This window comes from Bacillus sp. NP157, assembly GCA_018889975.1.
Lineage (GTDB): Bacteria > Pseudomonadota > Gammaproteobacteria > Xanthomonadales > Rhodanobacteraceae > Luteibacter.
Genome location: CP076546.1, coordinates 2,523,640 through 2,637,378 on the forward strand (window position 1 = coordinate 2,523,640; position 113,739 = coordinate 2,637,378).

At 67.0% G+C, this 113,739-nt stretch carries 108 protein-coding genes (2 of these 108 cut by a window edge); 59 read left to right on the plus strand and 49 right to left on the minus strand.

From position 1 onward, the window contains the following. Nucleotides 1–295: the 3' end of a dihydroxyacetone kinase subunit DhaK gene (dhaK, locus tag KPL74_11615; protein ID QWT18390.1), read on the plus strand. It extends 1,382 nt beyond the left edge of the window; 295 of the gene's 1,677 nt are visible here — the last part of the coding sequence; its start codon lies off the left edge, out of view; the stop codon is at nucleotides 293–295. 228 nt (nucleotides 296–523) lie between these two features. On the opposite strand, the gene KPL74_11620 is transcribed toward dhaK, so the two are convergent. After that, complete coding sequence (locus KPL74_11620) at nucleotides 524–1,060, minus strand: hypothetical protein (GenBank protein QWT18391.1); 537 nt, start codon at nucleotides 1,058–1,060, stop codon at nucleotides 524–526. Between the two features lie 121 nt (nucleotides 1,061–1,181). Beyond that, complete coding sequence (locus KPL74_11625; GenBank protein ID QWT18392.1) at nucleotides 1,182–1,724, minus strand: hypothetical protein; 543 nt, start codon at nucleotides 1,722–1,724, stop codon at nucleotides 1,182–1,184. A gap of 61 nt (nucleotides 1,725–1,785) precedes the next feature. Between KPL74_11625 and KPL74_11630 the strand changes: the two genes are divergently transcribed. Further along, nucleotides 1,786–3,798: an acyltransferase gene (locus tag KPL74_11630; GenBank protein QWT18393.1), complete on the plus strand. Its 2,013-nt coding sequence runs from the start codon at nucleotides 1,786–1,788 to the stop codon at nucleotides 3,796–3,798. Between the two features lie 40 nt (nucleotides 3,799–3,838). Here KPL74_11630 and KPL74_11635 read toward each other — a convergent pair whose 3' ends face one another. Beyond that, a complete protein-coding gene (locus KPL74_11635) occupies nucleotides 3,839–5,146 on the minus strand; it encodes an acyltransferase (GenBank protein ID QWT18394.1) in 1,308 nt (435 codons plus the stop codon). Nucleotides 5,147–5,217: 71 nt separating this feature from the next. Beyond that, nucleotides 5,218–7,314, minus strand: coding sequence for a S9 family peptidase (locus KPL74_11640; protein ID QWT18395.1), 2,097 nt, complete (start codon nucleotides 7,312–7,314; stop codon nucleotides 5,218–5,220). A 142-nt stretch (nucleotides 7,315–7,456) separates the two neighbouring features. Here KPL74_11640 and KPL74_11645 point away from each other — a divergent pair, with 142 nt between their 5' ends. Next, on the plus strand, nucleotides 7,457–8,767 hold the full coding sequence (locus KPL74_11645) for a hypothetical protein (protein ID QWT18396.1): 1,311 nt from the start codon (nucleotides 7,457–7,459) through the stop codon (nucleotides 8,765–8,767). A gap of 6 nt (nucleotides 8,768–8,773) precedes the next feature. Here the strand turns inward: KPL74_11645 and KPL74_11650 are convergent, their stop codons facing one another. Continuing rightward, nucleotides 8,774–8,923 carry a hypothetical protein gene (locus tag KPL74_11650; GenBank protein QWT22651.1) on the minus strand — a complete coding sequence of 50 codons (150 nt, stop codon included), beginning with the start codon at nucleotides 8,921–8,923 and terminating at the stop codon, nucleotides 8,774–8,776. Between KPL74_11650 and KPL74_11655 the strand changes: the two genes are divergently transcribed. From KPL74_11655 to KPL74_11700, 10 genes are all read left to right on the plus strand, one after another. Continuing rightward, entirely contained in the window at nucleotides 8,862–9,299 is a 438-nt protein-coding gene (locus tag KPL74_11655) for a pilin (protein ID QWT18397.1), read from the plus strand. The two genes, KPL74_11650 and KPL74_11655, sit on opposite strands and share 62 nt — an antisense overlap. Nucleotides 9,300–9,608: 309 nt before the next feature. Beyond that, nucleotides 9,609–10,061 (plus strand): pilin, encoded by a 453-nt coding sequence (locus tag KPL74_11660; protein ID QWT18398.1) that lies wholly within the window; start codon nucleotides 9,609–9,611, stop codon nucleotides 10,059–10,061. Between the two features lie 270 nt (nucleotides 10,062–10,331). Beyond that, nucleotides 10,332–12,104 carry a hypothetical protein gene (locus tag KPL74_11665; GenBank protein QWT18399.1) on the plus strand — a complete coding sequence of 591 codons (1,773 nt, stop codon included), beginning with the start codon at nucleotides 10,332–10,334 and terminating at the stop codon, nucleotides 12,102–12,104. Between the two features lie 85 nt (nucleotides 12,105–12,189). After that, entirely contained in the window at nucleotides 12,190–14,151 is a 1,962-nt protein-coding gene (locus KPL74_11670) for a hypothetical protein (GenBank protein QWT18400.1), read from the plus strand. 178 nt (nucleotides 14,152–14,329) lie between these two features. Next, complete coding sequence (locus tag KPL74_11675) at nucleotides 14,330–15,385, plus strand: aminotransferase class I/II-fold pyridoxal phosphate-dependent enzyme (protein ID QWT18401.1); 1,056 nt, start codon at nucleotides 14,330–14,332, stop codon at nucleotides 15,383–15,385. A gap of 6 nt (nucleotides 15,386–15,391) precedes the next feature. Then, on the plus strand, nucleotides 15,392–16,048 hold the full coding sequence (locus KPL74_11680) for a NeuD/PglB/VioB family sugar acetyltransferase (GenBank protein QWT18402.1): 657 nt from the start codon (nucleotides 15,392–15,394) through the stop codon (nucleotides 16,046–16,048). After that, nucleotides 16,045–17,517, plus strand: coding sequence for a lipopolysaccharide biosynthesis protein (locus tag KPL74_11685; protein ID QWT18403.1), 1,473 nt, complete (start codon nucleotides 16,045–16,047; stop codon nucleotides 17,515–17,517). The genes KPL74_11680 and KPL74_11685 overlap by 4 nt, the downstream gene beginning before the upstream one ends. A 190-nt stretch (nucleotides 17,518–17,707) precedes the next feature. Continuing rightward, nucleotides 17,708–18,643 carry a glycosyltransferase family 4 protein gene (locus KPL74_11690; GenBank protein ID QWT18404.1) on the plus strand — a complete coding sequence of 312 codons (936 nt, stop codon included), beginning with the start codon at nucleotides 17,708–17,710 and terminating at the stop codon, nucleotides 18,641–18,643. After that, nucleotides 18,636–19,538, plus strand: coding sequence for an NAD-dependent epimerase/dehydratase family protein (locus tag KPL74_11695; protein ID QWT18405.1), 903 nt, complete (start codon nucleotides 18,636–18,638; stop codon nucleotides 19,536–19,538). Before KPL74_11690 ends, KPL74_11695 begins: the two co-directional genes overlap by 8 nt. A 23-nt stretch (nucleotides 19,539–19,561) precedes the next feature. Next, a complete protein-coding gene (locus KPL74_11700; GenBank protein ID QWT18406.1) occupies nucleotides 19,562–20,548 on the plus strand; it encodes a glycosyltransferase in 987 nt (328 codons plus the stop codon). Here the strand turns inward: KPL74_11700 and KPL74_11705 are convergent. The 3 genes from KPL74_11705 to KPL74_11715 all read right to left on the minus strand — a co-directional run bounded on the left by KPL74_11705 (nucleotide 20,541) and on the right by KPL74_11715 (nucleotide 23,145). After that, nucleotides 20,541–21,179 carry a class I SAM-dependent methyltransferase gene (locus tag KPL74_11705; protein ID QWT18407.1) on the minus strand — a complete coding sequence of 213 codons (639 nt, stop codon included), beginning with the start codon at nucleotides 21,177–21,179 and terminating at the stop codon, nucleotides 20,541–20,543. The genes KPL74_11700 and KPL74_11705 overlap by 8 nt on opposite strands. A gap of 143 nt (nucleotides 21,180–21,322) precedes the next feature. Further along, complete coding sequence (locus tag KPL74_11710) at nucleotides 21,323–22,285, minus strand: glycosyltransferase (protein QWT18408.1); 963 nt, start codon at nucleotides 22,283–22,285, stop codon at nucleotides 21,323–21,325. After that, complete coding sequence (locus KPL74_11715) at nucleotides 22,285–23,145, minus strand: glycosyltransferase family 2 protein (GenBank protein ID QWT18409.1); 861 nt, start codon at nucleotides 23,143–23,145, stop codon at nucleotides 22,285–22,287. Before KPL74_11715 ends, KPL74_11710 begins: the two co-directional genes overlap by 1 nt. A 166-nt stretch (nucleotides 23,146–23,311) precedes the next feature. Here KPL74_11715 and pilB point away from each other — a divergent pair, with 166 nt between their 5' ends. The 4 genes from pilB (at nucleotide 23,312) to coaE (ending at nucleotide 27,974) form a co-directional block, all read left to right on the plus strand. Next, the gene (gene pilB, locus KPL74_11720) at nucleotides 23,312–25,024 is read left to right on the plus strand and encodes a type IV-A pilus assembly ATPase PilB (GenBank protein QWT18410.1); all 1,713 of its coding nucleotides are present in this window, start codon (nucleotides 23,312–23,314) and stop codon (nucleotides 25,022–25,024) included. A gap of 131 nt (nucleotides 25,025–25,155) precedes the next feature. Then, a complete protein-coding gene (locus tag KPL74_11725; GenBank protein ID QWT18411.1) occupies nucleotides 25,156–26,421 on the plus strand; it encodes a type II secretion system F family protein in 1,266 nt (421 codons plus the stop codon). An 81-nt stretch (nucleotides 26,422–26,502) separates the two neighbouring features. Further along, complete coding sequence (locus tag KPL74_11730) at nucleotides 26,503–27,372, plus strand: A24 family peptidase (GenBank protein ID QWT18412.1); 870 nt, start codon at nucleotides 26,503–26,505, stop codon at nucleotides 27,370–27,372. Beyond that, nucleotides 27,369–27,974, plus strand: coding sequence for a dephospho-CoA kinase (gene coaE, locus KPL74_11735; protein QWT18413.1), 606 nt, complete (start codon nucleotides 27,369–27,371; stop codon nucleotides 27,972–27,974). Before KPL74_11730 ends, coaE begins: the two co-directional genes overlap by 4 nt. Here the strand turns inward: coaE and KPL74_11740 are convergent. Further along, nucleotides 27,971–29,221: a bifunctional diguanylate cyclase/phosphodiesterase gene (locus KPL74_11740; GenBank protein QWT18414.1), complete on the minus strand. Its 1,251-nt coding sequence runs from the start codon at nucleotides 29,219–29,221 to the stop codon at nucleotides 27,971–27,973. The two genes, coaE and KPL74_11740, sit on opposite strands and share 4 nt — an antisense overlap. Beyond that, nucleotides 29,218–30,429 (minus strand): HD-GYP domain-containing protein, encoded by a 1,212-nt coding sequence (locus KPL74_11745; GenBank protein ID QWT18415.1) that lies wholly within the window; start codon nucleotides 30,427–30,429, stop codon nucleotides 29,218–29,220. The genes KPL74_11740 and KPL74_11745 overlap by 4 nt, the downstream gene beginning before the upstream one ends. 271 nt (nucleotides 30,430–30,700) lie before the next feature. On the opposite strand from KPL74_11745, the gene msrA reads away from it, so the two are divergent. Then, nucleotides 30,701–31,276, plus strand: a complete 576-nt coding sequence (msrA, locus tag KPL74_11750) for a peptide-methionine (S)-S-oxide reductase MsrA (protein ID QWT22612.1) — start codon at nucleotides 30,701–30,703, stop codon at nucleotides 31,274–31,276. A 120-nt stretch (nucleotides 31,277–31,396) separates the two neighbouring features. Here the strand turns inward: msrA and hutU are convergent, their stop codons facing one another. Together hutU and KPL74_11760 are read right to left on the minus strand one after the other, a co-directional pair. Then, the gene (gene hutU, locus KPL74_11755) at nucleotides 31,397–33,067 is read right to left on the minus strand and encodes a urocanate hydratase (GenBank protein ID QWT18416.1); all 1,671 of its coding nucleotides are present in this window, start codon (nucleotides 33,065–33,067) and stop codon (nucleotides 31,397–31,399) included. 870 nt (nucleotides 33,068–33,937) lie between these two features. Further along, nucleotides 33,938–34,354, minus strand: a complete 417-nt coding sequence (locus tag KPL74_11760; protein QWT18417.1) for a hypothetical protein — start codon at nucleotides 34,352–34,354, stop codon at nucleotides 33,938–33,940. Nucleotides 34,355–34,409: 55 nt separating this feature from the next. Here KPL74_11760 and KPL74_11765 point away from each other — a divergent pair, with 55 nt between their 5' ends. The 8 genes from KPL74_11765 (at nucleotide 34,410) to KPL74_11800 (ending at nucleotide 42,554) form a co-directional block, all read left to right on the plus strand. Continuing rightward, the gene (locus tag KPL74_11765) at nucleotides 34,410–35,654 is read left to right on the plus strand and encodes an ectonucleotide pyrophosphatase/phosphodiesterase (protein QWT18418.1); all 1,245 of its coding nucleotides are present in this window, start codon (nucleotides 34,410–34,412) and stop codon (nucleotides 35,652–35,654) included. 35 nt (nucleotides 35,655–35,689) lie between these two features. Beyond that, the gene (locus KPL74_11770; GenBank protein QWT18419.1) at nucleotides 35,690–36,082 is read left to right on the plus strand and encodes a hypothetical protein; all 393 of its coding nucleotides are present in this window, start codon (nucleotides 35,690–35,692) and stop codon (nucleotides 36,080–36,082) included. Further along, nucleotides 36,083–36,724, plus strand: coding sequence for a biliverdin-producing heme oxygenase (locus tag KPL74_11775; protein ID QWT18420.1), 642 nt, complete (start codon nucleotides 36,083–36,085; stop codon nucleotides 36,722–36,724). Next, complete coding sequence (locus tag KPL74_11780) at nucleotides 36,717–38,594, plus strand: GAF domain-containing protein (GenBank protein ID QWT18421.1); 1,878 nt, start codon at nucleotides 36,717–36,719, stop codon at nucleotides 38,592–38,594. The genes KPL74_11775 and KPL74_11780 overlap by 8 nt, the downstream gene beginning before the upstream one ends. A gap of 54 nt (nucleotides 38,595–38,648) precedes the next feature. After that, complete coding sequence (locus tag KPL74_11785) at nucleotides 38,649–39,350, plus strand: arginyltransferase (protein ID QWT18422.1); 702 nt, start codon at nucleotides 38,649–38,651, stop codon at nucleotides 39,348–39,350. Nucleotides 39,351–39,389: 39 nt separating this feature from the next. Then, nucleotides 39,390–40,184 (plus strand): ABC transporter substrate-binding protein, encoded by a 795-nt coding sequence (locus KPL74_11790; GenBank protein ID QWT18423.1) that lies wholly within the window; start codon nucleotides 39,390–39,392, stop codon nucleotides 40,182–40,184. Between the two features lie 163 nt (nucleotides 40,185–40,347). Further along, nucleotides 40,348–41,931: an MASE1 domain-containing protein gene (locus tag KPL74_11795; protein QWT18424.1), complete on the plus strand. Its 1,584-nt coding sequence runs from the start codon at nucleotides 40,348–40,350 to the stop codon at nucleotides 41,929–41,931. Beyond that, nucleotides 41,928–42,554 carry a response regulator transcription factor gene (locus KPL74_11800; protein QWT18425.1) on the plus strand — a complete coding sequence of 209 codons (627 nt, stop codon included), beginning with the start codon at nucleotides 41,928–41,930 and terminating at the stop codon, nucleotides 42,552–42,554. The genes KPL74_11795 and KPL74_11800 overlap by 4 nt, the downstream gene beginning before the upstream one ends. A 185-nt stretch (nucleotides 42,555–42,739) precedes the next feature. Here KPL74_11800 and KPL74_11805 read toward each other — a convergent pair whose 3' ends face one another. Together KPL74_11805 and pdxH are read right to left on the minus strand one after the other, a co-directional pair. Then, a complete protein-coding gene (locus KPL74_11805) occupies nucleotides 42,740–43,180 on the minus strand; it encodes a secondary thiamine-phosphate synthase enzyme YjbQ (GenBank protein QWT18426.1) in 441 nt (146 codons plus the stop codon). 7 nt (nucleotides 43,181–43,187) lie between these two features. After that, nucleotides 43,188–43,775: a pyridoxamine 5'-phosphate oxidase gene (pdxH, locus tag KPL74_11810; GenBank protein ID QWT18427.1), complete on the minus strand. Its 588-nt coding sequence runs from the start codon at nucleotides 43,773–43,775 to the stop codon at nucleotides 43,188–43,190. A 23-nt stretch (nucleotides 43,776–43,798) separates the two neighbouring features. Between pdxH and KPL74_11815 the strand changes: the two genes are divergently transcribed. Next, entirely contained in the window at nucleotides 43,799–44,620 is an 822-nt protein-coding gene (locus tag KPL74_11815) for a hypothetical protein (GenBank protein ID QWT18428.1), read from the plus strand. Here the strand turns inward: KPL74_11815 and KPL74_11820 are convergent. Next, nucleotides 44,602–45,447: an NAD(P)H-binding protein gene (locus KPL74_11820; GenBank protein ID QWT18429.1), complete on the minus strand. Its 846-nt coding sequence runs from the start codon at nucleotides 45,445–45,447 to the stop codon at nucleotides 44,602–44,604. The two genes, KPL74_11815 and KPL74_11820, sit on opposite strands and share 19 nt — an antisense overlap. A gap of 7 nt (nucleotides 45,448–45,454) precedes the next feature. Between KPL74_11820 and KPL74_11825 the strand changes: the two genes are divergently transcribed. The 4 genes from KPL74_11825 to hemE all read left to right on the plus strand — a co-directional run bounded on the left by KPL74_11825 (nucleotide 45,455) and on the right by hemE (nucleotide 48,439). Beyond that, complete coding sequence (locus KPL74_11825) at nucleotides 45,455–45,985, plus strand: shikimate kinase (protein ID QWT18430.1); 531 nt, start codon at nucleotides 45,455–45,457, stop codon at nucleotides 45,983–45,985. Continuing rightward, a complete protein-coding gene (gene aroB / locus KPL74_11830) occupies nucleotides 45,985–47,049 on the plus strand; it encodes a 3-dehydroquinate synthase (protein ID QWT18431.1) in 1,065 nt (354 codons plus the stop codon). Before KPL74_11825 ends, aroB begins: the two co-directional genes overlap by 1 nt. Before the next feature lie 78 nt (nucleotides 47,050–47,127). After that, a complete protein-coding gene (locus KPL74_11835) occupies nucleotides 47,128–47,379 on the plus strand; it encodes a WGR domain-containing protein (GenBank protein QWT18432.1) in 252 nt (83 codons plus the stop codon). Then, the gene (gene hemE, locus KPL74_11840; GenBank protein ID QWT18433.1) at nucleotides 47,369–48,439 is read left to right on the plus strand and encodes a uroporphyrinogen decarboxylase; all 1,071 of its coding nucleotides are present in this window, start codon (nucleotides 47,369–47,371) and stop codon (nucleotides 48,437–48,439) included. Before KPL74_11835 ends, hemE begins: the two co-directional genes overlap by 11 nt. A 9-nt stretch (nucleotides 48,440–48,448) precedes the next feature. Here the strand turns inward: hemE and KPL74_11845 are convergent, their stop codons facing one another. The 5 genes from KPL74_11845 to purT form a co-directional block, all read right to left on the minus strand. Further along, on the minus strand, nucleotides 48,449–48,961 hold the full coding sequence (locus KPL74_11845; GenBank protein ID QWT18434.1) for a hypothetical protein: 513 nt from the start codon (nucleotides 48,959–48,961) through the stop codon (nucleotides 48,449–48,451). Nucleotides 48,962–48,963: 2 nt separating this feature from the next. Then, nucleotides 48,964–51,303 (minus strand): penicillin-binding protein 1B, encoded by a 2,340-nt coding sequence (gene mrcB / locus KPL74_11850; protein ID QWT18435.1) that lies wholly within the window; start codon nucleotides 51,301–51,303, stop codon nucleotides 48,964–48,966. Between the two features lie 98 nt (nucleotides 51,304–51,401). Beyond that, a complete protein-coding gene (locus tag KPL74_11855; GenBank protein ID QWT18436.1) occupies nucleotides 51,402–52,235 on the minus strand; it encodes a hypothetical protein in 834 nt (277 codons plus the stop codon). A gap of 5 nt (nucleotides 52,236–52,240) precedes the next feature. Next, on the minus strand, nucleotides 52,241–53,959 hold the full coding sequence (locus KPL74_11860; GenBank protein QWT18437.1) for a hypothetical protein: 1,719 nt from the start codon (nucleotides 53,957–53,959) through the stop codon (nucleotides 52,241–52,243). 67 nt (nucleotides 53,960–54,026) lie between these two features. Further along, nucleotides 54,027–55,208 (minus strand): formate-dependent phosphoribosylglycinamide formyltransferase, encoded by a 1,182-nt coding sequence (purT, locus tag KPL74_11865; protein QWT18438.1) that lies wholly within the window; start codon nucleotides 55,206–55,208, stop codon nucleotides 54,027–54,029. Between the two features lie 123 nt (nucleotides 55,209–55,331). On the opposite strand from purT, the gene KPL74_11870 reads away from it, so the two are divergent. The 3 genes from KPL74_11870 to KPL74_11880 are packed head-to-tail and all read left to right on the plus strand — an operon-like array spanning nucleotide 55,332 to nucleotide 57,969. Beyond that, nucleotides 55,332–56,834 carry a transglutaminase-like domain-containing protein gene (locus KPL74_11870; GenBank protein ID QWT18439.1) on the plus strand — a complete coding sequence of 501 codons (1,503 nt, stop codon included), beginning with the start codon at nucleotides 55,332–55,334 and terminating at the stop codon, nucleotides 56,832–56,834. Nucleotides 56,835–56,889: 55 nt separating this feature from the next. Beyond that, a complete protein-coding gene (locus KPL74_11875) occupies nucleotides 56,890–57,759 on the plus strand; it encodes an SPFH domain-containing protein (GenBank protein ID QWT18440.1) in 870 nt (289 codons plus the stop codon). A gap of 6 nt (nucleotides 57,760–57,765) precedes the next feature. Next, nucleotides 57,766–57,969, plus strand: a complete 204-nt coding sequence (locus tag KPL74_11880; GenBank protein QWT18441.1) for a hypothetical protein — start codon at nucleotides 57,766–57,768, stop codon at nucleotides 57,967–57,969. Here the strand turns inward: KPL74_11880 and KPL74_11885 are convergent. Further along, nucleotides 57,955–58,329, minus strand: coding sequence for a DUF423 domain-containing protein (locus KPL74_11885; protein QWT18442.1), 375 nt, complete (start codon nucleotides 58,327–58,329; stop codon nucleotides 57,955–57,957). The genes KPL74_11880 and KPL74_11885 overlap by 15 nt on opposite strands. 81 nt (nucleotides 58,330–58,410) lie before the next feature. Between KPL74_11885 and KPL74_11890 the strand changes: the two genes are divergently transcribed. Further along, nucleotides 58,411–59,022 carry an SCO family protein gene (locus KPL74_11890; GenBank protein ID QWT18443.1) on the plus strand — a complete coding sequence of 204 codons (612 nt, stop codon included), beginning with the start codon at nucleotides 58,411–58,413 and terminating at the stop codon, nucleotides 59,020–59,022. Nucleotides 59,023–59,026: 4 nt separating this feature from the next. Then, a complete protein-coding gene (locus tag KPL74_11895; GenBank protein ID QWT18444.1) occupies nucleotides 59,027–59,473 on the plus strand; it encodes a copper chaperone PCu(A)C in 447 nt (148 codons plus the stop codon). Here the strand turns inward: KPL74_11895 and KPL74_11900 are convergent. Genes KPL74_11900 through KPL74_11910 form a run of 3 tightly spaced genes read right to left on the minus strand, consistent with a single transcriptional unit; the run spans nucleotide 59,470 to nucleotide 61,467 of the window. Then, nucleotides 59,470–59,739, minus strand: coding sequence for an acylphosphatase (locus KPL74_11900; GenBank protein QWT18445.1), 270 nt, complete (start codon nucleotides 59,737–59,739; stop codon nucleotides 59,470–59,472). The genes KPL74_11895 and KPL74_11900 overlap by 4 nt on opposite strands. 1 nt (nucleotide 59,740) lies before the next feature. Beyond that, a complete protein-coding gene (locus KPL74_11905; GenBank protein QWT18446.1) occupies nucleotides 59,741–60,205 on the minus strand; it encodes a TlpA family protein disulfide reductase in 465 nt (154 codons plus the stop codon). Next, nucleotides 60,202–61,467, minus strand: a complete 1,266-nt coding sequence (locus KPL74_11910; GenBank protein QWT18447.1) for a YihY family inner membrane protein — start codon at nucleotides 61,465–61,467, stop codon at nucleotides 60,202–60,204. The genes KPL74_11905 and KPL74_11910 overlap by 4 nt, the downstream gene beginning before the upstream one ends. A gap of 80 nt (nucleotides 61,468–61,547) precedes the next feature. Here KPL74_11910 and wrbA point away from each other — a divergent pair, with 80 nt between their 5' ends. The 4 genes from wrbA to KPL74_11930 are packed head-to-tail and all read left to right on the plus strand — an operon-like array spanning nucleotide 61,548 to nucleotide 64,720. Continuing rightward, nucleotides 61,548–62,150: an NAD(P)H:quinone oxidoreductase gene (gene wrbA / locus KPL74_11915; protein QWT18448.1), complete on the plus strand. Its 603-nt coding sequence runs from the start codon at nucleotides 61,548–61,550 to the stop codon at nucleotides 62,148–62,150. Then, nucleotides 62,147–62,476, plus strand: a complete 330-nt coding sequence (locus KPL74_11920) for a DUF2069 domain-containing protein (GenBank protein QWT18449.1) — start codon at nucleotides 62,147–62,149, stop codon at nucleotides 62,474–62,476. Before wrbA ends, KPL74_11920 begins: the two co-directional genes overlap by 4 nt. A gap of 55 nt (nucleotides 62,477–62,531) precedes the next feature. Further along, nucleotides 62,532–64,178, plus strand: a complete 1,647-nt coding sequence (locus tag KPL74_11925; GenBank protein ID QWT18450.1) for an acyl-CoA dehydrogenase family protein — start codon at nucleotides 62,532–62,534, stop codon at nucleotides 64,176–64,178. A 56-nt stretch (nucleotides 64,179–64,234) separates the two neighbouring features. After that, entirely contained in the window at nucleotides 64,235–64,720 is a 486-nt protein-coding gene (locus KPL74_11930) for an asparaginase (protein ID QWT18451.1), read from the plus strand. Here the strand turns inward: KPL74_11930 and KPL74_11935 are convergent. Next, nucleotides 64,698–66,047, minus strand: a complete 1,350-nt coding sequence (locus KPL74_11935; protein QWT18452.1) for a S8 family peptidase — start codon at nucleotides 66,045–66,047, stop codon at nucleotides 64,698–64,700. The two genes, KPL74_11930 and KPL74_11935, sit on opposite strands and share 23 nt — an antisense overlap. A gap of 159 nt (nucleotides 66,048–66,206) precedes the next feature. Continuing rightward, nucleotides 66,207–68,048 (minus strand): M4 family metallopeptidase, encoded by a 1,842-nt coding sequence (locus tag KPL74_11940; GenBank protein QWT18453.1) that lies wholly within the window; start codon nucleotides 68,046–68,048, stop codon nucleotides 66,207–66,209. A gap of 252 nt (nucleotides 68,049–68,300) precedes the next feature. Here KPL74_11940 and KPL74_11945 point away from each other — a divergent pair, with 252 nt between their 5' ends. Then, nucleotides 68,301–68,750: a DUF4279 domain-containing protein gene (locus KPL74_11945; GenBank protein ID QWT18454.1), complete on the plus strand. Its 450-nt coding sequence runs from the start codon at nucleotides 68,301–68,303 to the stop codon at nucleotides 68,748–68,750. Nucleotides 68,751–68,769: 19 nt separating this feature from the next. On the opposite strand, the gene sufT is transcribed toward KPL74_11945, so the two are convergent. Continuing rightward, nucleotides 68,770–69,324: a putative Fe-S cluster assembly protein SufT gene (gene sufT / locus KPL74_11950; GenBank protein ID QWT18455.1), complete on the minus strand. Its 555-nt coding sequence runs from the start codon at nucleotides 69,322–69,324 to the stop codon at nucleotides 68,770–68,772. 190 nt (nucleotides 69,325–69,514) lie between these two features. On the opposite strand from sufT, the gene KPL74_11955 reads away from it, so the two are divergent. The 8 genes from KPL74_11955 to dnaE all read left to right on the plus strand — a co-directional run bounded on the left by KPL74_11955 (nucleotide 69,515) and on the right by dnaE (nucleotide 77,708). Then, entirely contained in the window at nucleotides 69,515–69,964 is a 450-nt protein-coding gene (locus tag KPL74_11955; protein QWT18456.1) for a hypothetical protein, read from the plus strand. Between the two features lie 96 nt (nucleotides 69,965–70,060). Next, on the plus strand, nucleotides 70,061–70,684 hold the full coding sequence (locus KPL74_11960) for an RNA polymerase sigma factor (GenBank protein QWT18457.1): 624 nt from the start codon (nucleotides 70,061–70,063) through the stop codon (nucleotides 70,682–70,684). Next, nucleotides 70,681–71,055, plus strand: coding sequence for a DUF3619 family protein (locus tag KPL74_11965; protein QWT18458.1), 375 nt, complete (start codon nucleotides 70,681–70,683; stop codon nucleotides 71,053–71,055). The genes KPL74_11960 and KPL74_11965 overlap by 4 nt, the downstream gene beginning before the upstream one ends. Nucleotides 71,056–71,060: 5 nt before the next feature. After that, nucleotides 71,061–71,648, plus strand: a complete 588-nt coding sequence (locus KPL74_11970) for a DUF3106 domain-containing protein (GenBank protein QWT18459.1) — start codon at nucleotides 71,061–71,063, stop codon at nucleotides 71,646–71,648. Between the two features lie 111 nt (nucleotides 71,649–71,759). Beyond that, nucleotides 71,760–72,326 carry a nitroreductase gene (locus KPL74_11975; GenBank protein ID QWT18460.1) on the plus strand — a complete coding sequence of 189 codons (567 nt, stop codon included), beginning with the start codon at nucleotides 71,760–71,762 and terminating at the stop codon, nucleotides 72,324–72,326. Beyond that, on the plus strand, nucleotides 72,314–73,213 hold the full coding sequence (locus KPL74_11980) for a hypothetical protein (protein QWT18461.1): 900 nt from the start codon (nucleotides 72,314–72,316) through the stop codon (nucleotides 73,211–73,213). The genes KPL74_11975 and KPL74_11980 overlap by 13 nt, the downstream gene beginning before the upstream one ends. 136 nt (nucleotides 73,214–73,349) lie before the next feature. Continuing rightward, nucleotides 73,350–73,934 carry an NUDIX hydrolase gene (locus KPL74_11985; GenBank protein QWT18462.1) on the plus strand — a complete coding sequence of 195 codons (585 nt, stop codon included), beginning with the start codon at nucleotides 73,350–73,352 and terminating at the stop codon, nucleotides 73,932–73,934. A gap of 228 nt (nucleotides 73,935–74,162) precedes the next feature. Beyond that, nucleotides 74,163–77,708 (plus strand): DNA polymerase III subunit alpha, encoded by a 3,546-nt coding sequence (gene dnaE / locus KPL74_11990; protein ID QWT18463.1) that lies wholly within the window; start codon nucleotides 74,163–74,165, stop codon nucleotides 77,706–77,708. A gap of 17 nt (nucleotides 77,709–77,725) precedes the next feature. Here the strand turns inward: dnaE and KPL74_11995 are convergent, their stop codons facing one another. Continuing rightward, complete coding sequence (locus tag KPL74_11995; protein ID QWT18464.1) at nucleotides 77,726–78,286, minus strand: hypothetical protein; 561 nt, start codon at nucleotides 78,284–78,286, stop codon at nucleotides 77,726–77,728. A gap of 282 nt (nucleotides 78,287–78,568) precedes the next feature. Here KPL74_11995 and KPL74_12000 point away from each other — a divergent pair, with 282 nt between their 5' ends. The 5 genes from KPL74_12000 to ispA all read left to right on the plus strand — a co-directional run bounded on the left by KPL74_12000 (nucleotide 78,569) and on the right by ispA (nucleotide 83,208). Continuing rightward, a complete protein-coding gene (locus KPL74_12000; protein ID QWT18465.1) occupies nucleotides 78,569–79,525 on the plus strand; it encodes an acetyl-CoA carboxylase carboxyltransferase subunit alpha in 957 nt (318 codons plus the stop codon). Nucleotides 79,526–80,002: 477 nt separating this feature from the next. Continuing rightward, the gene (locus KPL74_12005; GenBank protein ID QWT18466.1) at nucleotides 80,003–80,746 is read left to right on the plus strand and encodes an NYN domain-containing protein; all 744 of its coding nucleotides are present in this window, start codon (nucleotides 80,003–80,005) and stop codon (nucleotides 80,744–80,746) included. Further along, nucleotides 80,743–82,032: a tRNA lysidine(34) synthetase TilS gene (gene tilS, locus KPL74_12010; GenBank protein QWT18467.1), complete on the plus strand. Its 1,290-nt coding sequence runs from the start codon at nucleotides 80,743–80,745 to the stop codon at nucleotides 82,030–82,032. The genes KPL74_12005 and tilS overlap by 4 nt, the downstream gene beginning before the upstream one ends. A 32-nt stretch (nucleotides 82,033–82,064) precedes the next feature. Next, nucleotides 82,065–82,325 carry an exodeoxyribonuclease VII small subunit gene (locus KPL74_12015; protein ID QWT18468.1) on the plus strand — a complete coding sequence of 87 codons (261 nt, stop codon included), beginning with the start codon at nucleotides 82,065–82,067 and terminating at the stop codon, nucleotides 82,323–82,325. Continuing rightward, nucleotides 82,306–83,208, plus strand: a complete 903-nt coding sequence (gene ispA / locus KPL74_12020) for a (2E,6E)-farnesyl diphosphate synthase (GenBank protein QWT18469.1) — start codon at nucleotides 82,306–82,308, stop codon at nucleotides 83,206–83,208. The genes KPL74_12015 and ispA overlap by 20 nt, the downstream gene beginning before the upstream one ends. A 182-nt stretch (nucleotides 83,209–83,390) precedes the next feature. On the opposite strand, the gene KPL74_12025 is transcribed toward ispA, so the two are convergent. The 3 genes from KPL74_12025 to pmbA form a co-directional block, all read right to left on the minus strand. Continuing rightward, nucleotides 83,391–83,807 carry a type II toxin-antitoxin system RelE/ParE family toxin gene (locus KPL74_12025; protein ID QWT18470.1) on the minus strand — a complete coding sequence of 139 codons (417 nt, stop codon included), beginning with the start codon at nucleotides 83,805–83,807 and terminating at the stop codon, nucleotides 83,391–83,393. Nucleotides 83,808–84,054: 247 nt separating this feature from the next. Next, a complete protein-coding gene (locus tag KPL74_12030) occupies nucleotides 84,055–84,474 on the minus strand; it encodes a DUF4870 domain-containing protein (GenBank protein ID QWT18471.1) in 420 nt (139 codons plus the stop codon). A gap of 106 nt (nucleotides 84,475–84,580) precedes the next feature. Continuing rightward, nucleotides 84,581–85,930 carry a metalloprotease PmbA gene (gene pmbA / locus KPL74_12035; protein ID QWT18472.1) on the minus strand — a complete coding sequence of 450 codons (1,350 nt, stop codon included), beginning with the start codon at nucleotides 85,928–85,930 and terminating at the stop codon, nucleotides 84,581–84,583. 118 nt (nucleotides 85,931–86,048) lie between these two features. Between pmbA and KPL74_12040 the strand changes: the two genes are divergently transcribed. Continuing rightward, on the plus strand, nucleotides 86,049–86,273 hold the full coding sequence (locus tag KPL74_12040; protein QWT18473.1) for a DUF1653 domain-containing protein: 225 nt from the start codon (nucleotides 86,049–86,051) through the stop codon (nucleotides 86,271–86,273). Beyond that, a complete protein-coding gene (locus KPL74_12045; GenBank protein ID QWT18474.1) occupies nucleotides 86,270–86,809 on the plus strand; it encodes a DUF615 domain-containing protein in 540 nt (179 codons plus the stop codon). Before KPL74_12040 ends, KPL74_12045 begins: the two co-directional genes overlap by 4 nt. A 36-nt stretch (nucleotides 86,810–86,845) precedes the next feature. Here KPL74_12045 and tldD read toward each other — a convergent pair whose 3' ends face one another. Beyond that, entirely contained in the window at nucleotides 86,846–88,285 is a 1,440-nt protein-coding gene (gene tldD, locus KPL74_12050; GenBank protein QWT18475.1) for a metalloprotease TldD, read from the minus strand. Between the two features lie 123 nt (nucleotides 88,286–88,408). Between tldD and KPL74_12055 the strand changes: the two genes are divergently transcribed. After that, nucleotides 88,409–89,602, plus strand: coding sequence for a sterol desaturase family protein (locus KPL74_12055; protein ID QWT18476.1), 1,194 nt, complete (start codon nucleotides 88,409–88,411; stop codon nucleotides 89,600–89,602). Here the strand turns inward: KPL74_12055 and KPL74_12060 are convergent. From KPL74_12060 to KPL74_12120, 13 genes are all read right to left on the minus strand, one after another. Next, a complete protein-coding gene (locus KPL74_12060) occupies nucleotides 89,599–93,420 on the minus strand; it encodes a TIGR02099 family protein (GenBank protein ID QWT18477.1) in 3,822 nt (1,273 codons plus the stop codon). The two genes, KPL74_12055 and KPL74_12060, sit on opposite strands and share 4 nt — an antisense overlap. A 75-nt stretch (nucleotides 93,421–93,495) precedes the next feature. Beyond that, nucleotides 93,496–94,983 (minus strand): ribonuclease G, encoded by a 1,488-nt coding sequence (gene rng / locus KPL74_12065; protein ID QWT18478.1) that lies wholly within the window; start codon nucleotides 94,981–94,983, stop codon nucleotides 93,496–93,498. A gap of 54 nt (nucleotides 94,984–95,037) precedes the next feature. Next, nucleotides 95,038–95,595, minus strand: a complete 558-nt coding sequence (gene maf / locus KPL74_12070; GenBank protein ID QWT18479.1) for a septum formation inhibitor Maf — start codon at nucleotides 95,593–95,595, stop codon at nucleotides 95,038–95,040. A 10-nt stretch (nucleotides 95,596–95,605) separates the two neighbouring features. Next, a complete protein-coding gene (gene rlmH, locus KPL74_12075; GenBank protein ID QWT18480.1) occupies nucleotides 95,606–96,076 on the minus strand; it encodes a 23S rRNA (pseudouridine(1915)-N(3))-methyltransferase RlmH in 471 nt (156 codons plus the stop codon). Between the two features lie 7 nt (nucleotides 96,077–96,083). Further along, nucleotides 96,084–96,473, minus strand: coding sequence for a ribosome silencing factor (gene rsfS, locus KPL74_12080; protein ID QWT18481.1), 390 nt, complete (start codon nucleotides 96,471–96,473; stop codon nucleotides 96,084–96,086). A gap of 143 nt (nucleotides 96,474–96,616) precedes the next feature. Further along, nucleotides 96,617–97,258, minus strand: a complete 642-nt coding sequence (gene nadD / locus KPL74_12085; GenBank protein QWT18482.1) for a nicotinate-nucleotide adenylyltransferase — start codon at nucleotides 97,256–97,258, stop codon at nucleotides 96,617–96,619. After that, nucleotides 97,255–98,265 (minus strand): DNA polymerase III subunit delta, encoded by a 1,011-nt coding sequence (gene holA, locus KPL74_12090; GenBank protein ID QWT18483.1) that lies wholly within the window; start codon nucleotides 98,263–98,265, stop codon nucleotides 97,255–97,257. The genes nadD and holA overlap by 4 nt, the downstream gene beginning before the upstream one ends. Before the next feature lie 12 nt (nucleotides 98,266–98,277). After that, nucleotides 98,278–98,817, minus strand: coding sequence for a hypothetical protein (locus tag KPL74_12095; protein ID QWT18484.1), 540 nt, complete (start codon nucleotides 98,815–98,817; stop codon nucleotides 98,278–98,280). Nucleotides 98,818–98,819: 2 nt separating this feature from the next. After that, on the minus strand, nucleotides 98,820–101,567 hold the full coding sequence (gene leuS / locus KPL74_12100) for a leucine--tRNA ligase (protein ID QWT18485.1): 2,748 nt from the start codon (nucleotides 101,565–101,567) through the stop codon (nucleotides 98,820–98,822). 1,187 nt (nucleotides 101,568–102,754) lie between these two features. Further along, a complete protein-coding gene (locus KPL74_12105) occupies nucleotides 102,755–103,345 on the minus strand; it encodes a PqiC family protein (GenBank protein ID QWT18486.1) in 591 nt (196 codons plus the stop codon). Continuing rightward, nucleotides 103,342–105,027, minus strand: a complete 1,686-nt coding sequence (locus KPL74_12110) for an MCE family protein (protein QWT18487.1) — start codon at nucleotides 105,025–105,027, stop codon at nucleotides 103,342–103,344. Before KPL74_12110 ends, KPL74_12105 begins: the two co-directional genes overlap by 4 nt. Then, nucleotides 105,024–105,644: a paraquat-inducible protein A gene (locus tag KPL74_12115; protein QWT18488.1), complete on the minus strand. Its 621-nt coding sequence runs from the start codon at nucleotides 105,642–105,644 to the stop codon at nucleotides 105,024–105,026. Before KPL74_12115 ends, KPL74_12110 begins: the two co-directional genes overlap by 4 nt. Further along, nucleotides 105,641–106,252 (minus strand): paraquat-inducible protein A, encoded by a 612-nt coding sequence (locus KPL74_12120; GenBank protein QWT18489.1) that lies wholly within the window; start codon nucleotides 106,250–106,252, stop codon nucleotides 105,641–105,643. Before KPL74_12120 ends, KPL74_12115 begins: the two co-directional genes overlap by 4 nt. A 157-nt stretch (nucleotides 106,253–106,409) precedes the next feature. On the opposite strand from KPL74_12120, the gene trxA reads away from it, so the two are divergent. Then, on the plus strand, nucleotides 106,410–107,288 hold the full coding sequence (gene trxA / locus KPL74_12125) for a thioredoxin (protein QWT18490.1): 879 nt from the start codon (nucleotides 106,410–106,412) through the stop codon (nucleotides 107,286–107,288). Here trxA and KPL74_12130 read toward each other — a convergent pair. Beyond that, nucleotides 107,285–109,312, minus strand: a complete 2,028-nt coding sequence (locus KPL74_12130; GenBank protein QWT18491.1) for a glycoside hydrolase family 127 protein — start codon at nucleotides 109,310–109,312, stop codon at nucleotides 107,285–107,287. The two genes, trxA and KPL74_12130, sit on opposite strands and share 4 nt — an antisense overlap. A 61-nt stretch (nucleotides 109,313–109,373) precedes the next feature. Continuing rightward, a complete protein-coding gene (locus tag KPL74_12135) occupies nucleotides 109,374–109,838 on the minus strand; it encodes a DUF4442 domain-containing protein (GenBank protein ID QWT18492.1) in 465 nt (154 codons plus the stop codon). Nucleotides 109,839–109,978: 140 nt separating this feature from the next. On the opposite strand from KPL74_12135, the gene KPL74_12140 reads away from it, so the two are divergent. Next, on the plus strand, nucleotides 109,979–111,862 hold the full coding sequence (locus KPL74_12140) for a hypothetical protein (GenBank protein ID QWT18493.1): 1,884 nt from the start codon (nucleotides 109,979–109,981) through the stop codon (nucleotides 111,860–111,862). Between the two features lie 110 nt (nucleotides 111,863–111,972). Here the strand turns inward: KPL74_12140 and KPL74_12145 are convergent, their stop codons facing one another. Continuing rightward, nucleotides 111,973–112,491, minus strand: coding sequence for a DNA starvation/stationary phase protection protein (locus tag KPL74_12145; GenBank protein ID QWT18494.1), 519 nt, complete (start codon nucleotides 112,489–112,491; stop codon nucleotides 111,973–111,975). A gap of 87 nt (nucleotides 112,492–112,578) precedes the next feature. Continuing rightward, nucleotides 112,579–113,739 carry the 3' portion of a sensor histidine kinase N-terminal domain-containing protein gene (locus tag KPL74_12150; GenBank protein ID QWT18495.1) on the minus strand. 228 nt of this gene lie beyond the right edge of the window, so 1,161 of the gene's 1,389 nt are visible here — the last part of the coding sequence; its start codon lies beyond the right edge, outside the window; its stop codon occupies nucleotides 112,579–112,581.

Consider the following 113,739-nt stretch of genomic DNA (forward strand, 5'->3'; position numbering starts at 1 on the left):
CGCGCTACTGGCGGCTGCACACGCCATCGCCGATCTGGGCGGTGCGAAAGCCGGCGATCGCACCATGCTCGATGCCCTGTATCCAGCGGCCGATGCCTACAAGGCCGCACTGGATGCGGGCATGCAGCCGTACGAGGCACTCGAAGCCTTGCATCTGGCGGCCCGGCGCGGCGCCGAGGAGACGGCAACCCTGCGGGCTAACGCTGGCCGTGCGGCATACCTCGGTGATCGCTCGATCGGCATCCCCGATGGCGGTGCCGTCGCCGTGGCCATCTGGATGGGGGCGTTGCGCTAGCACGCGCTCCCCTCTTACGATTATCCGGATTGCGAGCCGCCCGAAGTTGACATACGATTTCGACCGGAGCCGCCATCTGGACGCTCCTAAAGGCCGCGTCGAGCCGGTGAAAGACGCGGCTCACCCTCTTCCCGTTACAAGGGAGAGCCCGAACCATGAGTGGGTATCAAGAGTCTCCGGTGTTGCAGCAGGTAAAGGGCCCCAGTGGGGCCCTTTTTCTTTGACGTGTTACGCCGTCGCTTGCACGAGGATCGACGTGAATGAGACTTCGTGGGCGCCGCGACCGATCGTGGGCGAAGTAGCGCGGACGTAAGCGCTCTCCACAAGGAGGTTCACGTCGGAAGACGCCGCGTGGCTCCGGGTCACGCTGAAATACACGGTGTAGCAACTACCGTTCGCCATACGCGCAAGCACCGGAAAATAGTTTGCATGCCGTGTCCGGTAGCAGCGCTTTCTCGAGAGCGCTCGGACCAGAGAAGGCAGTTCCTGCAAGAGGCTGTAGCGCACGCTGCAGAAGGATCTTGGGTCCGCGCTGTAGTCATAAAGATTCAACATACTGAAGTCAGGGTCAGCTCTTCCCAAGGTAAAACAGTGATGACTGAATCCGACGCGCACACGGATTGAAAGCGCTGAACGCTCCGGTCTTCCGGGCGACGCAGGCTGAAGCCTCGCTTCGTGCACAAACGAAAATGGATCGAGGTGCCGCAAATCGTGATAGCCGCCGCTGTCGCGGTGCGCGACCCACTTGTACTCAGCAAACTTCACGACCGGCTCCGCCATGATGACAGGGCATTTGGCCGCGAGTTGGACGTCGGGGTTAAGAAGCAGACGCTGAAAGCGGTGTAGGGATGGACCTATTCGTTGCAGGCCACAGGATGCGTGGTCGCTACTGCAGCGACCACAAGGTCTTCGGCGCTTCGCTCGGAAACGGCAAGCGATCCGTCGTCGCGGGCCAGCCGTTCTTCCGTATGAACATCGGCACGTGGCGCGCCGTCATCTCGGCCTGCATGACGGCGATCACCTGCTCGATGCCGTCGTAATCGCTGCGCACGGTCAGCCGCGGGAAGTCATCGCGCCCTGCGACGAACAAACGGTATTCGCGGCCGATGAAACGCCTGCTGGAAACGTCGCAGCAGTGGACACGGGTGACCTCACTCCAGGCCACCTTTCGCGACCAGACCCCCGGGACCCGGTACCGCAGTCCGTCGCCGAGCATCTCTAGGGTGGGAAACGCTAACAGCGGCACGAGGGCGAACAGGGCCGACACGCCGAGTGCGGCGGACCATGTCCCGGCGCGATGAAGCCAGTCGTCCGAGGGGCGGATCTCGCCTGCCGCGATGACCACGGCGACACAGAGGACCACGAGGAATAACGCCCAGAAGACGAGCCTGTCGGCGGCGCGGAATCGACCTTCGACGTGCTCACTCACTCCCTTCTCCACGGCATGTCCTTCCTCTGGCGGGAGGGCGATCCGAGGCCTCGCTTCCCTGGTGGGCGCCATCCTAGCTGGTTTGCGCGCGACGGCGTCGGATGGCTGGACGCACGGCGCCAATCGTCGTCCATCCTTGGCTATAGTGACGCCCAACCGGCTCGATACGGACATCATGGCAACGCCCCGCCCTTACCCGGACGCACATCACCTCGCCTACCGTCCCGGCATCGACGGCATGCGTGCGATCGCCGTACTCGGCGTGGTGCTTTACCACGCCGGCTTTGGCCCACCCGGCGGCTTCGTCGGCGTCGATGTCTTCTTTGTGATCTCGGGCTTCCTGATTACGTCGCTGCTCACGCTGGAACACGCGAACACAGGCCGCATCGACCTCACCGCCTTCTACGCGAGGCGGGTGCGGCGCCTGCTCCCCGCACTGGGCGTCGTCCTGCTCACGACGCTGGCGGCGTCCGCCATGCTGTTATCGCCCACCGGCGCGATGCCATCGATGCTGCGTTCCGCCGCTGCGTCGGCGGTATTCGGTGCGAACATTTTCTTCCAGTACACGACGGGGGATTACTTCGGCCCGGATACCAGCCAACTGCCCTTGCTGCACCTGTGGTCACTCGGTGTGGAAGAGCAGTTCTACCTGGCCTGGCCGATCGCACTGATCGCGACGTACGCGCTGCCGCGCCGTGTGCGCGTGGCGTTGTTCGCCGTGGCCGCCATCGCATCCTTCGTGTTCGTCGAGATCGCGCTGGCGCATGGCAGCACCAGCGCGTTCTACGCCATGCCGTCGCGCTGGTGGGAACTGGCAGCCGGCGCCCTCGTCGCGTGGACGCCGGGCGCCAGCAAGCGCGCGGCAACCGTCGTCCAGTGGTTCGGGATCGCTTTCGTCGCGCTGGCGCTGGGCGTGCCTCTCCACCCCTTTCCAGGCACGGGAGCCTTGCCGGCCGTGATTGGAGCCGCCCTCCTGCTTTACGGCAGCGCGTCGGATGGCCCGGTAGCAGGCATGCTGTCGTCCCGCGCGTTCGTGGCCGTTGGACGCATCTCTTATCCGTTGTACCTGTGGCACTGGCCGCTGCTCGCGCTGGCCGCAGTGGCCATTCCGGGGCAATCCGGCCCGTTGTTTCGCGCGGAACTGGTGGCGGCGGCGCTGCTTCTCGCCGCGGCCACGCAGCGCTGGGTCGAACGCCCGGTGCAGGCCCGGCCGCTGGCACGCAGCCGTCGCATGGTCGGCGCCACGCTGCTTGCCTGCCTAGCGACGGCGTTCGCACTGGCACAAGCGGCGGACCTGGTCGCATCGAATGCATCGCCGGACGACCTGGCGAGCCGTATCGAGCGCGACACCCCGCCGCTCGCGCTCACCTGCGAGCGGCGATCCTACGATCCGGTCGAGCTCCCCGACGCATCGCGCTGTGCCCTGGGCGGCAAAGGGCCCGTCAACGTGGCTATCTGGGGCGACTCCCACGCGATGTCGATGCAACCCGTGGCGGCTGCCATCGCAGCGAGGGGCAACGGCAAGACCGCCATGGCCTACGCCCGTGAACTCTGTCCACCTGCGCTGGGTTATGACAACGGCGAAGCAGCACGCGTCGTCGCGCTATGCCGGTCATCCAACGAAGCGACGCTAAGCGCCATGCAGGGCATGGACACGGTGATCCTGGCGGCCCGATGGCCCGATCCGGCGACGCGAGGTTTTGGCGACGACCTGCTGGCGACGTTCGACCGTCTTTCGCCAAGTGTGCGGCGGATCATCGTCATCGGTGCGACACCCACGTTGCCTGCACGGCCTCCGCAGTGCGTGCGCGCCCATGACCTGGCGGCGTGCACGCAGAAACAGGGTGAATTCCGGGCGTCGACCGCAGCGATCCGCACGCTGTTGGCGTCGTTGCCAGCGCGCTATCCCAACGTCACGTACATCGAGCCCACGCCGTTCTTCTGCGACAAGGTGGATTGCCCACCCATCCGGGATGGCATTGGTCTTTACTTCGACAGGGACCACGTCACTGTCAGTGGCGCAACGGCATTTGCGCGAAGCGTGCTGATGATGACACGCGCCGCCGATCTCTAATGGGATGAGACCGTCGGCCCGGGTGCCCGTCACGGCATGCTCACTCCCTCGCGGGAGGACAACTAGCACCTGTGGCCGCTGGGCGTCGGAGGACAGTATTGCCCTCTGCAGGAGATGGGCCAGCTATTGGCGCAGGAGCCACCGTTGGCGTGACGGCATGCCGCGATAACCATGTACGCACTTTCGTCGCTCGCGTACGTCGGGGCGCCGTAACGCGATCAGTCTGGCGCACGGCTATACGCTCGATAATCCTGCTTCCGAGGCGAATGCCAGGCAATTCAATCCACCTTACCAAGAACCAGGCAGCGGCATATGAGACCAGCGGGACAACCAAGAGCAGTGCGATAGTTCGCATCTCCAATGTCCACGTGATGGCACCGACCTCTCGTAGCATGAAGCCGACGACGCCCAGGAACAGGCCGTGGACGAGGTAAACGGCATAAGAGCTCTCAGCCGCAAACGTTACGACGCGGGAATGGGCTACTCGGTGTAGCCACGCAGGCAATCGATCGTGCGTCTCCAGGAAACCAGTCACGGCCACACAGAGGTAGAGCGTCACGGCAATCAAAGGTGACGAGACCATATGCGTTTCGATGGTCACGAGCATAGACCCAAAGAATGCAAGCCCGAGGCGCTCCTGCCATGGCCGAGCCGTGTCGATGGCATGGAACAGGAGAAATCCGGCCAGGAAGTATTCGAGTTTGATTGACAGGAACGACGGCTCGTAGAACCTCACGGTGGGCACGAAGAACAAATTCAGGGCCCATGCGATGACCATGACGGCGGCCACAGCCCTGCCGATGCCAATTCTTCGCGAGGCAACGACGATGAATGGGAAAGCCAGGTAGAACTGAGCCTCGAGGCTCAAACTCCAGTCGGGCAACGGCAGCGACGCAGTGAAGCGCGGAATGACTCCCGAGACAAATAGCGCATGCGCGACGATGCTCGCTATCGAGAAATCATAGGAGTTGGCGTCGTAGACCCCGCCCGTCGGCCAGGCGCGTCGATTCGCTTCCTGTAGCCAGGCGAGGCCTGTGCAAATGATCGGAGCGAACACGATCGCCACGCCGATCGATACGTACAGGACCGGCGCGAGCCGGAAATAGCGCCTGATCCAGAACGAAAGACGGGCGGACGACTCATCGAGAGGTTCGCGAATCCAGCGTACCGTCGAGGTGCGCGCCATGAGAAAGCCCGAGATCATCATGAAAAGATCGACGGCATTCTTTGGACCCGGAATCGGGAACAGATAGGCTCCGCCCCAGATCTGACAATGCGCAACGACGACCCAAAACGCGGCGAGCGCCCTGAACACATTAAGAGACGCCAGATTCTTCCCTGCGGACACGCACTTCCCCTCGAGTCCCTTCGTCAGTCGGCCCAGACCCAGCGGTATCTATCGCTGGGTCTGGGCTGTATTTACCGCGTGCTTGAGGCTGGACCCGTCCATTGCTTCAACCACGCATTCACCGTCTCGTGCCACTGCACGCTGTTCTGCGGCTTCAGCACCCAGTGGTTCTCATCCGGGAAGTGGAGCAGCTTGCTCGGGATGCCACGGCGCTGCAGCGCGGTGAACGCGCCCATGCCCTGGGTTTCCGGGATGCGGAAGTCCTTGCCACTGTGGATGACGAGCATCGGCACGCGCCAGTCCTTTACGTGGTTGACCGGATTGAAGCGCTCGTAGTTTTCCGGATGGTCGTACTGCGTACCGCCGTTCTCGCGTTCTTCGAACCACAGTTCTTCGGTGTCGTAGTACATGGCGCGCGCGTCGAAGACACCGTCGTGGTCGACGAAGCACTTCCACGGCTGGTTCCAGTTACCGGCCATCCAGTAGACCATGTACCCGCCGTAGCTGGCACCGAGGGCGCACGCACGGCTGCCATCGAGGAAGCTGTACTTCTGCAGCGCGGCGCTCCAGCCGTCCTTCAGGTCTTCGAGCGGCTTGCCGCCCCAGTCACCCGAGATCGCGTCGGTGAAGGCCTGGCCGTAACCGGTGGAACCGTGGAAGTTCACCGTGACCACGGCGAAGCCCTGGCCGGCGTAGGTTTGCGCGTTCCAGCGGTAGCTCCAGCTATTGGTCATCGCACCCTGCGGGCCGCCGTGGATGATGAAGGCGACCGGATAGGTCTTGCCCTTCTTGAAACCGACAGGCTTGACGACATAGCCCTGCACGGTTTCGTTGTTCCAGCCCTTGAAGGTGAAGAACTCCGGGTCACCCACCTGGGCGGCCTTCAGGCGCTTGGCGTTGTAGTGCGTGACCTGCTTGAGGCCCTTGCCCTTCGCGTCGGCCGTGTAGAGATCGTCCGGGCGCTTGAGGTCGTTGCGGGTGAGCAGGATCTTCCTGTCGCGCAGCGAGAAGCCGGTGACGGCACCGTCGGTCACCAGCATCGTGACCTTGCCGGTGGCGGCATCGATCGCGAACAGCGGATGCTGGCCGTTGTCGTCGGTGGTGGTGTAGAGCGTCTTGCCATCGGCAGACACCTGCAGGGCACCGGCGGAGCGATCCCACGACGCATCCACCTCGTGCTTCTGGCCGCTGGCCAGGTCCATGGCCCAGATGCCGAAACGGTCGGCTTCGGAGCCCGGCACCTTCATGGCCGTGTAGTACAGCGTCTTGCCATCGGGCGACACCAGCGGGTTCGCATCCCACGCCAGGTTGTCGGCGGTGAGGTTGGCCGGGTTGGCCGAGCCGTCGGCCGGCACGCTGTAGATATCGAAGTTGGTCGACCACGGTTCGCTAGTGCCGGCGATGCGCACGTCGAAGTACACCGTCTTGCCATCGGGCGAGAAGGTGAACTCGTCTTCGCTGCCTTCCGGCTTGCTCGGCACGTCGCCATCGATGCCCTTGCTCAGCAGCACCGGCTGCGAGGGCGCGCTGGCGTCGGCGATGAACAGCTGGTTGCGGCGGCCGTCGGCCCAGGTGTCCCAGTGGCGGACGAACAGCTTGTCGTAGACGGTGCCGGTGGACTTGTCCTTCTCGCGACCGTCCAGGCGCTCCTTCGTGCAGGCCAGGTCGGAGCAGTCGGTGAAGACCGCATAGCTCAGGAGCAGCTTGGTGCCATCCGGGGAGATCTTGTAGGCCTCGACGTCCAGCGGGCCGTCCGTGACCGCATCGCCCGAGCGGATCGTCAGGGCCAGGCCCTTGCCACCCTGGCCGGCGTCGAACGCCCGGTGCATGACCTGGGCGGTGCCGTCCTTCGCCGCGACGTAATAGATCGACTTGCCATCCGGGGCCCAGCGGGCGGACGAGCCCTTTTCCACGACCTTGACCGGCTGCGGGGGCTTGTCCAGGTCCATGACATAAAGGGAGGTGACGCCCTTGTTCGCCGCGTAATCCGTGGCCCGGACCGCGAACAAGGCATAGCGGCCATCGGGGGACAGCTGCGGATCGCCCACCCGGTCCATCATGACTAGGTCGCGGATCGAGAAGGGGTGCGAGGCAGCGCTGTCTGCGTCGGCGGCCAGGACGGGGCCGGACGCAAGCGCGAGGGCCAGCGCGGCGAACAGTAGTTTCATGGGGGACTCCCTGACTTATTTCAGCCGGGACGGTACGGTGTCGACGGCCCCGGGCGCAAGCACCGTGCGGGTCGTGGGGGTTGCCTACGCGAGAGTTAGCCGACAGGATGCCGCCTGCGGACAAGCCAGGGGATGCAAGGAAGTGAGCGAACGCCAGACGATCTGGGCGCGTGAGTGGTTCGTGCCCGCCTGCGTGGCCGTGCTCGCGCTTGCCATCCGTTGGTACTACGTCCATACCGCGGTGGTGGTAAACCCCATCCGGGGTGACGCGGTGCAGTACATGATCTACGCGATCAACCTGCTGGACCACGGCGTGTTCTCGCTCCAGCGCGATGCCGTCGCCCCCGTGGCCGATGGTTTCCGCGATCCCGGCTACCCGGTGTTCCTGGCCACCGCCATGGCGGTGTTCGGGCGAGGCCCGGCGTTCTACCTCGCCATGCTCGATGCCCAGGCGATCCTCGCGGGCCTGACGGTGGGCATGGGCGCATGGCTTACCCGGCGTTTCGTCGGGCTGGGGGCGAGCGTGGCCGCTGGCTTCGGGCTGGCTGTCTGGCCGCACCTGATCACGGCGAGTGGCTACCTGTTGAGTGAGACGCTGCTCGGCTTTCTCGTCATGTCCGGGCTGGCGCTGCTCGCCCTCGCGATCGACCGGCGATCGACGCCGTTGGCCGCGACGTCCGGGCTGGTGTTCGCCGCCACCGCATTGACCAACGCCGTACTTCTACCGCTCTTGCCTGTGTTTGCCCTTGTCGCGGCATGGAAGGATCCGGGCCGCAGGAGGCTGTGGGCCGCCCTCGCCCTGGCCGCCTTCCTCCCTTGCGCGGCATGGCTCGGCCGCAACGCTACGCTGGATGCGCCGCCGGGCGATAACCGGGTCATGATGAATTTCGTGCAGGGCTCGTGGCCGTCGTACCACGCGGCCTGGCGGGACGCCTTCATCCGCCAGGACCCTGCGGGCACGGCCGAACTCGCCCTGATCGATACCGAATATCGCCGCATGCTGGCCGATCCGCACAGCGGATTCGGCGCGGTGGTCGAACGCCTGCGCCAGACGCCGGCGGAAAGCCTCGGCTGGTACGCGAGCAAGCCCTCGGAACTGTGGGGCTGGACCATCGGGATCGGCGCGGGGGACATCTATGTGTTCCCGACCCAGCAATCGCCGCTGGCCGGACGCGGAATACTCCCCGTCGTGACGGGCCTTTGTTACGCGCTGACACCCTTGCTCGCCCTGCTGGCGCTCGCGGGAGCCATCGCCGCGCTCGTCGGCTGGCGCGCGTGCCACCCGGTGCTCTGGCTGATGGTGATCATGCTGCTTTTCGTCACCGCGGTGTTCACCGTGCTCCAGGCGGATGCCCGGTATGCCACGCCGTATCGATGCGTGGAATGGCTGCTTGCCGTATATGCACTGCATCGGTTCGCCGCCTTCTGGCGCCGCAAGCGCCGTGCAACGTGATGCCGGTCACACCTTGCCGGCAAGCCATTGCCGCCGCTGACCCGTGGTACGAATGTTGCTGAACAGGTCCGTCACCTTCCAGGCCCTGAGCGCCATGCCCATCTCGCACCGATCCCGCGGCTTCACCCTGATCGAACTCATGATTGTCGTGGCCATCATCGCGATCCTGGCCGCGATCGCCATTCCCCAGTACCGGAATTACCTGATCAAGGCGCAGGTCACCGAAGGGCTCGAACTGGCCACGGGCAGCAAGACGGCGGTCTGGGATTATTTCGCCATGACCGGGCGTTTTCCTGCGAACAATGCTTCGGCAGGCCTGATTTCCGATTCGTCGATCGCCGGCCGCTACGTGTCCAGCGTGAAGGTCACCTCGGGTGTCATCCAGGTGACCTATTCGGGACCGCAGGCGAATACCGCCCTGGCGGGAGGCACGCTCAAGCTCTCCCCCGTCGACCAGAGCGGCAGTATCAGTTGGGCTTGCAAGCCGGTCGCGATCGACACCCGCTTCCTACCGACCGTTTGCCGCAGCTGAGCATGACCATTTGCGTCACCATGTGACACTACGCGTCACACAAAGTAGTCGGTAAAATTCAGCAACATACGATCCACGAACGACCTTGCCTCGCAGGCGTGACCAGCGGCACAATTCGCTTGCCGGTTATATGGCGGAATACGCACCATCGAGTTGGCACGCTGTATGCACTCGATATAGCGAGCTTCCTGGACGTTCCTGACCACGATTCGTGTGAAGGGGGGACCGGCCCTTCCTAGGGGGTCCGGTACCGGGGCTCAGGGGGACACCCAATCGGTTAGCTAACCAATTCCACTAACAGGAACTGTCATGAAGAACGTGCAGAAAGGCTTCACCCTGATCGAACTGATGATCGTCGTCGCGATCATCGCGATCCTCGCCGCCATCGCCATCCCGCAGTACCAGAACTACCTGATCAAGACCCAGGTCTCGGAAGGCGTGAACCTGGCTGACGGCGCCAAGACGGCTGTGTCGGAGTACTACCAGAACTACGGCAAGTACCCGCTGAACAACGCTTCGGCTGGCCTGTCGCCGACCGGTTCGATCAAGGGCAAGTACGTGGCCTCGCTGACGCAGACCAGCGGCGTCATCTACGTCACCTTCAACGCGACCGAATCCAATACGAAGATCCAGGGCAAGAAGCTCGCCCTCTCGCCGTTCGACAACGGCGGCGCGATCCAGTGGAACTGCCGTTCGGATGCCGGCGGCGCCACCAAGACCGACGTGCCGGACGTGTACCTGCCGACCGTTTGCCGCAAGTAATTCCAGTCTGACTGGATAAGAAGGGGGCCCATTGTGGCCCCCTTTTTCATGTCGACGACGCAACGCCCGCTACTTCGGCCCCTGCTACTGGCGCTTGTCCTTGGCGCCCTGCTGCTGGCCGCCTATTTCCCGGGTTTGCGCGGTGGCTTCGTCTTCGACGATTTCGCCACCCTGCCTGCACTCGGGGCGACCGGCCCCGTGCACGATGGCGCATCCCTCGCGCGTTACCTCACCGCAGGTACCGCGGATCCCACCGGTCGCCCGCTGGCCATGGCCAGCTTCCTGCTCAACGGGCAGGACTGGCCTACCGATCCCTATCCCTTCAAGCTGACCAACCTCGTTATCCACGTTGCCAACGCCTTGCTGCTTGGCATGCTGTTGCTCAGGCTGGAACGCAGGCTCGGCTCGCCTGCCCCGATCGCGTCGCGTAGCGCGTGGCTCGGAGCGGCGCTCTGGTCGTTGCATCCGTTCCTGGTTTCCACCGTGCTCTACGTCGTTCAGCGCGAAGCGATGCTTGCCGCGACATGTGCGTTCCTTGCGCTCCACGCATGGCTGACGGCGCGCGATGCGTTCTCGCAGCCCGGCCGTAGGGGCATTGCGTGGCTTTATTTCGGTTTCGGTGGCGCCGTCCTAGCCGGGCTCGGCTGCAAGGCGAACGCGGCAGTGATTCCGCTGCTTGCCCTGGCGATCGATGGCGTGCTGCCGACACCGCCTTCCGTGGCCGCATTGGCGTACCGGCGTCACCGGTTCGTCGTGCTCGTGCTGCCGGCGGCCGCGCTGATCCTTGGCCTGCTCTGGATGGCGCTTCCGCCGTCGTCCGGAACCGTGCTGCCAGAACGCGGGTGGTCGATTGGCCAGCGACTGCTGACCGAGCCCCGCGTCATCGGCGATTACCTTGCACGGCTCTGGTTCGTCCAGTCACCTGGCGGGGCGTTCTTCCACGACCAACTGACGGCGAGCCGCTCGCTGCTCGATCCCTGGCAGACCGCTGCATGCATCGCGCTGTGCGCGGCACTCATCGCCGTCGCCTTCGTGGTGCGCCGGCGCGCCCCCGCGCTTTCGATCGCGATCCTGTTCTATTTCGCCGGCCATCTGCTCGAGTCCACCTCGGTGCCGCTGGAGCTTTATTTCGAACACCGGAATTACCTGCCCGCGGCCTTGATGTTCTGGCCGCTGGCGCGCGTGGTGTCGCGGATACCCTATGCGTGGGCGCGTCTTGTCATCCCCGCGTTGATGGCCGCGTTCCTTGCGGTCGCGACGTGGCTGCAGGCTTCGCTGTGGGCCGACCCGCTTGCCCAGGCGGAAGTGTGGGCGAGCCTGCAGCCCGGGTCGGCGCGGGCCCAGGCCAACGCGATTTCGACGGAACTGTCGTCGGGGCGCCTGGGTCGCGCCCTCCTCCGGGCGGATGCCGCTTCCGCAGCCTTCCCGAACGAACCGCAGATCGCCATCAATCGACTCGATGCACATTGTGCCGCCGGCGCCGCCACATCGCACGATGTCGATTTTGCTGCCACGGCGTTCAGGACAGCGCTTCGTGATCCCGGGTCGCTAACCACGCATTACATCGAAAGCGCCATTGCCGCGCTGCAAACCTCGCATTGCGCGGCACTGGACGCACCGGCGATTGGAAAGCTCATCGAGGCCCTGGGAATGAATCCAAAGGCCAGGGCCCTCCCCGGCCGCAGGCAGGACGTGGTCCATTTGCGAGGCGCGCTGGCCCTTCGACAAGGCGACGTGGCCACCGCGGAATCCCGTTTCGCCGAAGCCCTTGCTGAAGACCCGTCGCCACGGGTGGCACTCAATGAAGCGGCCTTGCTCGGCCGCGCGGGACAGCCAGGGGCAGGCTTGCGCCTGCTCGACCGGTTCGATCGGATGCCACCGCCCAAGCCGCTCCGGCCCCGGGATGGCATTGCGTGGGTACGCGAACGCACGTTCGTCGCCCAGGGGTTCTGGACTGGCGAGTTGCAAGCGATGCGACGGTCCCTCCGGGCTGCCCAGGAAACGGGCGGTACTGGGATAACACCCGGGGTAACGTTAAAGTGATCGCCTGTACGCCCAGGCAACCCACCGCCTCCTGGCAGCCTGCCAATCTCCCGTGAGCGACGCCCCGCATGACCCAAGAAGAAGCATGACCATGCCGCGAATCCTGGCCGCCCTGTGGTCGCGCCCCGCTTTCTGGATGGCCCTGGCCATCGCCGCCACCGTCGCGATCTACGCCCAGGGTACCCATGGCGCGTATCTCTTCGACGACTTTCCCAACATCGTCGACAACGACGGAATCCACATAAGCGACTGGTCCGTCCCTTCGCTCGTAACGGCAGCGCTTTCATCGCCGTCGAGCGAGCTGAAACGGCCCCTTGCCTCGCTTACGTTCGCCCTGAATTTCCTCATCAGTGGCCTGGATCCGACAGCCATGAAGATCACGAACATCGTGATCCATGTGCTCAACGGCGCCGTGCTGTTCGCCCTGCTCCGCCTGCTCTTCGCAGGCGCCTCGCGTCCCGTCACGTCGAGGGACGGCGCGAACGCCGCGCTGGTCGCAAGCATCTGGCTTGTATTGCCGATCAACGTTACCGCCGTGCTGTACATCGTCCAGCGCATGGAAAGCCTGGCAAACCTCTTCGTGCTGCTGGCCTTGTTGGGTTACGTGATCGGGCGTCGTCGCATGTCGTCCGGACGACCGGGGTTCGCGCTGGCGACCGCCAGCCTCATCGCTGGCACGGCGATCGGCGCGCTCGCCAAGGAAACGGCAATCCTTGCGCCGCTCTATGCGATGTTCATCGAGTGGTTCGTATTCCGCTGGCGCGCATCGCCGGCCGAAGGCGACAGGATATGCCGAAGGACGGCGTGGCTGTTCGTCGTCATCCTTGTCATCCCGTTCATCGTAGGCGCAGCGCGGTTCGGTCCGGCCATGTTCGCGGACGCGACATGGGCGCCGCGCAGCTTCACCATGCCTCAGCGGCTGTGGAGCGAAGCACGCATCGTCACGCACTACATCACGTGGAGCTTGCTGCCGCTTCCGACCGACCTCTCGTTCTACCACGATGATTTCGTCCTATCGACGGGCTGGCTTACGCCGTGGACGACGCTGGCGTGCATCGGGTTCCTCGCCCTGCTCGCCGTGGTCGCCGTTCTCGCCCGTAAGCGCTACCCGCTCGCTTCGCTCGGCATCGCCTGGTACCTCGGCTGCCACGCGCTCACTGCAACCATCATCCCGCTCGAACTGATCTACGAGCACCGCAACTACTTCGCAAGCATCGCACTGGTGCTCATCGTCGTGGCGATGCTTCGGCGCTCGGCGAATCCCGCACGTGAGGATGAAGAACCCGTCCTCGGCTCCGCGTTGCTGCTCGGCGTCATTGGTGTCTATGCGGCATTCCTGACCACGCTCACGGCCGTGCGCTGGGATTCACCCTTGTCGCTGGCGCGCGAGCTGGCCGTGAGAGCGCCCGCGTCCCCCCGCGCGCAGTACGAACTCGGACGCGCTTACGTCATCGCGACCCACTATCGTCCCGACTCTCCCCTTGTAAAGCCGACCTACGATGTCCTGGAACAGGCGGCGGCACTCCCGGGGTCGTCGACGCTCCCAGAGCAGGCGCTTATTTTCTTTGCAGCCAAACTGCATCAGCCCATCAAGGACGCGTGGTGGGACTCGATGGAAGCCAAGCTGCGCCGCGGCCCCATAACCATCGAAGACGAGAGCGCGATCATGTCGCTTTCCAGCTGCGATATCGAACAGTCATGCGACCTTGATAACCAGCGGATGCTGCGACTCTTCCTTGCCGCCCTCGCCCATCCACGGCCGCGCGCCCGCCTGATCGCGTCGTATGGCGACTTCGCGTGGCGTTCCCTCGAGGACAAGCAGCTCGGCTACGAGATGACGCGGCATGCCGCCGAAGTCGAGCCTGCCGAGCCCGCATATCACATCTCTACCCTGCGCCTTGCGGCAGCAATGGGCGATGCGCCCGAGGTCAAGAAGCAATGGGATGCTCTCCAGCGACTGAACGTCGGAAACCGCCTGGGTAGCGACCTCGCGGCCCTGGCGCCAGCCGTCCGCGAAGCAGCCGCGAGCACGGCCCGTTCCCGTTGAGGCATGCTGCGCTGGTAGCCCCACGTACTAATCCAGAGATAGAGAGAGACTGCCCACGATGAACGCTACGCCTGCCCGGCTCGCAATCCATGGCGCCTCCCCGCGATTCCCAGAGCCCATCCATGTAGGGCGTCCCAACATAGGCGACCGCGCGAAGTTCCACGCCCTCATCGATGGCATGCTGGATCGGAAGTGGCTCACGAACGCTGGCCCCCTGGTCGAGGAATTCGAAAAGCGCGTCGCCGCGGACCTGGGCGTCGACCATTGTGTCGCTATCTGTAACGGCACCGTGGCATTGGAGATCGCTATCCGGGCGCTGGGCCTGAGTGGCGAAGTCATCGTCCCTTCCTGGACCTTCATCGCAACGGCACATGCGCTCGCGTGGCAGGGCATCAAGCCGGTTTTCGCCGACATCGATGCGTCGACCCATAACCTTTCGCCCGCGGCCGTCGAAGCCGCCATCACGCCGGCGACCACCGGCATCATTGGCGTCCACCTTTGGGGGCGGCCGGCTCCGATCGAAGAGCTCACCGACATCGCTTCGCGGCATCGACTGAAGCTGATGTTCGATGCCGCCCATGGGTACCGGTGCACGCACAAGGGTCGACGCATCGGTGCATTCGGTGAATGCGAAGTCCTGAGCTTCCACGCCACGAAGGTGTTCAATACGCTCGAAGGGGGCGCCATCGTCACCAACGATGCTCACCTCGCCCAACGCATGCGCTTGATGCGCAACTTCGGGTTCGCCGGCTACGACAACGTTATTCATCCGGGAACGAACGGCAAGATGGTCGAGGCGAGCGCGGCCATGGGGCTCGTGAACCTGGAGTCGCTCGATGACTTCATTGAAGCGAACCGTGTTCGCTATTCGATCTACCGTGAACGCCTCGCCCACGTGCCGGGAATCGAGCTCGTAGAGTACGACGATGGCGAACAGAACAACTACCACTACGTGGTGGCCAGCGTGCATCCGCCGTCCAGGGCCACCCGCGATGAACTGATCGACGTCCTGCATGCCGAAAACGTCCTGGCCCGGAAGTACTTCTGGCCAGGCTGCCACGCCATGCAGCCCTATGCCGGACAACTCCACGCACCCATGTACAGCACTGAGGCGGTGGCGGCCCGGAATATCGTCCTTCCGAATGGACCGTCGCTGGGCGTCGACGATGTCCACGCAGTCTGCGACATCATCGAGATGGTCTGCACGCACGGCATGGCTGGCGTGGAAGGTTGACGAACCATGGCCGCGTCGACATCCCCGCAGGAACGCCTCGCCATCTTTGGGACGGGCGGCCACGCCCGTGAGGCGGCATGGATCGCAGAATCACTTGGCTACGCCCGTGCGAATCTCGTATTCGTCGTCGATGCAGCGCATCGCACGCAATCCCGGGTCAACGGCATCGAAGTAATCGAGGCAACCCCCGAAGCCTGCGCTGGTTGGCCATGCGTGGTCGCCGTAGGTGATCCTCGCGCACGCGCCTCGATTCGCGAGCGCTGCACGGGGCTCGGGATGCTGGCGGCACGGCTGGTCGCACCGTCGTGCGCCTTACACGACTCCGTAGTGCTGGGCGATGGCGTGATACTCGCCCCCGGCTCAGTGATCACCGTGAACGTATCGCTCGGCAACGACGTCCACGTTAACGTTGGCGCATCCGTGTCGCACGACGTCCGCATCGGCCGATTCACCACAGTGTCACCCGGTGCCCGCATAGCGGGGCACGTACATATCGGCGAGTCGGTCTTCGTCGGCGTGGGCGCATCCATCATCAATGGCACGCCTGACGAGCCGCTGGAGATCGGCGATGGCGCGATCATCGCGGCAGGCGCGTGCGTCATCGCGCCCGTGGCCCGTGGCTCGACGGTCATGGGCGTGCCGGCCCGGCCCAGGCACCCGTGAACACAGCCCACGGCAACCGGGTGCGCAGCGCGGCGCGCTGGAGTGGCCTGGAGATCGCGCTGCGCTATGCATTCCAGCTCGTTGTCATGGTTGGCCTCGCACGGCTCGTCGACCCGTCCGCCTTTGGTGCCGTCGCGATGGTCACCGTGTTCACGGCGCTAGGCACGGTGTTCATCGATTCGGGCACGGGCATGGCGCTGATCCAAAAACAGCGCTCCACGCCAGGCGAGGAAACGTCGACGTTCGTCCTCAACCTTGCGATTTCATTCGCTGCTTGCGGTCTGCTCATCGCACTCGCACCGACCATCGCGCGGTTTTACGATCGCCCCGACCTTGAGGCGATCTGCATCGCCATGTCGTTCGTGTTTCCGTTGAACGGCCTTGCCGTCGTTCCGGACGCCATGCTGACCCAGCAAATGCGGTTCGACCTGCGCACCCGGGTTGAAATCGCAAGCTCGCTCACCTCGGGACTGGTCGCGCTTGGCGCCGCAGCAGCCCACCTGGGTGCCTGGGCGCTCGTCTGGCAGGCACTCTCGTCGATCGGCTCGCGGACGCTCATGCTGTACGTGCTCTCTGGCTGGCGTCCGCGCGGCAGGCCGTCGCTCGCCGACACTCACACGGTGACGTCGTTCGGCGGCTATATGCTCGTCGCCGGCCTCATTGATACCGCATACACGCGGGTGCAGGCGCTGCTTATCGGCAAGCATTTTTCCGCCGGCGATGTCGGACAGTACACGCTGGCGCAGAACACGCAGCAGGCACCTGCATCGTTCGTTGCCGCCATCCTCAACCGGCTGGGGTTGCCGCTCCTCTCGTCCATCCGCGACGACCACAAGGCCACGCGTACCGTGCTTGAAGCGGGCATGCAGATGGGCCTGTTTGGCTTTATTCCGGTCATGGCGACACTAGCCGTGCTCGCCGTCCCCATGGTGGACGTGGTCTACGGAGCTCGTTGGACCGAGGCAGGCCAGGTGCTCGCCATCCTCGCGCTCGGCTCGATTCCGTGGCCGGCACATGTACTGAACCTCGTCGCCATGAATTCCCAGGGACGGCCGCGTCTCGTCCTCAACGTGGAAGTGGTGAAGAAATCCTTTGCCGTGATCCTCTTGCTGACGGCAGCACCCCATGGACTCCTGGCCATCGCCTGGTCGACCGTCATCGCAAGCCTCTTTTCGTTCTTTCTCAACGCCTGGTTCGTGGGACGTCTGCTTGGCTACGGAATAAACCCCCAGGTCAAAGTCATGGCATGGTCGAGCGTCCCGGCCCTGGGCGCCGCCGCCGCCGGCTGGTGTTGCGTGCAATACATCGGCAATGGCGCCCTCGGGCTGGCTGTCGCGTGGCTCGCGTCGGCACTGGCCACGCTCGCCATCGGAGTCGTTTGCCGACATCCGGCGCTTCCTGCCTTGCTGCGACTGTTACCTGGGCACCGCCCTGGCCCTTCGACGGAAACCGACCATGTCGATCGATGAGAACCATTCATTGCGCGTCCTGCTGACGAGCACGTCCTACCCGTCAAGCGTCGATGACTGGCGCGGCGTCTTCATCCGGCACATGGTCGCGGCGCTTGCTCGCCGCGATGATCTCGCCCTCTCGGTGTGGGCGCCCCCCGGCCCTCTCCCGGCGAATGCAGCTGCCGCGACAAGCGCCGTGGAAAGGCGCATGCTCGAACAGCTCATGGCGGCCGGCGGTGTCGCCCACCTGCTTCGCAACCACCGCCTCAGAGGCGCACGCGCGGCCCTGGCGTTGTTGCGTGGTCTCCGGCGCGTCTATCGCGCCACGCCCGTCGACGTCTACCACGTCAACTGGCTGCAGTGCCTGCTTCCACTGCCGCAGGATGGCGTGCCTTTACTGGTGACCGTGCTGGGCAACGACATGAAGTTGCTCCAGTTACCGGGCATGACCGCGCTGGTTCGCCATGCCATGCGTGGACGCCGAGTCACCATCAGCCCCAATGCCACGTGGATGCAAGCGCCGCTGCAGGAACGCTTTGGCGACATGGCGGACATCCAGCCGGTACCTTTCGGTATCGGACCGCATTGGTATGCCCTTGAGCGGACGCCTTCGCCGGACACCTCATGGCTGCTGGTCAGCCGCCTGACGAGGCGCAAGCTCGGCCCCATCTTCACGTGGGGCCAGGGCTTGTTCGGCCCGGGAACCGGCCGGACGCTCGACCTGCTTGGACCCATGCAGGAGGACATCGACATTCCCTCATGGGTGAACTACCACGGCATGGCGACGCCGGATGCCCTTCACCAGCACTGGTTTCCCCAGGCTACCGGGTTGTTGTCGCTGAGCGAGCATGACGAAGGCCGCCCGCAGGTCATGCTCGAGGCCATGGCGTCGGGCCTGCCGGTGGTCGCGTCCCGCCTGGCCGCCCATGTGGACCTGATTGCGGATGGCATCGATGGCATCATCGTCGATGCGCCCGATGACTTCGCACGGGCCCTTGGCGTGCTGGGAGACCCTGTGGTGAACAACGCTTACGGCGCGGCGGCGCGCGACAGGATGCAGTCGCAGTTTGGTACGTGGGACGACTGCGCGGCACGCTACGTTGCGCACTACCGCCGCATGCGCGGGGAGGTCCCGCATGGCTGACGTTCTCGTTGTCGGAGCCAACGGCTTCATCGGGTCACATTTGCTGGCTCGCGTCCGCGCGGTCGGTCACGATGTCCGCGCCCTATGCCGGACGCAACCCATGCCTGGCGTGCCGTGGGCACGGATGGACGATGTCGCGACGAACGATCAGCTTGCCGCGGCGCTCGCCGGCGTCTCGACGGTGATCTGGGCTGCCGGTGCAAGCACCCCCGCGTCCACCGCCCGTCGGCCGGCTGACGAAGTCGAACGCAACCTTGTTCCGCTCGTACGCTTGCTTGAATGCACCGCCAACGACCACCCCTTGCGCATGGTCTACCTGTCGACGGGCGGGGCCATCTATGGAGACATCGAAGGCCTCGCGCGCGAAAACATGGTCGTGGAACCCAAGGGGTACTACAGCGCGGGAAAGGCCGCTGCGGAGGCCTTCCTGTCCGCGTGGTCGCATCTGGGCGCCCACGAGGTCACCATCCTGCGGCCATCGAACGTGTACGGGCCGGGGCAACCGTACCGCCCAGGCTTTGGCATCATTCCCACGGCCTTCCACGCCATCCGCCATGAGGGCTCGGTCGTGGTCCGCGGCGATGGCGAAGCGGTCCGCGACTACCTCTACATCGACGACCTTGCGAACCTGTGCGAGCGCATCCTGGCGAGGCCGCGCACGCCCGGCTGCCACACGTTCAACGCATCGAGTGCGCAGGGCACGTCACTGAACGAGCTGCTTTCGGTCGTCGAAGAAGTGACGGGGCATGAGGTGGCGCGTCGCGCCGAGCCGGCCACGGCATTCGACGTCAAGCGCATCGTGCCCGACAACCACGCGGCAACGCGCGCCTTCGGATGGCACGTCGCCACGCCGCTCCATGAGGGCGTGCGCCGGGCCTGGGAGGCATTTCGTTGAGCGAGGGAGGGATCCTCTGCAGCGTGTGCATCGCCAACTACAACGGCGAGTCCCTGCTCGACACCTGCCTGCGCTCGGTACTCGACCAAGTCATCGATGGCGGCGTGGAAATCATCGTCCACGACGACGCGTCCAGTGATCGCTCGCTCGAGGTGCTTGCCACGTATCCATCGGTGCGAGTCATCCGAAGCGATGCGAACGTTGGGTTTTGCGAGTCGAATAACCGCATGGTGGCCATCAGCACCGGCCGGTTCGTGCTACTTCTGAACAACGATGCGGCCCTGGAGCCCGGCGCCCTTGCCGCACTTGCGGCGGCCGCGGCGCAATCGACCCATGGCGACATCCTGACCCTGCCCCAGCTTGACTGGGAATCCAGTCAGCTGGTCGACCTGGGATGCCAGCTCGATCCTTTCATGAACCCCGTGCCGGTCACGCAGGGCGCAGGCAGCGTGGCCATGGTCATCGGCGCGTGCATGTGGATGCCGCGAACGCTGTGGGACAAGATCGGCGGGTTTCCCAGCTGGATCGAATCCATCGCCGAAGACATGTACGTATGCTGCGCGGCGCGATACCTCGGGCACGACGTGCGCTGCATCGACGGGCCGGCTTACCGCCACATGCAGGGCAAGAGCTTCGGCGGCAATCGCGTCGGCAACGGCGGCCTCGCAACGACCTATCGGCGCCGGGCACTCAGCGAGCGCAACAAGACATGCCTTCTGGCAATATTCACGCCCACGCCGTGGATGCTTCCCGTCCTCGCCGTCCATGCAACGACGATGCTTATCGAGGGCCTGGCGGTGAGCCTCGCACGACGCACCTTACGGCCGCTGCGGGAGATCTACCTGCCTGCCATCAGGGGCGCATGGCGCCGAAGAGCCGTCCTCCGCGAGGAGCGCCAACGGATGCGTAGCTTGCGCGTGATAACTACGCGCGACTACTACAGTGCATTTACCTGGGCACCGCGAAAGCTCGCCATGCTGGCTCGCCACGGCATGCCGACGATCAGCTGACTTTCTCGAAAAGGAAAAACGGCTCGTGCCGGTTAAGGCCATGGCGCACGGGGTCGACCCCTGGCAATACCGCGTCGTGGCCACGAACGCGCGAAGCGAGGCCGGAGAGCTGCGCCAGCTCGTCGGCAATATCCGCGCCGAACAGTCGGACATGGTCTTCCTGACCGTACATCACCAGTCTCGCCTCATCGGACAGGATGCCCGGATCTTCGAGACGACGGGTGAGGCGGCGACTGAATGGCGTTTGCAGTATCGCCAGCCCACCCGGGGCGAGCACGCGCGCCAGTTCAGCCATCGCGGCCGGCAGGTCGCCGACGTGCTCCAGTACGTGGTTCGCGATGACCAGGTCGAAACTCCCTTCGGCGAATGACATCGCGGTCATATCGACGGCTTCGATCTCAGGCGATGAGGGCGCGATATCGGCGCGTACGTAACGCTGAGGTGCCGCGGCAAGGATGCGTTCCACAAGCTGCCGTTCGGGGGCGAAGTGCAAGACGCGCGCGTCGCGGAAACGCGCCGGATAGCCAAGCGTTTCCATGTAGTGCAGCAAGTGCCGCATGCGGTCGGAAGCGCCGCAGCGCGGGCACTCGAAGTGATCCAGGTCGCTCCCCGCCATCTCGAGCACGCGCATCGCATCCGATTGCGAACGTGCACCTCGACGGTAAGGGAGGAAACCGCCCACGCCATGGCCACAAGCATGGCAATGGCGTGTGCGCGGCATGGCGAAGGCAAGCAGTCCCGCTTTCAACAATCGTCCGGGTCGCATCGATAACCCTATCGAAAATAGAGGACGCGCAGGCGTGAACGCAGAAGCGCGCGGCCCACGATCTGGATGGACTGGCGGCAAGCTTCCGCGGCCAATCCGGCTGACGCGCGGGCGATGAGCCCGGACGAAGAGCCTCCGGCGAGCGCCCGAAGGCGCGGCCACCACGACCGCAAGAGCGCAGGACTCCTTGAAGCGATGGCCCGGAAGGTGACCCGACGGAGCATATCGGCGCACGCCGCCATCCGCACGTCGCCCGGCACGCGCTCGACGGCAGCCGCAATCGCCTCGAAATAGCGCTCCCGCACCGACTCATTCGCGGTTGCGAGCATGGAGCCGACGGCCCCGGCCCGGTAGCCAGCCAACACCTTGTCCGTGTAGAGCATCGGGCCTGACTGCGCCAGGCCGAGGTGGATGCGATAGTCGATGAACGGATCCGGCAAGGCGAGCACCATGGATCGATGGGAAGCGCGATAGAGCAGCGAACTGTGGTTCAGGAAGTTGCCACGGACCAGGAGCGCCTCCAGGTCGTATGGACCGGGTTGCGCATTCGTGAATACGCCCACGGCACGGCGTGCATCGTCGAAGACGAACGCATTCGTGCAGCAGGCAGGGCTTTCCGGATGGTCGGCAAGCAGTGCCAGTTGCTCGCGTAGCTTACCTGGCAGCCAGAAATCGTCGCCGTCGAGGTGCGCGATGTAATCGCCCTCGGCCCGGCCTACCGTAAAGCGCAGGTTGCCGATCGGCCCATGCCGCTCTGCGTGAACCGTGTGTTCGACCTTACCGGGCCACGCCGCCGCGATCTCCGCCACGATTGCCGAGGTACCGTCAGAGGATCCGTCGTCGCCAACGATGACGCGGAGGTCGGCGTCCACGTCCTGCGATAGAACGCTGAGCAGGCAGTCAGCGATGTAGCGCGCGTGGTTATACGTGACGATGCAGACCGACACCTGCGGGCGACGCGGGCCTGTCATCAGTCGTCACGACTCTTCACGTACATCAGGGAGGTGATCTGCTCGGATACCAGACCGATCAGGAACACGATGACCGCGGCGCTCCACATCAGCGCGCTACCATTGGTCAGGCGTCCCTCCATCAGGTAGGTCCGCGCGTAGTTCGCGCAGCCAAGCAGGAAAAACACCAGGCTCACCGGGCCGAACAGCTTCAGCGGCGAATACAGGGTGGCGATCTTGAAGATGATCAGGAGGAATCGGACGCCATCCTTCAGCGGCCGGATGTGGCTCTTGCCGATCCGCTCGGCGGCCTTGATCGGCTCGTAGGCCACGCCATAGGCGCTGCGGAAAAACGCCATGGTGCTGGTGGTCGGGTAGGAGAACCCATTGGGCAGCAGGTGGATGAACTCGCGGAAGCGCGCCGCCCGGGCGACGCGGAAGCCCGAGGTCAGGTCCGCGACCACGTGGCCGGTCATCCGGCTGGCCAGCCAGTTGTAGAGCGTGTTCGCAAGGCCACGGCCGACGCCAGCCTGGCTCTCCCAGGAGCGGGCACCCACCACCATGTCGAAGCCCTGCTCCAGGCGGTCGACGAGGCGCTGGATATCGGCGGGGTCGTGCTGGCCGTCGCCGTCCATGAACACCAGGATCTCGCCCGTGGCGGCCCGGGCGCCACGCTTGATGGCGGCACCGTTACCCATCGAGTACGGCGAGGACAGGCACTTCACCCCCGCGGCCGCACACACGGCCACGGTATCGTCGGTCGACCCATCGTTCACCACGATGATCTCGCAGCCCGGCTGGGCGGCGGTCAGGCGCGGCAAGAGGTCTTTCAAGGCGGCCGCCTCGTTCTTGGCGGGCAGGATAATGCTGATACGACTCAAGACTTGTCCCCGTTGGCCGACGCATTCTAAGGCATGGATCACGCCATGCGGTGGGCCCCGGGCGCCGATCCGCAGATTTCACGAATTCGGCGTGACCGCCACCACAATCTAGAGTAGATTCAGGGCCATATCTCGGGGAATTGTCGGACGGACCATGGCGACACAAATGCACCAGCCCACGCTCGCGGGCCTGACCGGCATGGCCAGGCGCCTCGTGACGGAAGGCGTCCTCGGTGAAGCCGAGGTCCGCAAGGCCGTCCAGGATGCCGCCGACAAGCGCAGCTCGCTATCCGCGTGGCTGGTCGACCATCACCTGGTGGACAGCAGCAAGCTCTCCCAGGTGGCCTCGGCCGAGTTCGGCATGCCATTGATGGACATCGGTAACGTGGCCCCCGCGCACATGCCGCTGGACCTCGTCACCGAAGCACTGATCACCAAGCACCAGGCGCTGCCACTGTTCAAGCGCGGCAAGCGCCTGTTCGTCGGCATCGCCGACCCGATGCAGTCGCACGCGCTGGACGAGATCAAGTTCCACTCCAACCACATGGTGGAGCCGGTACTGGTCGAGCGCGGCCAGTTGCGCCGGGTGATCGATACCGCCCTCAATGCGATGAACGCCACCGTCCCGGCGTTCGACGACACGGCGCTCGACGAACTCGCACTGGATGCGGGCGACGGCGAAGACCCGGTCTCGGGCATCGACGCCAACGCCAACGACGATGCGCCGATCGTCAAGTTCGTCAACAAGATCCTGGTCGACGCGATCAAGCGCGGCGCGTCCGACATCCACTTCGAACCGTTCGAAGCGATCTACCGGGTGCGCCTGCGCATGGACGGCATCCTGCGCATCGTGGCCAGCGCGCCGATCAAGCTGGGCACCCGCATCGCCTCGCGCCTGAAGGTGATGAGCGGCCTGGACATCGCCGAGCGCCGCGTCCCGCAGGACGGCCGCATCAAGCTCAACCTGACCAAGACCCGCGCGATCGACTTCCGCGTCAGCACGCTCCCCACCCTGTTCGGTGAGAAGATCGTGCTGCGTATCCTCGACGGCTCGTCCGCCAAGCTGGGCATCGACAAGCTCGGCTATGAGGAAGTGCAGAAGAAGCTTTACCTCGACGCGATCGAAAAGCCGTACGGCATGGTGCTGGTCACCGGCCCCACCGGCTCCGGCAAGACGGTGTCGCTGTACACCGCGCTGAACATCCTCAACGTCGAGGGTCGCAACATCTCGACGGTGGAAGACCCGGTCGAAATCCGCGTGGAAGGCATCAACCAGGTCCAGCAGAACGTCAAGCGTGGCATGACCTTCGCGGCGGCCCTGCGCTCGTTCCTGCGCCAGGATCCGGACGTGATCATGGTCGGCGAAATCCGCGACCTGGAAACGGCCGAGATCGCGGTGAAGGCCGCCCAGACCGGCCACATGGTGCTCTCGACCCTGCATACCAACGATGCCCCGCAGACGATTTCGCGCCTGATGAACATGGGCATCGCGCCCTACAACATCACCTCGTCGGTCACCCTGATCATCGCCCAGCGCCTGGCCCGCCGCCTGCACGACTGCAAGCGGGCGACCACGTTGCCCGCGGCAGCCCTGCTGGCCGAGGGTTATAGCCAGGAAGAGATCGATGCCGGCATCACCATCTACGAGGCGGTGGGTTGCGACGGGTGTAACGAGGGCTACAAGGGCCGCGTGGGCATCTACCAGGTCATGCCGATGGTCGAGGAGATCCAGAAGATCGTCCTGGAAGGCGGCAACGCCCTGCAGATCGCCGAGGTGGCCAAGAAAGCGGGCATCAACGACCTGCGTGCCTCAGCCCTGCTGAAGGTCCGCAACGGCGTCACCAGCCTGGCTGAGATCAACCGCGTAACCAAGGACTGACGGGGGCTGGCGCGCGAATCCTGTGCGCCAGACGGCAGAAAGGCGCGAGGCGAAGCTTCACACTAGAATAGAGGCAGGGGGGACGGCGCGACCGGCCCTTCCAGAATTCCACCCGGGGGGAACACCGCGTCATGGCTACCGCCACCGCTAATAAGAACGCGCGCGCCATTGGCGCCGCGCGCGCTGAAGTCAACAAGCTGACCATGTACGACTGGACCGCGCTGGACAAGCGCGGCAAGCGCATGAAGGGCGAGATGCAGGCGAAGAATGCCTCGCTGGTCAAGGCGGAACTGCGCCGCCAGGGCATGAACCCCCAGCAGGTCAAGGAGCGCGCCAAGCCCCTGTTCGGCTCCAGCGGCAAGACCGTCAAGCCGCGCGACGTCGCCATCTTCAGCCGCCAGATCGCCACCATGATGGCCTCCGGCGTGCCGATGGTGCAGGCCTTCGACATCATCGCGAACGGCCAGAAGAATCCCAAATTCAAGGACATGCTGAACAACGTCAAGTCCAGCATCGAGGGCGGCTCCGCGCTGCACGAAGCGCTGGCCCAGTACCCGGTGCAGTTCGACGAGCTCTACCGCAACCTGGTGCATGCCGGTGAGTCGGCGGGTGTGCTCGACACGGTGCTGGACACCGTGGCCACGTACAAAGAACGCATGGAGAGCATCAAGTCCAAGATCAAGAAGGCGCTGTTCTACCCGATCATGGTGATGGTCGTGGCGCTAGCGGTGTCGATGATCCTGCTGCTGTTCGTGGTCCCGGTGTTCCAGCAGACCTTCGCCGAGGCCAAGGCCGAGCTTCCGGCCCCGACCCAGTTCGTGGTCGCCGCGTCGAAGTTCATGCAGTCGTACTGGTGGGCGGTCATCGGCATCATCGTCGGCTCGGTGGGCGCGATCATCTTCTTCAAGAAGCGCTCGCAGAAATTCGCCCACTTCCTGGATCGCTTCTCGTTGAAGATCCCGGTCATCGGCGACCTCCTGCACAAGTCGGCCATCGCGCGCTTCGCGCGTACGCTGGGCGTGACGTTCCACGCCGGCGTGCCACTGGTGGAAGCACTGGATGCCGTGTCGGGCGCGACCGGCAGCGTGGTCTACGGCGATGCCGTGAAGCAGATGCGCGACGACATCTCGGTCGGCCACCAGCTGCAGCTGTCCATGCGCCAGGTGAACCTGTTCCCGAACATGGTGGTGCAGATGGTCGCGATCGGCGAGGAATCCGGCTCGCTCGACCACATGCTGTTCAAGGTGGCGGAGTTCTACGAGGAAGAGGTCAACGTCGCGGTGGACACCCTGAGCAGCCTGCTCGAGCCGTTCATCATGGTCATCCTCGGCGTCCTCGTCGGCGGCATGGTCATCTCGCTCTACCTGCCGATCTTCAAGCTGGCCGGCACGGTCTGACCGCACCGCCCTGCCCAAGGCACAATAGGAACCCTTCGCCTTCGCGGGCGAAGGGTTTTTTCTTGGAAACACGGACTTGCCATGCCTGATCTACCCCTCGCCCAGTGGGCCGCCATCGCCGGCGTGTTCGGCCTGCTGGTCGGCAGCTTCCTCAACGTGGTGATCCTGCGCGTGCCCGAGCGCATGCAGGCCGACTGGCGCCGCCAGGCCCGCGAAGTGCTCGAACTTCCGGAGACGGACGAGCCGCGTCCGCCGGGGATCGTCGTCGAAGGGTCGCATTGCCCCCGCTGCAAGCACCCGCTGGCTGCCCATGACAACATCCCGGTGCTTGGCTGGCTGCTCCTGCGCGGGCGTTGCCGTTACTGCAAAGAGCCCATCTCGAAGCAGTACCCGCTGGTGGAACTGCTCACCGGCCTGGCCAGCGCCGCCGTGGTCTGGCGCTTCGGGCCGACGATGGGCGCGCTCGCGGCGCTCGTGCTGACCTGGTTCCTCGTCGCACTGTCGGGCATCGACGCGCGCACCCAGCTGTTGCCGGACGAGCTCAACTATCCGCTGCTGTGGATCGGCCTGGCCCTCACCCTGCTGCCCACATGGCAGCCGCTGCCAGTGACGCCATCGGGCGCCATCCTCGGCGCACTCATCGGCTACCTCAGCCTGTGGAGCGTCTACCAGGCCTTCCGCCTGCTGACCGGCAAGGAAGGCATGGGCTTCGGCGACTTCAAGCTGCTGGCTGCGCTCGGCGCATGGATGGGGCCGATCGCCCTGCTCCCGATCATCATGCTCTCGTCGCTGATCGGCGCCATCGTCGGTGGCGCGCTGATGCTGTTCCGTCGCCATGAGCGCGATGTCCCGATTCCGTTCGGTCCCTACATCGCCGCCGCGGGATGGGTCTGGTTGTTGTTCGGCGACACGCTCCTCGTCGCCTACATGCATCTGACGGGACTGCGATGAGCGGCTTCGTCGTCGCACTCACCGGAGGCATTGCGTCGGGCAAGAGTGCCGTCGAGCGCGCGTTTGGCCAACTCGGCGTGCGTGCCTATGACGCTGACGTCGCCGCGCGCGCCGTCGTCGAACCGGGATCGGATGCCCTGGCCGAGGTGGCGCGCGTGTTCGGTCCGGATGCACTGGACGCGGAAGGCCGGCTCGACCGCGCCGCCATGCGCCAGCGCGTCTTCGCCGACCCGGCGGCACGGACGCAGCTCGAGGCGATCCTGCACCCGCGCATCCGCACGTGGCTGCGTGACGCCGCCGCCGCCGACACCGGGCCGTACTGCATCCTGTCGATCCCGCTGCTGGTGGAGAACCAGGCGCACTACGCATGGGTCAACCGCGTACTGGTCGTGGATGCGCCGGAGGACGTGCGGATAGCGCGCCTGATGCAGCGGGATGCGGTGGACGAGACGTTGGCGCAGCGAATGATCGCGGCGCAGGCTTCACGCGAGGCACGGCTGGCGATCGCCGATGACGTCATCGACAACGGGGGGGACGTGGCGGCGCTGGCGACCGCCGTGGCGGCGCTGCATGCCGCGTATACGCGGCTTAGCGGCGGCTAGACCAGGGCGGCAGCCGCCAGCCGCTCGGCCACGAATGCCTCGGCGGCCATCGGCCGGCCGATGTGGTAACCCTGGACCATGTCGCAGTCCATTTCGACGAGGCGACGCAGGGTCTCTTCGTTCTCCACCCCTTCGGCGACCGCTTCGAGGCCCAGGCGATGGGCGACCTGGATCATCGCGCCGACCAGTTGCTCGGTACGCGGATCGCTGATCATCGCGTTGACGAAGGTACGGTCGATCTTCAGTTCGGTGGCCGGGAAGTGGCGCAGGTAGGAGAACGACGCGTAGCCGGTGCCGAAGTCGTCGATGGCCACGCGCACGCCACGATCGCGCAGGCGACGCAGCACGCGCACGCTCATGTCCAGGTCGGTCAGCAGCGCGGTCTCGGTGATCTCGACAATGGTGGCTTCCGGCGGCACGCCCCAGATATCCAGTGCGCCGAGCACCTGTTCGGCAAAGCCGTGTTCGACGAACACGCGTGGCGACAGGTTGATCGCCACGTCGAGCGGGCAGCCGCCGCGATGCAGCTCCGCCGCATGGCGCAGCGATGCGTTGAGGCTCCAGCGGGTCAGCGGGATGATCAGGTCGCTGCGCTCGGCGAAGGGCACGAAGTCCGACGGAGGCACTTCGCCGAAGCCTGCAGTCGACCAGCGCGCCAGCGATTCGATGCTGACGATCTCGCCGCGGCGCAGGTCGTAGAGCGGCTGGAACGCCACGGTGAGCTTGTTCGCGGCGATGTCTTCGCGCAGTTCGCCGTAGAGGATTTCCACCGGCGTGACGTCCGGCTGGTACATCGAAAACGGCTCGCCGATGCGGATGGCTTCGTCGTGGGCGAGCTCGGCGCGGCGCAGCAACAGCTCCGCGCTACCGCCGTGCTCGGGGAACATGCCGACGCCCACCACCACCCGGCACGGCCAGTTGCGGTCGCTATGCGTCAGCGGTGTGTCGAACGCGCTGACGATGCGGGTTGCGGCGAGCAGCGCGTGGGTGCGGTTACGCAGGTTGGGCAGCATCACCACGAAGTGGTCGTCGCCGGCCAGGAACACGGTGTCGATGTGGCGCAACGCGCCGACGATGCGCTCGCGCGCACCGAGCATGATGTCGCTGCCAAGCTCGTAGCCGAAACGCAGCTGCGCCTCGCGCATGCCACGCAGGCGCACCACCAGCACGGCGCAGACGCCGGTTTCCGGGCGGCAGCGATCGAGCTGGGCCTGTACCGCGGGGAGGATGTGGGCGCGCTCGGTCATGCGAGGAAGTACTCGGCCGGGTCGATCCCGTGGCTGCCCGCGGGCAGCGTACGCTGGATCTCGCGATGCACGCCTTCGAGCTGGCGCATGAGGTCGACGATGCGGAAGTCGTCGAGTTCGGTCTTGTCGGGCCGGGTGAGCACGGCCACGCGTGGCTGCAGGCGGCGCGACTGATTCTGCACCATCACCACGGCCACTTCGCCGGTGTTCAATTCCACCAGCGTACCGGTGGGGTACACGCCCAGGCAGGCCTGGAACTGTTCCACCAGCTCGCCCTGGAAGTCGCTGTCGCGGCCCTGGTAGAGCGCGCGCAGGGCGAAGTGCTGCGACACCGCGGGGCGGTACGGGCGTGGCGTGGACATCGCGTGGTAGGTGTCGACGATCGCCGCCATGCGACCGGCCAGCGGGATCGACGTGCCGGCAAGCCCTTCCGGATAACCGGTGCCATCGAAGCGTTCGTGGTGGGTCAGCACCATGTCGCGCACTTCCTGGTCGACCACGCCGGAGTGGTCGAGGATGGCGATGCCCTCGGCCACGTGGTGACGCGCCAGTTCCATTTCCTGGTCGGCAAGCGGACCTTCGCGTTCAAGCAGTTCGCGCGGCAGCTGTGACTTGCCGACGTCCATCAGCAGGCCACCGGCAGCCAGGCTGACGATGGCGTCGCCGGCGAAGCCCATGTGCCGGCCAAACGCGGCGGACAGGGTGCTGCAGCCAACGGCATGCTGGAAGGTGTAGCTGTCGTGCCGGCGCAGGCTCTCGATCCAGAAGAAGGCGTCGCCGCTGCGCAATACGCTGGCCACCATCGGCCGGACGGCATCTTCCAGTCCCACCGGATCGATCGGCTTGCCCGACTGGATGTCGAGCACGATCTGTTCGGCAAATTTCGACACCGTGTCGAACGCGGCCTTCGCCCGCGGGACTTCGTCGTCGAACGTCGCGGTGTCGGTATAGGCATGGCGGGTGACGAGGCGGTTGCTCGGCGCCGGGCGCACGGCGGCGGCGGGCTGGCCGGTGGATGCCACGCGCACGGGTACCACGCGGGCCGGGATGACCTGGCGCTGCGTGTCCACGAACACGTATTTGCAGTACCGGCTGAGGTTTTCGATGTCCTCGCGCGAGGTGATCGGCACCCCTTGCAACGGAAACGTTGTCTCAGACCAATCGCAATCAAGGCGACTGACGAACATGCCGATCTCCAGATCGGTCACGAACACCCTTCGCTCTACCAGGTCGTACGCCACCTTCCCCTGTCTCCTGTACCCGGAATCGCCACGGTCGTCCATTTTGTATCGGCCAACCCGGGGCGTACTGTAGGGGCCCGGATGTAATAAAACCATGCACGCCCCGGTCTTATGGCTTGACCCTCCCCGGAGTACCGCCATGCGCCGCCCGATCCTGTTTCCCCTGGTGTTTGCCGCCCTCACCGCCTGTTCGGCGGCCGCCGCCCGCGACGAGGGCCTGAAACTGCCCGCGCCGGCCATGGACGCCGTCCCGGCCACGGGCGAGGCCACCGCCGTGTTCGCCGGTGGCTGCTTCTGGGGCGTGGAAGGCGTGTTCCAGCACGTCAAGGGCGTGAAGAGCGTCCGCACCGGCTATACCGGCGGCGATGCCGCCCATGCCAGCTACGACGACGTCAGCGACGGCGACACCGGCCACGCCGAGTCGGTGCGGGTGGTCTACGACCCGGCCCAGGTCTCCTACGGCAAGTTGCTGCAGGTGTTCTTCTCGGTGGCCATGGACCCGACCACCCTGAACCGCCAGGGCCCGGACAGCGGTACCCAGTACCGCTCGGCGGTGTTCTACGCCACCCCGGAGCAGCAGAAGCTCGCCACGGCCTACGTGGCCCAGCTCACCGCCGCCCGCGCCTTCAGCAGCCCCATCGTGACCCAGGTGGTGCCGCTCAAGGGCTTCTGGCTGGCCGAGTCCGAGCACCAGGACTATATGCGCCTGAACCCCGACACGATGTACATCGCCATCAACGACCAGCCCAAGCTGCAGGCCCTGCAGCGCATCTACCCCGAGATGTACACCCCGGCCTGGGCCAACGGCCGGTAACAAGCCCGTGTACACGTCCGTGTAGGAGCGCGCCTGCGCGCGAAAGCCAACGAAGCGGCGATGTAGCACCCGTCGCGCGGGGCCGCCCATCGCGCGCAGGCGCGCTCCTACACGTGATAGTCAGATCATCGGCAGGTCGAGTCCCTGCTCTTTCGCGCACGCGATAGCGTCTTCGTAGCCCGCATCCGCATGCCTCATCACCCCGGTGCCCGGATCGTTCCACAGCACCCGGGCCAGACGCTTGTCGGCGTCATCGGTGCCGTCGGCCACGATCACCACGCCGCTGTGCTGGCTGTAACCCATGCCGACGCCGCCACCGTGGTGCAGGCTGACCCAGGTCGCACCGCCCGCGACATTCAGCATCGCGTTGAGCAGCGGCCAGTCGCTGACGGCGTCGCTGCCATCGCGCATGGCCTCGGTCTCGCGATTGGGGCTGGCGACCGAGCCGGAATCCAGGTGGTCGCGGCCGATCACGATGGGTGCCTTCAGCTCGCCGTTGCGGACCATCTCGTTGAACGCCAGCGCCAGCCGGTGGCGCTGGCCGAGGCCGACCCAGCAGATGCGTGCCGGCAGGCCCTGGAAGCTGATCCGCTCGCGCGCCATGTCGAGCCAGCGATGCAGGTGCGGATCGTCGGGGATCAGCTCCTTCACCTTGGCGTCGGTCTTGTAGATGTCCTCCGGATCACCCGATAGCGCGACCCAGCGGAACGGGCCGACGCCACGGCAGAACAGCGGACGGACGAAGGCGGGCACGAAGCCAGGGAACGCGAACGCCTCGGCCAGGCCCTCGTCCTTCGCCATCTGGCGGATGTTGTTGCCGTAGTCGAAGGTCGGCACGCCCTGGGCGTGGAAGGCCAGCATGGCCTCGACATGACGGCGCATCGAGGCCTTGGCGGCCTTCGCAGTGCCGGCCGGATCGCTCTTGCGACGCTCGAACCACTCCTCGACCGTCCACCCCGTGGGAAGGTAGCCGTTGACCGGATCGTGTGCGCTGGTCTGATCGGTGACGGCGTCCGGACGCACGCCGCGGCGGACGAGCTCGGGCAACACGTCGGCGGCATTGCCCAGCAGCGCGACGGACACGGCGCGGCCTTCCTTCGCGTAGCGGTCCAGCCGTGCCAGCGCGTCGTCGAGGTCGCTGGCCTGCTCGTCCACGTAGCGGGTCTTGATCCGGAAATCGATGCGGCTCTGCTGGCACTCGATGGTGAGCGACGAGGCGCCGGCGAGGCTGGCCGCCAGCGGCTGGGCGCCGCCCATGCCGCCGAGGCCGGCGGTGAGGATCCAGCGACCGGCGAGGCTGCCGCCGTAGTGCTGGCGACCCATCTCGACGAAGGTTTCGTAGGTGCCCTGGACGATGCCCTGCGAGCCGATGTAGATCCACGAGCCAGCGGTCATCTGGCCGTACATCATCAGGCCCTTTCGATCGAGCTCGTTGAAGTGCTCCCAGTTGGACCAGGCCGGCACGAGGTTGGAGTTGGCGATGAGCACGCGCGGCGCGTCGGGGTGCGACGGGAAGATGCCGACGGGCTTGCCGGACTGGACCAGCAGGGTCTGGTCGTCTTCGAGGTCGCGCAGGCTGCGCAGGATGGCGTCGAAGCATTCCCAGTTGCGCGCGGCGCGGCCGATGCCGCCATAGACGACGAGCTCGGCGGGGTTTTCGGCGACCTCGGGGTCGAGGTTGTTCTGGAGCATGCGGTAAGGGGCTTCGGTGAGCCAGCTCTTGCAGGTGAGCTCGGTGCCGCGGGGTGCGCGGACGGTGCGGGTGGTGTCGATGCGCGTGGCGGCGGTCATCGGTGGCTCCGTAGGCTGTGGCAGCGAATCCCCGATTATGTGCTGCCCCGCCACCCCGGGCCATACGCATCGCAGCAAGCCCTCGGCGCTCGGGCCGCCCCGTAGGAGCGCGCCTGCGCGCGATTGGGCCTGCCACCCCATCCAAACTCCCCGCAGCGCTCGGGCGTGGTCGCAGGACCAGCCCTCGGCGCCCACCCTCGCTGCTCAAACAGGTCCTCCGCGCTCGACAAGGTTGGCCGCAGCCGCGGCCCATGTACTTATTGCCCTACGGGCACTCGCTTGTGCGGAACTCGCCTCGAGGGTGGGCGCCGAGGTCTGTTCTTGCAGCCCGCCGCAAGCCTTGTCTGTAGGAGCGCGCCTGCGCGCGATTGGCCAACGTGGCGGTGATGACGGGACCTGATTCGCAGACCCATACAGACGCATTCGACTCACATGGAAATGGTGATCCTGGGCTCCGGAATTCGATGTGTTTAGGCAATCCCCATTCGCGCGCAAGCGCGCTCCTACAGGAACCGCCGCGGTGCATCCGGTCGTCCAACCCAGCGTGCGGGAACGTGGAGGAAGAGCCCTCGGCGCCTACCCTCGAGGCGAGTTCGTGGCGGCGAGGGGGCCGGGCGGAAGAAGCCCGCAGGGGGCCGGCCACGATGGCCGGCCGTTCTTGTTGAGGCAGGATGCCGAATCAAGAACCGCCGCCCGGCACCCGGTGCGCGGCCGTAGGCCAATACGGAAACGGGCTGCGGAGCAGCCCCTCCTTTTCGCACGCCAGAACGCTGTTTGAGCAGCGAGGGTAGGCGCCGAGGGCTGTTCCTGCCAAAACGCCCGAGCGCTGCGGGGAATTCGGTTGGAACGTCACGCCCAATCGCGCGCAGGCTATGGGTGGGTGGGTTGGGTTTGCTGGTCCTGGTAGCGCTTGGCGGCGTTGTCCTGGCGGGCGCGGTACTGGTCTTGCTGGGCGCGGTCGGCGTTGTCCAGCTGGCTGCGTAGTGCCGGGTCCGTCGTCGCATTGCGCTGCTGGTTCACGTTGTTCTGGCGCAACTGCTCCTGCACCGCATTCTGGTTCTGACGGTTGATCAGCTGCTGCTGGTTCACCTGCTGCTGGAAGCGCGCATTCGGCGGCGGCACTCCCGGCACGACGCGCGGACGCGCGGCCGGCACAGGGGCCGCGGCGGGCCGGGCCACGGGTGCAGGCCGGGGCGCGGCGGCGGGCTGCGTAGCCGCCTGGGCGAAGGCCGCGGCGGGAACGACCAGTAACAAGGACAGCACGAACTTGCGTGATGCTTTGGTCATCTGACTCGTCCATCATGGAAAGATTGTCTTACAGCACGAGCCTACGCTTCCCTCCATGAATGCCATGTCGCCCACCTTGCCGCGGGTTCTTCTCGCGCTGCTGACGGTGGTGCTGGCGAGCTGCGCCACGCGCCCCGCCAAGCCCACTGCCCATCCCGTCCTGCTGGTCTCGATCGATGCCTTCCGCGCCGATTACGTCGACCGGCATGTCACGCCCAACCTGCAGGCCCTGTCCGACGACGGTGCCCACGCGCAGTACATGTGGCCCTCCTTCCCGTCGCTGACCTTCCCCAACCACTACACCCTGGTCACGGGCCGGGTCCCCGACCGCAATGGCATCGTGAACAACACGATGCGCGACCCGGTGCTGGGCAAGTTCAGCCTTGGCAACCGCGCGGCCACCAGCGATGGCCGCTGGTGGGCCGAAGCGGAGCCGATCTGGGTGACCGCACAGAAGCACGGGCTGCACACCGCCACGATGTTCTGGCCGGGCACCGAGGCTGAAATCCACGGCATGCGCCCCGACCGCTGGATTCCGTTCGACGATTCGCTCTCGTCGAAGGCGCGCGTCGACAAGCTGCTCTCGTGGATCGACGAACCGGGTGCGCACCCGGCCTTCGAGACGCTGTATTTCGACGCCGTCGACCATGCCGGCCACGAGTTCGGCCCGGATTCGCCGCAAGTGGACGCCGCCCTGCGCGAAGTGGACGACGCGCTCGGCTACCTGGTGGCGCAGCTGCGCCAGCGTGGCCTGTACGACACGATGGACATCGTGGTCGTGTCCGACCACGGCATGGCCGACGTGCCCGCCGGCAACATCGTGTACTCCGACGACGAGACCGACCTGGACGCCCTCGACACGGTGTCCTACGGCGTCATGGCCGGCTTCGCCCCGCGCACGGGCCACGACACCGCCCATGCCGTGGCCCGCCTGCTCGGTCCGCACGCGCACATGCATTGCTACCGCAAGGAAGACCTGCCGGCGCGCCTGGACTACGGCAAGAACCCGCGCGTGCCGCCCTACCTGTGCATGGCCGACGTGGGCTGGTCGATCATCAGCCATGCCGACCTCGCCAAACGCAAGGATCCCATGTCGCGCGGCGAGCACGGCTACGACAACCAGGACCCGGCCATGCGCGCCCTGTTCGTCGCCCACGGCCCGGATATCGCCCGCGGGGCGACCCTTGCGCCCTTCCAGAACGTCGACGTTTACCCGCTGCTGGCCCGCCTGATCGGCGTCACGCCGCTGCCGAACGATGGCCACCTGGAAAACGTGAAGGCGGCGCTGGCAACGCCCTGAGCGATGGCCGGCCCGGGATGCCGTAGAATCCGGCCATGCGCCAGATCTATACATCCCCCCGCCATGACAACATCGACCGGGTCGTTGCGTTGCTCGCCGAGCACGCGATCGAGACCACCGTGACGAACCGGTCGACCTTCAACCGCCCCACCTACCAGCGCTTCAGCTACACGGATCGCAACAACGACCGCAGCTCGTGGCCGCAGGTGTGGGTCAAGCACGCCGACGACTTCACCAAGGCGCGCGGCCTGTTGAAGGAGATCGGCATCGAGCCGACCGTGCGCTTCCAGGAAGAATTGCAGATCCATCGCTCGCCGGATCGACGACCGCAGGCGCAACGAACGGCCAGCCGCTACCGCCTGATGCTGCTGGCGATCCTCGCCGGCGTGGTGCTGATGGTCGTGCTGAAGGGCACCCAGGGCCTCTGAATGGGCGACCTTGCCGCTGCGTCGCCCGCCCACGCCCTGCTCCGCGAACATACGCGCGACGCCCACGATGCCGCCGAGGCCACGCCCGGCATGCACCGGCTGCTGGCGGGAGCACTGGACGAAGGCGGGTACCGGCGGCTGCTGGCGGCGCAGGGCGCGCTGTTCGACGCATGGGAACGCGAGCGCGCCGACGACATCGCCGCCATCGCCGCGACCTGGCCCTACGTCTCCCGCGCCACCCTTGTAGGAGCGGACCTGTCCGCGACGCCCTCCGACCAGCCCACGGCAATGTCTCCGCCCACGGCAATGTCCCAGCCCACGGCAATGTCCCAGCCCAAGGCACCGCTCCAGCCCTCCACGCCTGCCACTCCCTCCCCCGCCTTCTGGGGCGAGCTCTACGTCATCGAAGGCTCCGCCCTCGGCGGCCGGGTCATCGTCCGCCGCCTGCGTGAACTGTTTCCCGCCCTGCCGCACGCGTATTACGCCGTGGGCGAAGCCGCGCCCGGGCAGTGGCGGCGCTTCCAGCAGGTGCTCGACCAGGCCCTGCCCGACGACGATTCGCAACGCCTTGCCATCCTCGCCGCGCAACGGATGTTCGCGCGCTTCCAATGCACGCTCCAGGACCCTGACTCGCATGGCTGACCTGCCCGACCTCACTGCGTGTGACCGCGAGCCGATCCACATCCCGGGTTCGGTCCAGCCGCATGGCGTGCTGCTGGTCGTCGACGCCGCGACGAAGAAAGTGCTGCAGGTGAGCGAGAACGCCACCGACCTGCTGGGGCTGGAACTGGGCGCCCTGCTCGAAGCGCCGCTGGACGACGTGCTTCAGCTGCCGCCGGGCCTGTTCGACGACGACGAGCGCCCCGCGCATAGCCCGTGGGTCGCGGTCACGTTCCCGTTCGGCCATCGTGCCGGCACGTGGCATGCCTGCGTGCATGCGTACGACACGCGCTGGATGATCGAGGTCGAGCCGCGCGAAGCGTATTTCGAGGACGACCCGATCCGCGTCGCCTACGAGACCGCGCACAAGCTCGAGAACGATGCGACGGTGGAACGCGCGTCGCAGCGCCTTGCCCGCACGGTGCGTGGCCTGCTTGGCTACGACCGCGTGATGATCTATCGCTTCGACCACGACTGGCACGGCGAAGTGGTGGGCGAGGCACGCAACGAAGAACTCGAGGCCTACCTCGGCCTGCACTACCCCGCCACCGACATCCCCGTGCAGGCACGCGCGCTTTACCTGCGCAACCGCGTGCGCCAGATCAGCGACTGCAAGTACGTGCCCTCGCGCATCCTGCCCGCGTACGACCCGGAAACCGGCGACGCCACGGATCTTTCCGACGTATCCCTGCGCAGCGTGTCGCCGGTGCACCTGGAATACCTCGGCTACATGGGCGTCACCGGCACGCTGGTCGCTTCGATCATCACCAGCGGCCGCCTGTGGGGCCTGATCGCCTGCCACCACTACAGCCCGTTCTTCGCCGACCATCGCATGCGCGAAGTGGCCGACGCGCTGGCGCGCTCGTTCGCGTCGCGCGTCTCGGCGATCGAGGAACTGGAGAAGATCGAAGTCGAAAGCACCCTGCTGACCGTGCGCGAAAAGCTGATCACCGCGTTCAACGAAAGCGACCGCATCGACGCCGACCTGCTCGCCTCGCTGGCACCGGAATTGCTCGAAGTGGTCGACGCCGACGGCGTGGCGATCTTCGCCGGCAACCGGGTCATGCGCCACGGCAACCTGCCGGCTGCCGAGGACCTGCTGCGCCTGCGCGACATCGTCGGCACCCACGACAAGCCGCGTTCGCTCGAAGGCATTCCCGGCGTCGAGCACACCGATGAGCTGGGCGCGCGTTTCCCGCCGCTGGACGACCCGGCGATCACCAGCCTCGCGGCGGGCGTGATCTTCATGCCGCTGCAGGCCGACGCACACAACGCCGTGGTCTGGACGCGCGCCGAACAGGTGCGCAACGTGCGCTGGGCCGGCAATCCTGCGCTGGCCAAGCTCGAAAACATCCCGGGCGCCCGCCTGTCGCCGCGCCAGAGCTTCGCCTCCTGGCAGGAAACCGTGCGCGGCCGCTCGCGGCCCTGGTCGCGCCAGCACCTCGATTCCGCGCGCAGCCTGCGCGTGCTGATCGAGATGATGGAGCGCAAGCACTACCAGCAGAGCTTCGCCCTGTTGCGTGCCTCGCTCGCCCGCCTGCCCGAAGCGGTGGTGATCACCGACGCCGCCAGCGACGACTGGCGTGCCTGCTCAGTGGTTTTCGTCAACGACGCGTATGCCGCGGCGACCGGTCGCGACACCGGCAGCGTGGCCGGCTCGCCGCTGGCGAGCTTGCTCGCCGACGCCAGCGTCGACCTGGGCAGCATGCTGGACCCCGCCGCGATGGCCGCGCACGACGTGGCGCTGCTGCGCGCGGACGGCAGTGCGATGCATGGCCGGGTGGAACTGGAACCGGTGATGGACGCCTCGGGCACGATCACCCACTGGATGTGCGTCCACCACGCGTCCTAGTCTTTGCGCGGCGCAGCCCCCACCACGGCACGCCGCGAGCTATAACATGGCTCCATGACCGACCGCGTCCGCCTGTTCCAGACCTTGCCGCACTCCTGCGGCTATTTCGCCGAGCGGACGGCGCAGAACCTCGTGGTCGATCCCGGCGCACCCAACCTGGACAAGCTCTACGGGCCGGCGCTAGCCAAGGGCTTCCGCCGTGCCGGCGGCCATCTCTACCTGCCGCAGTGCGCGGCGTGCCAGGCCTGCGTGCCCTGTCGCATCAACGCCCCCCGTTTCACACCGGACCGTAGCCAGCGCCGCTGCCTGGCCCGCAATGCCGACATGCATGTGGTCGAGGCGATGCCCGGCTACACGCAGGAACGCCACGAGCTTTACGAACGTTACCTGCGCGCGCGGCATACCGGCGGTGGCATGGACGGCGCCGATGCCGAGGATTTCCAGCGCTTCCTCGCCGCGCCGTGGAGCCCCACGCTGTTCCTCGAACTGCGCCAGGGCGAGCGCCTGCTCGGCGTCGCGGTCACCGACATCGCGCTGGCCGGCGTCTCGGCCGTCTACACGTTCTACGACCCGGATGAGATGGAGCGTGGCCTGGGCACGTGGGGCATCCTGCAGCAGGTCGAACTGGCCCGTCGCCGCGGCATTCCCTACGTCTATCTCGGTTTCTGGATCGCCGGCCACGCGAAGATGGATTACAAGCGCCGCTTCCGCCCGCTGGAAGTGCGCCGCCACGGCCGTTGGATCGAAATGCCCTGAGCGGCGACAATCGGGGGCTTCCCCGCCGTCTGGATCTGCATGGGCCCGCGCCGCATCGTCTGCCTTACCGAAGAGCCCACCGAAACGCTGTACCTGCTCGGCGAGCAGGAGCGCATCGTGGGGATCAGCGGTTTTACCGTGCGGCCGCCCGCGGCGCGCAAGGACAAACCCAAAGTCAGCGCGTTCACCAGCGCCAGGGTGGACCGGATCCTCGCGCTACAGCCCGACCTGGCCATCGGCTTCTCGGATATCCAGGCCGACATCGCCCAGGCCCTGGTCAAGGCGGGCGTGGAGGTGTGGATCGCGAACCATCGCAGCGTCGCCGAAATCCTCGATTACATCCGTCGGCTGGGTGCCCTCGTGGGCGTTCCGGCCAGGGCCGATGCGCTGGCCGATCGGCTCGCCCGTGGCCTGGACGACGTGCGCGAGGCGTCGGCCCGGCTGCCGCGCCGGCCGACGGTGTATTTCGAGGAATGGGACGACCCGCTGATCTCCGGCATCCGCTGGGTTTCCGAGTTGATCGGGATCGCCGGCGGCAACGAGGCGTTGCCGCACCGGGCGGTCCAGTCGCTGGCGAAGCACCGGATCATCGCCGACGACGCCGAGGTCATCGCCACGGCGCCGGACATCATCATCGGATCGTGGTGCGGCAAGCGCTTCCGACCCGAGCAGGTGGCCGCGCGGCCGGGCTGGGCCGACGTGCCAGCGGTGCGCGATGGTGAAATCCACGAGGTGAAGTCGCCGCTGATCCTGCAGCCCGGGCCGGCTGCGCTCACCGATGGCCTGGCCGAACTGGTCAGGATCATCCACGACTGGGCCGGGCGCCACGCATAAACGGCAGAAATCGTCTTCACCTTTGTGAAAATGTGATCGTGGTCACACTTGATGACCATTCCGGCTGGTGGCCGCACCGTATAGTCTCGTGGGGCGTCGAGGGGGACGTCCCCGGCGCCTTGAGGCCGTCGTGGCAAACGCGCCTTCGCGCGCGGGAGGGTCCTTGGCGGCGGTGGTGAACAACCCGGTGTTTTCAACGCGCAGTGCCGCCGTGTGGTGCGGTGGCGTGTTCGCGGGGGTGTCGCTCGCCCAGATCCTGTCGGCGGCGCTGTGGAACCACGAGTACGGCACGCACATCGTCTGGTTCCCCGGCGCGGTGCTGCTGGGTGCCCTGCTGGCCAATCGCTGGCAACGCTGGGCTGCCCTCACGATCAGTGCCTTCCTCGGCTTGCTTGCCACCGGCACCGCGTTCGGACTACCCGTCGCCGACACGGCCCTGGTCCTGGTCGCCGCGCTGTTGATGGTACCCGTGGCGGCCTGGCTCCTGCGCCACATGCCGGACGCCACCGACAACATCGACGACTTCAGCCGGCTGGCGACGTTCGTCCTCGTGACCGTGGTCGCCCTGCCCGCGTTTTCGGCCGCCCTGGTCGAGCACGCCAGCCGCTATACCTCGTTCCAGGGTTCCGTGCTGAGCGGCTGGGTGAACATCGCCATGGCCCACTCGCTTGGGTACGTGTTGTACCTGCCGGTGTGGCTGAGCGTGCGCAATCCCGAGGCCGCCCTGCGCCACGCCGGCCCGTTGTCCCCGCTGTACGTCGCGTTCATGACGGCCTGCCTGGGTGCCCTCGGCCTGGCCTGGTACACGCTGGGCGACCAGCCCGGACTGGTTCCCGTGATGTGCCTCGCACCGGCGCCCGTGGTGATCTTCGCCATCGTGCGCGCACAGATGACCGGCAGCTCGATCACGCTGTTCATCATCGCGCTGATGGCGGCCCACCTGAGCGTGCTCGGCCACGGCCCCTTCCTTGCCGATTCGGGGGCGAACAGCACGCTTGCCGTGCAACTATGGACGCTGGTCGCGGCGCTATCCGCCCTGATCCTCGACGTGGTGGTGGAGCAGCGCTCGTCGAGCCGGCGCGCGTTGCGCCACGCACACGAAGACCTGCGCGAACTGGCCGGCCGGCTGATCGCCACGCAGGAGCAGGAACGGGCACGCCTTGCCCGCGACCTGCACGACGACATCAACCAGCGCCTCGCGGCGTCCTCGATCGGCCTGAGCGCGCTGCGCCGGCAGGTGGATCCCGCGCTGCACGGCGAGGTGAACCACCTGCGCGAACTTATGGTGTCGTTGTCCGAGGACGTGCGCCAGCTTTCACGCCAGCTGCATCCCAGCGTGTTGGAACATGCAGGCCTGCGCGATGCACTGGAAGCGCTGTGCAACGCGAGTCGCAAGGGTTCCGCGCCGGAGATCGTGCTGATCATCGACCGCGGCATCGAACGCCTGCCCAACGACGTGGCGCTGTGTGTCTACCGGGTAACCCAGGAGGCGATCGCCAATGCCGTGCGCCATGCCGGCGCCACTCGCCTGACAGTGAAGGCATCGGTGGACAGCGATGGTGCGTCACTCTGGATATTCGATAACGGCCGTGGTTTCGACCCCGGTGAAGGCACGCACGGACGAGCGGGGCTGGGCCTGATCAGCATGAGCGAGCGCGCCAAGTTGCTCGGCGGTCGCTTTGAATTACGCAGTTCGCCCGGCCGGGGCGTGGACCTCTGGATGCATATACCGCTGGATCTTACGTGACGACAGCTACCCTTCCCCGCGTCGTGTACGCCGACGACCATCGCATGGTGGCGGAGGGCATCGAGCGCCTGCTTGAGGGCACCTGCGACCTGGTCGGCCTGGCCACCGACGGGCCGAGCCTGCTGGCCTTGATCCGCCGCGAGAAACCCGCGCTGGTGCTCTCCGACGTGAACATGCCCGGTGGCAGTGGCCTGGACGTGCTGAAGACCCTGCGCGCGGAGGGCGATCGCACGCCCTTCGTATTCCTCACCATGCACGCGGAGCCAGCGCTGGCCGCCACCGCGATGCGTGCCGGCGCCAATGGTTACGTGTTGAAGGTGTCGGCGGGCGAAGAGCTGCTGACGGCCCTGCGCCACGTGTTTGCCGGTTCGACCTATGTCACGCCCTCGCTTGGCATCCAGTACCTGCATCCGGACACGCTTGGCATGCAGGAACTCACCCCAAAACAGCTCGAGGTGCTGCGCCTGGTCGGCGGCGGCATGCGCTCGCGCCAGATCGCGGAACGGCTCGGCCTGTCGGTCCGCACGGTGGAAGCGCACAAGTACACGATCATGCAGATCCTGGACGTGCACAGCACGCTGGAACTGGTGCGCCGCGCGGAAGAGCTCGGTTTGCTGTTCTGATCCTGCGAAAATGGCGTGACGATGGGTACGTCATAGCCCCGTAGATGTACTGATGCGCCGTGCCGAATGGCGCGCGAGGATGGGGTTGAGCGATTACCCCGCCCGCCGTGCCATGGACATCCTGGCCACCACCACCCCCGGCGGCCACCACGGCGGGCGGGCTCTTTTTGGGGGCTCGCGTTCGCCTAGTGGCCGCTCACGGTCACCGTGATCTTGCGCTGGTGTGCTTCGTGACGGTGTTCGTAGAGGAACACGCCTTGCCACGTCCCCAGCAGCGGCCGGCCGTTGTGCACCGGCACCGAGAGCGACACACCCGTCAGTACCGAGCGGACATGCGCCGGCATGTCGTCGGGGCCTTCGTCCTGGTGGCGAAACAGCGGATCGCCGTCAGGCACGAGCCGGGCAAAGAAACGTTCGAGGTCGGCAACGACGGTGGGGTCGGCGTTTTCGCCGATCAGCAGCGACGCGCTGGTGTGCTGCACGAACACGTGGGCGATGCCCGTGCCCACGCCGCTGGCCGTCACCGCGTCGGCGATACGCGACGTCACTTCGCTGAGCGAGCGCCCCCGCGTGTGCACGGTGAACGTCGACTGCGCGATGTGCTGGACGGGCTGGGCGCGGCTCATGGTTGCCTCACGGATAGAGCAGGACGTCCGTCCAGCTTGTACCGTGCCCGGTGTGGACGATCCGTTCGTGCAGGCGGAACCTGGCGCCGTACCAGAACTCGATCCGGTCCGGCGAGACCAGGTAACCACCCCAGTGCGGGGGACGCGGCACGTCGCGGCCGTCGAACTCCTTCTCGTAGTGGGCGACCCGGTCTTCGAAGGTCTGCCGGTCGGGCAGCGGCTGGCTCTGCTTCGAGGCCCAGGCGCCGATCTGGCTGCCGCGCGGGCGGCTGGCGAAATACGCATCGGACACCTCCGCGGAGGTCTTCGTCGCGCGGCCTTCGAAGCGCACCTGGATGCCTTCGCGGATCTGCTTCCAGTGGAAGCACAGCGCGACCTGGTCGTGGCCGGCGATCTGCGCCGCCTTGTCGCTCTCGTAGTTGGTGAAGAACTGCAGGCCATGCTCGTCGACAGCTTTCAGCAGCACGATGCGCGAATGCACGCGCCCGTTCTCGCCGACGGTGGCCAGGTTCATCGCGGTGGGTTCGCGGTCGCCGCTGGCTTTCGCTTCATCGAGCAGGCCGCGGAAGGTGTCGAGGATGTCGGGAGTAAGCATGACGTGGGGTATGCTCGGTCGCTATGGAATCGACCGATGCTAGCACGCTGGCCGAAGGGGTCCTCGGGCGTTTCGCCGCAGCGATCGCGCGCGCCGAGAAGCCCTTCCTGCTCGGCATTTCGGGCCTGCAGGGCAGCGGCAAGAGCACGCTGGCCGAAGGCCTGATCCACGCCGCCGCCGGGCGTGGCTGGGGTGCCGTGGCGCTCTCGCTGGACGACGGCTATCGCACGCACGCGGAGCGCGAGGCGCTGTCCCGCGAGGTGCATCCGCTGCTGCGCACCCGCGGCGTCCCGGGCACGCACGATATCGCGCTGCTGGCGTCCACGCTGGATGCGCTGCGCAAGGCCGCCGCGGACCGCCCGGTCTCGATCCCCCGGTTCGATAAAGGCCACGATGACCGCTACGACCCGGCGCTATGGCCCGAGGTGCCGGAAGTGCCGACGCTGGTGGTGCTCGAAGGCTGGTGCCTGGGTGTCGAACCGGAGGATCCCGCGGCGCTGGCCGCGCCGGTGAACGGACTGGAACGCGACGAGGACGCGGATGGCACGTGGCGACACTGGGTCAACGCCCAACTGGCCGCGTATCGCCCGTTGTGGCAGGCGATCGATGGCCTGGTCGTGCTTGCGGCGCCATCCTGGGACATCGTCGCCCGCTGGCGCGGCGAGGCCGAGGCACCGCGGCGTGACCGCGGCGAACCACGGGCGATGGACAACGCCACCCTGGCACGGTTCCTCCAGCATTACGAGCGCCTCAGCCGCCACGCGCTTGCCACGTTGCCGGGCAAGGCCGACCTGCTCATCCGGCTGGACGAGCAGCGGCGTCCGCTTCAAAGCAGCGCCGCGTAGCCCTCGCGCGCATCCGGCCAGCGGCAGCGGAAACCCGTCGCACGAAGCAAGGCGTTGCTTAGCCGCTTGTTACCTACGCCCGCCGGCGCGGGGCCATCGGGTGGCGCAGGGCCACCGACAAGGCGGGCGAGGGCGTCGTAAAGCACGTCGATCGGCAGCGGGGTATCGTCGACGCCGACATACACGGGCGCGACCGTTTCGAGCGTGGCGATATGCGCGATGGCTGCGGCCGCGTCGTCCACGTGGATGCGATTGGCATAGATGCCCTGGCCACGCGGCGCGCCCGCCTCGCCCTTGCGCAAGCGGTCCAGCAGCTGCGTGCGACCCGGGCCATACAGGCCGGCCAGGCGCACCGCCACCCCACCCACGCCCGCCTGCGCGAGCCACTGCTCCGCTTCGCGCAGCACCCTGCCGTTGAACCCGGGCGGCGCCGGTGGCGTTGCCTCGTCGACCCAGGCGCCGCCGTGCTCGCCGTAAACCGCCGTCGACGACACGAAGATCGTCCGCGCGGGCGGCGCTGGCAGGGCTTCCAGCAGATGGCGCAGGCCGTCGACGAAGATGGCGCGGTACGCCGCTTCGTCGCGCGCATCCGGGGTCGCCGCGAACACGACGGTGCCCACCGCGGGCAGCTCGGCCAGCGTCGCCGGGTTGGTCAGGTCGCCACGTAGCCAACGGACGCCATCGGGTGCCTCCGCGGGCGGCTGGCGACGCAGTGCGTAGACGGGCGCGCCCTGTGCGGCGAGTCGGCGCGCGGTGCGTAGCCCGACGTCGCCAGCGCCCGCGATGAGCACGGCGGCATGCAGCGGTGTGTAGCTTGTTGTTAGCATGGGAGCGATGAATCCTTCGCCCAACCTGTTCCTCATCGGCCCCACGGGTGCCGGCAAGACGACGATCGGCCAGCGCCTCGCGGCGCATTACGGCCTGCCCTTCGTCGACCTCGACGTGGAAATCGAGAAACGCCATGGCATTTCGATCGCCACGATGTTCGAACGCGAGGGCGAGGCCACGTTCCGCGCACGGGAAACCGCGCACCTGGACGAGTTTAGCCTTCGCCAGGGCATCGTGCTCGCGACCGGCGCCGGTGCGGTGATGGCCGGGGTGAACCGCGAGACGCTGATGACCCGTGGCACCGTGTTGATGCTGGCGGTGGACGTCGACGAACAGCTCGACCGGCTGGCGCACGATACCGCCCGCCCGATGATCGCCGGCGGCGACCGCCGCGGCCGCCTGGAAGCGCTGGCCGACACGCGCAACCATGTCTACGAAGAAGTGGCCGACCTCGTGTTCCGAGGCCGCCACGAACACGTCGACGACGCGGTGCCACGCGCCGTCGCCCTGCTCGACCGCCACTGGAGGCGCAGCTGATGCAGACCGTGGATGTCGAACTCGCTGGCCGCGAATACCCGGTCTGGATCGGCCCCGGCCTGATCGGCGACAGCGCGCGCTGGCGTGCGCGGATCCGTGGCCGCCATGTGCTCGTGGTGAGCAATACGACGGTGGCGCCGCTCTACCTGGACGCACTCGCCAGGGGGCTCGACGGATTGCACTGGACCTCGCACCTGATCGACGACGGCGAAACGCACAAGACCTTCGCCAACGTGGGCAAGGTGCTCGACGCCCTGGCGACGGCCGGCGCCACGCGCGACGCCTGTGTCATCGCCCTCGGCGGCGGCGTGGTCGGCGACCTGGCCGGCTTCTCCGCCGCATGCTGGATGCGCGGAATCGACTTCATCCAGGTGCCGACCACCCTGCTCGCGATGGTCGACTCCTCGGTCGGCGGCAAGACCGGCGTGAACCTGCCGGCCGGCAAGAACCTCGTCGGCGCGTTCCACCAGCCGCGCGCCGTGGTCGCCGACACCGACGTGCTGCGCACGCTGCCGCAGCGCGAATACCTCGCTGGCGTCGCCGAGATCGTGAAGGGCGCCGCCATCGGCGATGAACCGTTCTTCGCCTGGCTGGAAGCCAATGCCGACGCGCTGGGCGCGCGCGAGCAAGCCGTGCTGGTCGAAGCGATCGCGCGGAAATGCCGCTATAAAGCCGGCGTCGTCGCCCGTGACGAAACCGAACAGGGCGAACGCGCGCTGCTCAACCTCGGCCACACGTTCGGCCACGCCCTGGAAACCGCCGGTAACTACAGCGAGATCCTGCACGGCGAAGGCGTCGCCATCGGCATGGTGCTGGCGGCCCGGTTGTCCGCGCGGCTCGGCATGGCCAACGACGCCGACAGCAAACGCCTGGTCACGCTGCTGCAACGACTCGGCCTGCCCACCGAACCCAGCCGCGTCCACGCCGCCAGCCGCATCCTCGACCTGATGCGCCTCGACAAGAAAAACACCGCCGGCACCCTCCGCCTGATCCTCTGGCGCGGCATCGGCAAGGCCGAAATCGTCGCCGGGGTCGCCGACGCCGACGTACTCGCCGTCCTCTGACGGCCGGCGGCCCACGCCGCCACATGCTCTACAATGCCCGGCTACTGCGTCATCCAGGTCGATGTAATGCGGATATACATGCAAACCATGCCAGCGGCGGGCAATGAAGCCCCCCGCTACGCCCAGCTCACGCTCGAACAGGACCTGCTCGGCGGCTGGACCCTATACCGTGAGAGCGGCACGCAGGGTGGCAAGGCAACGCTCAAGCGCGACGTCTACCTGGAACGCGATGCCGCCCTCGCCGCGTTCGAAAAAGCCCGCGACGCCCAGATCAAGAAAGGTTTCAAAGTCATGTTCAGCCAGGGCCAGGAGTCAGCGCATGGCCGCTGACGTGCTTCGCAACGACCGCTTCCTCCGCGCACTGCGCCGCGAACCGACCGACACCACGCCGCTCTGGGTCATGCGTCAGGCGGGCCGTTACCTGCCCGAGTACCGCGAAACCCGCGCACGGGCCGGCAGTTTCATGGGGCTGGCGACGAATCCCGAGTACGCCTGCGAGGTGACGCTGCAGCCGCTGGCGCGCTTCGACCTCGACGCCGCCATCCTGTTCTCCGACATCCTCACCATCCCCGACGCGATGGGCCTCGGCCTGACGTTCGCGCAGGGCGAAGGCCCACGCTTCGCACGCCCCCTGCGTGACGCCGCGTCCATCCGTGCCCTCGCCGTGCCGGACATGGACGGCGAGCTTCGCTATGTCATGGATGCCGTGCGCCTGATCCGCAAGGAACTCGATGGCCGCGTCCCGCTGATCGGATTCTCCGGCAGCCCGTGGACGCTCGCCTGCTACATGGTCGAAGGCGAAGGCTCGCGTGACTTCGCCCGGGTCAAGGCACTGGCCTGGAACGAACCTGCGCTCGCCCACCAGTTGCTCGACACGATCGCCCGCTCCGTCGCCGCCTACCTCATCGCACAGGCACGCGCCGGCGCCCAGGCGCTGATGGTCTTCGACACCTGGGGCGGCCTGCTCGGGCCGACGCCCTTCCGCGAATTCTCGCTGCGTTACATGGGACAGATCGTCGACGCGCTCAAAGCCGACGACGCCAGCCGCGACCTGCCGGTGATCCTGTTCTCCAAGGGCGCCAGCGGCCAGCTGGAAGCACTCGCCGACACCGGCTGCACGGGACTGGGTGTCGACTGGACGATCGACATCGGCGAAGCCCGCCGCCGCGTCGGCGACCGCGTCGCGCTACAGGGCAACCTCGATCCCGCCGTGCTGCGCGCCTCGCCGGAGATCGTCCAGCGCGAAGCGCGCGCGGTGATCGATGCCTACGGCAATCACCCCGGCCACGTGTTCAACCTCGGCCATGGCATCACGCCCGAAGTGGATCCGGACAACGTGCGCGTGCTGGTCGAGACGGTGCACGAGCATGGGCGTCGGGTCCGCGCTTAAGCGGGCGCTTCAGAAGCGGTTAGGCCCGGCGATGTGGCACTTGCCCAGCTCGGTGCGAGCCGCCATCGCGCCCGTCTGGTCGCCCGCCTGCATGCGCATCTCGTAGATCGTCTGCTGGTTGCGGGCACACAGGCTGCCCGACTTCGGACCCATCTCGAACGACTGCTTCGCGAGCTTCTCGGCCGTCGGATAGTCCTGCTTGCGCACGGCGATCTCCGCGCGATCCTGGATCAGCTCCGGCGCTTCCGGCGCAAGCTTCAGGGCCTGTGCCAGCTTGGCGTCGGCATCGTCGTACTTGCCGGCGCGCTCATCCGCCTGCGCGGCGTGTTCAAGGCCCTGCACGCCCGGATCGCGTAGCGGCGCCACTTCGATGGCGGACTTCTCGCGCTCACCGGCAGCGCGGATCTGCGCCACGATGTCGTAGGTGGGCGCAACGGGGCGTGTCGCCTGCGGCGGGGCCGGCTGGCTGCAGGCGGTGACGAGGACGGCGGCGGCAATGGCGCAATAACGAAAGCGATGCATGGTCAATCCGTAGGATTACTGGGAACGGGCGACTGCGCCGGCTGGGACTGGCTTTCATCACCGCCGCCGAACATACCCTTGAATTGCTGCCAGAAACAGCCCTGCTCCTGTTCCGGCTCGGAGCCGGGCACGAACGGGAACTGGCGCGCGCCCTGGCAGGACGGGTCGGTACGCTTGCCGGTCTGGGTGTTCACCCACGCCATTTCCAGGCCGTCGCCCGGCTGCGTGGACAGCGGACGGGTCGGCAGCTTGCGGAACAGCTCCTGCCACACGCGCATGCTGCCCGTGGCACCGTACAGGCCGGTCGGCTTGTTGTCGTCGCGACCCATCCAGACCACCGCAAGGTGCTCGCCGGTGAAGCCCGCGAACCAGCTGTCACGCTGGCTGTCGCTGGTACCGGTCTTGCCGGCCGCGTGCAGCGAGCCCAGGCTGGACGCGCCGATCGCCGCGGCGGTACCGCTGGTGACCACCTGCTGCATGGCCCAGGTCGTGAGCCGGGTGGCCGCCTGGTATTCGCCCTCGCCGACCTTCACGTCGTAACGCTTGATCGCCTGGCCCTTGTTGTCCATCACGCCACGCACGGCAACCAGCGGCAACGCATGGCCATCGGCGGCGATGTATTCGTACAACTGCGCCACCTGTAGTGGCGACAGATCCACCGCGCCCAGCAGCAGCGACGGGCTCGGATTCACGCCCTCCAGGCCGAACGACTCGAGGAAGCCCTTGATCCGCGGCAGGCCGACCTGCAGGCCGAGGTTCACCGTGGCCAGGTTCCACGAATGCACCAGCGCATCCTGCATCGGTACCTGGCCGTGGATCTCGTGGTCGTCGTTCTTCGGCGTCCACATCGTGCCATCGGGCTGGCGCATGTTGATCGGCGAATCGTCGACGATCGAGGCCAGCGTCCACTTCGATGGCTGCGCCAGGGCCACCAGGTACACCAGCGGCTTGACCAGCGAGCCGATCGAACGGCGTGCATCGAGCGCGCGGTTGAAGCCCTGCTCGCCCGGATCGCGCGACCCGACCACCGCGAGCACGCTACCGTCGTTGACGTCGGTCACCACCGCCGCCGCCTGCGCAGCCGCGCCACGCTTGCCCAGGGCCTTGGCCGTGGTGAGGATCGCCTGCTCGGTGTAGAGCTGCGCCGCCGGATCCAGCGTCGTGAAGATGCTGAGGCTGCCGTCGCGCAACGCGTTCTCGTCGAAGTCGGCGAGGATCTGCGAGCGCACCAGCTGCATGAACGCCGGGAAACGGTTGTGCGGCAGCTGCGCATTGGATGCGATGCCCAGCGGCGAGGCCTGCGCCGCCTTCATCGCGGCGTCGTCGAGCAGGCCGGTTTCATTGAACTGGCGCAGCACGAGGTTGCGGCGCGACAGCGCGCGGTCGGGGTAGCGGCGCGGATCGTAATAGCTGGGGCCCTTGACCAGGCCCACCAGCAGCGCGATGTCCTGCGGCCGCAGGTCTTCCATGCGCCGGCCGAAGAAGAACTCGGCGCCGGCAGCGAAGCCATGCACGGCCTGGTTACCCTGCTGGCCGAGGAACACCTCGTTGACGTAGGCCTCGAGGATGCGGTGTTTCGGGTAATGCGCTTCCATCAGCAGCGACAGGATCGCTTCGTTGCCCTTGCGCAGGAAGTTCTGGCTGCGGTCGAGAAACAGGTTGCGCACGAGCTGCTGGGTAAGGGTCGAGCCACCCTGCACGGCATGCCCTGCGCGCAGGTTGGCGAACGACGCGCGCGCGATGGCCGAGAAATCCAGGCCGATGTGATGGTTGAAGTCGCGATCCTCGACCGCCTGCAGGCCCTGCACCAGCAACGGCGGCACGTTCTCCAGGCGGACGATGCGGCGCTCTTCCTGGTCCGCGCCGTAGAACGTCGCGATGCGGGCGGGATCGAGGTGGATCGCCTTGATCGGTTTGCCGTTCACGTCGTCGACGACGGAGGCGACCTCGCCGTTGGCCAGCGACACGCGCAGGCGATGCGACAACTCGCCACCGTCGGGACCGGCGTAGCCGCGTGAGTTGATGATGAAACGCGCCCCGTTCTTCGAGTAGCTGCCCTGCACCTTGCCCGCGCCGTCAGGCGTGTATCCGGCGAAGGTCAGCTCGAGCTCGAGCGCGGCAGGCGTCATCGCCCGGCCCGGCTCCAGCAGGAGCGGGCGCGCATAGACACGGGTGGGCACCGCGAACACCAGGTCGTTGAAGCGATCCTGCAGGCGGGAATTGAGGATCAGCGTGTACGGCAGCAGGAACCCGAACAGCAGGCCCATGACGAGCCAGAACGGGATGCGCAGCCACGGCCAGCTGGCACGCAGGATGGAGCCAAGACGATGGAGGAAAGCCAACGCGGGGAAGTCCTGGGGAAGGAGACGTACGGGGATGATAGGGGCACAAGGCCGGCAGGCATCTGAACGGATGCTGGCGAAGCGATGGCGGCGCCAGCCTAGGCCGGGCGGCGCCAGGTCTCCGGGCGAGGCGAAAACGGCCGCGGATGCACGCCCAGCAGGGCCTCCAGCTCATGATTGTCGGCGATCAGGTCGCTATCTAGCCGCTGCAGCGCGCCGCGCAGGTCGGGCCGAAGCAGCCCCGCCAGGGTCATCACGAAGCGGGGGACGGGTGCCGGGAACGTCACCACCCCCGCACTGCGCCGGACCCGACGGAACATCTCCGCGGCGCTGAGACGCTCGCCACCGCCGATAGGGAAGGTCTTCCCGCGCGCCCGGGCCGTGGCCAGCGCGGCGACGAAGGCCGCCGCGATGTCGTCGGCGTGCACCGGCTGGCGCTGCCCTCGCGCCGCGGGCAACGGGAACACGCGCCGACGGCTGGCGGCCTGGACGATCGGGGTGATGCTGCGATCCAGGCCCGCGCCGTAGACAAGGGTGGGACGGAACAACGTCCACGGCATGCCACGCGATGCGCAGGTGGCGATAAGCCGGGTCTCGGCATCGCGCAGTCGCCGGGACAGCTCGCGCTCGTAGGGAACGTCGGAATCGCGCTTGCTTTCCGCGCTCATCGACGAGGTCGCGATGATGTGTGGCGTGCCTTCGAGGCGCGTCGCGGCCAACCAGTCGGCAAGGTGGTCAAGCGGGCCGGCCGACAGGATGGCGCGTAGCGCGGGAAGCTCGGGCATCGAGGCGGGCAAGCCGCCGGTGACCCAGCGGGGATCGTCGATGCGTGGCTGCCGGCTGAGTCCTAGCCACGGCACGTCGAGCGCGTCGAGGCGGGGCAAGAGGAAGCATCCGATCTGGCTGGATGCGCCGATGACCAGGACCGTCATGCGACTCAACGGCCCGTCGCGATGCGTTCGTACGTGGCTTGCAGGCGCGGGTCGTCCGGGGCGTACTTGCGCGCGCGGTCCAGTGCCTGGAACGCGCCCTGGCGATCGCCCTGCGCGGCCCGCTGCACGGCGTTGTCGATCCACGCGCTGCCCAGCTTATGGCGCAGGTCGCCCTGCGACGCATCGCCCGGGGCGAGGTCGGAGAGCGTCGCGTAGAGGTCTTCGGCGCGGCGCACGTTGCCATTGGCGACGGCCTGCTGCATCTGCGTTTCCACGAGGGTGGGCAGGCCCTGCAAGCCAGCGCGCGCCGCGGGGTCGTTGCCATCGATGGACAACGCGTTGCGATAGAGGTCGTAGGCGCTTTCGCCCGGCGGATCCATGATGTCGCCATGCGCGGCGGCCTGCTGCGCACGGCGCACCAGTGCGGCAACTCGGGCCTTCTGCTCGGGGCTGACCGCCATCGACGCTTCCGGCGCGGTGTCGTCGCCAGCTACCGGCAGCTTGCCAGCCGGCGCCGGCGCCGCCTTGCCACCCGTGCCCGTGCCCGACCCTGCTCCCGCGATGCGTGCACGCGCGGCGAGCAGTTCGGCCGACTTCGGTGCCAGCTTCGCCGCCTGGTCGAGCAGGCGCGTGGCCTGGTCGTCGTCTTCACTGTCGATCGCCGCGTTGGCCTGCACCACCAGCGCCTGGGCTACCTGGCCCAGGCCGGCCTTGGCGTCGGCGTTGTCCGGATCAGCGGCCAGCGCCGCGCGGAAACGCGACAGCGCGTTGTCGTCGCCGTCGCCGGTGAAGCGCCCGGCGCGCATCGCATCGTTGCCCTGCTGCACGAGCGTCGCCACCGCCTGGTCGTCCTGCTTGCGGTTCTCGGCCAGCGCCGCACGCAGCGACGGAAGATCGCTGTAGCCGGGCACGAGGATCGATATGCGATCGACGATGCCGTTCGCCTTCGCGCGATCGCCATCGGCGATGGCTTGGCGCGCCTGGATGGCCAGCGCGTCGCCGACCTTGTCCAGGCCGCGCGCGGCCACCGCATTGTTCTTGTCGGCATCGAGCACGCGCCGGTAAAGCGGACCCGCGCCATCGTCGCCATCGAGCTTGCCCGCAGCCAGCGCCTGCTGGGCGCGATCGACCAGCGACTCGGTCTGCTGCTGCGGATTGCGCGCCTGGGAAAGACGCTGGGAAAGCTGCTCGACATCGTTGCCGCCGCCAAGCAGTTCGCGGGCGACGTTGAGCGCGGCCTCGGCTTCGTCGAGGTTGCCGGCATTCAACGCACCGTCGGCGCGGGCAACTTCGGCCTGGCCGACCCGGCGCAGGCCATCGCGAGCCTGGTCGCTATCCGGCTGCTGGTCACGCGCCTTTTCAAACAGCTCGCGCGCGCTGTCGCCATTCGTGCCATCAAGCTTGCCGGCGGCGAGCGCGGCATTCGCCTGGCTGAGCGTGTCGTTGAGTTCGGTGCTGGGCACCATGCCGCGCAGGCGATCCTGCTGCAGGTACAGCGCGGTGGCTACGCCGATCAGCAAGAGCACGAGCAGGGGAATGAGCCAGCCGCGTTTGCGCGGCTGCTGGGGCGGACGTGCGCGTGGCGGCGGCATGGCACCACCCCGGCGCGGCTCGTCGACCACGATGCGCGGCAAGCCGTCGTCGACCGGCGCGGCCGGTTTGTCCAGGTCGTCCAGGCGCCCGAGCGTGGGCTCGGTCCGTTCGTGATCGCGGCGTCCGCTCATGGCGAGGCATCATCCATTGGAGCGCGCCAGCTTAACATTCGGGCGTGAACGCTCGTTGTAGGCGCCCTTAGAGCTCGACGCGGATCCGGCTCGCGGCGCGCTTGGCTTTTTCCAGGGCCTCGTCGACGTTCGGGGCGCGGGCAAGGGTCACCGCCATCCGCCGGCGACCACGCACTTCCGGCTTGCCGAAGATCCGCAGCATGGTGCCCGTCTCGGCCAGGGCATCCGCGATGCCGTGGTAGGTCGGCGCGTGGCCCTCGCCTTCCACCAGCACGGCACATGACGCAGCGGGTGCGAACAGGTGGATCTCGGGCACCGGCAGGCCGAGGATGGCGCGGGCGTGCAACGCAAATTCGGAAAGATCTTGCGAGATCAGCGTGACCAGGCCCGTGTCGTGCGGACGCGGGCTCACCTCGGAGAAGATCACTTCGTCACCGCGCACGAAGAACTCGACGCCGAAGACGCCCCACCCGCCCAGCGCGGCCGTGATGGCATCAGCCTGCTGTTCGGCGGACGCGCGCGCGGCATCGCTCATCGGCTGCGGCTGCCACGACTCGCGATAGTCGCCGTCTTCCTGGCGATGCCCGATCGGTGCGCAGAACGACACGCCATCGCGGTGGCGCACGGTCAGCAAGGTGATCTCGTAATCGAAATCGATGAAGCCCTCGACGATGACCCGGCCCTTGCCGGCGCGTCCACCGGACTGCGCGTAATCCCACGCCTTGCCGGCATCGGCCGGCGTGCGCACCACGCTCTGCCCCTTGCCCGACGAACTCATCACCGGCTTGACGACGCAAGGCGTACCGAGCGCAGCGATGGCTTCATCGAATGCCTCGCGCGTATCGCAGAAGCGGTACGGCGAGGTCGGCAGGCGGAGCTCTTCCGCCGCCAGCCGGCGGATCCCTTCGCGATCCATGGTGAGCCACGCGGCCTTCGCCGTCGGGATTACCTTAAGCCCTTCCTTCTCCATCGCGATCAGCGTCGGCGTGTGGATCGCCTCGATCTCCGGCACCACCATGTGCGGCTGCTCCTGCTCGATCAGCGCGCGCAATGCCGCGCCGTCGAGCATGTCGATGACGTGGCTGCGATGCGCGACCTGCATGGCCGGGGCATTCGCATAGCGATCGACGGCGATCACTTCCACGGCGAAACGCTGCAGCTCGATCGCGACCTCCTTGCCCAGTTCGCCCGAGCCCAGCAAGAGCACCTTCAAAGCGGTGTGCGAGTGCGGCGTGCCGAAGGTTTTCATGAGCGGTCGATCCAGGTTGGGAAGCCCCTATTCTAACGGTCCGGGACCCTACGAATGGGGGGCTTGACTCGGCCGCTGAACGTGGTGTTATGCACTTGTCCCCGACAATCCGGAAGTACGCCCATGAGACGCTCGAAGGCTGTTCTCGCCGTACTGCTGTGCCTGGCTCCGGCGTGCGCGCTGGCCACGGAAACCTGGATGACCGTCATGCTCGACGGTCGCAAGGTCGGCAAGCTGAAAATTGACCGGGAGGAGGTGGCCGACAAGGTCACCACGACCCAGGCGCTGGACTTCCGCCTCACCCGGATCAAGACCCCGCTGGTGATGCGTACCGAGGTCCTTTCGGTGGAATCGCCCGTGGGCGCACCGCTGGCGTTCACGGCGAAGACCGACATGTCCAGCCAGGCCAACGAGGTGGACGGGCAGTTGCGCGAGGACGGCGCCTTCCAGGTCTCGAACACCGTCGGCGGCCAGGCCCGGGTGAACCTGCTGGTCTGGCCCACCGGGGCGACCCTGGTCGAGGGCCAGCGCCTGACCATGGTCCGCCACGGCTTCCGCCCAGGCACCAGCTACCAGACCCGCAATTTCGACCCGGTGAAGCAGCAGGTCGCCACGGTCGACATGGATGTCCTCGGCGACGAAGTCGTCGACCTGCCCCAGGGGCGCGAAACGCTGCATCACATCCGCCAGACCCTGGCCGGTTCCAAAGGCACCCAGGTCGTGGATATCTGGGTGAACGACAACGGTGAAGTGCGCCGTGGCATCGCGCCATTGCTTGGCTTCCACATGGAAATGGCCGCCTGCGACGAGGCCTGCGCGAATGCGCCGGACCAGGACGTCGACCTGCTGCGTGCGGCGATGGTCGAGTCACCGCGGCCAATGACGGCGAACCTGCGCGATGCCCCCGTCCGTTACATGATCAGCGTGCGCGGCAATCACCCCAGCCCGTTCATCGAAACCGACGAGCAGCACGTACGTGACATGGGCGATGGCCTGTTCCAGGTCGATGTCGGCTACGCGACGGCGAACCAGGCCGAGCCGGGCCCGGACGCGGAAGACACCATGGCCAACCCGTGGGTGCAATCCGAATCGCCCGAAGTCGTCAGCCTGGCTAAACGCGTGGTCGGCGACGCCAGGTCCGACCTGCAACGGATGCGCCGCCTGCGTTCGTTCCTCTCCGATTACATCGACGAGAAAGGGCTGGACGTCGGCTATGCCTCCGCGCTGGAAACGATCCACAGCCGCCGCGGCGACTGCACCGAGCACGCGGTGCTGCTGACCGCGATGGCCCGCGCGCTCGGCATCCCGGCCCGCGTGGTCACCGGCGTTGTCTACGTCGACCGCTTCGGCGGTGCCTCGCGGGTGTTCGTGCCGCATGCCTGGACCCAGGCCTGGGTGGAAAATCGCTGGGTCAGCTTCGACTCCGCACAGCGCCGCTTCGATGCGACCCACATCGCACTGGGCGTCGGCAGCGGCGACCCGTGGCGCTTCTTCCGGTCGATGAGCGTGCTGGGCAACATCCGCATCGAACGGGCTACGGCGGCTTCGTCGTTGATGGACATGCCGGCACCCAGCATGACCGAGGGTGCGAGCTTCGTCGGCATGGGCGCAAAGGGTGGCGGCTGATTGACATCTGATATCATTTAGATATCATCGCCCCACAACTTCAGGGGCCGCCACCATGAACGAACGTCCTGCCTCCTCCCTGCCCGGCATACCGGCGCTGGTCGTCCTCGTCTTGCTCGGGCTTGCCGCCGTCGGCATCGTCCTGGCTGGCGCGTCGCGCCAGGGCGTGCCGCAGATGCCCTTCATGGGCGCGATCCTGATCGGCCTGCTGGCGTTCCTGTCCAAGGGGTTCTTCCAGGTCCAGCCCAACCAGGGCCAGGTGATGCAGCTGTTCGGCCGCTACACCGGCACCGAGCGCCGAGAGGGACTGCGCTGGACCAATCCGTTCTACTCGCGCCGCCCGGTCAGCCTGCGCGTGCGCAACTTCGAGAGCAGCCGGCTAAAGGTCAATGACAACGACGGCAATCCGATCGAGATCGCCGCCATCGTCGTCTGGCAGGTGGTGGACACGGCCGAAGCGGTGTTTTGCGTGAACGACTACGAGAACTTCGTGCAGATCCAGAGCGAGTCGGCGCTGCGCCAGATGGCCCAGAGCTACGCCTACGACACGCATGACGATGGGCGCCCTTCCCTGCGCAGCCACGGTGATGAGGTGAACAACCATCTCGGCAAGGAAATCGAAGCGCGGCTGATGAAGGCTGGCGTGCAGGTCGTCGAAGCGCGCATCAGCCACCTCGCCTATGCCCAGGAAATTGCCCAGGCGATGCTGCAGCGCCAGCAGGCCAGCGCGATCGTCGCGGCACGTGGCCGCATCGTGGAAGGTGCGGTCGGCATGGTGGCGATGGCGCTCGAACAGTTGCGTGCGCAAGGCGTCGTCGAGCTGGACGAAGAGCGTAAGGCGGCGATGGTCTCCAACCTGCTGGTCGTGCTTTGCGGCGACCGCTCCACGCAGCCGGTGGTCAACGCCGGGTCGCTGTATAGCTGAGGTCGCGTGTCGGCAGAAAAGAAAGCTTATCCGCTGCGCATCAGCGCGACCGTCCTCGAGGCCATGCAGAAGTGGTCCGAGGATGAGTTGCGTTCGGTGAATGCGCAGATCGAATACGTGCTGCGCGATGCGTTGCGGCGTGCGGGCAGGATGAAGGCGAGCGCTGCGTCGGTGGCGGATGACACCGAGGATGGATCAGGATTTTCTTAAGGACAGGGCGGTGGCGATCCAGCCGGCGATGAAGGCCACGCCGCCGATGGGCGTGATGGCGCCGAACCAGCGTGGCGCGCCCAGCGCCAGCGCGTAGAGGCTTCCAGAGAAGACCACGGTGCCGGCGCCGAACAGCAGCAGGGTTGCGTTGCGCGCGCGGCCCGGCGGCAGGCCGACGACGGCGGCGAACAACGCCAGTGCGTGCCAGAAGTGATACTCGACGCCGGTGTGCCAGATGGCGAGGCCGTCGGCGTCGACCACGCCACGCAAGGCGTGTGCGCCGAACGCACCGAACGCCACGGCGCTGGCGCCGGCAAGGCCCGTGAGCACGGCAGCGAGGGTACTGACAGGTTGTCGCATGACGGGGGTTTCCGGTGGTGCCTGCGCCGTGGCGCAGGCATGGGTGGCGTATGCTTCGCGGGTTCGTCAACGGAGTGTCGCATGAAGCCGTCCCCGCGCCGCCGGGCTTTCCTGTTCCTGCTTGGCCTTGTCGCCTTGCTGCCGCTTGCCGCATGCCAGCGCGAGCCGCAGGCCGACTGGCGCCTCAACGACGTGGCCGGCCACTTGCCCGACCTCGACTTCCGCCTCACCGACGACAACGGCAAGGCCGTGACCGGCGCGGACTACCGCGGCAAGATCGCGATCATGTACTTCGGCTACACGCACTGCCCCGACGTCTGCCCGCTGACCCTGACCCAGTTGCACGTCGTGCTCGACCGGCTCGGCGCGCCGGCGGACAAGGTCCGTATCCTGTTCGTCAGCGTCGACCCCGCGCGCGACACGCCGGCGATCATGCACAGCTACGTCAACGCGTTCGACAAGCGTGCCGTTGGCCTGGTCGGCTCCGAGCGGGACGTCGAGGCACTGGCCAAGCGCTACCGTTCCGCCTTCACGCGCGAACCCGACCGTGGCGACGGCAACTACGACGTCAGCCATAGCTCGGCGATCTATTTCTTCGATGCGGACGGCAAGGCTCGCCTGCTGGCCACGCCGTCCGCGTCGCAGGACGACATCGTCCACGACCTCCACCTGCTCACCTCGCTCGGAACCTGATGCCATGCTGACCCGGACGATCGTCCTCGCCGCCTTGCTCGCCACGGGCTCCGCCCATGCCGCCGACGGTGCCGCGGTGAAGGCCAGCGATGCGTGGATCCGTATCCTGCCAGGCGGCCTCCCGGCCGGTGGCTACGTCACGCTGGCGAACAGCGCCGACCATGCGGTGGCCGTGACCGGCGCCGAGAGCCCGGCGTATGCCGACGCGATGATCCATCGCAGCAGCACCGAAACCGGCATGGGCCGGATGGAGATGGTCGACAAGGTGCCCGTGCCGGCCGGGGGCAAGGTCGCGTTCTCCCCCGGCGGCTACCACGTGATGCTGATGCAGCCGAAGAAGCCGGTGAATGCCGGCGACAAGGTCATGGTGACCTTCGAGTTCGCCGACGGCAGCAAGCTGCCGGTGACGTTCGTGGCGCGCCCGGCCAATGCGACCGGGCCCACCGACTAGCCGATCAGGAAATCGACCGGCACCTCGTGCACGCCGAGGTCTTCGCGAAACAGCTCCTGCACGTCGGCCGTCGGCGGTCCATCGTGCAGCCATGCCTCGAGCCGGTCGATCGCGGCCGCCTCGCCATAGGCGACGACTTCAACGCTGCCGTCGAGCATGTTGCGCGCGTGTCCGGTGACCTTCAGCACGACCGCCTGGTCGCGCGTCGCCGCGCGGAAGAACACGCCCTGCACCCTGCCTCGAACGATGAACCGCGCGGCTTTCATGTCATGGGCTCCCGGCAATCGCCTGGCTAAGCTTGGCACCGTCCACGGGACCGACGAAGCGCTTGGCGACGTGTCCGTCCGGTGCGATCAGGTAGGTGGTCGGCAAGCCCTTCGGGCTGTCGAAGTCCTTCGGCGGCGCCATCACGTCGAGCTGCGCGATCGGGTACGCCACGCGATGCTTTTCGAGGAAGGCGCGGATGTCCTTAGGATCGCTGTCCTCGAACGCGAGGCCGATCGCGGTGACGTCCTTGCGTGACTGCACGAACGCGGAGATGTCCGGCATTTCCTTGATGCAGGGCACGCACCACGTCGCCCAGTAGTTCACGATGACCCATTTGCCGCGCTGCGCGGCCAGGTCGAAGGGCTTGCCGTCCAGGGTCTTCACCTTCAGCTCGGGGCTGGTGGTGGAGGCCATGGCGGGGATGGCGGCGGCGAGTGCCATGGCGGCGATGAGGCGGCGGATCATGCGGGGGAATCCTCGATAGGAACGACGGGAGGAGGGAACAAATGGTCGAGCCGTGCGCCCAGCGTGGCATCCAGTGCGGCGGCCAGCTGGTCGAGCAGCACCATGAGGTCGTCCGGCAGGCGGATGCCCAGCCGCTCGACCTGCTCGCGTGGGTGCAGCGGCAGGCGGTAATGGGTGCAACGGTAGACGCGCAGCAGTTCGGTTGCGTCGAGGCTGCGGCTAAGCAACCAGCCACCCGCCTCGCCGCGCTGGATCATGTCGGCCTTCTGCAGGTCCTCGAAATAGCCGGCGATGGCGTTCGATGGCAGGTAGGGATCGCAGATGCGCACCGTGGCCGGATCGACGCTTTCACCCGTGCGCTGGGCCTGGACGAAGTGCTGCAAAACGACCAGCAGGCCGATGAACTCGGCGCCTTCCGGCAGGGCGTCGTGCGGCCGCGTGTATTCGAAGGCGGAGATCGACGCGGCGATGGAGGCGCCGAGGATCACGATGATCCACGACAGGTAGATCCACAGCAGGAAGATCGGGATCGCGGCGAGCGCGCCATAGATCTCTTCATAGGTGGGCGCATGGCGGATGAACTCGGTGAAGCCCCAGCGTGCTACCTCGAACAGGATCGCGCCAAGCAAGGCGCCCATGGCGGCGTGCCGCCACGACACGCGGCGGTTGGGCACCATCGTGTACATCAGCACCAGCGTGACGAAGGTGATGACGAAGGGCAGCAGGTTCAGCAGGCCACCCTGGCTGGCGATCTGGTCCGCGGCTTCGTGCAGCATGGGCAGCGCGGTGAGGTACGACGAGAGCACCAGTCCGCCGACCACGAGGATCGGGCCAAGCGTCAACGCGGCCCAGTAGAGCAGCAGGCGCGAACCCCAGCCGCGCGGCTTGCGCACGCGCCAGATCCGATTGAGCCGATCCTCAATACTCACCATCATCGACACGGCGCTGAACAACATCACGAGGATGGAGATGCCGGTGAGCTGGCTGGCCTTGTCCGCGAACGCAAGCATGTATTCCTGGATCTTGATGCCGGTGGCCGGCACGAAATTCTGGAACGCGTAGTTGGCCAGGCTGCCTCGCCACTCGGCGAAGACCGGGAACGCGGAGAGGATGGCGAAGACGGCCACCGTGAGCGGCACCAGCGAGACCAGCGTGGTGTACGACAGCGCACCGGCCGTCTCGAAGCACTTGTCGTCGACGAAGCGCAGCCAGGTGAAGCGCGTGAAGCTCAGGGCGCGGTCGCGGTCGAAGCGCAGCGGCATGTGCATCCTTTGAAGTCCCGGAAGATTGGGAACGTCTGGGCAGTTCTGCGAGACTAGCGCCTCCTCGAAGGCGCCCATCCATGTCCCACGACATCCTCGTACTCTACTACAGCCGCCATGGCCACACGGCCCAGCTCGCCCGCCTCATCGCCCGCGGCGTGGAGGAAGTGCCCGGCATGCGCGCCCGCCTGCGCCAGGTGCCACCGGTGGCACCGGTCACGGAAACGGCCATGCCGCCCGAGCCGGAGGAAGGCGCGCCGTACGTCAACCGCGAGGATCTGGTCGAATGCGTGGGCATGGCCATGGGCAGCCCCACCCGCTTCGGCAACATGGCTGCCCCGCTGAAGTACTTCCTCGATACCACCGGCGCGGAGTGGGCGTCGGGCGCGCTGGCCGGCAAGCCTGCCTCGGTGTTCACCTCGACCAGCACGATGCATGGCGGCCAGGAAACCACGCTGGTGTCCATGGCGCTGCCCCTGCTCCACCACGGCATGGTGCTGGTGGGCATCCCGTACACCGAGCCGGCCCTGTCCTCCACGACCACCGGTGGCACGCCCTACGGCGCAAGCCACGTGGCGGGGCATCGCGGCGACAACGGCATCAGCGACCACGAGCGCGAACTGGCCCGCGCACTGGGCAAGCGGCTTGCCGATATCGCACGGCGGCTGGGCATCCCCGCATGAGCCCTCGCCTGCGCAAGGTCGGGCTGGCGGCGTGGGCGGCGCTGCTCGCGGTGCAACTGCTCTGGTACACGCTGTATCCGCCCGTCTCGATCCCGGCGTGGGTCGCCCTGTTGCTGACCGTGCCGCCGCTGTTGCTGCCACTGCTGTCCCTGCCGAACGTGACCCGCGCCCTGCTTTGGGTGGGTACGCTGGCGCTGTTCTACTTCTGCCACGGCGTGTCGGAGGCGTGGAGTTCGACCGGCGATCGCTGGCTGGGCTTCGTCGAGATCGCGCTGTGCCTGCTGTTGATCGGCGTGCTGGGCGTTGGCGTGCGGCGGCGTACCTAGACCCCCACCGCATCTCGGTGCACCCTAGGCGAATCAGCCGATGCCGAGGTGCACGATGGGTTTCCTGCAAGACGCGCCACGCCTGGCGCACCCGTTCCGCGATGACCGCGTGCTCGACGCGTGGCTGGGTAACGTCTTGCCGGTCGACCGCCTCGCCGCGTGCGCACCCGACCTCGACGCGCTGGGCGACTACGCGCTGGATGCCTACGACCGCCGCCAGCACACGCCGCGCACGGAGCCTGTGCTCACCCAGTGGGATGCATGGGGTGCCCGGGTCGACCGGATCGCGCTGACGCCGGCGTGGGAAGAGGGTCCTGCGATCACCACGCAGCACGCGGTGCTCGCCGCGGGGCATGGCGAATCGCCGTGGTCGCGCGTCGAAGAGTTCGCGCGTGTCTACCTTTACCACCCTGCCAGCGAGTTCTATTGCTGCCCGCTGGCGATGACCGATGGCGCGGCCACGGCGATCAAGGCCTCGGGTAACCAGGCACTGATCGAGCGTGCCCTGCCCCATTTCCTCAGTCGCGAAGCAGCGCAGTTCTGGCTATCGGGCCAGTGGATGACGGAAACCCCTGGCGGCTCGGACGTCGGCCGCACGGAGACCGTGGCGCGCCAGGATGCCGATGGCCGGTGGCGCCTTTATGGCCGCAAGTGGTTCAGCTCGGCCGTGGTCGGCGAAGCGGCGCTCGCGCTCGCCCGTCCGGAAGGCGCGGGTACCGGCACCTCGGCGCTCGCCCTGTTCTACGTTGAAACGAAGGACGCCGACGGTGCGTGGCAGGGGATCACGATCGACCGGCTGAAGAGGAAGCTCGGCACCCACGAGCTGCCGACCGCCGAAGTGCATCTCGACGGGCTGCCCGCCACCCCGGTGGGTGCGCTGGAACACGGCGTGCGCCAGGTGGCACCCATGCTCAACGTCACGCGGACGTGGAACGCGGTCTGCGCCGTCGCGAGCATGTCGCGGGCCATCACGCTCGCCCGCGATTACGCTACGCGGCGCAGCGCCTTCGGTGCCCGCCTGATCGACCAGCCTTTGCACGCCCGCACGCTGGCCGACATGCAGGCTACGTTCGAAGGCGCGTTCTCGCTGGCGTTCTACGTGGCGGAACTGCTCGGCCGCACCGAGCGCGGCCTGGGCGAGTCACATGAGCCTGCCCTGCTCCGCCTGCTGACGCCGCTGGCCAAGCTGTGGACCGCCAAGGCGTCGATCGGCGTGGTTTCCGAGGCGCTGGAATGCTTCGGCGGCGCGGGCTACATCGAAGACACCGGCCTGCCCCAGCTCCTGCGCGACGCGCAGGTCTATGCGATCTGGGAAGGCACCACCAACGTGCTGTCGCTGGACATGCTGCGTGCCGTGGGCAGCGCCGGCGTGACGCCGTTGCGCACCGCGGTGATGGGCCTGTTGCCGACGAACACGCCGGAGCGCAAGGCGATCCTGGCGACGCTGGATACGGCGGAGACCCTGCTCGGCGACGTGGTCGGCGACCGCGCCTCGCTGGAAGCATCGGCACGCGGCATCGCCTTCACGCTGGCGCGCTGCATGGCGGCCGCCCTGCTCGCCCGCTCGGCCAGTTGGGGCGATGCCGCCGGCGACCCCAGGCCAGGCGCGGCCTGCCGCCGGTTCATGGCCCGCGGCCTCGATCGGCTGGCACTGCCGGCCAACGACGACGACAGCCTGCTCGCGACGGGCGCCGCCACGTAACCACGCCCGGGGCGGTAGAATGACCGCCCGCTCCGTTTCCGCTTCCAGGCCAGTCCATGCAGCATCTCACCATCGTCACCACCGGCGGCACCATCGACAAGGTCTATTTCGACGATAAGTCGGATTACCAGATCGGTTCCCCGCAGATCGGCGACATCCTGACCCAGCTGGGCGTGGCGTTCCGTTTCGACGTGATCCCCATCCTGCGCAAGGACAGCCTGCACGTGACCGGTGAAGACCGCACGCTGATGCGCAGCACCATCGAAGCGCAGCCGCATCGCCACGTGCTGGTGACCCACGGCACCGACACGATGGTGGAAACCGCCGCGGTGCTGGAAGGCATCCCCGGCAAGGTGATCGTGCTCACCGGCGCACTGAACCCCGCGCGTTTCCAGGGTTCCGATGCGGTGTTCAACATCGGTTGCGCCGTCGGCGCCGTGCAGACGCTGGACGATGGCGTGTACATCGCCATGAACGGCCGCGTGTGGGATCCGAGGAAGGTACGCAAGAACCGTGACGCTAATCGCTTCGAGGCGCTCTGAGCGCTTCGGCGACCGCGTCCAGCGTGGCGCCGGCGTCGAGCAGGCCGGCGCCACACGCTTTCGGGCATCGCGCCGGGCGCGCGTTGTCCACCAGGTGACGGTCGATGGCGTCGACCGACAGCGTCGGATCGAGTGCGCGCATCAGCGCGACCGCCCCGCTGACCAGTGGTGCAGCCATCGACGTGCCGGCTTCGTAACCGAACACACTGCGGTAGCGGTTGCGCGAGCCCAGGTCGAGCGCCGAAACGAGGTCGTCGGTACGCACGCCGTTGCGTGAGCCACCGGGCGCCGCCAGCGTGATCCGTGCGCCATGGTTCGAATACCAGGCCAGCGAGGCCTGCCGATCGAGCGCGGCCACGCTGATGACGCCGGGGCAATTGGCCGGCGCAATGGCGCTGGCATTCATTCCGCCGTTGCCGGCCGCCGCCACGATGGCCACGCCACGGGCGCGGGCCTGGGCGATCGCCTCGGCGAGCGATTCGCCGCAGGCACCCGGCGTACCCAGGCTTAGGTTGACCACGTCGGCACGCCGCTCGATCGGCGGCGTGCCGGGTACGTCGCCGCCGGACGCCCACGCGATGGCATCGATCAGGTCCGACAGCTGGCCGCCACAGTGGCCGAGCACGCGCACTGGCACGAGTTTCGCTGCAGGCGCGACGCCGACGATGCCCAGCCGGTTACCCTGCCGCGCCCCCGCCAATGCCATCACGTGCGTGCCGTGCCAGGACGAGCGCGCCCCCAGCCGGCGGCCGCAGTCGCCCGGATCCTGCCAGTCACCCTCGTCCGTGGGATCCGCATCGCGTCCATCGCCATCCCGCGCTCGTGCCGTGTCGCTGATGAAGTCGTAGCCGGGCAACAGTTGCCCGTCGAATTCGCCGTGCGGCGTGCTTCCCGTATCCAGCACGGCCACGACGGCACCCTCGCCGTGCGTGTAGTGCCAGGCCACTTCCGCATCGATGCCCGCACGCGCGTCGTGCAACGGCCACTGTCGTGCGTACAGCGGATCCGGCAACGCCGCACGCTGGATGACGCGGTCTTCTTCGACGCTGACGACGCCCGGCAGGCGAACGAAATGCGCGGCGTTGCCGTCGTCGACTTCGAACACGTCGGCACCCGTTGCAAGCCGGCCCACGTGGCGTGGCTGGCCGGGATCGACGCTGCGCTTTCGTCGCGAAGACGTCGATGGCGAGGGCCGCGACGCGTCGATGCGCGACGCTCGCGCGGCCGCCTCGTCGGCAAAGCGGACGATGAAACGGGTCGGTTCGGATGCGCAGGCGTGCGTGGCGAACAGACTTGCAAAAACGAGGGAAGCAGGGCGCAAAGCCATCGCGTGGACCTCCAGGACAGGGGCCATCCACGCTAGGGAGTCTCACCCGTGCGCACATCGGGCGGCGCCCACGATGCCGTGTCAGCGCAACGCCCGCGGATAAAAAAAGGGCCAGGCGAGGCCTGGCCCTTCCCGGGATTCACCCGAAACGGAGCGCTATCACGGGGTCCAGGTGGCCTTGAGCGAGACACCCGAGAACGCCGAGTAGCCGCGGACCTTCACGTAGTACGTGCCTGCCTGGGTGGTGGCGAACGAGCAGGACTCGGCATTGCCGGTCTTGTACGGACGGCAGTTATAGCTGGACGTGGTCGGCGCGGAGCCAAACTTCACGTACAGGTCGGCGTCGCCGGTGCCACCGCTGGTGGCGATGACGAGGTTCTTCGCGCCCGCCGCGACGACGACGGTGTAGCTCAGTTCCTGGTTCGCGATGCCCGACAGCCCGGTCTTCGCCGTGCCGTTGGTCAGCGACGTACCGCCGGTGCCGCCACCGCCCGTCGTGCCGCAGGTGACGCCGACGCCGTTGAAGGCCGCCGTGACGTCCGCCGCGGAGAAGCCGAGGTCGGTCGCCGCGCTGGCGACGCCGCACGAACCGGTGTTGAAGGTCGAGGTCGCCGTCCAGTACACCGCGTTGGCGCGAGCGAAGGCCTTGAACGCCTTCACCGTATCCCAGCCACTGGTCTTGGCGAGAAGGCAGAACGCCTTGTTGTACACGCCCGACGAGTAGTGCACGTCGAGGCCGCTGGTGTAATCGGACGCATTGCCGATCGAGCCACCGTCCTGCGGCGGGTTACACATGTAGCGCAGCGCCGTGCCGATGCCCGCGCTGGACTTCACGATGTCGGCGCCGACGAGGAAGTCGTTGGTGCCGCGGTCGTAGTACTCGGCCGCTTCGCCGGCGATATCCGAGTAGGCCTCGTTCATGCCGCCGGACTGGCCGTCGTATTCCAGGTTGGAATGCTGTTCGGTGTAGCCGTGGCTGATTTCGTGCGAGGTTACGTCCAGCGCCACCAGCGGGTAGAACGTGCTGGCGCCATCGCCGAAGGTCATCGCGCTGCCGTCCCAGAAGGCGTTTTCGTAGGCCGAGCCGTAATGCACCTTCATCACCAGCACCTGGTTCAGCGGCGGTGCGCCGGTGTAGGCGTTGTACATGTCGTGCACCACGCCACCGAAGTGATGGGCGTCGTTGATCGGACCGAAACCGCCGTTGACGGCATCGCCCGTGGAATTGAAGCAGGTGAAGCTCCACAGCGTGCCGCTGCCGGAGGTCGCCTTCTTCATGTTGTAGGTCTTGACGTTGGTGTTCTGCGCCGTACAGGTGTTGCCCGACTGGGTGACGTTCAGGGCCGGCAGGCCGTTCGCGCCCCAGGTGTACTGGCCGGTCTTGCCATTGCCACCCGGACCGGTCGCATCGACGTTGGTGAGGCCTTCCCACTGCTTGATGATCTCGCCGGTGTTGGCGTCGACGATCGCGGTCGGCCGGCTCGGATGGTCACCGCCGTTGAAGAACGACGTGAGGTAGACCAGCCGCGCGGGGCTACCCTCGCCCGGATACACGTAGAGGTCCGCCTTGGCGTTCTCCGGCTTCACGGCGGCGGCGCGGAGCGTCGTGCTCTGCCGGGTCAGCACGGCCAGCGCGGCCGCCTGGTCCAGCTTCGGCGAGACCGAGGCGATGTCGACCTGCAGGTCGGAAGAAACTGCGCCATTGGCGACGAGCGCATTTCCCTGCGCATCCTGCTCCACGGCGATGCTGCGGCCATAGACCGGCACGCCCTTGAAGGTCTGCTGCATGCGCACGGTTTGCGTGCCCTTGACCGTCGGCAAGGCCGCCTTCGCGACGAACGCATTGTCGGCGGTGAGGCCGAGTTTGGTGGCCAGCTGGTTGGCCGGCACGGCGCCCAGGCTCTGGGCGCGAAGGGCTTGCTCGGTGGCCGCCGAGGCGACCGAGGTGGCGGCGATACCGACCGCTGCTGCAAGGAATTTCAAGCGAACATGAGTTGCCATTTACGTTCCTCCTCCGGGAATGGGCCGCACGAAGCCATTGCGGCTGGCGAAGCCACATTCCGAACGATGATGATTTCGCGCCGTGGCGCGAATGCCCGTTGACCAGCGGCGCCCCCACGCCGAAAGTCCTTGTCAACGTATCGTAAGTTCCCACGGTCGACTACCTAGGGATTTCCCTAGGCCGTGGAAAAACGCGATGCTACGCACGAAACGAAGCCCGCGCCGTCGCGCTACCGATCCAGGGGGATCACCATGGCCAGCACCATGCTCGATATCGACAGCGACCTTGCACAACGCACGCCCCTGGTGAGTGCGTCCTTCCGGCTCACGTCGGAACGGCACCTGCTGGACCATCTCGTCCGCGAATTCGGCATCGAAGGCGCGAAGGCGTGGCAGAAGGGCGACCCCGACGACGAGGCCGGGCAATCGCGACGCGCGAATGGCTGGAGCGTGACGCTGCCGGCGCAGCGGACCTATTCGGTGGATACCGCCATCGCGGAATTGCTGGCGAGGCTGGCGCCCGAGCGCGACGTCATCGTCAACATGACGAAGCTGTTCGAGCTGGACGCGCACGTGTGCGTCGAGGCCACCGTGTGGCCGGGGCATCTCCCCGTACTGCATGCATCGCCGGCATCGGTGGCGGCGATGGCGGCGTATGGGGCGGCGTTTACGCTGGAGTTGGGGGATGCGGTGGCGGGGTAGTGGATGCGGTGGCCGCGGCTTAGAGCATGCCGGTTTCGAGCTTTGCCGCGTCGGACATCATGGTCTGGTTCCAGGGCGGATCGAACACGAGGTCGACGTCCGCTTCGGCGACCGTCGGGATCAGTTCGAGCTTGGTCCGCACGTCGTCGACCAGGATGTCGCCCATGCCGCAGCCGGGCGCGGTCAGGGTCATCTTGACGTAGGCCTTGCGCGTGCCCTCGGTGCTTTCCAGGCTCACGTCGTAGACCAGGCCAAGTTCGACCACGTTGACCGGGATTTCCGGATCGAAGCAGGTACGCAGCTGGTCCCAGACCAGGCGCTCGACATCTTCGTCGGACGCGTCGTCGGGCAATTCGATGGGCTTCGGCGGCAGCTTGCCGAGCGCATCGGCATCGTTGCCGGCGATCCGGAACAGGTTGCCTTCCACGTACACGGTGAAGCTGCCCCCAAGGGCCTGGGTGATGTAGCCGACCTGCCCGGCCGGAAGCGTCACCGTCTCGCCCTGGGGCACCATGACTGCCGGGCAGTCACGTTCCAGGGTGAAGGGCTCGCTGCTGAGGCTGAAACCGCTCATGGAAGTCCTGTGGGTGCGACCCGGGGGCCGCAAAGTCGTCGATTATGCGCCCGCCGGGGCCCGGCGGTCAGCATCCACCACGGTACGTTTGGGCAGGTGGGCCCGTGCTCAAGAGCGCGGCGGCGCGCGGCCCGCTATCATGCGGGCGTTTCCCCCATACCGGTTCCCATGCGCCCCACGAAGCTTTCCCATGGCGGCTAGCCCGTTTCGCCGCCTTACCAGCGCTGTGTCCGGCCTGCTTGGCGCCGTCCTGTTCGGTTTCGCCGCAGGCGCGCTGTGGATGGTGCCCTCGATGATGTTCAGCCGCCCCCTGCCCGCACTGGCCTTGCCCGTGGGCTGGCTGCTCGGCTCCGTGGTGCGCCGCTGGCTCCGCTTCGAGGGTCCGGTAGGCGCCGTGCTGGCCGCGTTTTGCACGCTGCTGGCCGCGGTCTACGTCTGCTGCCTGGTCGCCGCGGCCACCATTTCGGGAATGATGGGGGTCGGCTTCGGCCAGGCCATCGCCGACGCGGGTCCCGGGATGCTGCTATCGCTCGCTCGCCTGGCCCAGGGCCCGGCCGACCTCGGCCTGTACATCGCCGGCGCCTTGCTGGCGGCCCTCGTCGCATGGCCGCTGGGACGCCGCGCGCGCCAGGCACCCTGACTTCACACCCGGTAAAGGCCGGGGCGGGAAGATAGCTCGCTGAACCAAGTCAACCGGCGGTCCCCGACCGCGTTTACCGGGATGGAAACAGGCTGTATGGAGCACGAGGATGGCAAGAAAGACGACGCGGAGGGTGCCGTGAACGGCTCGCTCGCGCTCGACAGTGCCTCCCTCGACGACCTGCGCGACATCCCCGCTAACATGGACGCCTTCCTGGCCGGGATCGAACGCCGCGCGTGGCGGATGGCCGAAATCCACCTCGGCAACCGCGAAGACGCCCTGGACGCCGTGCAGGACGCGATGATGCGGCTGGTTCGTCACTATGGCGACAAGCCGGCGCAGGAATGGACCCCGTTGTTCTGGGGCATCCTCCGCCGCCGCATCGTCGACCTCCAGCGCAGGCGCAAGGTCCGCTCCATCGTGGTGGGCTGGATCGGTGGTGGTCGCGACGACGACGGCGACGAGTTGCCCGCGTGGGAACCCGCCGACGACGCGCCCGACCCCTCCGGCCGGCTGCAGGATGCCCAGGCTTTCGGCGACATCGTGGCCGCGGTGCGCCGCCTGCCTCGGCGCCAGCGCGAAGCATTCACCCTACGCATGATGGAAGGCCTGGATGTCGCGGAAACGGCCGCGGCGATGGGCTGCTCCGACGGCAGCGTCAAGACACATCTTTCGCGCGCGATGCATTCGCTGCGCGAGCAACTGGAGGCATGGCGATGAGCCAGCACGATCGTGACATCGAACGCCGGGCGAGGGATCTTTACCTGCGCGCCAGCAACGACGTCGACCCGGCGATGGCCGGCCGGCTGCGTGCGGCGCGACGCACGGCGCTGGAAAAGCCGCATGCCTCGGCCGCCCGCCGGGTACTGATCCCGGCCAGTGCCTTCGCGATGGTCGCGCTGGCGTCCCTGGTCATCTGGCAGCCGGGCAACCGTGCGCCGTCCGCGCCGCCGGCGTCGATGCAGGCCGCCGAGGCCGACCCGACCGACCTGCCGCCGGATGCCGACAGCACCGATCCCACGCTGTACAAGGACATGCAGTTCTACAGCTGGCTCGCCTCCACCGACACCCCGGCCCGCTCGAACAAATGACCGCCATGCGCCGCCTCGCCATCGCTTTCGCCACGCTGTTGACGCTGGCCGCGCCCCTGGTCGCGACGGCGCAGTCCGCCACGCCCGCGGCCCAGCCGACAGGCGACGATCGCGGCCGGATGCCGCCGGACGATCGCCCCCTGCCTCCGCCGCGTCCCTGGAGCCAGCTGACGGCCGACGAGAAGGACATCCTGTCGCCGCTTGCGCACGACTGGGATACGTTTCCGCCGCAGCGCCAGTCGCGCATGCTCGAGAAGGCCCAGCGCTGGCGCGGGCTGCCGCCCGAACGGCGCGCGGAGATCCGCGACCGCATCACGCACTGGCAGCAGATGACGCCGGAAGAACGCGCGGAAGCGCGACGCAACCAGCAAAAATTCAAGGACCTGTCGCCGGAACAGCGGCAGAAGCTGCACGACGCGTTTGAGCGCTTCCGCAACCTGACCCCCGACCAGCGCCACGCGCTGGTGGAACAGTGGCGCAACCAGACCCCGGAACAGCGCCGCCAGGCCATGGACCATCTCGGCCCCAACGACGCCCTGCCGCCGCCCCGCCGCCCCGCGACCGGTAACCGGCCCCGCCGTCCTCTCGTGTAGGAGCGCGCCTGCGCGCGAAAGCAGTATTTCGTCCAAACGCTGCATCTCGAATGTGCCCCATCGCGCGCAGGCGCGCTCCTACAAAAAACGGGGTCGGGTAGACTGGGGGACATGAAGACCCTGGATATCCTCAACGACCGTCGCTCCGTGCCGTCGCGCCAGCTTGGCGCCCCCGCTCCCGACGATGCCACGCTGCGCCGCCTGATCGAAGCGGCGATCCGCGTGCCCGACCACGGCAAGCTGGAACCCTTCCGCATCCGCATCCTGCGTGGCGACGCCAAGCACGCGTTCGGCGCGACGCTGGCCAGGCTGGCCGTCGAAGCCAACCCGGACCTGTCCGAATCCAAGCGCGAAAAGGAACAGCGCCGCTACGAGTTCGCGCCGCTGGTGCTGGTGGTGTCCGCCCGGATCGACCCGGACAGCAAGGTGCCCGAACTGGAGCAGAACCTCACCGCCGGTTGTGTCGCCTACAACCTGCTGCTTGGCGCCCAGGCGCTCGGCTTCGGTGCACAGTGGCTCACCGGCTGGGCCGCGTACGATCGCGACGTCGCGAAGCTGCTGGGCATGAAGAAACACGAGCACGTCGTCGGCTTCATCCACGTCGGCACGCCCACCCTCGATGCACCGGAGCGCGATCGTCCGTCGTACGACGACATCGTGAGCACATGGGCACCGTGAGCGGCGCCGACACCGTCCACCTCGTGGACGGCAGCCTTTACGTGTTCCGTGCGTGGCATTCGATGCCCGACGAGTTCCACGACCACGAGGGCGAGTCGGTCAATGCCGTGCACGGCTTCACCCGATTCCTCTGTGAACTGCTCGAGCGCAGCCGTGCGGAACACATCGCCGTGGCCTTCGATGCCTCGCTGACCACGTCGTTCCGCAACACGATCTACCCTGCTTACAAGGCGAATCGCGACCTGCCGCCGCCGCAACTGGTCCGCCAGTTCGCGCTCTGCCGGGAGATTTCCGCCGCGCTGGGCCTGACCGTGCTCAACGACCATCAATACGAAGCCGACGACCTGATCGGCAGCGCGCTGTGGGGCTTGCGCGTGCACGGCTTCCGCGGCGTGATCGTGTCGGCGGACAAGGATTTCGGCCAGTTGCTCGGCGAGCACGACCAGCAATGGGATTTCGCGAAGGACCATCGCTGGGGGCCGTCCGGCGTGTTCGACAAGCTGGGCGTGCATCCGCACCAGGTCGCGGACTACCTGGCCCTGTGCGGCGACGCCGTCGACAATATCCCCGGCGTGCCCGGCATCGGTGCCAAGACCGCGGCTGCGCTACTTGCCCATTTCGGCAGCCTCGACGCGCTGCTCGAACGACTGGACGAAGTGCCCTACCTGCGCATCCGCGGCGCGGCTGCCTGTGCGGCACGCCTGCGCGAGCATGCGGAACTGGCCCTGCTCTACCGCCGCCTCACCCGCATCGCGCTGGACGTCGCCGTCGCCGAAACCGCCGACGCCCTCAGCCGGCGCCAGGGCGACGCCGGCGTCGTCGACGAACTCTGCGAACGGATCCGCTTCGGCCCCATGACCCGCTCCCGCCTCCGCGCCCTCCTGTAGGAGCGCGCCTGCGCGCGACAGGACTGGCCATGTCCGACCACGCCGGAGCACGTCCAGGCACGTCCGCCCACGCCCCGTCACGCCCAAGCCATAAGCCACACGCCATACTCGCCGTAGCCCCCAAGGAGCATCGCCCATGCAGACCAGCCCGCTGCCGCACGCCTCGCCCGTCCCCGACGATGCGCACCTGCCTGAAGAAACCCTGTGCACCGGCAAATGGCTGACCCTGAAGAAACGTGGGCGCTGGGAATACGCCGTTCGGAACAATCCCCGCGGCGCGGTGATCATCCTGGCCGTAACGCCAGACGATAAGGTCATCTTCGTCGAGCAATACCGCGTCTCGATCCTGGCCAACACCATCGAGATGCCGGCCGGCCTCGTCGGCGACCTCGAAGGCGCCGAAGATGAAGACGTGCTGCTCGCCGCCACGCGGGAGCTCGAAGAAGAAACCGGCTACACCTGCGGTCGCATCGAGTTCGTCCACGAGGGCCCCTCGTCGGCGGGCATGAGCACCGAAATGATCGCATTCGCCCGCGCCTGGGATCTCACCAAGGTCGGCGAAGGCGGCGGTGACGAGACCGAAAACATCATCGTCCACGAAGTGCCCCGGGCCGACGCCGGCAAATGGCTGTTCGACCGGGCCTCGGAGGGCTTTTCCATCGATGCCAAGCTGTTCGCGGGCCTGTGGTTCATCGACCACCCCGAGGCGCATACGCGGTAAGAGCGGGGGATTGGGGGTGGGAAGTGGGGGCGCTTTTTGCCGGCGATCGGCTGCGGGCGCGGAGAAGTCCACGCTGGCGTTGTCGCATCGGATGCCTTGATGCGCCCGTGCGCGTCACCCCTGCGCCCCCGCTTCCCACCCCCCATCTCCCGCTTTTTCTGCCTGTCAATTCTTGCCCCCACCCCCCTCCCCGGTTAGCCTTCTCCATGGCCTGAACCGGCACCCCGCATGACCGTCCGCTTTACCCATCTTCACCTCCACAGCGAATACTCGCTGGTCGACTCGACGATCCGCATCAAGCAGCTGATCGCCGCGTGCGTCCGCGCGGGCATGCCGGCCGTCGCGCTGACGGACGAGAACAACATGTTCGGGCTGGTGAAGTTCTACAAACAGTGCACGGCGGCGGGCATCAAGCCGATCGGCGGCTGCGATATCTGGGTCTCCAGCCCGGACGATCCGCGCCCCTGGCGACTGACCCTGATCTGCCAGGACCGCGAGGGCTATCTCAACCTGTCGCGGCTGGTGTCGCGCGCCTGGCGCGAAGGCCAGGGCACCGGCCGCGCGCTGGTCGACGCCAGCTGGCTGAACGCCAACGCGGTGACCGGACTGATCGCCATCGCCGGCCGCGAAAGCGAGGTCGCACGCGTTGCCCTTTCCGCCGGCCTGCCGGCGGCAAACGCGCGCCTCGGTTTCCTCACCCGCCTGTTCCCGCAGCGGCTGTATCTCGAACTGACCCGCACCGGTCGCCCGGACGAAGAAAACTGGGTGCGCGCCGCCATGGCCATGGCCGGCGAGCACGAGCTCCCGGTCATCGCCAGCAACGACGTCCGCTTCCTGGAACGCTCGGGCTTTGAGTCGCACGAGGCACGCACCTGCATCAACCAGGGCCGTGTCCTCGCCGACCCGAAGCGTCCCCGCGGGTACAGCGAAGAGCAGTACTTCAAGTCGGCCGAAGACATGGCCGAGCTGTTCGCCGATATTCCCGAAGCGTTGGAAAACACGGTCGAGCTGGCCAAGCGTTGCAACCTGGAACTGTCGTTCGGCACGTACTACCTGCCCGACTTCCCGGTACCCGAAGGCCACACGCTCGACACGTACATCCGCGAACAGGCCCAGAAAGGCCTGGAAGAACGCCTCGCCGTCAATCCGATCGCCGCCGGCAAGACGCTGGAGGATTACCAGGCGCGCCTGGACCGCGAAGTCGACGTCATCATCCGGATGGGCTTCCCCGGTTACTTCCTCATCGTGGCCGACTTCATCGGCTGGGGTAAGGACAACGGCATTCCCGTCGGCCCCGGCCGTGGTTCGGGCGCGGGCTCGCTCGTCGCATGGGTGCTGAAGATCACCGACCTGGATCCCCTCCAGTTCGAGTTGCTGTTCGAGCGCTTCCTGAATCCGGAACGCGTGTCGATGCCCGACTTCGACATCGACTTCTGCATGGATCGCCGCGACGAGGTGATCGACTACGTATCGCGCAAGTACGGCCGCGACCACGTCAGCCAGATCATCACCTACGGCTCGATGGCTGCGAAGGCAGTGCTGCGCGATTCCGGCCGCGTGCTCGGCATGGGCTACGGCCAGGTCGACCGCCTGGCCAAGCTGATCCCCGCGCGCCCGCTCGACCTCACCCTGTCCGATGCGCTAGGCCGCTCGGAAAAGTCGAAGAAAGAAACCGATCGCGTCGTCAAGGATTTCTGCGACATCTACGATGCCGAGGAAGAAGCACGCGCGCTGATCGACCTTGCACTGAGCCTGGAAGGCCTCACCCGCAACGCCGGCAAGCACGCCGGTGGCGTGGTGATCGCACCGACGCCACTCACCGACTTCGCCCCGCTTTATTGCGAACCCAGCGGCGAAGGCGTCGTCACCCAGTACGACAAGGACGACGTGGAAGCCGTCGGCCTGGTGAAGTTCGACTTCCTCGGCCTGCGCACGCTCACGATCATCGACTGGGCCGTCAAGGCGATCAACGCGCGTCGTGCCGCCGAAGGCACCGAGCCGCTGAACATCGAATCGTTGCCGCTCGACGATCCGAAGGTGTACGACCTGCTGAAGAAGGCGCAGACCGTCGCTGTTTTCCAGCTCGAATCGCGCGGCATGCAGGGCATGCTCAAAGAGGCCCAGGCCGACCGCTTCGAGGACATCATCGCCCTCGTGGCGCTGTACCGGCCGGGCCCGATGGACCTGATCCCGAGCTTCTGCGCACGTAAGCACGGCAAGGAAGCGGTGGAGTATCCGGACCCGCGCGTCGAGCCGATCCTGAAAGAGACCTACGGCATCATGGTCTACCAGGAGCAGGTGATGCAGATGGCGCAGATCGTGGGGGGTTACACCCTCGGCGGCGCCGACCTGCTTCGCCGCGCCATGGGTAAGAAGAAAGCCGAGGAGATGGTGAAGCACCGCGCGACGTTCCGCGAAGGTGCCGCCAAGGACGGGATCAACGGCGACAAGGCCGACGCGATCTTCGACCTGATGGAGAAGTTCGCCGGCTACGGTTTCAACAAATCGCATGCCGCGGCCTACGCGCTGGTGTCCTACCAGACCGCCTGGCTGAAGGCGCACTACCCCGCCGAGTTCATGGCCGCGACGATCTCGTCGGACATGGACAACACCGAAAAGGCGGTGACCTTCCTCGACGAAACCCGCGCGATCGGCATCAAGGTGCTGCCGCCGGACGTCAACGCGTCGGCATGGATGTTCGAAGCGGTGGAGCCGCGCGTGGTCCGCTACGGCCTGGGCGCCATCAAGGGCGTCGGCCAGGGCATCTGCGAGGAGATCGCCGCCGAGCGCAAGGCGCGCGGGCCGTTCAAGGGCCTGGTGGATTTCTGCCAGCGGATCGGGTCGAACAAGCTCAACAAGCGCGTGATGGAAGCGCTGGTCCAGTCCGGTGCGCTCGACGCGCTGGGCGAGAACCGCGCGACGCTGGTCATGCACATCCCCGAAGCGATGCGCGCCGCCGACCAGGAAGCGAAGAACCGCGCCTCCGGCCAGGTCGACATCTTCGGCAATGCGTTCGGCAACGCCGAGGCACCCAGCCTCATCGAGCTTTCCGGTTCGGTGCCGGAATGGCCGCTGGAACAGCTGCTGCAAGGCGAGCACGACACGCTCGGCCATTACCTGTCCGGCCACCCGACGGATCCATGGACGACCGAACTTGCGCAGTTGTCCAGTTGCCCGATCGGCGAGATCCCACAGCGTTACCAGCCGCCACGGCCGCGGCGCAATGACGACGACGAAGGCGCCAACCGCTTCCGCCGCGGCCCCGACACGCCGTGGACCGTCGCCGGCATGGTCGTCGGCATGCGCAAACGCGGCGACAGCGACGCCTTCGTACAGATCGAAGACGCCACCGGCCTGCTCGAAACCAGCTTCTTCCGCGACGTGTTTACCGACGCCGCGCCGCTGCTTACCCGCGGCAACATCATCGTGGTGGAAGGCGGCCTGCGCATCGACGACTTCGCCGGCGGCTACCAGCTGCGTGCGCGCAAGGCGTATTCGCTCTCCGATGCGATGGAACATTTCGGCCGCCTGCTCACGTTGAAACTCAACGGCGTGGACCCGGATTTCCCGAGGCACCTGAAACATGCCCTGATGGGTTTCCGTGGCGGTCGCACGCCGTTGATGCTCGCCGGTTACCGCAACGGCGTCGGCCAGGCCAGCTTCGAACTCGGCGACGACTGGCGCGTGCGGGCGTTGCCCGACCTGATGCGCACCCTGCGCGCCCTGCCCGGCGTGCTGGGGACCGAACTGCGGATGGTCCGGCCGGCTGACTGAGCCGGCCGGCGCACCGGTCAGGACGCGTCGAGCGACTCGACCACGTGGACATCGTCCACCTGCACGCGGGTTCCGGGGCCGGTGTTCTCGATGGTCAGCAGGACATGGGCTGGTGCAGCGAACGCCGCGCCAGCGCCGGAAAGGTCGACCGTGGTCCATTCCCCTTTCCGCACCGTTGCCTGCGTCGTTGCGATCGGATGCGCGTTCTTGCCCTCGCTGTCGCTCAGGGCGAGCCTCACTTCCACCATGCCGTCACCGGTTTCGCCGAACACGCGCAGTTGGGTGGCGTAGCCCGAGGTGGCCGGGTCGCTCAGCGTATTGATCGCCACGGCCTGCCCTAGCCGCGCGCCCGGCATCAGCACGCCGACCCCAGCCCCCGGGCTGGCGAAGCCCTGGATGGTCCAGCCGACCCCGATGTCGCGCTCGAAATCGCCATTGACGATGGGAAGGCGGCACGCGCCGGGGTTGCCCTGGCTGGTGCACGCCGGCAAGCCGCCGGCACCGGCGCCTGGACCGGCCACGGTCACGATGGAGAACGATAGTGCCGCAAGAGCGGCGGTGAGACGAAGACGCTGCATGGTTTCACTCCATTGAAGGGAAGAGACGGTGCTCCGGCACCGTGCGGCGAAGGCCGCGACGACCGTTCTACGCCAACGACCGACCGTTTCGCATCGGGACGACACACGGTGGGCTCTCGGCCTACACGCCGCCGAGTCATTCGCTTACGATCCGCCCCGAGCCAACGGCGAAGGCTTTCGATTCAGTCAGTTAGCATGACCACCCCCGACCGTACTGCCGCGCACACCACCGGTGCACGGCCCCGGTTATAATGTGCAGTCTTGTCCGGATGCTCCGTATTCATGAATCCCAACTTCCTCGATTTCGAACAACCCATCGCCGAGCTCGAAGCGAAGATCGAAGAACTGCGCCATGCCAGCAGTGGCCAGGCGTTCAACATCGATGAGGAAGTAGCCCGGCTGCGCGAGAAGCTCAAGGTCAAGACGGCCGAGATCTTCCGCAACCTCACGCCGTGGCAGATCAGCCAGGTATCGCGCCACCCGGCGCGGCCGTACACGCTGGATTACATCCAGGGCATGTGCGAAGAATTCCACGAGCTGAAGGGCGACCGCATGTTCGCGGACGACCAGGCCATCGTGGGCGGCCTGGGCCGCATCAACGGCCGCTCGGTCATGATCGTCGGCCACCAGAAGGGCCGCGACACCAAGACCAAGGTCAAGCGCAACTTCGGCATGCCGCGTCCCGAGGGTTACCGCAAGGCGCTGCGCCTGTTCAAGCTCGCCGAACGATTCGGGATCCCGGTGTTCACCTTCATCGACACCGCCGGCGCATGGCCCGGCATCAACGCCGAAGAACGCGGTCAGTCCGAAGCCATCGCCCGCAACCTGCTGGAAATGGCCGAACTGCGCGTGCCGGTGATCTGCACCGTCACCGGCGAAGGCGGCTCCGGCGGTGCACTCGCCATCGGCGTCGGCGATCGCACCATCATGCTGCAGTACTCCACCTACTCGGTCATCACGCCCGAAGGCTGCGCTTCCATCCTGTGGAAGAGCGCCGACAAGGCCAAGGACGCCGCCGAAGTGATGGGCCTCACCGCCGACCGCATCCTCGAGAACGGCCTGATCGACAAGATCGTCCGCGAACCCCTCGGCGGCGCACACCGCAGCCCACAGTCGATGGCCACCCGCCTCAAAGCCGTCCTGCTCAACCAGCTCGACGAACTGGAAAAACTCCCGGTCGAACAGCTCCTCGAGCAACGCTACCAGCGCCTCCGCCGCTACGGCGCGTTCACCGAATGACCGTCACCAGTATTTGATTCGCGCGCAGGCGCGCTCCTACACGAGCCGCCGCGTCAGGCCAGGCCACCGGCCCGCCCGCGCTCTCTCCGGCATGTCTCGCGCAACCTGCAAGAACAGCCCTCGGCGCCCACCCTCGAGGCGAGTTCGTGGCGGCGAGGGGGTTGGGCGGAAGAAGCCCGAAGGGGGCCGGCCACGATGGCCGGCCGTTTCTGCCGAGACAGGAGTCGAGTCAGAAACCTCCGCCCGGCACCCGGTGCGCGGCCGAAGGCCAATAAGAAGATGGGCTGCTGAGCAGCCCCTCCTTGTCGCACGCCAGAACGCTGTCTGAGCAGCGAGGGTGGGCGCCGAGGGCTGGTCCTGCGACCACGCCCGAGCGCTACGCCCGGGTGCTTGAGCGCCCGAGCGCCCGGGCGCCCATGCGCCACGGCAACGTCACGGCCAACGAGTTACGATGCCGCGGCCACACAGGAGCAGCCCATGGCCAACGACGACACCGACAAGCTCGCCGTACTGATCGACGCCGACAACGCACGGCCAGCGATCGTCGACGGCCTGCTCGCCGAAGTGGCCAAGTACGGCACCGCACACGTCAAACGCATCTACGGCGACTGGACCGGTCCCAACCTCAACGGCTGGAAAGCCGCACTGCTCGACCACTCGATCCAGCCCATCCAGCAATTCGCCTACACGTCCGGCAAGAACGCCACCGACTCGGCGATGATCATCGACGCCATGGACCTGCTCTACTCCGAGCGGTTCGACGGCTTCTGCATCGTCTCCAGCGACAGCGACTTCACCCGGCTCGCCTCGCGCATCCGCGAAGCCGGCCTGATCGTCTACGGCTTTGGCGAGTTGAAGACACCCAAGCCCTTCGTCTCCGCCTGCGACAAATTCATCTACACCGAGGTGCTCGTGGGCACCGAAGACGACGACGAGAAGGCGGCCGGCACACCCCTCCCGGCAAGCGAACTGCGCGGCGACACCAAGCTCCTCAACGGCCTGCGCAATGCCATCAAGGACGCCTCCGACGAAAACGGATGGGCCGCGCTCGGCGGCGTCGGCAGCATCCTCAACAAACGCATGCCCGACTTCGATTCGCGCAACTACGGTTATCCCAAGCTCAGCGGCCTCATCCACGGCATCGGCCTGTTCGACGTGGAGGAGCGCCAGCACGGCAACGCGAAGCACGTTTACGTAAAGCTGCGTTCGAAAAGCAAATGAGCGCGTCGCTCGCCGATCACCTCGCCGACGCGATGGCGGACTTGCAGGACGCTAGCCTGGTCGTCGCCTATAGCGGCGGCCCGGACTCCACCGCGCTGCTGCATGCGCTGGCGACGCTGTCCCCTCGGCCGGCCCTGCGCGCGATGCACATCGACCACGGGCTGCAGGCCGAAAGCGGCCTCTGGGCCGTGCATTGCCGGCGCTTCTGCGAATCCCTCGACGTGCCGTTCGAATCCGTTCGCGTCAGCGTGGACCTGAGCCGCGGCGAGGGCATGGAGGCCGCCGCACGGCGGGCACGCCGCAGCGCCTTCACCGCCGCCCTGCGGCCCGGTGAGCGGCTGGTCCTCGCCCACCATCGCGACGACCAGGTCGAAACCGTGTTGCTCAAGCTGATGCGCGGTGCCGGCCCCGAAGGCCTTGCCGGGATGCGTGAACTGCGTCCGCTCGGCGCCGGCGCCCAGTGGCGCCCCTTGCTCGGCCTGCCACGCGATGCCTTGCTCGACCACGTGGCGCTGCACGCACTGGACACCGTGCACGATCCGTCCAATGACGATCCCCGCGTGGCCCGCGCCTGGCTGCGTGGCACGGTGCTGCCGGCACTGCGCGAGCACTGGCCGCACGCGGGACAAAGCATCGTCCACAGTGCCCGGCTTTGCGGCGACGCCGCCGCCTGCCTGCGCGACGGCTGGATGGATGCCTACGCGCGCCTGCGCGGCGCGGACGGCAGCCTGGATGCACCAGGCTGGCTCGACCTGCCCGACGCATGGCGCGGCCCCCTGCTCGACCACTGGCTGCATGCGGCGGGCCTGTCCGCCCCCACCAGCGCACAGCGCGACACGCTTGGACGGCAAGTGCGCGAGGCCGGCGCCGAGCGCTTGCCCATCGTCGGCTGGCTCGATACCGAGGTGCGCGCGTGGCGCGGACGCCTCTGGGCCATGCGGCGCCAGGCCGCCTTCGACACCGGCTGGTCGGCGACCTGGCAGGGCGAGCCGCTGGCACTGCCAGGCGGCGGCTCGATCACGCTGGGCGGCCCACGGCTGCCGAGCCCGGTCACGGTCCGTTACCGGCAAGGTGGCGAAACGCTCAAGCCCGTGGGCGATCGCCACACGCGTGAACTTCGCGACCTGTTCCAGCAGGCCGCGGTACCGCCGTGGGAACGGCCGCGCATGCCGCTCGTGGTCGATGGCGACACAGTGCTCGCGGTGGCCGACCGCTGGCTCAGCGAGGCCGGAAAACCCCTGTTCGACGAGGCCGCGGCAACGCCCCTGTGGCATCGCGGCGATTGATCGAAACGCCTTAGTGAGCTAGTTTTGCCGCCATGCCGAAGTCCCCCGCCAGCGCCGTACCCGCCTCGTCGATCGCCGAGTTCGAGCTCTCGCTCGACGAACTCGAGCAACTGGTTACGCGGATGGAAGGCGGCGAGCTGAGCCTGGACGAATCGCTGAAATCCTTCGAGCGCGGCATCGGCCTTTACCGGCAGTGCCAGACGGCCCTGGAGCAGGCGGAACTACGCGTGCGCCTGCTGCTCGATCCCGAAGCCCCCGATACCGCCGAACCCTTTGATTCCCGCAACGACTGACCTGCCGGCGCCGCTGAAGGCGCTGGTCGGCAGGGCTGACGATGCGCTTGCGCGCTCGCTGCCCGCCGACGACCTGCCGCCCGTGGAACTGCACCGCGCCATGCGCTATGCGGTGCTCGGCGGCGGCAAGCGCCTGCGCCCCCTGCTGGTCTACGCGGCCGGTCATGCCCTGGGCAGCGATGGCCCGGTCCTCGACGCGCCCGCCTGCGCCGTGGAGATCATCCACGCGTATTCGCTGGTGCATGACGACCTGCCGGCGATGGACGACGACGACCTCCGCCGGGGCCGCCCCACGTGCCACATCGTGTTCGGCGAGGCCATGGCCATACTTGCCGGCGACGCGCTGCAGGCACTGGCCTTCGAGATCCTCGCCGCATCGCCGGAAGGCGATGATGCCGGCCAGCGCCTCGCCATGCTGCGCGTGCTCGGTGCCGCCTGCGGCGCCGAAGGCATGGCAGGCGGACAGGCCTTCGACCTGTCCGCCGTGGGTCGCAAGCTGACGCTCGACGAGCTCGAGCGGATGCATGCCTACAAGACCGGCGCCCTGATCCGCGCCTCGGTGCGTCTCGGCGCGCTTGCCGCCGGTTGCCGTGACCAGGAGCTGCTCGGACGCCTCGACCGCTACGGCCACGCGGTCGGCCTCGCCTTCCAGGTCCGCGACGACATCCTCGACATCGAGGGCGAGTCGGCCGTGATCGGCAAGACCGCCGGCAAGGACGCGGCAGCCGACAAGCCAACCTTCCCCTCGATCATCGGCCTGGACGCGTCACGCGCCCGCCTTGGCGCACTCGTCGACGAAGCGCTCGACGCTATTGCGCCCCTGGGCGGGCGCGGTGAGTGGCTGGCCGAACTGGCACGGTATTCGGCTCAGCGCGGGCATTGATCCGATCAGACTGGATGCAATCGCTTTCGCGACAAAGCGTCTCGAATTCACGAGACGTAGCCGCGACACATGGTCGGTCCGCGTCCTCGATGATCGCCAACATATCCACGTCGACGGGAACGCGACACAGGCCACTCACCTCGTCGAATTCCCGAATGTCTTCTTCGGAAAAAATGCCTGCTTCATAGAGCTCGACGAATTCCTGGCGCAGGGACTCGATGATTCTGCTCACACCTCACCTCTTCGATCATGCCTTGCTTGAATGCCTCCCCGAGCTCCGCCGACGGCAGCTCGAGATATTTCCTCGCTGCGTGACGGAGTGATCTTCTCTCGTCTTGCGTGATGTTTTCTTTGTCGCTTTTTGAAAAACCATGGACGAATAGATATCGCTCTCCCAGACGAGCCGAAAGCAAGAGTCGATACCCGCTAATCTTTCCGAAGCCCGACCGAGCAATCCTCTTTTTGTAGAGACATCCTCCGAGATCGGCATCGATGAGGCCTGTCTCCATCTCGTTAACCGCCTTGCACAAGACGGCATCCGGGATTTTCTCCCGAGCCTGCCATCGTGAGAAGTCTCTGCGCTTGAGTACGCGCGGCATCCTTGCCTCCAATCACACCTTCGTGGACTTCTAGTCCTTGCGTAACTACCTACTGCACACCTGCGGCAACCTGCGTCAGCAAGCTCGACTGATGAATGCTGACACCATGCGGTCAGCGTTCGAAGAGGCGAACGCTGACTTCTGTGTAGGATGAAGCCTTGGATGATGTACGACAAAAAAGGGGTCGCCTGGGGCGACCCCTTTCGCGCGCAGGCGCGCTCCTACATTGGGTGAGGCGTTGGGGGTGTCAGTTGATCAGGCGCAGGCAGTACGGGTAGCGGTACGTTCCGTCTGCGCTGACCCTCACCGCGGCGACGATGGAGAACACCAGGTTCGCCAGCCATGCGAGGAATACGATCAGGCCACCGATCAGGATGATCGTAAGGATGCCGCCGATGAAGTAGGCAAGCACGATGGTGATCTGGAAGTTCAGTGCTTCCTTGGCCTCGCGCACCAGGTACTGCTTGTCCTGCCTGTCCTTGAAGACCAGCCACACGATCAGCGGAACGATGACATGGAAGAACGGACCCGACAGATGCGTGAGCATCGCGATGTTCTTGTCGTCGGCGCTGGGTGCTCCCAGCGGGGACGGATCGTAAGGCGGAGGCACCGGGGCATAGGGCGGCGGTGACGGCGGCGGCGGGACCTGATCGGACGGGGTACTCATGGCGCGACTCCCTGGGCGATGTCGAGCCCACTGTCCCTTCGCCCCGTGCCCGTGTCAACCGCGACTTGCGGCACGGGGGCTGGAAGTCATGCCCACCCGGGCCGGCTTATTCGCCGGCGATGGTCATGTTCTCGATCAGCCACGAGCCGGTGAGGATGTGCGAGCGATGGTCCACGTCGGCACCGATGGCGACCAGGTTCGAATACATGTCGCGCAGGTTGGCGGCGATGGTGATTTCTTCCACCGGGTAGGCGATCTCGCCGTTTTCGACCCAGAAACCCGAGGCGCCGCGCGAATAGTCGCCGGTGATGATGGACACGCCCTGACCCATCACCTCGGTCACCAGCAGGCCGGTGCCCAGCTTGCGCAGCATCGCCGCGAAGTCGTCGTCGCCGGTCTTCACGAACAGGTTGTGCACGCCACCGGCATTGCCCGTCGAGGACAGGCCCAGCTTGCGCGCGGAATAGCTGCCGAGGATGTAACGCGACAGCACGCCATCGACGATCAGCGGCGCGTCCACGGTGGCGACGCCCTCGGCATCGAACACCGACGAACCGAACCCGCCCGGGATGAGCGGTTTCTCATCGATGCGCATCCACGAAGGCAGGATCTGCTTGCCGACGTGGTCGAGCAGGAAGCTGGAACGACGGTACAGCGAGCCGCCGCTGACCGCGCCGAGCAGGTGGCCGACCAGCCCGCGGGCCAGTTCAGGCACGAACAGCACCGGCGCCTGGCGCGTGCCGAGGCGACGCGCGCCCAGGCGCGACAGGGTCCGCTCGGCCGCCTTGCGGCCCAGTGCCGCGGCGTCCATGAACCGGCTGGCGTCACGCACGCTGTCGTACCAGTAGTCGCGCTGCATGCCTTCGTCGTCGCCGGCGATCAACGCCACCGACAGGGAATGCCGCGTGCCGCGCTCGCGACCGATGAAGCCGTGCGAGTTGGCATACACCGACAGGCTCTGCCCGGCATTGACGCTGGCGCCGTCCGAATTGGTGATGCCCGCCATGGCACGGCCGGCGTCCTCGATGTCGCAACCCAGCCGGATCGCGCTATCCACGTCGATGTCCCACGGGTGCCACAGGTCCAGGTCCGGGAAGGTCGTGGCCATGCGGTCGGCGTCGGCCAGGCCGGCGGCCGGGTCTTCCTCGGTGAAACGGGCGATGGCGCAGGCCTGGTCGATCGTGGCCTGGATCGAATCCGGGTTCAGGTCGGCCGTGCTGGCCGAGCCCTTGCGCTGGCCGAAGAACACGGTGAGGGCGAAACCACGGTCACGGGTGTGCTCGACCGTCTCCACCTCGCCCAGCCGGACGTTCACGTTCAGCCCCACGTCGACGCTGGCGGACACCTCGGCCTGGGTGGCCCCGGCGGCGCGGGCCCGGCGGATGGTGTCCTCGGCCAGGCTGGCGAGGCGGTCGAGGTCCTGGTGGCTGGTGTCGAGGGTGGCAACTTGGCTCACGTGGGCTTCCCGGGGGCTGGCGGTTAGAATGGCAGGCCGCAGGCGGCCGATCCTGAAAGATGGGGTCACGCCGCCCGAATCCAAAGCAACGCACCGCCCATGGTGCCATGGAAACCTTATGAGCATCCGTGCCGGCTACTACCGTCACTTCAAGGGCATGCCCTACCGTGTGCTGGGCACCGCCCGGCACAGCGAAACCATGGAGGAACTGGTGGTTTACCAGGCCCTCTACGGCGAACATGGCCTGTGGGTCCGTCCGGCGGCGATGTTCGCTGAAACTGTTGAACACGAGGGCCGCGTGCAGCCGCGCTTCGCCTTCGAACGTGAGGAGGCACAAGCATGAGGCCCTGGGACGACCATCCGCCGAAGGACGAGGACGAGGAAGACCTCGGCCCGAGCCGCACCGAACTGCGCCGCAACGCGCTGGACATCCTCAAGCTGGCCAACCAGCTGGTGGAACTGCCGCCGTCGCGCATCCCGAAGCTCAACCTGCCCGACGACATCGTCGACGAGATCGCGCGCACCCGTAAGGTCACCGCGCACATCGCGCGCAAGCGCCAGCTCGCCTACCTCGCGAAGATGATGCGACGCCACGACGACGACGCGTTCTCCGACGCCCGTGCGGCGCTGGGTGAAGACCGCGATCGCCAGCGCCAGGAAGCGGCGCACATGCATCGCCTGGAAGCGGGCCGCGAACGCCTGCTCGACGGCGGCGACGAGGCCCTCGGCGCGCTGTTCGACAAGCACCCCGACCTCGACCGCCAGCACCTGCGCTCGCTGGTCCGCCAGGCGCGTGCCGAACGCGAGGCGAACAAGCCGCTGCATGCGTTCCGCGAGATCTACCGGATCCTGAAAGAGCTCGAAGCCTCCGGCGAATAACCCCGCGCTCCTACACATGCACGGGCGTGGGTTTCGTCAGGCGGCGGTGCCGCCGACGGTCATGCCATCCACGCGTAGCGTCGGCTGGCCGACGCCTACCGGCACGCTCTGCCCGTCCTTGCCGCACACGCCCACGCCCTCGTCGAGGGCGAGGTCGTTGCCGATCATCGACACGCGGGTCAGCACTTCGGGACCGGAGCCGACAAGGGTCGCGCCCTTCACCGGCCGGGTGACCTTGCCGTCTTCGATCAGGTAGGCCTCGCTGGCCGAGAAGACGAACTTGCCGTTGGTGATGTCGACCTGGCCGCCGCCGAAGTTCACGGCATACAGGCCCTTCTTCACCGAACGGATGATCTCCTCCGGCTCGCGGTTGCCCGCCAGCATGTAGGTATTGGTCATGCGCGGCATCGGCAGCTGGGCAAACGACTCGCGGCGGCCGTTGCCGGTGGACTTCACGCCCATCAGGCGCGCGTTAAGCTTGTCCTGCATGTAACCCTTGAGGATGCCGTTCTCGATCAGCGTCGTGCATTCCGTGGGCGTGCCCTCGTCGTCGATGCTGAGCGAGCCGCGGCGACCCGGCAGCGTGCCGTCGTCGACGACGGTCACGCCTTCGGCGGCGACGCGCTGGCCGATGCGGCCGGCAAAGGCCGAACTGCCCTTGCGGTTGAAGTCGCCTTCCAGGCCATGGCCGATCGCCTCATGCAGCAACACGCCGGGCCAGCCCGGGCCGAGCACGACGGTCATCATGCCGGCCGGCGCGTCCACCGCGTCGAGGTTGACCAACGCCTGGCGCACGGCCTCTTCGGCAAAGGCATGCGCGCGGCCGTTTTCGAGCAGCTCGCGATAGCCGTAGCGACCGCCGCCACCGGAATGACCCTGCTCGCGGCGGCCGTTCTGTTCGGCGATGACCTGCACGTTGAGCCGGACCAGCGGACGCACGTCGGCGGCCAGCGTGCCATCGGACGCGGCGACCAGGATCGTGTCCAGCGTCGCGGCGAGGCTGACCACCACCTGCTTGACGCGCGGATCGCGCGAGCGGGCATAGGCGTCGACCTCACGCAACAGCGCGATCTTTTCTTCGTTCGGCAGGCTCTCCACCGGATCGATCGCCGGGTAGAGGCCACGACCCGTGGCGATGGCCAGCGGCTTGCCCGCACCGGCACCGCCCTGCGCGATCGCGCGCGCCGCCCGCGAGGCTTCGAGCAGCTGCGGCAGCACGATTTCGTCGGAGTAGGAGAAACCGGTCTTCTCGCCGGAGATGGCGCGGACGCCCACGCCCTGCTCGATCGAGTGGCTACCGTCCTTCACGATGCCTTCCTCCAGCACCCAGGATTCGCTGCGCGAATGCTGGAAGTAAAGGTCGGCCGCATCGATGGACGGACCCATCAACTGGGAGAACACGCGGTCAAGGTCGGTGGAAGCGAGGCCGCCCGGGGCGAGCAGGCGCCGTTCGGCGAGGGTGATCAGGGAATCCATCAAGGCTGCCGGTGTCGAAACAGGAATACCCCTACGTGGGGGCGTGGGCGACCAGCTTAAACCCCGGCGCCCCGGCTGGCGAATGGTAGGATCGGCCCCGCACACCAGCGGAAAGGAAAGCGAATGAGCCAGGGAAAGAAGCGGGCCGCAGCCCGTCGCGTCGCCACCGCCCCCGCCCGCCGGGCAGGCGCCGTCGTCGAGGAGACGGTGGAACTGCTGCACGGCAGCGGATCGCTGGACCCCGGAAAGGCCATGGTCAGCACGGCCATCGCCTTCTCACTGGCCTTCCTGTCGCTGCTGGCGGTCATCGCCTTCCATTTCCCGCAGTACCTCACCACGCCCGACCTCCGCCACAAGTACTCGGTGGACCTGCTCCGACAGATCCTGCTGGGTGGCCTGCTGGTGGCGGGCGGCCTCGCACTGGCCAACGTGATCCTGGGGCGTCGTCGCAACCTGAACATCGGTGCGTTCGTGATGGTGCTGGCCGCGGTAGCGCTCGGCGGCGCGCGCGTACCGGTCGGCAACTTCCCCGACCACACGCCCTACATCGGGCTGGACTGGTTCATCCTCGACCTGCTCGGTTCCACGCTGGTGTTCGTGGTGCTCGAGAAGCTGTTCCCGCTATACCGTGGGCAGTCCGTGTTCCGGTTTGAATGGCAAACCGACATGAAGCACTTCGCGGTGAACCACTTCATCGTCGGCCTTGCGCTGCTGATCGTGAATTTCCTGATCCACCACGCGTTCGGCTGGCTGGTCAACAGCGACTTCCAGCGCACGGTGGCGTCGATCCACTTCGTGCCACAGCTGCTGCTGTGCATCCTCGTCGCCGACCTTGCCCAGTATGCGACGCACCGCGCTTACCACGAGGTGCCCTTCCTGTGGCGTTTCCACGCCGTGCACCACAGCGTGAAAACCATGGACTGGCTCGCCGGCTCGCGCCAGCACATGCTGGAACTGATCTTCACCCGGGTCTGCGTGCTGGCGCCGCTGTACGTGCTTGGCTTCAGCGAAGCGGTGATGAACGCCTACATCATCGTCGTCGGCTTCCAGGCCGTGTTCAACCACGCGAACGTGCACCTGCCGTGGGGCCCGCTGAAGTACCTGATCGTGACGCCTGATTTCCATCACTGGCACCATGCGTCGGACGACGAGGCCATCGACAGGAACTACGCCGCCCACTACGCGTTCATCGATTACCTCTTCGGCACCGCGGTGAAATCGAAGAAGGCGTTCCCGGAAAAGTACGGCGTCGTCGGCGATTACATGCCCGACGGATTCATCAAGCAACAGGCGTTTCCGTTCCGGAAACAGCGCTAGCGCTGGGGCGGTGTGGCGGTGCTGGGCAGGCCTTTGTCGATCGGCGTGAAGACGGGTTTATCCCAGCTGCCGGTGACGTGGTAGCGCTTGCGGGCGGCCTGGTTGAGGCCGTGGCCGAGGATGCCTTGCACCGCCAGGCCCGCGGCGGCGCCGACCGGGCCGCCGGCGAGGGCACCGACCACCGGCAGGCTGTTGCCGAGGTGCGGCACCACCAACACTTCCTGGTCGTAGTCGCGGGCCTTCAGGCCCGCGCGGCCCGTGATCGAGATCTCGGCCGCGGGCGCGCGGATCTTCAGGTTCTGCGTGGTCGCGTTGCCGTTGGCGAACTGGAAGTCGCCGGTGATGGCGTCGAAGCCGAAGCCCTTGCCAAGGACGTCGCCGAAATCCAGCGCCATGCGCCGCGGCAACTCGGTGACCGAGACCAGGCCGAACAGGCGGCCCACGCCCGGCTGCACTTCGAGGATGCGCCCGTTCGCGACGTCGATCTTCAGCGTACCGTCCATGTTCACCAACGCCAGCGCCGAGGGCCCACCCGGCCACGTCGCGTCGAGGCGAGCCTCGGTACGGCCGCCCGACATGATGCCGGCGAAGCCCAGTGCGTCGAACATGCGCGCCACGTCTTCGGACGCGAAATCCATCGACAGGTGCGTGTGACTCTTCTTCTCGTCACCGTTCCAGTCACCCGTCGCGGTGATCTGCACGTTCTTCGACTGCGCACGCAGCTGGTCCACGTGCATGCCCTCGTCGGTCGGCCAGGTCTCCAGGCGTGCTTCGCCGAGGCGTGCCTTGCCCAGCCGCATGTCGGTGACCTGCAGGTGCATCGGCGGGAGGCTGGACGGCGCGACGCCGGCCTCGTTCGTATCGGCCGGCTTCTTGCCGCCGTTATCCTTCGCTTCTTCCGCGTGCGCCACGGTCACCGCCGCGGTCGCCGCCTGCCCTGCCGCCGCCTTGCCCTTCTTCGCCGCATCGGCGCCGTCATCGGCGGACGGCCACCACAGCTTGTCCATGCGCGCGGTGATGCCACGGCGACGCAGGTCGTCGTTGGGCACGGTCATCTGCCCGGCCATGCCATCGCTATCCACGCGCAGGCTCAGCTCGCTCGGGCCAGGCCGCGCCACGATATGCATGTTGCTGAAGTGCTGGCCGAAGACCTCGGCATCGTCGGTAAGCAGGTCGAGGCCGGTCAGGCCCGGCCCGCTCGACCCGGTCGACATGCCGACGACGTACTGCACCCAGCCGGATACATCGAGCTTGCTGGCATGGCCGCCGAACAGATACCCCTGTGCCGGCAAGACGGCGGGCGGGGTATTGCCCAGGTTGAACGCGGCGGCCATCGGCGTGGGACCGTTCGGCAGCCGCATGCGCCCGCGCACGATGTCGCCCAGCGCGATGTCCAGGCGCGCACCGTCCACCGGCAGGCCCATGCGCACCGACAACGGCTGCGCCAGCGCAGCGGTTTTTTTCACCGGCGTCGGCATCAGCAGTTCCACGCCGCGCAGGTCGGAGTCGACGCTGAGCAGCTGGCTCGCGTTGCCGCCCGCATCGGCGTGCGACAGGTCGAAGCCGACGCGGAACATGCCGCGACCCTTCGCGATGTCGGACAACCATTTAAGGTCCGGGTACGCCGAGACCATCTCCTCGACCGTGAACGCGCCGCTGACCGCGGCGGTGAACACCTTCGACGGATCGCCCGTGCCGCCGGCGATGCCGATGTCGAGGTCGGCCGGCTGGTCGTGGAAGAGCGCCTTGAGCCCCTTCGCGCTGAAGCCCTTCGCGTCGAACGTCATCGGCCCGGTGATCTTGTCCAGGCGAAGCTTCCAGGCGTCGGCGACGAAGTCGGCGTCCTTCAGGTTGGCCCGGCCGTCGAGCGTGACGTCGCTGGCATGCGCGAGCGGCATCAGCAGGTTGAAGCCGAATTCACCGGTCCCCCCGAGCTTCAGCTTGTCCAGTTCCGCGCGGCTGCTGCTGGCGATGGGGCTGTTCTTGACGAAGTCGAGGAAGCTGCCGCCCGTGCCCGCACCGCTGATGCGCAGGTCGAGCACGCCATCGGCGAAATCCGGGATCGCCGCGGTGGCAGAGCTCACGGCGTTGCCGAGCGAGTGGCCTTCGCTGGCTTCGATGTACATGCCGTTGTTTATGAAGTTGGCGACGGCGGTGAGGCCTTCGGCACGCGGCCAGCCGGTGCCGTAGTCGAGCACGGTGTCGTCGATCAGCGCGCGCGCCTCGAAGCGTCCTTCCTGGTTCTTGAACGGGAAGTCGCGCAGGTTGCCGCGGATCAGTGCGGAGCCGCCAGCGATATGGCCGGACACCAGACCGCGGTTGAGCCAGTTCTGAGAGCCCTCGCTCATCGAATGGATCGGCCAGAAAAGCTTGGCGGCCGGCACGTCGCCTTCGCCGAGCGCCACGTACATGTCCATGAAGGGACCGCTGTCGCCCGGCGGCAGGACGAATTCGCCGCGGGCCTGTCCACCGAAACCTTCGCCACGGAAATCCAGCGGCTCCGCGGCGATGTGCAAACCGCCTTCGTCCTTGTACAGCGCAAGCTCGCCACCCAGCGACGACATCGCGAACGGCTTGCGGAAGACGCCGGTGGCATCGATGGTCGTGGCCTGGTGCGGCAGGCTGAGGACGATGGCTTCGCTGTCACCGTACACTTCGCCGGCAAGCGTCGACAGGCCGGGCAGCTTGCCGCTCGCATCGATGCCCAGGCCAGAGAACGTCGCGTGGGCGAAGCTGAGGCCGTCGTCGCTGTTCCAGTCGGCGCGGAGCGCATCGAAACGACCACGCGGGCGACCTTCGCCCAGCCAGCGCGCCAGCGCGGGCGACACCTGCGGCAACAGGCCGGCCCATGGCAGCAGCGGTGCCAGCTCGAGATGACGCGCGACCACCGTGCCTTCGCTACGCGAGCCGTTCGTACGCAGGACGATCGCCGCGTCGCTGCCGTCGCGACCGGCCCAGTCAATCCGCTGCCCGCCGTTGAAACGGTGTAGGTCGGCGATCCCGTGCAGCCCTGCCGTACGCACGGTGCGGGTCGGACCGCGCACCGCCAGGTTGTCCAGGTCGAGGCTGGACGTGGCACGGACGACGTGCGCATCGCGCCAGTCGAGCCAGGTTTCGAAACGGCCCTTTCCGCCCGCGAGCGCATAGCCCGCCGCGGAGAAATCGCCCGTGAGGGCAGCGAAGTCGACCTGCTCGCCACGCACATAGGCCTTCCCGCTGGAGCCGTCGGCGGCGAAGCGCCCCGCCGCGGACAACACGCCGCTGGCGTTCTCCCGGCGCAGCGAGCCGCCGACCCGGACCACATTGCCCTGCAGGCTGATCCGCAACTGGTCGGCGATCAGTCCGAAGTCATGGTGGGTGGTTTCGTCGGTGATATCCAGCCGGGTGCGGGTGAGCCACAGGTCCGCCGACATGTTGCCGAACGACAGCTTCTGCGTCGTGCCGCCGGCGGCGAAACCGTCGATGCTCCAGCGCCCGTCGGGCGCACGGCGCAGGCCCAGGCGAAGGTCCTGCAGCCGCAGGTTGATCAGGTGGCGCGAGGGCAACACCCACGCACCGAAGTCGAGCTTGAGCTGCGCCTGCGGCAGCCGCAGGGGCGGCGCGCCGGCGTCGCCGCCGATGCTGACATCGCGCATCACGAACAGCGGGCCCGACGGCCGCCAGAAACCTTCCAGCGAGGCGAAATGCACGGGCTTGTGCAACTTCTCGCTGAGCAGCGCGGCGATCCGCTCGGGATACCGCGCCGCCAGGGGCAGCAAAAGCTGGCCGAGCGCCATCGCCATCGCCACGGCGATGACGACGCTTGCGACCAGACCCATTAGGAAAAACCGCAGGCGTCGTGCGCGATGGCGCCAGGCCGACGTCACCTCGCCGGCCACGAACGGCTGGCTCGGTTACAGCAAGACAACATCGAACTGTTCCTGCGAGTAATGCTCTTCGGCCTGGAAGCGGATGCTCTTGGCGATGAACTCTTCGAGCTCCGCCACCGCGGCCGATTCTTCTTCGAGGATGCGACCGACGACCTTGGGGCTCGCCATCACCAGCAGCTTCTGCGCATTGAACTGGCGCACGGCACGAGTGATCTCACGGAAAATCTCATAGATCACCGTTTCCGCGGTCTTCAACGTGCCGCGGCCACTGCACGACGGACATGGTTCGCAGAGCTGGCGCTCGAGGCTCTCGGTGGTCCGCTTGCGCGTCATCTCGACCAGGCCCAGCGCCGACATCGGATAGACGGTGGTCTTCGCATGGTCGCGTGCCAGCCCCTTTTCGAGCATGCGCAACACCTGGCGCTTGTGCTCGTCGTCGATCATGTCGATGAAGTCGATGATGACGATGCCGCCGAGGTTACGCAGCCGCAGCTGGCGTGCAGCCGCCTGGGCCGCTTCCAGGTTGGTGCGGTAGACGGTCTCTTCGAGGTTACGGCTGCCAAGGTAGCCGCCGGTATTCACGTCAACGGTGGTCATCGCTTCGGTCTGGTCGACGATGAGGTACCCGCCCGACTTCAGCGGCACCTCCTTGCGCAGGGCGCGCTGGATCTCGTCTTCCACGCCGTACAGGTCGAAGATCGGCCGCTCGCCCGAGTAATGTTCAATCCGGTCGGACAGCACCGGCATGAACTTCTGGACGAATTTGACGGTTTTCTCGTAGGTCTCGCGTGAATCGATGCGCACTTTCTCAATGCCGTCGTTCAGCGAATCGCGCAGCGAACGCAGCGGCAGCGAGAGTTCTTCGTAGACGCGCTCGCCCAGCTTCGCCTTGGCGATGTTTTCCTGCACCACGCGCCAGACCTTGCTCAGGTAGGTCACGTCGAACGCGAGCGACTCCTCGGACTGCCCTTCCGCATTGGTGCGGACGATGTAGCCCAACGGGTTTTCGCCGATGAGGGGCGTGATGATGTCCTTCAGGCGCTGGCGCTCGGATTCTTCCTCGATGCGCACCGACACGCCCAGGGTGCGCGAATGCGGCAGGAGCACGAGGTAGCGAGACGGGATGGAAAGGTGCGTGGACAGCCGCGCGCCCTTGCTCCCGATCGGATCCTTCACCACCTGGACGACGATTTCCTGGCCCTCGTGGACCAGTTCACTGATAGGTGGCACCGGACCGTGGCCATTCGACTTGCCGCCCTCGGGGGCGTCGGTCGGTGGCAGCGACGGGCGCACGATATCCGAGGCGTGCAGGAACGCGGCACGCTCCAGGCCGATCTCCACGAAGACCGCCTGCATGCCGGGCATGACGCGCTGCACGCGTCCCTTGTACACGTTGCCCACGTAGCCGCGCTTGGTCGCGCGCTCCACGTGGACTTCCTGGAGCATACCGTTCTCGACGATCGCCACCCGCGTCTCACGCGGCGTGACATTGATCAGGATTTCCTCGCTCACCGGCGCCCCTTTTCCTTAAGCCATCGCGCTTTATAGCTGCGCTGAGGCGACATGTCACTGACCCTGCAGCAGCAGGGAAGTTTCGTAAAGAGGCAGCCCCATGACGCCGGAGTAGCTGCCCGCGAGATATTCGATGAAAGCGGCTGCGCGCCCCTGGATGGCGTAGGCACCGGCCTTGCCCATGCATTCGCCGGTGGCGACGTACGTCGCGATGGTGGACTCATCGAGGGCGGCGAAACGAACGGTGGACACCGACGTGACGGATCGCTCGCTCCCCTGTTCGACCAGCCACACGGAAGACACGACGCGATGTTCGCGGCCGGCAAGGCGGCGCAGCATGGCGGCCGCGTCCGCGGCGTCGCGCGGCTTACCGAACACGTCGTCGCCAAGGATGACCTCGGTGTCGGCGCCAATTACGCGCGCGCGCGGTTCGTCGGCGACGCGCGCAAAACCTGCACGCGCCTTGTCGCGCGCCACGCGGCTTACGTAGTCGTCCGGCCGCTCGCCGGCCTGGCGGATTTCTTCCACGTCTACATCGAGCGTGCGGTGGTCTTCGCCAACCTGGCCGAGGAGTTCACGACGGCGCGGGGATTGCGAAGCCAGGTACAGCACGTCGATTCCTTCAGGCGCGATGGTAAGGATGGCCGGCCACCAGCGTGGTGGCACGGTAGAGCTGCTCGGCAAGCACCAGCCGCACCAGCATGTGTGGCAGGGTAAGCGGTCCAAGTGACCAACGCTGGTCAGCGCGGGCCAGCACGTCCGCTGCGTGCCCGTCCGGGCCGCCGATCAGGAAGGCGATGTCACGCCCACCCATGCGCCATTGTTGCAGTTGCAGGGCCAGCTCTTCGCTCGACCAGGTCTTGCCACGGCCATCGAGTGCGACGACGTGGATGTCGCGCGGAAGCGCGGCGAGGATCGCAGCGCCTTCATCGGTGATCGCACGCGCGTCGTCGCGGCCCTTGCCGCGAACGCCGGGTTTGATCTCAAACAGTTCCAGCGGCAGCTCGTGCGAGAGCCGCTTGCGGTATTCGGCGAAGCCTTCGGCTACCCACGCGGGCATCCGCTCGCCGACCGCGACGAGGCGCGCCTTCACGGCGCACTCAGCCGTGGGCGGCGTCGGCGGGCGCGTCGTCGCCCACGGTCCACAGCCGTTCCAGGCCGTAGAACTCGCGGATGCGCGGCAGCATGACGTGGACGATGATGTCGCCCAGGTCGACCAGGACCCACTCGGCCTCGGTCTGGCCTTCCACGCCCAGCGGCATGAAGCCCGCTTCCTTGGCGAACTTCACCACTTCGTCGGCGATCGACTTGACGTGGCGTGCGGACGTGCCGGAGCAGACAAACAGGATGTCAGCGATGGAGGTCTTGCCGCGAACGTCGATTTCGCGGACGTCCTTGGCCTTGAGATCTTCGAGGGCGGCGACCACGCGTTGGCGGAGGTGCTCATTGCTAACGGCGGACTTGGCCTTGCGGGATGCAGTCGAACTCAAGATACGAAAACCTCGTGCGGCGGAATGCCGGTGCAGCGCCAGTATAGCTCCCGCCGCCCCGCCCCGCGTCAACCCACCGAAAACACCCGTGGGACGCGGCCGTACGGGGCCGCCGAGCCCGATGTACCGGCTAAGACCCCCGCCTAAAACCCCAGCGCCCGATAAGGCTCCAACAGGGCAAAATCCTCAAAACACGCCTCAGGCATCAGGAATCGCGGCTCGTTCCCGCCGGCGAACGCCTCGCGGATCGCCGTCGCGGCGATATCCAGCGGCGTGATCTCAATATCCACCACGCTACCCGCCGGCCCGTGCACGCGCGGGGCGCGCCGATCGGCGATGAAATCGGCCAGCTCCGTGGACAGCGCATGCCCACCGCCCGGCCGGGTCAGCACACCGACGTGGGCCAGCCCGAACAGGTCGCGCCACAGGTGCCACGAGGCCAGCCCGGCGAACGCGTCGGCGCCGACCAGCAGCACCAGCGGCCGTTCGGGGCCCACCTCCGCACGCAGCGACGCCAGGGTGTCGACGGTATACGAGGGGCCATCGCGGTCCAGTTCCCGGGTATCCAGCACCAGCCGGTCCTGGCCCTGCAAGGCGGCGCGCAACAGGGCCACCCGCCCCGCCGCGTCGGCGATCGGCGGCGGCCGATGTGGCGGCGTCCGGGCCGGGACCATGCGAACGTCGGCGTCGAGCGCCTCCGCGGCTTCCCATGCGGCCCGCAGGTGGCCGTTGTGGACCGGGTCGAAGGTACCGCCGAGGATGGCGAGCGGACGCGGGTGGCTCATGCGAAAGCCGCCGCGGCGCGTGGCTCGGCGATCGCCGCGATCAGGCGCTCGGCCTCCAGCCACGGATTGCCCTGCTCGCGACCCTTGGCCATGCGGTCGATCCGCGCGGCCCGGGCGAGGCAGGCCATCCAGTGTTCGCGCGGCGCACGGCGGAGCGCCTTGCGGAACAACTGCTCGCGCGCCGGCCAGAGCCGCTCGGCCTTGGCTTGCGCGGCGAAATCGCGGGCATTGGCCAGCCGCAGTGCCAGCTGCAACTGATTGACCAGCCAGCCCATGAGGGCAATGAGCTCGTCGCCTTCGGCATGCAGCCCGGCAAGAATCCTCAAAGCGCGACCACCGTCACCCGCGAAGGCGGCGTCGGTCAGCTTGAATGCGTCAAAGCGGGCGCTGTCGGCCACCAGGCTTTCCAGCGAGGCCGCGTCCAGCCGACGATCGCCAGCGAGCACGACCAGCTTGTCGATCTCCTGGGCGGCGGCCAGGAGGTTGCCCTCGACCCGCTCGGCCAACATGGCCACGGCATCGGGGGTGGCCTGCAGGCCGCGGGAAGCGAGGCGCTGGCTGATCCACTGGCCCCATTCGTTGGGCCGCGGTGCATTGAACACCACCTGGATCCCGCCCTGGTCGACCGCCTTCGTCCAGGCGCCCTCGTGCTTGGTGCTCCACTCGGTGGCGCTGATCAGCAAGGTGGTATCGGGTGGCGGATTGCCGGCAAACCGGGTGATCGCCGCCCCGCCGTCCTTGCCGGCGCGGCCACCCGCGAGGCGCAGGTCGAGCAGGCGCTGGGTGGCGAACAGCGACAGGCCGGCAGAGGCCCGGTCTAGGTCGTCCCAGTCGAAGCGGCTATCCGCCTCCAGCACTTCGCGCTCGGTGAAGCCGAGCCGACGAGCCATGGCCCGCAGCGCATCGGCGGCTTCGAGCACCAGCAGTTCTTCGCCGACCAGCAGGTACACCGGCGCCATGCGGTCGCCCGCAAGGTGCTTGTGCCACTGGCCGGGTTGCATGGGCACCTGGCGACGCGCTTAGTGGGCGGCCGGCGCCGGGGCGACGTCGGCGGCCGGCGGATGGTTACGGGCGGCCTGCAGGCGGAACAGGATCGACTGCACCATGTCGCCGATCAGGCTGCGCTGCAGTTCGTCGGTCTGTGCCGCGGTGCCGATCGAGTTGGTCGCGTCGTAGCTGAACTCACGCGACATGTCGACCTGCTGCGGGGCCACCAGCAAGGTGCCGTCCGGCGACTTCGCGTTGAATTCGACGTGGTAGCGCACCGCGTATTCGGTCACGCGTGCCGTGCCGCTCACGGTCAGCGAGTCGGTACGGAACGTGTTGCTGGTGATCGCCAGCTCGGCAATGCCGGCGCCCGGCTTGTCCACCACCGTGGCATTGGAATTTTCCAGCGCACGCGACAGCTCGCGCTCCAGGCGCCCGCCACCGACCACGGTGAGGTGCACCTTCTGCATGCCCTCGGGCAGGTCCGCCGTCTGGCGCAGATGGAATCCGCAGCCGCCAAGCAAGGCGGTGGCGGCAACGACCAGGGCGATACGGAAGGCGTTCGGGCTCATGGTTATCCTGCGACGATGTTGACGATCTTGCCGGGCACGACGATCACCTTGCGCACGGTAAGGCCTTCCAGCTGGGCAGCCACCACGGGCAGGGCCCGGGCCTGGGCCTCGGCATCTTCCTTCGATGCGTTGGCCGGCAGCTCGATGGTAGCGCGAAGCTTGCCATTTACCTGCACGGCATAGGTCAGCGAGTCACGGACCAGTGCGCCGGGGTCGACCGCCGGCCAGCCAGCGTCCTCGACCACGGTCTCCGCATGGCCGAGCGCCTGCCACAGGGCATGCGACACGTGCGGCGTGAACGGGTTGATCAGCTGGACCACGGCGCTGAAGGCTTCCTGGCGCAGGGCCACGCCTTCTTCGCTGGCGTCGTCGAACTTGTTCAGGGCATTCAGCAGCTCCATCAGCGCGGCGATCGCCGTGTTGAAGGACTGGCGGCGGCCGATGTCGTCGGTCACCTTCTGGATCGTCTCGTGCAGCTGGCGGCGCAGCGTCTTGCGCGCCGCTTCGCCGGCCGGGTTAGCGCCCTGGCCCTTGCCGCCTTCGGCGTGGGTGGTGACGTCGCGCCACAGGCGGCGCAGGAAGCGGGCCATGCCTTCGACGCCCGCTTCGTTCCATTCCAGCGACTGGTCGGGCGGCGCGGCGAACATCGAGAACAGGCGGACGGTGTCGGCGCCGTACTTGCCGATCATCGCCTGCGGGTCGACGCCGTTGTTCTTCGACTTGGCCATCTTTTCGATGCCGCCGATTTCCACCGGCTTGCCGTCGGCACGCAGCGTCGCACCGACGATGCGCGCGCGGTCATCGCGCTGCACGTCGACATCGGCGGGGTTGAACCAGGTGAACTGGCCGTCGGCTTCCTTGCGGAAGTACGTCTCGGCGATGACCATGCCCTGGCACAGCAGGTTGGTGGCCGGCTCGTCGCTGCCCACCAGGCCTTCGTCGCGCATCAGCTTGTGATAGAAGCGGAAATACAGCAGGTGCAGGATCGCGTGCTCGATGCCGCCGATGTACTGGTCCACCGGGGTCCAGTAATTGGCGCGCTCATCCACCTGCGCGTTGGCGCCGGGGCTGGTGTAGCGGGCGTAGTACCAGCTCGACTCCATGAAGGTATCGAACGTGTCGGTTTCGCGCTCGGCCGGGCCGCCGCAGTTCGGGCAGGTGGTCTTGCGCCACTCCGGGTCGGCCTTGATCGGCGACTGCACGCCGGAGAATTCCACGTCCTCGGGAAGCACCACGGGCAGCTGGTCTTCCGGCACAGGCACGGCGTCGCACTGCGGGCAGTAGATCACCGGGATCGGGCAACCCCAGTAACGCTGGCGGCTGACGCCCCAGTCGCGGATGCGCCAGTTGACCCGGCGCTCGCCGCGGCCGGCGGATTGGAGCCTTGCCGAAATGGCGTCGAATGCGGCGTCGAAATCGAGGCCGTCGAACTCGCCCGAATTCACCAGGTAGCCGTGCTCGGTGTAGGCACCTGATTCCTGGATGCCGGTTTCGAACGACTTCACCGTTTCCACCGCCGCCGAAGCCGTGTAGGCATCGGTGCTGCCGCCGTCCAGTGCGTGCTGGGTCGCATCGGTGCCCTCGCCCTTGCCGAGGTCACGCTGCAGCTCGGCCAGCGCATCGACGACACCGCGGTCGACCACCACCATCTTGATCGGCAACGAATACTTCTGGGCGAACTCCCAGTCACGCTGGTCATGGCCGGGCACGGCCATCACGGCGCCGGTGCCGTAGCCCATCAGGACGAAGTTGGCGACCCATACCGGCACCTTTTCGCCAGTGATCGGATGCACGGCGTCCACGCCGGTGTAGTAACCGCGCTTCTCCTGGGTTTCCAGTTCCGCCTCGGAGACGCCACCCGACTTGCAGCTTTCGATGAATTCGGCGAGACCGGCATTGGTCGCGGCCGCCTGCATCGCGATCGGATGTTCCGCCGCGACCGCCACGTAGGACACGCCAAGCAGCGTATCCGGGCGCGTGGTGAACACCTTCAGCGGCTCGGCCTGGCCGTCCACGCCAAAGGTGATCTCCAGGCCCTCGGAGCGGCCCAGCCAATTGCGCTGCATGGTCTTCACGGCGTCCGGCCAACCCGGCAGGGTGTCCAGGCCGTCAAGGAGTTCCTGCGCGTACGCGGTGATCTTCAGGAACCACTGCGGGATCTCGCGCTTTTCGACCACGGCGCCCGATCGCCAGCCCTTGCCGTCGATGACCTGCTCGTTGGCGAGCACCGTCTGGTCGACCGGATCCCAGTTGACGACACTGTTCTTGCGATAGACCAGGCCCTTTTTCATCAGCCGGGTGAACATCTGCTGTTCCCACTGGTAGTACTCGGGACGGCAGGTGGTGACTTCGCGGGTCCAGTCGTAGGCGAAGCCCATGCGCTTCAACTGCTCGCGCATGTGCTCGATGTTCTTGTACGTCCACTTCGCCGGCGCGGTGTTGTTCTTGATCGCGGCGTTTTCGGCGGGCAGGCCGAAGGCGTCCCAACCCATCGGCTGCAGGACGTTCTTGCCCTGCTGGCGCTGGAAGCGGCTGATCACGTCGCCGATGGTGTAATTGCGGACGTGGCCCATGTGCAGGGCGCCCGAGGGGTACGGCAGCATCGAGAGGCAGTAGTACTTGGGCTTGCCGGTGTCTTCGGTGACTTCGAAGGCACGGGTGTCGCTCCAGTAGCGCTGGGCTGCGGTTTCGACGGCGTCGGGGGCGTAACCGCCCTGCTCGCGCGTGGCCTGGTCGTGGCTGTCCTGCATGGTTTTCGGTACCGGATGGATGCTTGGTTGGCCGCGGGAAAAATGCGGCGGTCAATCGCGGGAGACTATCCCACGGGGGTAGGCGCGGCAACCTCGCCGGCGGCCGCGCGGCGCTCGGGCGTGGTCGCGGGTGGCGTCCGCGGCGGCTACCCCGCGGCGCTCGGGCGTTTGGGCACGAAGAGCCCTCGGTGCCTACCCTCGCTGCTCAGACAGCGTTCTGGCGTGCGACAGGGAGGGGCTGCTCCGCAGCCCATCTTCTTATGGGCCTACGGCCGCGCACCGGGTGCCGGGCGGCGGTTCTTGATTCGGCATCCTGCCTCAACAAGAACGGCCGGCCATCGTGGCCGGCCCCCTTCGGGCTTCTTCCGCCCAGCCCCCTCGCCGCCACGAACTCGCCTCGAGGGTAGGCACCGAGGGCTCTCTTCATTCTTGCCGCGAACTGGGTTGGACAGCACGGCAATGGCACCCCTGGCGCCACGCCAGCTCTTGTAGGAGCGCGCCTGCGCGCGAACCCTCAACCCGGCTCCGAGCGAATGAGGCCATGCATTCATGCAGGCCAGCGGTTCACCTGACGACATCGTTGTGCATGGTCCAACAGCCAGCACCCTCGGCATTTGATCGAACAATTCGACCATCTGGCGAACAAGCCAGGGCACGTCGAAGACGTGATTCGAGGACGCTCGCGCGGGTCCGTGAACGATGTCCCTGCATCGTCGCGCTGTTGGCTGTTCGCGCGCAGGCGCGCCCCTACACGAGCTGCAGCTGCGTCGGGATTGCCGGTGCCGACGCTTTCCCACCCAGCTCGCCGCAAGAATGAGGAGAGCCCTCGGTGCCTACCCTCGAGGCGAGTTCGTGGCGGCGAGGGGGCCGGGCGGGAAAAGCCCGAAGGGGGCCGGCCACGATGGCCGGCCGTTCTTGTTGAGGCAGGATGCCGAATCAAGAACCTCCGCCCGGCACCCGGTGCGCGGCCGTAGGCCACTAAGAAGATGGGCTGCGGAGCAGCCCCTCCCTATCGCACGCCAGAACGCTGTCTGAGCAGCGAGGGTAGGCACCGAGGGCTGTCCTGCGACCACGTACGAACGCCGCGCGGACGGCCATCGCGCGCAGGCGCGCTCCTACAACAGCCATGCCAGCGCCGAGGTTCGGCCGGAGGCCGTCAGGCATGCGCCGCGATGCGGCGAACCGCTTTAGCGGCAGGTGCCGGGTTGGCCGGAGGCGATGGCGCGCGCGACCACGCCGATCTGGTCGGCCAGCTCACCGACGGCACGCTGGTGCGCATCCACCAACGAATCCACGCTGCCACCCGCCGGCTGGCTCAGCCGCGACGCACAATTCGCCGACACACCCTCAGCACGCACCGACCACGCCGCCTCCAGCGTCGCGTTCCCGCCCAGCTCCGAATCGAAGCGACGGACATCCACCTGGATCGCCACCACCCGCGCATCCTTCGCCCGCGGCAAACCGTGGACATCGTGCGTACCCAGGCGCGACGACAGGTCGGCCGCCAGCGCCGAACGCACCTCGTCCGACAACGGCGACGCCCAACGCTCGCCATCCTGCACGCTCACCGCCGTCGCACCCGAACGCAGCACCAGCGACGGCTGGTCCACCTGTGGCGGCACGCCCACCGGCATCACGTCGATGACGAAAGGAGACACCGACGCCGGCCCGGCCGATGCCGGCGGCACCAGCGTATGGAAATGCACCGGCGCCGACGAACAGGCGGCTACGGACGCCACGACGGCGGCAAGCCCGGCAATGCGGAGGGTCTTCATCATGGCTGTCCTTCCTTGCCCTGCTTCGAGGTCGACGGCGAACCCACGGGCGGCGCCCCATCGGCACCGCGGCCGCGCAACAACGCCTCGGGGTGGCGGCCCAGGTAATCGGTGAATGCACGAACCGAACGCACCGTGCGCTGCAGTTCCTCAAGCGTGTTCGCGATGTTCTGCTGCAGCGGCGAACTCTCGGACAAGGCGTCGTTCGCCGTACCGACGGTGCGGTTCACGCCCTGCAAGGTCTTCTTCGCTTCCGGCAGCAGGTCGGTATTCACCGAATGCAGCGTGCCGTGCAGTTCCTTCAGGCTGCCATCGAGGTTCTTGCCGATCGAGTCGAACGGAATCTTCTCGACCTTGTCCACGATGCTCGACAGCTGCTCCTGCAGGTGATCGAAATCGCCCGCCACGGTCGGCACTTCAAGCGGCTTCGCATTCGGATCGAGGGTCGCCTTGGGTGCCTTCGGATCGAAGTCGAGCGCGATGTACAGCGAACCGGTCAGCAGGTTGCCCGAGCGCGCCTGCGCACGCACGCCGTGCTCGACCAGGCCCTTCATGATCCGCGGGAACAGGGTCTCTTCCGGACCGCCAAACGCCTTGGCCAGCTTCTCGTGCGCCTTGCCCAGGCGCTGCGGATACACCAACGCGCCGACGATGACCGGGAAGCTCTGCGTCGCCGGGTCGTAGTCGAGGTTGACCGAAACGACCTTGCCCACCTTCACGCCCAGCAGTTCCACCGGTGCATCGACGCTCAGGCCGCGCAGCGAATGGTTGAAGCGCATGCGGATGTAACGCGGCGTGCCGTCCGGCGGCGCCAGCGCGGTGGCCTGGTCGTTGAACAGGCTGAATTCCTTCATCTCGGGCGCAGGGGTTTCGTCATGCGGCCCCAGCGGGTCCTGGAAGGCAACGCCGCCGGCCACCACGGTCGCCAGCGACTGGGTGTTGAGCTTCAGGCCGTCGGCACCGAGCGACACGTCCACGCCGCTGGCATTCCAGAAGCGCGAGTCGTTCGATACGAAGCGGTCGTTCGGGCCATCGACGAACAGCTGCAGCGAGACGCCCTTGCCGTCCTTGTCCAGTTCGAACGAGACGACGCGGCCCACCTGGATGCGACGGAAGTACACCGGCGAGCCGATGTCGAGCGAGCCTAGGTCGGTGGCGTGCAGGACGAAGCGACGGCCCGGCGCCCCATGGGTCACCGCGGGCGGGGTCTCCAGGCCGCTGAAATCCGACTGGTCTTCTTCCGACGTGCCCGTGTCGGCGCCGATGAACGCGCCGGACAGCAGGGTATCGAAGCCAGACACGCCCGACGCGCCGATGCGCGGACGCACCACCCAGTAACGGGTGCCCTTGGTCGCGAACTCCGACGCGTTCTTCTCCAGGTCGATGGTGACGCGCACGTGGGTGCGATCCTTTGACAGGCGCATCGTGGTGACCTTGCCGATCACCACGTTCTTGTACTTGACCTGGGTCTTGCCGGTCTCGATGCCTTCGCCCGTGAGGAAGGTCACCGTGATTTGCGGGCCGGCCGACAGGTAGTTGTTGACCAGCAGGGAGATGCCCACCAGCGCAGCGATGATCGGCACCAGCCAGATCAGCGACACGCCCATCTTCGAGCGGCGGACCTGCGGCTGCGGCAGTTCCGCGCCTTCGTCGCCGGGGCGTTGTCCTTCGTCGGTGTCGCTCATTGCGCCTTCCTTTTATCCCAGATCAGCCGGGGGTCGAAACTCATGGCCGCCAGCATCGTCATCACCACGACCATGCCGAAATAGATCACGCCGGGTAGCGGCTCCACCCGCGAGAGCACCTTGAAGTGCACCAGCGCGGAGAGGATCGCCACTACGAAAACGTCGAGCATGGACCAGTAGCCCACCAGCTCGACGAAACGGTACAGCTTGGCCCGCTGGCGCGAACCGAAGTCGCTGGAGCGCTGCACCGAGATCAGCAGGTAGCCCATGATGACGAACTTCAGCATGGGCACCACGATACTTGCCGTGAAGACGATGATGGCCAGGTCGGGCGACCCGTTGCGCCATAACTCAAAAACGCCGCTGAGGATGGTGTTGTCATCCTTGCTGAACAGGCTTTGCGTGCGCATGATCGGCAGCACGTTGGCCGGGATGTAGAAGATGGCCGCGGCGATCAGGAAGGCCCAGGCCCGGCCGATGCTGCCGTGTTTGCGCGGGTGCAGCGGGTTGTGGCACCGCGGGCAGTGCGCATGTGGATCTTCTGAATAGGCGACGACCAGCCGGCATACATGGCAGCCCATCATGCCCAGGTCCTCGGCGCGCGGCAGTTCGCTCACCGGCGCACCTCGCGGGTCACGTTCCACAGGTTGCGCGGGTCGTGGCTGGCGAACACCGTGATCAGCACGGTGAGGAAGCCGAACGCCCAGACACCGGCACCGGGCACCACGTCGAAATAGGTGTGGGCCTTCACCACCGCCACCAGCACGCCGAGCATGAACACCTCGATCATGCTCCACGGCTTGATCCGGACCAGCGTGACCATGGCCAGGCGGAAGCCCGGCGCGCGTTCGCCACGCCGCGCGAACATCAGGATCCAGCCAAACAGCACGATCTGCACCAGCGGGAAGAAGAACAGCGTCAGGGCGGTCAGCGCCGCGACGATCTGCGCGCCGTCGTTCCACATGGCGATGGCCGCGCCCCAGAGGGTGGTGTCGGCGAACATGCCCGAGAGCCCCAGGGTGACGATCGGGGACACGTTGGCGATGACGAAAACGATGCCCGCCGCGACGATGAGCGCGAACTGGGCATCGATGCCAAGCCACTGATGGCGCTCGAGGACGGCGCCGCAATTGACGCACTGGGCGACCTCGCCCCGCGCAAGCGGGCGCCGCTGGTACACGGTATCGCAGTGTTCGCAGATGATGAGGTCGGGGGCTCTTTGCATGTACGCCGGCAATGTAAGGGCGGTACAGCCCGTGCCATATGATCGCAAATCTCCGTAAACGGCGCATGACGAGGCCGCTGGGGGGCCCCGGGGCTTGATAAGCTTGCCGGCTCCCCCGATCTTGGGGGCTCGTCCCCGCACCCCCCAGGAGCCTCCCGTGAGCAGCGCCCAGACCCCCAGTGCCCATGTCTTCGACGCAACCACGGCCGGTTTCGAGAACGACGTCATCCAGGCTTCCCTACAGACCCCGATCCTCGTCGACCTGTGGGCGGAGTGGTGCGGCCCCTGCAAGACCCTTGGCCCAATGCTGGAAAAGCTGGCCGTTGAGTACAACGGCGCCTTCCGCCTCGCCAAGATCGACGTCGACGCCGAGCAGCAGCTGGCCGCCATGTTCGGCGTCCGCAGTATCCCCACCGTCATCCTGATCAAGGACGGACAGATGGCCGATGGCTTTGCCGGCGCCCTGCCCGAGGGCCAGCTTCGCGAATTCCTGACCCGCAATGGCATCCAGCCGGCGGAAGCAGGCGCCGAGGATGCGGAAGTCGTCGAAGAAGCCACGCCGGAAAGCCCCGAGGACGCGATCAACCGCATCCAGCAGGCCATCGCCGCCGAGCCCGAGCGTGCCGAGCTCAAGCTCGACCTTGCCCTCGCCCTGCTCCGCGCCGGCCAGGTCGAACCGGCCCAGGCCGAGCTCGACGCCCTGCCCGCCAACCTCGCCACCGATGCGCGCGCCGTGCGCCTGCGTAGCCAGCTCGACCTGGCGCGTGCACTGGCCGGTGCCCCGTCGCTGGCGGAACTGCGCCAGCGCGTCGAACGCAACGGCGACGACTGGGAAGCCCGCGACCTGCTCGGCGTCCGCCTGCTGATCGACGGCGACGCCGCCGCCGGCCTTGACCAGTTCCTCGACGTGCTCAAGCGCCAGCGCGAGTGGCAGGACGGCCAGGCCAGGAAGCGCCTGCTGGCCGCCTTTGCCACCCTCGACGATGCCGAGCTGGTCGGCACCTATCGCCGCAAGATGGCGTCGCTGCTGTTCTAGGCGGGTAGCACCGGGAAGGCGGTGATCCGCAGCTTCGCGCCGGCATACGGCACCAGCTTCAGCGCGACCTCGGGCTCGCCGGTCACCGTCGCCTTCGCAGGCACGGGATCGGCCGCCCCTTCTTCCGCCTTCCACGCCACCGGCCGGCCACGCACGCTCAGCGTGACCGCGGGCGATGCACCGGCGAACGGAACCTTCCCCACGGGATGTTCCTCGACCTTTGCCTCGCCGGCCACGGCGTAGTTCCATGCCGTGGTCGCATACACCTGCCAGTCGTTGGTCAGGCCACGCGGCCGCCACTTCACCCATGCCTCGCCGATCGGCAACGAAAACACCAGCGGGCCACGGACGAAGGTCACGGCGTCGTTATAACCATGCTCCACCGCCACCTCGGCCGGGAACGACAGGGCGACCCGGTCGCCAGGCTTCCAGGTGCGTTCGATCGTGTGGAACCCGGCCTCGGCCTTCAGCGCGACCGCCGTGCCATTGACCGAGACCACCGGCCGCTTGCACCACGCGGGGATCCGCACGCGCAGCGGGAAGGCCACCGGCTGCGATGGCGTAAGCGTGATCGCGACGTCGCCACGGAACGGATAGTCCGTCGCCTGGTCGATCGCCACCGGCACGTCGCGCACGACGGTCGATACCTTGCACGGCGCATACACCGTGGCGGCAAGGCCTCGGTCGCTGGTCGCCATCCACAACGACGCGGTGAGCTTGGGCCAGCCCTGGTGGAAATTCGCCGTGCAGCAGCCGAAGTGCGGGTCGAGGCCGAAGATGTTGGATTCGGGCCCATTCGTCGTCCACGGCCGCCGGTGCAGGCTCACTTCCACCTGGTTCGGTTGCTGGTCGTATTGATGCGCCCACATGTCGTCGGTGAAGGTACCGGGCAACGCGTTGTAGGCGATGCGTTCGATGCGATCGCCCAGCGCCGCGTCACCGGTAATGGCAAGCGCCATCTCCAGCGAGTACATCGCCTCGACGACGGTGCACAGTTCGACGCCCTGCGACGGGTTGCGCCCCGCCAGGTGTTCGTCGGCGGAGAACATGCCGTTGGGCAGGCCGTGGTACGTGTCGAGCATGTCGAGCTGGTGGTGGATCGCGGCGCGGTCGTCGGCACTGCGCGAGATCAACGACCAGACCGGCGATGCCTTCAGCGCATGGGCGTTGTTCACGCCGTGCACCTGCAGGCCATCGTCGACCATGTAGACATCGCCGCCGCTGCGCATCTTCGCTTCAAGGGCCTTGATGTCGATCTTCTCCTTGAAGGAGAAGTTGGCGAACATGCCCTGCCAGTCGTAGCCCTGGGTCTTCAGCAGCTGGGCCAGTTCGATCAGCTTCGGATCCTGCGTGCGCGTGTAGAGCCACACCAGCACCGCCACCTCGTCCTGCCAGCGCATGCGTCCCCAGTCGCGCAGCGGACGCGCGGGCAAGGCACCGAGCTGGTAGTGGAAGTAGTTCGTCATGAACGGGATGACCCGCTGGTCGCCACTCAGCTCTTGGTACTGCGCCAGCACCTTGAGCATGACCATGCGCGGCCACCAGTCGTCGTTGCTGCGCGGGCCGAACATGCCGTTCGGCCAGGGGTTGTCCAGGGTCCAGTCGATGAAGCGCTGGGCCTTCGCCTTCAGCGGCGCGGAATCCAGCTGCCACGCCAGCGGCAGCAGGCCATCGAGGAAGTACGGACCACGCTCCCACGATTCGCCCTTGCCACCGAGCCAGCCGCTTTCCGGGCCGAGGTCGGGCCAGGTTTCGTCGACATGGCCACCGAGGCCGGCGGCCTGGATTTCCAGCTGGCGACGCAGCCAGCCAGCGGGCGTGATCGCGCCAGCGGGAAGCAACTGCAGGGGCTGCGGCGCGAGCGGTGCCGGCGGAAACGGGGGCGCGGTCGGCGCCGCCTTGCCGTCGCGAGCGGCGCCGCCGGCGGCGGCGGTCGTGGCACCGATCGGCACGAAGGACGCCATGGCACCCATGGCGGAGGCGCGGAGGAAGGCGCGGCGGCTGGCAGTAACGGTGTCGCCCATCGATGGTGAGTCCGGTGGAGGTCCGGCCATCGATACTGGCAGGGCCGCGCGGCCACGTCACCTACCGGGCCGGGGCGGGTTCCCTGGGCTTCTTGCGCCGCACGTACAGCTGTTTGCGCACGCTGGCCACCAGCTCGCCCGATGCCGTGCGGATGTCGGTATCGAACCAACGCAGGTGCTTCTGCCCGTCCGCGCAGGCGGCACGCACCTCGTCGAGCATCGCGTCATCGACGTGGAATTCCGCATAGACGTCTTCACGGCCAGGGGCGACGAAGCGGATCTCGCCGGCCTGGTCCCACACGATGTAATCGTTGCCGAGGCTCTTCAGCACCATGATCATCCAGAACGGATCGGTCATGGAAAACAGGTTGCCGCCGAACTGGGTGCGCACGTAATTGCGGTTGTACCAGGCGAGCTTCAGCTTCACCTTCGCGTGGCGGTAGTCGTCGAACTGCACCACGCGGATGCCGGCGAACAGGAACGGGGGCCACGCATTGAGGATGCGCCGGAGGGTGGGTGCTTTCATGCCGCCATCGTAGCGCCCCCGCCGCGGCCGCCGAAGACCCCCGTTTCAAACGCAGGCACCGCCAGCGTGACCTCTGGCACATATGGACGGCCCGGCGCGGATCCACCATCGGGGCTTCATCCGTCGCCGGGAACCACCGCATGCGCCCCACCCTTCGCCGTGCCTCGCTCGCCTCCGCCATCGCGCTGGCCACCCTCGCCCCAGCCGCCTTCGCCGCCGAGCAGCCCGCGCTGCCCGCGCCGGTCGACCAGCCGTACAAGGGCAACCTCGCCCTCACCGTCGACCTCAGCGACCAGGCACGCCACCTGTTCCACGTGCGCGAGACCATCCCGGTGTCGGCCGGCCACGTCATCCTCTATTACCCGAAATGGATCCCCGGCGAGCACGGCCCGAGCGGCCCGCTGTCCAGCGTGGTCAACTTCGTCGTCAACGCCGGTGGCAAGAAGATCCCGTGGCGCCGCGACCTGAAGGAAATGTACGCCTTCCACGTCGATGTGCCCGAAGGCGTCGACAAACTCGAGCTCAGCTTCGACTACCTCGCCGCGGCCACCCCGCACTACGTGCCGCTGGAGTTCAACGAAGTCTCGTTCTATCCGGCGGGCTACTACACCAGCCGCATCACCATCGAGCCGACGGTGAAGTTGCCCGCGGGCTGGAAGTTCGCCACGGCGCTGGAGACCGCGTCGCAGTCGGGCGATACGGTGAGCTTCAAGCCGGTGAGCTACGAGAATTTCGTCGACTCGCCGATCATCGCCGGCCAGTACTTCAATCGCGTCGACCTTGCCCCGGGCCAGCAGACGCCGGTGCACCTGGACATCGTGGGCGAAGACGCCGCCAGCGTGAAGATCAGCGACAAGCAGGTCGAACCGCAGCGCAACCTCGTGGTGCAGGCAAACAAGCTGTTCGGCGCACACCATTACGGCCACTACGACTTCCTGCTGGTGGTCTCCGACCACACCGGCCACTTTGGCCTGGAGCACCACCAGTCCAGCGACGATCGCCTGTTCGCCAACTTCCTGACCGACCCGAAGGTGCACGTGGCCGCGGGCACGCTGCTGCCGCACGAATACATCCACTCGTGGAACGGCAAGTTCCGCCGGCCAGCCGACCTGTGGACGCCGACGTTCACCGAGCCGATGCAGGACGACCTGCTGTGGGTCTACGAAGGCCTGACCGACTACTACGCGGGCGTGCTCACCGCACGTTCGGGGATCTGGACCACCGACCAGTGGCGCGATTCGCTCGCCTCCATCGCCGCCGACATGGGCGCGCGCACCGGACGCCGCTGGCGTTCGCTGCAGGACACCGCCGATGGCATCCCGTTGTCCTCACGCGGCGCGTCGGGCTGGGTCAACATGCGTCGCAGCTCGGACTACTACCCGGAAGGGCAGATGCTCTGGCTCGATGTCGACACCAAGATCCGCGACCTCTCCGGCGGCAAGCACACGCTGGATGAGTTCGCGAAAGCCTTCTACGGCATGGACAACGGCAGCTACACGCCGAAGACCTATACCTTCGAGGACGTGGTGAGCACGCTCAACACCGTGCAGCCCTACGATTGGGCGGCGTTCCTGCGCACGCGCCTGGACGACACCGGCGACGTGCTGCCCGAGAAGGGCATCGAGGGTGGCGGCTGGAAGCTGGCCTTCGACGACAAGCCGACCGAGTTCATGAAGACCCAGGAAAAGCTGCGCAAGACGATCAGCCTGGCCTATTCCCTCGGCATCACCGTGTCCGACAAGGGCGAGGTTCGCGACGCCCAGTGGGAAGGCGATGCGGCGAAGGCCGGCCTCGTGCCCGGCGTCACCATCGTCGCCGTGAACGGCAAGGACTTCTCGCCCGACGTGCTGAAGGATGCGGTGACCGACGCCAAGGGCAACGGCACGCCGATCGAATTCCTGGTGAAGAACGTGGACGACTACCAGACGGTAAAGGTCGATTACCACGGTGGGCTGAAGTACCCGCACCTCGTGCGCGGTGATGGGAAGGACCTGATCGGGTCGATTGCCACGCCGAAGAAGTAAGCGACGTGGCCATCGCGCGCAGGCGCGCTCCTACAACACCCCTGTAAGAGCGCGCCTGCGCGCGACCGGCCCCACGCCAACCCGATCTATTCGCCTATACCCAACCGGCTTTACTTCTCCCGGGCAATCTCAAACAGGAACCACGCGCGACGCTCCGCCTCGTCGATCCAGTTCTCGATCAGGCTGGCCGTCGCGACGTCGGCATACTCATCGCACACGCCATGGGTTTCACGCAGGAAGCCGAGGAAGCGCATGTTGTCTTCGCGCAGCTCCGCGATCATGTCCTGCGGCGTGACGAAATCCGCATCGTTGTCCGACAGTCGCTGCAGGCGGCTGACGTGGCCGATCGAACGCACCGTGGTGCCGCCGATCTTGCGCACGCGCTCGGCGATGTCGTCGGTGATCGCGAAGATCTGGTCCGACTGTTCGTCCAGCAACAGGTGCAGGTCGCGGAAACGCGGACCGGACATGTGCCAGTGGAAGTTCTTGGTCTTCAGGTAAAGCGCGAAGGTATCCGCCAGCAGCGCATTGAGTTCCGCCGAGATGTCACGGGTCGCATCCGCACCGAGACCGGTGGGCGTGTTCAGGTCGGCCTTGCGCTTGGTCTTGGTCGCTTCGGTGTTTTTCATCGCCATCGCTCCTACGGGGTATGGCTCCCGAGGATGCACGCGGCACCATGACAAAAGCTTGCACGATCCAACTTGGCGCGGGGCCGGTCAGGCCGGCAGGTTGACCACCACGCGCAGCCCGTGACCGTCATCGCCATCGAGCAGGGCCACGCTCGCACCGTGCAGTTCCGCCGCGCGCTGCACGATGGAGAGTCCCAGCCCATAGCCCTCGCCCTGCGAATCCATGCCACGGGCGAAGCGGTGGAACATCGCCGCGCGGCGTGCCGCGGGGATACCGGGTCCGTCGTCGACTACCTCGATGACGGCCCGGTGGTCACGCCCGGTAATCGAGAGCGAGACGTGGCCGCCATCGGGCACGTGGCGGAAGGCGTTGTCCAGCAGGTTGCGCAGCAATGCACCCAGCGCCACGCGATAGCCGTCCACGACGAGCCCGTCCGGCATCGCGTCGATGGAGAGTTCCACGTCGCCGCGCGCGATCAGTGGCGACATTTCCTCGACCACGTCGAGGGTGAGTGCGCTGAGGTCCACCCGGGCCCGCGGCCCCGCCGCCGCGCCGGCTTCCAGCCTTGCCAGCGCCAGCAACTGTTCGGTCCGCCGCGCCAGCGAGACTAGGCAGCCACGCGCCGCTTCGAGCGCTGCCTGCGCCTCGTCCGGCCGTGCCGAGGCCATGGCGTTCTCGAGGTTGATCATGGTCGACGCCAACGGCGTGCGCAGCTCGTGCGCCACGTCGGCGCTGAAGCGCCGCTCGCGCTCGAGCGCGCTCTCCAGGCGAAAGATCTGGTCGTTCAGTGCCGCCAGCACCGGCTGCAGCTCGCCCGGCGCGGCCTCGAGGTGGATGGGTGCGCGGCTGCCCGGCTCGCGCCGGTCGAGCGCACCGGCCAGGTCATCCAGCGGGCGCAGGCCGCGGCGGACCGCCCAGCCCACCAGCAACGCCAGCAAGGGCAAGCCCAGCAAGGTGGGCAAGCCGTGTTCGATCCACAGGGCGCGGGTGATCTCGTGGCGGCTGTCGTAGCGCTCGCCCGCGCGTATCGTGATCCCTTCCTTCTCCATGATCAGGGTGAACACGCGCCAGGAATAACGGCCGTGCGCGACGTCCTCGAACTCGCCATCGGGCGTGTGCGTGCGCGGCACGCCGGCCAGGTTCTCGGTCGCCATCAACAGGCTGCCATCGCGGTCGAAGACCTGGAAGCCCACTTCCGACTCATACGTGCGTCCCTGCACGGTCAGTTCGGCCGGATGATTCGACGT

Excerpts from the sequence above, each read along its gene's own strand:
- KPL74_11640 (QWT18395.1), bottom strand. The coding sequence starts at position 7,314 with ATGAAACTACTGTTCGCCGCGCTGGCCCTCGCGCTTGCGTCCGGCCCC.
- KPL74_11655 (QWT18397.1), top strand. The coding sequence starts at position 8,862 with ATGCCCATCTCGCACCGATCCCGCGGCTTCACCCTGATCGAACTCATG.
- KPL74_11650 (QWT22651.1), bottom strand. The coding sequence starts at position 8,923 with ATGGCCACGACAATCATGAGTTCGATCAGGGTGAAGCCGCGGGATCGG.
- KPL74_11660 (QWT18398.1), top strand. The coding sequence starts at position 9,609 with ATGAAGAACGTGCAGAAAGGCTTCACCCTGATCGAACTGATGATCGTC.
- KPL74_11665 (QWT18399.1), top strand. The coding sequence starts at position 10,332 with ATGGCCAGCTTCCTGCTCAACGGGCAGGACTGGCCTACCGATCCCTAT.
- KPL74_11670 (QWT18400.1), top strand. The coding sequence starts at position 12,190 with ATGACCATGCCGCGAATCCTGGCCGCCCTGTGGTCGCGCCCCGCTTTC.
- KPL74_11675 (QWT18401.1), top strand. The coding sequence starts at position 14,330 with ATGCTGGATCGGAAGTGGCTCACGAACGCTGGCCCCCTGGTCGAGGAA.
- KPL74_11680 (QWT18402.1), top strand. The coding sequence starts at position 15,392 with ATGGCCGCGTCGACATCCCCGCAGGAACGCCTCGCCATCTTTGGGACG.
- KPL74_11690 (QWT18404.1), top strand. The coding sequence starts at position 17,708 with ATGCTCGAACAGCTCATGGCGGCCGGCGGTGTCGCCCACCTGCTTCGC.
- KPL74_11695 (QWT18405.1), top strand. The coding sequence starts at position 18,636 with ATGGCTGACGTTCTCGTTGTCGGAGCCAACGGCTTCATCGGGTCACAT.
- KPL74_11705 (QWT18407.1), bottom strand. The coding sequence starts at position 21,179 with ATGCGCGTGCTCGAGATGGCGGGGAGCGACCTGGATCACTTCGAGTGC.
- KPL74_11710 (QWT18408.1), bottom strand. The coding sequence starts at position 22,285 with ATGACAGGCCCGCGTCGCCCGCAGGTGTCGGTCTGCATCGTCACGTAT.
- pilB (QWT18410.1), top strand. The coding sequence starts at position 23,312 with ATGCACCAGCCCACGCTCGCGGGCCTGACCGGCATGGCCAGGCGCCTC.
- KPL74_11725 (QWT18411.1), top strand. The coding sequence starts at position 25,156 with ATGGCTACCGCCACCGCTAATAAGAACGCGCGCGCCATTGGCGCCGCG.
- KPL74_11730 (QWT18412.1), top strand. The coding sequence starts at position 26,503 with ATGCCTGATCTACCCCTCGCCCAGTGGGCCGCCATCGCCGGCGTGTTC.
- coaE (QWT18413.1), top strand. The coding sequence starts at position 27,369 with ATGAGCGGCTTCGTCGTCGCACTCACCGGAGGCATTGCGTCGGGCAAG.
- KPL74_11740 (QWT18414.1), bottom strand. The coding sequence starts at position 29,221 with ATGACCGAGCGCGCCCACATCCTCCCCGCGGTACAGGCCCAGCTCGAT.
- msrA (QWT22612.1), top strand. The coding sequence starts at position 30,701 with ATGGACGCCGTCCCGGCCACGGGCGAGGCCACCGCCGTGTTCGCCGGT.
- hutU (QWT18416.1), bottom strand. The coding sequence starts at position 33,067 with ATGACCGCCGCCACGCGCATCGACACCACCCGCACCGTCCGCGCACCC.
- KPL74_11760 (QWT18417.1), bottom strand. The coding sequence starts at position 34,354 with ATGACCAAAGCATCACGCAAGTTCGTGCTGTCCTTGTTACTGGTCGTT.
- KPL74_11765 (QWT18418.1), top strand. The coding sequence starts at position 34,410 with ATGAATGCCATGTCGCCCACCTTGCCGCGGGTTCTTCTCGCGCTGCTG.
- KPL74_11770 (QWT18419.1), top strand. The coding sequence starts at position 35,690 with ATGCGCCAGATCTATACATCCCCCCGCCATGACAACATCGACCGGGTC.
- KPL74_11775 (QWT18420.1), top strand. The coding sequence starts at position 36,083 with ATGGGCGACCTTGCCGCTGCGTCGCCCGCCCACGCCCTGCTCCGCGAA.
- KPL74_11780 (QWT18421.1), top strand. The coding sequence starts at position 36,717 with ATGGCTGACCTGCCCGACCTCACTGCGTGTGACCGCGAGCCGATCCAC.
- KPL74_11785 (QWT18422.1), top strand. The coding sequence starts at position 38,649 with ATGACCGACCGCGTCCGCCTGTTCCAGACCTTGCCGCACTCCTGCGGC.
- KPL74_11790 (QWT18423.1), top strand. The coding sequence starts at position 39,390 with ATGGGCCCGCGCCGCATCGTCTGCCTTACCGAAGAGCCCACCGAAACG.
- KPL74_11805 (QWT18426.1), bottom strand. The coding sequence starts at position 43,180 with ATGAGCCGCGCCCAGCCCGTCCAGCACATCGCGCAGTCGACGTTCACC.
- pdxH (QWT18427.1), bottom strand. The coding sequence starts at position 43,775 with ATGCTTACTCCCGACATCCTCGACACCTTCCGCGGCCTGCTCGATGAA.
- KPL74_11815 (QWT18428.1), top strand. The coding sequence starts at position 43,799 with ATGGAATCGACCGATGCTAGCACGCTGGCCGAAGGGGTCCTCGGGCGT.
- KPL74_11820 (QWT18429.1), bottom strand. The coding sequence starts at position 45,447 with ATGCTAACAACAAGCTACACACCGCTGCATGCCGCCGTGCTCATCGCG.
- KPL74_11825 (QWT18430.1), top strand. The coding sequence starts at position 45,455 with ATGAATCCTTCGCCCAACCTGTTCCTCATCGGCCCCACGGGTGCCGGC.
- aroB (QWT18431.1), top strand. The coding sequence starts at position 45,985 with ATGCAGACCGTGGATGTCGAACTCGCTGGCCGCGAATACCCGGTCTGG.
- KPL74_11835 (QWT18432.1), top strand. The coding sequence starts at position 47,128 with ATGCAAACCATGCCAGCGGCGGGCAATGAAGCCCCCCGCTACGCCCAG.
- hemE (QWT18433.1), top strand. The coding sequence starts at position 47,369 with ATGGCCGCTGACGTGCTTCGCAACGACCGCTTCCTCCGCGCACTGCGC.
- KPL74_11845 (QWT18434.1), bottom strand. The coding sequence starts at position 48,961 with ATGCATCGCTTTCGTTATTGCGCCATTGCCGCCGCCGTCCTCGTCACC.
- KPL74_11855 (QWT18436.1), bottom strand. The coding sequence starts at position 52,235 with ATGACGGTCCTGGTCATCGGCGCATCCAGCCAGATCGGATGCTTCCTC.
- KPL74_11860 (QWT18437.1), bottom strand. The coding sequence starts at position 53,959 with ATGAGCGGACGCCGCGATCACGAACGGACCGAGCCCACGCTCGGGCGC.
- purT (QWT18438.1), bottom strand. The coding sequence starts at position 55,208 with ATGAAAACCTTCGGCACGCCGCACTCGCACACCGCTTTGAAGGTGCTC.
- KPL74_11870 (QWT18439.1), top strand. The coding sequence starts at position 55,332 with ATGAGACGCTCGAAGGCTGTTCTCGCCGTACTGCTGTGCCTGGCTCCG.
- KPL74_11875 (QWT18440.1), top strand. The coding sequence starts at position 56,890 with ATGAACGAACGTCCTGCCTCCTCCCTGCCCGGCATACCGGCGCTGGTC.
- KPL74_11885 (QWT18442.1), bottom strand. The coding sequence starts at position 58,329 with ATGCGACAACCTGTCAGTACCCTCGCTGCCGTGCTCACGGGCCTTGCC.
- KPL74_11890 (QWT18443.1), top strand. The coding sequence starts at position 58,411 with ATGAAGCCGTCCCCGCGCCGCCGGGCTTTCCTGTTCCTGCTTGGCCTT.
- KPL74_11895 (QWT18444.1), top strand. The coding sequence starts at position 59,027 with ATGCTGACCCGGACGATCGTCCTCGCCGCCTTGCTCGCCACGGGCTCC.
- KPL74_11900 (QWT18445.1), bottom strand. The coding sequence starts at position 59,739 with ATGAAAGCCGCGCGGTTCATCGTTCGAGGCAGGGTGCAGGGCGTGTTC.
- KPL74_11905 (QWT18446.1), bottom strand. The coding sequence starts at position 60,205 with ATGATCCGCCGCCTCATCGCCGCCATGGCACTCGCCGCCGCCATCCCC.
- KPL74_11910 (QWT18447.1), bottom strand. The coding sequence starts at position 61,467 with ATGCCGCTGCGCTTCGACCGCGACCGCGCCCTGAGCTTCACGCGCTTC.
- wrbA (QWT18448.1), top strand. The coding sequence starts at position 61,548 with ATGTCCCACGACATCCTCGTACTCTACTACAGCCGCCATGGCCACACG.
- KPL74_11920 (QWT18449.1), top strand. The coding sequence starts at position 62,147 with ATGAGCCCTCGCCTGCGCAAGGTCGGGCTGGCGGCGTGGGCGGCGCTG.
- KPL74_11925 (QWT18450.1), top strand. The coding sequence starts at position 62,532 with ATGGGTTTCCTGCAAGACGCGCCACGCCTGGCGCACCCGTTCCGCGAT.
- KPL74_11930 (QWT18451.1), top strand. The coding sequence starts at position 64,235 with ATGCAGCATCTCACCATCGTCACCACCGGCGGCACCATCGACAAGGTC.
- KPL74_11935 (QWT18452.1), bottom strand. The coding sequence starts at position 66,047 with ATGGCTTTGCGCCCTGCTTCCCTCGTTTTTGCAAGTCTGTTCGCCACG.
- KPL74_11940 (QWT18453.1), bottom strand. The coding sequence starts at position 68,048 with ATGGCAACTCATGTTCGCTTGAAATTCCTTGCAGCAGCGGTCGGTATC.
- KPL74_11945 (QWT18454.1), top strand. The coding sequence starts at position 68,301 with ATGGCCAGCACCATGCTCGATATCGACAGCGACCTTGCACAACGCACG.
- sufT (QWT18455.1), bottom strand. The coding sequence starts at position 69,324 with ATGAGCGGTTTCAGCCTCAGCAGCGAGCCCTTCACCCTGGAACGTGAC.
- KPL74_11955 (QWT18456.1), top strand. The coding sequence starts at position 69,515 with ATGGCGGCTAGCCCGTTTCGCCGCCTTACCAGCGCTGTGTCCGGCCTG.
- KPL74_11960 (QWT18457.1), top strand. The coding sequence starts at position 70,061 with ATGGAGCACGAGGATGGCAAGAAAGACGACGCGGAGGGTGCCGTGAAC.
- KPL74_11965 (QWT18458.1), top strand. The coding sequence starts at position 70,681 with ATGAGCCAGCACGATCGTGACATCGAACGCCGGGCGAGGGATCTTTAC.
- KPL74_11970 (QWT18459.1), top strand. The coding sequence starts at position 71,061 with ATGCGCCGCCTCGCCATCGCTTTCGCCACGCTGTTGACGCTGGCCGCG.
- KPL74_11975 (QWT18460.1), top strand. The coding sequence starts at position 71,760 with ATGAAGACCCTGGATATCCTCAACGACCGTCGCTCCGTGCCGTCGCGC.
- KPL74_11980 (QWT18461.1), top strand. The coding sequence starts at position 72,314 with ATGGGCACCGTGAGCGGCGCCGACACCGTCCACCTCGTGGACGGCAGC.
- KPL74_11985 (QWT18462.1), top strand. The coding sequence starts at position 73,350 with ATGCAGACCAGCCCGCTGCCGCACGCCTCGCCCGTCCCCGACGATGCG.
- dnaE (QWT18463.1), top strand. The coding sequence starts at position 74,163 with ATGACCGTCCGCTTTACCCATCTTCACCTCCACAGCGAATACTCGCTG.
- KPL74_11995 (QWT18464.1), bottom strand. The coding sequence starts at position 78,286 with ATGCAGCGTCTTCGTCTCACCGCCGCTCTTGCGGCACTATCGTTCTCC.
- KPL74_12000 (QWT18465.1), top strand. The coding sequence starts at position 78,569 with ATGAATCCCAACTTCCTCGATTTCGAACAACCCATCGCCGAGCTCGAA.
- KPL74_12005 (QWT18466.1), top strand. The coding sequence starts at position 80,003 with ATGGCCAACGACGACACCGACAAGCTCGCCGTACTGATCGACGCCGAC.
- tilS (QWT18467.1), top strand. The coding sequence starts at position 80,743 with ATGAGCGCGTCGCTCGCCGATCACCTCGCCGACGCGATGGCGGACTTG.
- KPL74_12015 (QWT18468.1), top strand. The coding sequence starts at position 82,065 with ATGCCGAAGTCCCCCGCCAGCGCCGTACCCGCCTCGTCGATCGCCGAG.
- KPL74_12025 (QWT18470.1), bottom strand. The coding sequence starts at position 83,807 with ATGCCGCGCGTACTCAAGCGCAGAGACTTCTCACGATGGCAGGCTCGG.
- KPL74_12030 (QWT18471.1), bottom strand. The coding sequence starts at position 84,474 with ATGAGTACCCCGTCCGATCAGGTCCCGCCGCCGCCGTCACCGCCGCCC.
- KPL74_12040 (QWT18473.1), top strand. The coding sequence starts at position 86,049 with ATGAGCATCCGTGCCGGCTACTACCGTCACTTCAAGGGCATGCCCTAC.
- KPL74_12045 (QWT18474.1), top strand. The coding sequence starts at position 86,270 with ATGAGGCCCTGGGACGACCATCCGCCGAAGGACGAGGACGAGGAAGAC.
- tldD (QWT18475.1), bottom strand. The coding sequence starts at position 88,285 with ATGGATTCCCTGATCACCCTCGCCGAACGGCGCCTGCTCGCCCCGGGC.
- KPL74_12055 (QWT18476.1), top strand. The coding sequence starts at position 88,409 with ATGAGCCAGGGAAAGAAGCGGGCCGCAGCCCGTCGCGTCGCCACCGCC.
- KPL74_12060 (QWT18477.1), bottom strand. The coding sequence starts at position 93,420 with ATGGGTCTGGTCGCAAGCGTCGTCATCGCCGTGGCGATGGCGATGGCG.
- nadD (QWT18482.1), bottom strand. The coding sequence starts at position 97,258 with ATGAGCCACCCGCGTCCGCTCGCCATCCTCGGCGGTACCTTCGACCCG.
- KPL74_12095 (QWT18484.1), bottom strand. The coding sequence starts at position 98,817 with ATGAGCCCGAACGCCTTCCGTATCGCCCTGGTCGTTGCCGCCACCGCC.
- leuS (QWT18485.1), bottom strand. The coding sequence starts at position 101,567 with ATGCAGGACAGCCACGACCAGGCCACGCGCGAGCAGGGCGGTTACGCC.
- KPL74_12105 (QWT18486.1), bottom strand. The coding sequence starts at position 103,345 with ATGATGAAGACCCTCCGCATTGCCGGGCTTGCCGCCGTCGTGGCGTCC.
- KPL74_12110 (QWT18487.1), bottom strand. The coding sequence starts at position 105,027 with ATGAGCGACACCGACGAAGGACAACGCCCCGGCGACGAAGGCGCGGAA.
- KPL74_12120 (QWT18489.1), bottom strand. The coding sequence starts at position 106,252 with ATGCAAAGAGCCCCCGACCTCATCATCTGCGAACACTGCGATACCGTG.
- KPL74_12130 (QWT18491.1), bottom strand. The coding sequence starts at position 109,312 with ATGGGCGACACCGTTACTGCCAGCCGCCGCGCCTTCCTCCGCGCCTCC.
- KPL74_12135 (QWT18492.1), bottom strand. The coding sequence starts at position 109,838 with ATGAAAGCACCCACCCTCCGGCGCATCCTCAATGCGTGGCCCCCGTTC.
- KPL74_12140 (QWT18493.1), top strand. The coding sequence starts at position 109,979 with ATGCGCCCCACCCTTCGCCGTGCCTCGCTCGCCTCCGCCATCGCGCTG.
- KPL74_12145 (QWT18494.1), bottom strand. The coding sequence starts at position 112,491 with ATGAAAAACACCGAAGCGACCAAGACCAAGCGCAAGGCCGACCTGAAC.